This is a genomic window from Flammeovirga sp. SubArs3, from assembly GCF_947387565.1.
Taxonomy (GTDB): Bacteria; Bacteroidota; Bacteroidia; order Cytophagales; family Flammeovirgaceae; genus Flammeovirga; species Flammeovirga agarivorans.
Genome location: NZ_CANDOA010000007.1, coordinates 173,015 through 288,357 on the forward strand (window position 1 = coordinate 173,015; position 115,343 = coordinate 288,357).

Annotated in this window: 97 protein-coding genes and 1 riboswitch (2 of these 98 running past the window's edge); of the genes, 37 read left to right on the forward strand and 60 right to left on the reverse strand. The window is 35.2% G+C overall.

The features are described 5' to 3' along the window. From QL232_RS19500 to QL232_RS19510, 3 genes are all read left to right on the forward strand, one after another. On the forward strand, positions 1-388 hold the end of the coding sequence (locus tag QL232_RS19500) for a PAS domain-containing protein (RefSeq protein WP_281615452.1). The gene continues 3,047 nt to the left of window position 1, outside the view; only the last 388 of its 3,435 coding nucleotides appear in the window; its start codon lies off the left edge, out of view; the stop codon is at positions 386-388. An 8-nt stretch (positions 389-396) separates the two neighbouring features. Continuing rightward, positions 397-1,056 carry a response regulator transcription factor gene (locus tag QL232_RS19505; protein WP_168883746.1) on the forward strand — a complete coding sequence of 220 codons (660 nt, stop codon included), beginning with the start codon at positions 397-399 and terminating at the stop codon, positions 1,054-1,056. An 81-nt stretch (positions 1,057-1,137) separates the two neighbouring features. Next, positions 1,138-1,491, forward strand: coding sequence for a hypothetical protein (locus QL232_RS19510; protein WP_281615453.1), 354 nt, complete (start codon positions 1,138-1,140; stop codon positions 1,489-1,491). 38 nt (positions 1,492-1,529) lie between these two features. On the opposite strand, the gene QL232_RS19515 is transcribed toward QL232_RS19510, so the two are convergent. From QL232_RS19515 to QL232_RS19530, 4 genes are all read right to left on the reverse strand, one after another. Then, the gene (locus QL232_RS19515; protein ID WP_281615454.1) at positions 1,530-2,105 is read right to left on the reverse strand and encodes a DUF308 domain-containing protein; all 576 of its coding nucleotides are present in this window, start codon (positions 2,103-2,105) and stop codon (positions 1,530-1,532) included. A gap of 43 nt (positions 2,106-2,148) precedes the next feature. Further along, positions 2,149-2,628, reverse strand: coding sequence for a hypothetical protein (locus tag QL232_RS19520; RefSeq protein ID WP_281615455.1), 480 nt, complete (start codon positions 2,626-2,628; stop codon positions 2,149-2,151). A 306-nt stretch (positions 2,629-2,934) separates the two neighbouring features. Continuing rightward, a complete protein-coding gene (locus QL232_RS19525; protein ID WP_281615456.1) occupies positions 2,935-4,398 on the reverse strand; it encodes a M48 family metalloprotease in 1,464 nt (487 codons plus the stop codon). Positions 4,399-4,629: 231 nt separating this feature from the next. Next, the gene (locus QL232_RS19530; RefSeq protein WP_281615457.1) at positions 4,630-6,108 is read right to left on the reverse strand and encodes an arylsulfatase; all 1,479 of its coding nucleotides are present in this window, start codon (positions 6,106-6,108) and stop codon (positions 4,630-4,632) included. Between the two features lie 277 nt (positions 6,109-6,385). Between QL232_RS19530 and QL232_RS19535 the strand changes: the two genes are divergently transcribed. Beyond that, positions 6,386-7,120, forward strand: coding sequence for a shikimate dehydrogenase (locus QL232_RS19535; protein WP_281615458.1), 735 nt, complete (start codon positions 6,386-6,388; stop codon positions 7,118-7,120). Positions 7,121-7,319: 199 nt separating this feature from the next. Continuing rightward, complete coding sequence (locus QL232_RS19540; protein WP_281615459.1) at positions 7,320-8,456, forward strand: PepSY-associated TM helix domain-containing protein; 1,137 nt, start codon at positions 7,320-7,322, stop codon at positions 8,454-8,456. A 58-nt stretch (positions 8,457-8,514) separates the two neighbouring features. Here QL232_RS19540 and QL232_RS19545 read toward each other — a convergent pair whose 3' ends face one another. The 3 genes from QL232_RS19545 to QL232_RS19555 all read right to left on the reverse strand — a co-directional run bounded on the left by QL232_RS19545 (position 8,515) and on the right by QL232_RS19555 (position 11,168). Beyond that, complete coding sequence (locus QL232_RS19545) at positions 8,515-8,841, reverse strand: nucleotide pyrophosphohydrolase (RefSeq protein WP_168883738.1); 327 nt, start codon at positions 8,839-8,841, stop codon at positions 8,515-8,517. 145 nt (positions 8,842-8,986) lie between these two features. Next, complete coding sequence (locus QL232_RS19550) at positions 8,987-9,121, reverse strand: hypothetical protein (RefSeq protein WP_262889538.1); 135 nt, start codon at positions 9,119-9,121, stop codon at positions 8,987-8,989. Between the two features lie 598 nt (positions 9,122-9,719). Continuing rightward, positions 9,720-11,168, reverse strand: coding sequence for an SDR family oxidoreductase (locus QL232_RS19555; protein WP_281615460.1), 1,449 nt, complete (start codon positions 11,166-11,168; stop codon positions 9,720-9,722). 191 nt (positions 11,169-11,359) lie between these two features. On the opposite strand from QL232_RS19555, the gene QL232_RS19560 reads away from it, so the two are divergent. The 7 genes from QL232_RS19560 (at position 11,360) to QL232_RS19590 (ending at position 18,892) form a co-directional block, all read left to right on the forward strand. Beyond that, a complete protein-coding gene (locus QL232_RS19560; protein ID WP_281615461.1) occupies positions 11,360-12,058 on the forward strand; it encodes a hypothetical protein in 699 nt (232 codons plus the stop codon). A gap of 313 nt (positions 12,059-12,371) precedes the next feature. Next, entirely contained in the window at positions 12,372-13,346 is a 975-nt protein-coding gene (locus QL232_RS19565; RefSeq protein WP_281615462.1) for a MoxR family ATPase, read from the forward strand. Positions 13,347-13,357: 11 nt separating this feature from the next. Further along, complete coding sequence (locus tag QL232_RS19570; protein WP_281615463.1) at positions 13,358-14,287, forward strand: DUF58 domain-containing protein; 930 nt, start codon at positions 13,358-13,360, stop codon at positions 14,285-14,287. A gap of 1 nt (position 14,288) precedes the next feature. Further along, positions 14,289-14,789 carry a DUF4381 domain-containing protein gene (locus tag QL232_RS19575; RefSeq protein WP_281615464.1) on the forward strand — a complete coding sequence of 167 codons (501 nt, stop codon included), beginning with the start codon at positions 14,289-14,291 and terminating at the stop codon, positions 14,787-14,789. Beyond that, entirely contained in the window at positions 14,782-15,771 is a 990-nt protein-coding gene (locus QL232_RS19580) for a VWA domain-containing protein (protein ID WP_281615465.1), read from the forward strand. Before QL232_RS19575 ends, QL232_RS19580 begins: the two co-directional genes overlap by 8 nt. Then, entirely contained in the window at positions 15,768-17,519 is a 1,752-nt protein-coding gene (locus QL232_RS19585; protein ID WP_281615466.1) for a VWA domain-containing protein, read from the forward strand. The genes QL232_RS19580 and QL232_RS19585 overlap by 4 nt, the downstream gene beginning before the upstream one ends. Next, positions 17,513-18,892, forward strand: coding sequence for a hypothetical protein (locus QL232_RS19590; protein ID WP_281615467.1), 1,380 nt, complete (start codon positions 17,513-17,515; stop codon positions 18,890-18,892). Before QL232_RS19585 ends, QL232_RS19590 begins: the two co-directional genes overlap by 7 nt. 51 nt (positions 18,893-18,943) lie before the next feature. Here QL232_RS19590 and QL232_RS19595 read toward each other — a convergent pair whose 3' ends face one another. After that, complete coding sequence (locus QL232_RS19595; protein WP_168883729.1) at positions 18,944-19,705, reverse strand: hypothetical protein; 762 nt, start codon at positions 19,703-19,705, stop codon at positions 18,944-18,946. A gap of 282 nt (positions 19,706-19,987) precedes the next feature. On the opposite strand from QL232_RS19595, the gene fusA (QL232_RS19600) reads away from it, so the two are divergent. The 5 genes from fusA (QL232_RS19600) (at position 19,988) to rpsJ (ending at position 26,011) form a co-directional block, all read left to right on the forward strand. Next, positions 19,988-22,126: an elongation factor G gene (gene fusA, locus QL232_RS19600; protein ID WP_281615468.1), complete on the forward strand. Its 2,139-nt coding sequence runs from the start codon at positions 19,988-19,990 to the stop codon at positions 22,124-22,126. A gap of 370 nt (positions 22,127-22,496) precedes the next feature. Further along, complete coding sequence (gene rpsL, locus QL232_RS19605; RefSeq protein WP_168883727.1) at positions 22,497-22,871, forward strand: 30S ribosomal protein S12; 375 nt, start codon at positions 22,497-22,499, stop codon at positions 22,869-22,871. A 99-nt stretch (positions 22,872-22,970) separates the two neighbouring features. Then, positions 22,971-23,453, forward strand: a complete 483-nt coding sequence (rpsG, locus tag QL232_RS19610; RefSeq protein ID WP_044202332.1) for a 30S ribosomal protein S7 — start codon at positions 22,971-22,973, stop codon at positions 23,451-23,453. 6 nt (positions 23,454-23,459) lie between these two features. After that, positions 23,460-25,598, forward strand: a complete 2,139-nt coding sequence (gene fusA, locus QL232_RS19615) for an elongation factor G (RefSeq protein ID WP_281615469.1) — start codon at positions 23,460-23,462, stop codon at positions 25,596-25,598. 107 nt (positions 25,599-25,705) lie between these two features. Then, positions 25,706-26,011, forward strand: coding sequence for a 30S ribosomal protein S10 (gene rpsJ / locus QL232_RS19620; RefSeq protein WP_044227810.1), 306 nt, complete (start codon positions 25,706-25,708; stop codon positions 26,009-26,011). Between the two features lie 77 nt (positions 26,012-26,088). Here the strand turns inward: rpsJ and QL232_RS19625 are convergent, their stop codons facing one another. Then, positions 26,089-27,075 (reverse strand): FecR family protein, encoded by a 987-nt coding sequence (locus QL232_RS19625; protein ID WP_281615470.1) that lies wholly within the window; start codon positions 27,073-27,075, stop codon positions 26,089-26,091. Between the two features lie 206 nt (positions 27,076-27,281). On the opposite strand from QL232_RS19625, the gene QL232_RS19630 reads away from it, so the two are divergent. The 3 genes from QL232_RS19630 to QL232_RS19640 all read left to right on the forward strand — a co-directional run bounded on the left by QL232_RS19630 (position 27,282) and on the right by QL232_RS19640 (position 31,752). Continuing rightward, positions 27,282-27,737 (forward strand): hypothetical protein, encoded by a 456-nt coding sequence (locus tag QL232_RS19630; RefSeq protein ID WP_168883724.1) that lies wholly within the window; start codon positions 27,282-27,284, stop codon positions 27,735-27,737. A 38-nt stretch (positions 27,738-27,775) separates the two neighbouring features. Further along, on the forward strand, positions 27,776-29,962 hold the full coding sequence (locus QL232_RS19635) for a bifunctional alpha,alpha-trehalose-phosphate synthase (UDP-forming)/trehalose-phosphatase (protein WP_281615471.1): 2,187 nt from the start codon (positions 27,776-27,778) through the stop codon (positions 29,960-29,962). A 170-nt stretch (positions 29,963-30,132) separates the two neighbouring features. Next, complete coding sequence (locus QL232_RS19640) at positions 30,133-31,752, forward strand: mechanosensitive ion channel family protein (protein ID WP_168883722.1); 1,620 nt, start codon at positions 30,133-30,135, stop codon at positions 31,750-31,752. Positions 31,753-32,339: 587 nt separating this feature from the next. On the opposite strand, the gene QL232_RS19645 is transcribed toward QL232_RS19640, so the two are convergent. Continuing rightward, positions 32,340-33,374: a ferredoxin--NADP reductase gene (locus QL232_RS19645; protein WP_168883721.1), complete on the reverse strand. Its 1,035-nt coding sequence runs from the start codon at positions 33,372-33,374 to the stop codon at positions 32,340-32,342. A gap of 144 nt (positions 33,375-33,518) precedes the next feature. On the opposite strand from QL232_RS19645, the gene QL232_RS19650 reads away from it, so the two are divergent. Further along, positions 33,519-34,127, forward strand: a complete 609-nt coding sequence (locus QL232_RS19650) for a hypothetical protein (protein ID WP_281615472.1) — start codon at positions 33,519-33,521, stop codon at positions 34,125-34,127. Here the strand turns inward: QL232_RS19650 and QL232_RS19655 are convergent. Beyond that, positions 34,108-34,938 carry a hypothetical protein gene (locus tag QL232_RS19655; RefSeq protein WP_281615473.1) on the reverse strand — a complete coding sequence of 277 codons (831 nt, stop codon included), beginning with the start codon at positions 34,936-34,938 and terminating at the stop codon, positions 34,108-34,110. The two genes, QL232_RS19650 and QL232_RS19655, sit on opposite strands and share 20 nt — an antisense overlap. Positions 34,939-35,046: 108 nt before the next feature. Here QL232_RS19655 and QL232_RS19660 point away from each other — a divergent pair, with 108 nt between their 5' ends. The 3 genes from QL232_RS19660 to QL232_RS19670 all read left to right on the forward strand — a co-directional run bounded on the left by QL232_RS19660 (position 35,047) and on the right by QL232_RS19670 (position 39,759). After that, positions 35,047-36,954, forward strand: a complete 1,908-nt coding sequence (locus tag QL232_RS19660) for a ComEC/Rec2 family competence protein (protein ID WP_281615474.1) — start codon at positions 35,047-35,049, stop codon at positions 36,952-36,954. Between the two features lie 69 nt (positions 36,955-37,023). After that, on the forward strand, positions 37,024-38,424 hold the full coding sequence (gene glmM, locus QL232_RS19665) for a phosphoglucosamine mutase (RefSeq protein ID WP_281615475.1): 1,401 nt from the start codon (positions 37,024-37,026) through the stop codon (positions 38,422-38,424). Positions 38,425-38,613: 189 nt separating this feature from the next. Continuing rightward, a complete protein-coding gene (locus tag QL232_RS19670) occupies positions 38,614-39,759 on the forward strand; it encodes a cysteine desulfurase family protein (protein WP_168883716.1) in 1,146 nt (381 codons plus the stop codon). A gap of 67 nt (positions 39,760-39,826) precedes the next feature. Here QL232_RS19670 and QL232_RS19675 read toward each other — a convergent pair whose 3' ends face one another. The 32 genes from QL232_RS19675 to QL232_RS19830 form a co-directional block, all read right to left on the reverse strand. Next, the gene (locus tag QL232_RS19675) at positions 39,827-40,354 is read right to left on the reverse strand and encodes a YceI family protein (protein ID WP_281615476.1); all 528 of its coding nucleotides are present in this window, start codon (positions 40,352-40,354) and stop codon (positions 39,827-39,829) included. A gap of 6 nt (positions 40,355-40,360) precedes the next feature. Then, complete coding sequence (locus QL232_RS19680) at positions 40,361-41,044, reverse strand: hypothetical protein (protein ID WP_281615477.1); 684 nt, start codon at positions 41,042-41,044, stop codon at positions 40,361-40,363. A 221-nt stretch (positions 41,045-41,265) separates the two neighbouring features. Beyond that, complete coding sequence (gene eno / locus QL232_RS19685) at positions 41,266-42,537, reverse strand: phosphopyruvate hydratase (RefSeq protein ID WP_281615478.1); 1,272 nt, start codon at positions 42,535-42,537, stop codon at positions 41,266-41,268. Between the two features lie 122 nt (positions 42,538-42,659). Beyond that, positions 42,660-46,400 (reverse strand): cobaltochelatase subunit CobN, encoded by a 3,741-nt coding sequence (gene cobN, locus QL232_RS19690; RefSeq protein ID WP_281615479.1) that lies wholly within the window; start codon positions 46,398-46,400, stop codon positions 42,660-42,662. 18 nt (positions 46,401-46,418) lie between these two features. Beyond that, positions 46,419-46,997 (reverse strand): MFS transporter, encoded by a 579-nt coding sequence (locus QL232_RS19695; RefSeq protein WP_281615480.1) that lies wholly within the window; start codon positions 46,995-46,997, stop codon positions 46,419-46,421. Further along, positions 46,990-48,009 (reverse strand): cobalamin biosynthesis protein CobW, encoded by a 1,020-nt coding sequence (gene cobW / locus QL232_RS19700; RefSeq protein WP_281615481.1) that lies wholly within the window; start codon positions 48,007-48,009, stop codon positions 46,990-46,992. Before cobW ends, QL232_RS19695 begins: the two co-directional genes overlap by 8 nt. Then, positions 48,006-48,593 (reverse strand): cob(I)yrinic acid a,c-diamide adenosyltransferase, encoded by a 588-nt coding sequence (locus QL232_RS19705; RefSeq protein WP_168883709.1) that lies wholly within the window; start codon positions 48,591-48,593, stop codon positions 48,006-48,008. The genes cobW and QL232_RS19705 overlap by 4 nt, the downstream gene beginning before the upstream one ends. A 263-nt stretch (positions 48,594-48,856) precedes the next feature. Continuing rightward, positions 48,857-50,191 (reverse strand): cobyrinate a,c-diamide synthase, encoded by a 1,335-nt coding sequence (locus tag QL232_RS19710; protein WP_281615482.1) that lies wholly within the window; start codon positions 50,189-50,191, stop codon positions 48,857-48,859. Between the two features lie 4 nt (positions 50,192-50,195). Further along, complete coding sequence (cobU, locus tag QL232_RS19715) at positions 50,196-50,711, reverse strand: bifunctional adenosylcobinamide kinase/adenosylcobinamide-phosphate guanylyltransferase (protein ID WP_281615483.1); 516 nt, start codon at positions 50,709-50,711, stop codon at positions 50,196-50,198. A 6-nt stretch (positions 50,712-50,717) separates the two neighbouring features. Further along, a complete protein-coding gene (locus tag QL232_RS19720; protein ID WP_281615484.1) occupies positions 50,718-52,337 on the reverse strand; it encodes an AAA family ATPase in 1,620 nt (539 codons plus the stop codon). Continuing rightward, on the reverse strand, positions 52,337-53,050 hold the full coding sequence (locus QL232_RS19725) for a cytochrome c biogenesis protein CcdA (protein WP_281615485.1): 714 nt from the start codon (positions 53,048-53,050) through the stop codon (positions 52,337-52,339). Before QL232_RS19725 ends, QL232_RS19720 begins: the two co-directional genes overlap by 1 nt. Beyond that, positions 53,047-54,138, reverse strand: a complete 1,092-nt coding sequence (gene cbiD, locus QL232_RS19730) for a cobalt-precorrin-5B (C(1))-methyltransferase CbiD (protein ID WP_281615486.1) — start codon at positions 54,136-54,138, stop codon at positions 53,047-53,049. The genes QL232_RS19725 and cbiD overlap by 4 nt, the downstream gene beginning before the upstream one ends. Positions 54,139-54,416: 278 nt before the next feature. Then, positions 54,417-55,178 (reverse strand): precorrin-6A reductase, encoded by a 762-nt coding sequence (gene cobK / locus QL232_RS19735; protein ID WP_281615487.1) that lies wholly within the window; start codon positions 55,176-55,178, stop codon positions 54,417-54,419. 2 nt (positions 55,179-55,180) lie between these two features. Then, positions 55,181-57,025, reverse strand: a complete 1,845-nt coding sequence (gene cobM / locus QL232_RS19740) for a precorrin-4 C(11)-methyltransferase (protein WP_281615488.1) — start codon at positions 57,023-57,025, stop codon at positions 55,181-55,183. A gap of 2 nt (positions 57,026-57,027) precedes the next feature. Further along, the gene (cbiE, locus tag QL232_RS19745; protein ID WP_281615489.1) at positions 57,028-58,239 is read right to left on the reverse strand and encodes a precorrin-6y C5,15-methyltransferase (decarboxylating) subunit CbiE; all 1,212 of its coding nucleotides are present in this window, start codon (positions 58,237-58,239) and stop codon (positions 57,028-57,030) included. Positions 58,240-58,242: 3 nt separating this feature from the next. Further along, positions 58,243-59,613 carry a precorrin-3B C(17)-methyltransferase gene (cobJ, locus tag QL232_RS19750; RefSeq protein ID WP_281615490.1) on the reverse strand — a complete coding sequence of 457 codons (1,371 nt, stop codon included), beginning with the start codon at positions 59,611-59,613 and terminating at the stop codon, positions 58,243-58,245. Continuing rightward, positions 59,610-60,323, reverse strand: a complete 714-nt coding sequence (gene cobI / locus QL232_RS19755; protein ID WP_281615491.1) for a precorrin-2 C(20)-methyltransferase — start codon at positions 60,321-60,323, stop codon at positions 59,610-59,612. The genes cobJ and cobI overlap by 4 nt, the downstream gene beginning before the upstream one ends. Further along, positions 60,323-61,258, reverse strand: a complete 936-nt coding sequence (locus QL232_RS19760; protein WP_281615492.1) for a sirohydrochlorin chelatase — start codon at positions 61,256-61,258, stop codon at positions 60,323-60,325. The genes cobI and QL232_RS19760 overlap by 1 nt, the downstream gene beginning before the upstream one ends. Positions 61,259-61,264: 6 nt before the next feature. Beyond that, on the reverse strand, positions 61,265-62,092 hold the full coding sequence (locus tag QL232_RS19765) for a hypothetical protein (RefSeq protein ID WP_281615493.1): 828 nt from the start codon (positions 62,090-62,092) through the stop codon (positions 61,265-61,267). Further along, a complete protein-coding gene (locus QL232_RS19770) occupies positions 62,089-62,877 on the reverse strand; it encodes a (2Fe-2S) ferredoxin domain-containing protein (protein ID WP_281615494.1) in 789 nt (262 codons plus the stop codon). Before QL232_RS19770 ends, QL232_RS19765 begins: the two co-directional genes overlap by 4 nt. A gap of 134 nt (positions 62,878-63,011) precedes the next feature. Further along, a riboswitch (cobalamin riboswitch) is annotated at positions 63,012-63,209 on the reverse strand. Next, positions 63,210-63,749, reverse strand: a complete 540-nt coding sequence (locus QL232_RS19775; RefSeq protein WP_281615495.1) for an AAA family ATPase — start codon at positions 63,747-63,749, stop codon at positions 63,210-63,212. It abuts the riboswitch before it with no gap. Beyond that, positions 63,749-64,687 (reverse strand): adenosylcobinamide-phosphate synthase CbiB, encoded by a 939-nt coding sequence (gene cbiB, locus QL232_RS19780; protein WP_281615496.1) that lies wholly within the window; start codon positions 64,685-64,687, stop codon positions 63,749-63,751. The genes QL232_RS19775 and cbiB overlap by 1 nt, the downstream gene beginning before the upstream one ends. Then, complete coding sequence (locus QL232_RS19785; RefSeq protein WP_281615497.1) at positions 64,678-65,682, reverse strand: aminotransferase class I/II-fold pyridoxal phosphate-dependent enzyme; 1,005 nt, start codon at positions 65,680-65,682, stop codon at positions 64,678-64,680. Before QL232_RS19785 ends, cbiB begins: the two co-directional genes overlap by 10 nt. Next, positions 65,676-67,130 (reverse strand): cobyric acid synthase, encoded by a 1,455-nt coding sequence (locus QL232_RS19790; RefSeq protein ID WP_281615498.1) that lies wholly within the window; start codon positions 67,128-67,130, stop codon positions 65,676-65,678. The genes QL232_RS19785 and QL232_RS19790 overlap by 7 nt, the downstream gene beginning before the upstream one ends. Before the next feature lie 237 nt (positions 67,131-67,367). Beyond that, positions 67,368-68,519: an N-acetyl-alpha-D-glucosaminyl L-malate synthase BshA gene (gene bshA, locus QL232_RS19795; protein WP_281615499.1), complete on the reverse strand. Its 1,152-nt coding sequence runs from the start codon at positions 68,517-68,519 to the stop codon at positions 67,368-67,370. A 24-nt stretch (positions 68,520-68,543) separates the two neighbouring features. Further along, complete coding sequence (gene ytxJ / locus QL232_RS19800) at positions 68,544-68,867, reverse strand: bacillithiol system redox-active protein YtxJ (RefSeq protein WP_168883690.1); 324 nt, start codon at positions 68,865-68,867, stop codon at positions 68,544-68,546. 95 nt (positions 68,868-68,962) lie between these two features. Continuing rightward, positions 68,963-70,081: a hypothetical protein gene (locus QL232_RS19805; RefSeq protein ID WP_281615500.1), complete on the reverse strand. Its 1,119-nt coding sequence runs from the start codon at positions 70,079-70,081 to the stop codon at positions 68,963-68,965. 118 nt (positions 70,082-70,199) lie between these two features. Beyond that, entirely contained in the window at positions 70,200-70,973 is a 774-nt protein-coding gene (locus QL232_RS19810; RefSeq protein ID WP_281615501.1) for a LytTR family DNA-binding domain-containing protein, read from the reverse strand. A gap of 3 nt (positions 70,974-70,976) precedes the next feature. Continuing rightward, complete coding sequence (locus QL232_RS19815) at positions 70,977-72,029, reverse strand: histidine kinase (RefSeq protein ID WP_281615502.1); 1,053 nt, start codon at positions 72,027-72,029, stop codon at positions 70,977-70,979. A gap of 67 nt (positions 72,030-72,096) precedes the next feature. Next, positions 72,097-73,440: a TolC family protein gene (locus QL232_RS19820; protein WP_281615503.1), complete on the reverse strand. Its 1,344-nt coding sequence runs from the start codon at positions 73,438-73,440 to the stop codon at positions 72,097-72,099. After that, the gene (locus tag QL232_RS19825; RefSeq protein WP_281615504.1) at positions 73,427-76,588 is read right to left on the reverse strand and encodes an efflux RND transporter permease subunit; all 3,162 of its coding nucleotides are present in this window, start codon (positions 76,586-76,588) and stop codon (positions 73,427-73,429) included. Before QL232_RS19825 ends, QL232_RS19820 begins: the two co-directional genes overlap by 14 nt. A 12-nt stretch (positions 76,589-76,600) precedes the next feature. Then, positions 76,601-77,707: an HlyD family efflux transporter periplasmic adaptor subunit gene (locus QL232_RS19830; protein ID WP_281615505.1), complete on the reverse strand. Its 1,107-nt coding sequence runs from the start codon at positions 77,705-77,707 to the stop codon at positions 76,601-76,603. 300 nt (positions 77,708-78,007) lie between these two features. Here QL232_RS19830 and QL232_RS19835 point away from each other — a divergent pair, with 300 nt between their 5' ends. Next, positions 78,008-78,886, forward strand: a complete 879-nt coding sequence (locus tag QL232_RS19835) for an SDR family oxidoreductase (protein WP_281615506.1) — start codon at positions 78,008-78,010, stop codon at positions 78,884-78,886. 55 nt (positions 78,887-78,941) lie between these two features. Here the strand turns inward: QL232_RS19835 and QL232_RS19840 are convergent, their stop codons facing one another. The 6 genes from QL232_RS19840 to QL232_RS19865 form a co-directional block, all read right to left on the reverse strand. Continuing rightward, positions 78,942-79,529, reverse strand: coding sequence for a hypothetical protein (locus QL232_RS19840; RefSeq protein ID WP_281615507.1), 588 nt, complete (start codon positions 79,527-79,529; stop codon positions 78,942-78,944). Between the two features lie 171 nt (positions 79,530-79,700). Further along, entirely contained in the window at positions 79,701-83,078 is a 3,378-nt protein-coding gene (gene secA, locus QL232_RS19845; protein ID WP_281615508.1) for a preprotein translocase subunit SecA, read from the reverse strand. 222 nt (positions 83,079-83,300) lie between these two features. Then, positions 83,301-83,855: an FKBP-type peptidyl-prolyl cis-trans isomerase gene (locus QL232_RS19850; RefSeq protein ID WP_168883681.1), complete on the reverse strand. Its 555-nt coding sequence runs from the start codon at positions 83,853-83,855 to the stop codon at positions 83,301-83,303. A 22-nt stretch (positions 83,856-83,877) separates the two neighbouring features. Next, on the reverse strand, positions 83,878-85,017 hold the full coding sequence (locus QL232_RS19855; protein ID WP_281615509.1) for an FKBP-type peptidyl-prolyl cis-trans isomerase: 1,140 nt from the start codon (positions 85,015-85,017) through the stop codon (positions 83,878-83,880). Positions 85,018-85,193: 176 nt separating this feature from the next. Next, entirely contained in the window at positions 85,194-86,126 is a 933-nt protein-coding gene (locus QL232_RS19860; protein ID WP_168883679.1) for an FKBP-type peptidyl-prolyl cis-trans isomerase, read from the reverse strand. A 19-nt stretch (positions 86,127-86,145) separates the two neighbouring features. Further along, positions 86,146-87,159 carry a bifunctional oligoribonuclease/PAP phosphatase NrnA gene (locus QL232_RS19865; protein ID WP_168883678.1) on the reverse strand — a complete coding sequence of 338 codons (1,014 nt, stop codon included), beginning with the start codon at positions 87,157-87,159 and terminating at the stop codon, positions 86,146-86,148. Between the two features lie 681 nt (positions 87,160-87,840). On the opposite strand from QL232_RS19865, the gene mutS reads away from it, so the two are divergent. The 3 genes from mutS to QL232_RS19880 are packed head-to-tail and all read left to right on the forward strand — an operon-like array spanning position 87,841 to position 91,975. Continuing rightward, positions 87,841-90,417: a DNA mismatch repair protein MutS gene (gene mutS, locus QL232_RS19870; protein ID WP_281615566.1), complete on the forward strand. Its 2,577-nt coding sequence runs from the start codon at positions 87,841-87,843 to the stop codon at positions 90,415-90,417. A gap of 41 nt (positions 90,418-90,458) precedes the next feature. Then, the gene (locus QL232_RS19875; RefSeq protein ID WP_168883676.1) at positions 90,459-90,986 is read left to right on the forward strand and encodes a DUF4199 domain-containing protein; all 528 of its coding nucleotides are present in this window, start codon (positions 90,459-90,461) and stop codon (positions 90,984-90,986) included. Between the two features lie 17 nt (positions 90,987-91,003). After that, positions 91,004-91,975: a glycosyltransferase family 2 protein gene (locus tag QL232_RS19880; RefSeq protein ID WP_168883675.1), complete on the forward strand. Its 972-nt coding sequence runs from the start codon at positions 91,004-91,006 to the stop codon at positions 91,973-91,975. Between the two features lie 81 nt (positions 91,976-92,056). Here the strand turns inward: QL232_RS19880 and QL232_RS19885 are convergent, their stop codons facing one another. From QL232_RS19885 to QL232_RS19895, 3 genes are all read right to left on the reverse strand, one after another. Continuing rightward, positions 92,057-92,614 (reverse strand): DUF4136 domain-containing protein, encoded by a 558-nt coding sequence (locus tag QL232_RS19885; protein ID WP_168883674.1) that lies wholly within the window; start codon positions 92,612-92,614, stop codon positions 92,057-92,059. 321 nt (positions 92,615-92,935) lie between these two features. Further along, positions 92,936-94,549: a RagB/SusD family nutrient uptake outer membrane protein gene (locus tag QL232_RS19890; protein WP_281615510.1), complete on the reverse strand. Its 1,614-nt coding sequence runs from the start codon at positions 94,547-94,549 to the stop codon at positions 92,936-92,938. Positions 94,550-94,567: 18 nt separating this feature from the next. Continuing rightward, positions 94,568-97,537 carry a TonB-dependent receptor gene (locus QL232_RS19895; RefSeq protein ID WP_281615511.1) on the reverse strand — a complete coding sequence of 990 codons (2,970 nt, stop codon included), beginning with the start codon at positions 97,535-97,537 and terminating at the stop codon, positions 94,568-94,570. Positions 97,538-97,888: 351 nt separating this feature from the next. Between QL232_RS19895 and QL232_RS19900 the strand changes: the two genes are divergently transcribed. Both QL232_RS19900 and QL232_RS19905 read left to right on the forward strand, forming a co-directional pair. After that, the gene (locus tag QL232_RS19900; RefSeq protein ID WP_168883671.1) at positions 97,889-99,016 is read left to right on the forward strand and encodes a sensor histidine kinase; all 1,128 of its coding nucleotides are present in this window, start codon (positions 97,889-97,891) and stop codon (positions 99,014-99,016) included. Beyond that, on the forward strand, positions 99,009-99,800 hold the full coding sequence (locus QL232_RS19905) for a response regulator transcription factor (protein WP_168883670.1): 792 nt from the start codon (positions 99,009-99,011) through the stop codon (positions 99,798-99,800). The genes QL232_RS19900 and QL232_RS19905 overlap by 8 nt, the downstream gene beginning before the upstream one ends. 65 nt (positions 99,801-99,865) lie before the next feature. On the opposite strand, the gene mrdA is transcribed toward QL232_RS19905, so the two are convergent. From mrdA to QL232_RS19925, 4 genes are read right to left on the reverse strand one after another with little or no spacing between them, the layout of a single operon-like run. Further along, the gene (gene mrdA, locus QL232_RS19910) at positions 99,866-101,824 is read right to left on the reverse strand and encodes a penicillin-binding protein 2 (protein ID WP_281615512.1); all 1,959 of its coding nucleotides are present in this window, start codon (positions 101,822-101,824) and stop codon (positions 99,866-99,868) included. A gap of 22 nt (positions 101,825-101,846) precedes the next feature. Beyond that, positions 101,847-102,881, reverse strand: coding sequence for a VWA domain-containing protein (locus tag QL232_RS19915; protein WP_168883668.1), 1,035 nt, complete (start codon positions 102,879-102,881; stop codon positions 101,847-101,849). A gap of 43 nt (positions 102,882-102,924) precedes the next feature. After that, positions 102,925-104,529, reverse strand: a complete 1,605-nt coding sequence (locus QL232_RS19920; protein WP_281615513.1) for a DUF1444 family protein — start codon at positions 104,527-104,529, stop codon at positions 102,925-102,927. A gap of 21 nt (positions 104,530-104,550) precedes the next feature. Next, positions 104,551-105,423 (reverse strand): DUF58 domain-containing protein, encoded by an 873-nt coding sequence (locus QL232_RS19925; RefSeq protein WP_168883666.1) that lies wholly within the window; start codon positions 105,421-105,423, stop codon positions 104,551-104,553. 155 nt (positions 105,424-105,578) lie between these two features. On the opposite strand from QL232_RS19925, the gene QL232_RS19930 reads away from it, so the two are divergent. From QL232_RS19930 to QL232_RS19940, 3 genes are all read left to right on the forward strand, one after another. Next, positions 105,579-105,953 (forward strand): DUF4296 domain-containing protein, encoded by a 375-nt coding sequence (locus tag QL232_RS19930; RefSeq protein ID WP_168883665.1) that lies wholly within the window; start codon positions 105,579-105,581, stop codon positions 105,951-105,953. Positions 105,954-106,111: 158 nt separating this feature from the next. Further along, complete coding sequence (locus QL232_RS19935; protein WP_281615514.1) at positions 106,112-108,310, forward strand: radical SAM protein; 2,199 nt, start codon at positions 106,112-106,114, stop codon at positions 108,308-108,310. Positions 108,311-108,463: 153 nt separating this feature from the next. Then, on the forward strand, positions 108,464-108,760 hold the full coding sequence (locus QL232_RS19940; RefSeq protein WP_168883663.1) for a hypothetical protein: 297 nt from the start codon (positions 108,464-108,466) through the stop codon (positions 108,758-108,760). A gap of 67 nt (positions 108,761-108,827) precedes the next feature. Here the strand turns inward: QL232_RS19940 and QL232_RS19945 are convergent, their stop codons facing one another. Beyond that, on the reverse strand, positions 108,828-109,448 hold the full coding sequence (locus QL232_RS19945; protein WP_281615515.1) for a hypothetical protein: 621 nt from the start codon (positions 109,446-109,448) through the stop codon (positions 108,828-108,830). Between the two features lie 189 nt (positions 109,449-109,637). After that, the gene (nhaD, locus tag QL232_RS19950) at positions 109,638-110,972 is read right to left on the reverse strand and encodes a sodium:proton antiporter NhaD (RefSeq protein ID WP_281615516.1); all 1,335 of its coding nucleotides are present in this window, start codon (positions 110,970-110,972) and stop codon (positions 109,638-109,640) included. A gap of 214 nt (positions 110,973-111,186) precedes the next feature. Between nhaD and QL232_RS19955 the strand changes: the two genes are divergently transcribed. Beyond that, positions 111,187-111,810: a CatA-like O-acetyltransferase gene (locus tag QL232_RS19955; protein WP_281615517.1), complete on the forward strand. Its 624-nt coding sequence runs from the start codon at positions 111,187-111,189 to the stop codon at positions 111,808-111,810. A gap of 48 nt (positions 111,811-111,858) precedes the next feature. On the opposite strand, the gene mgtE is transcribed toward QL232_RS19955, so the two are convergent. After that, the gene (mgtE, locus tag QL232_RS19960) at positions 111,859-113,256 is read right to left on the reverse strand and encodes a magnesium transporter (protein WP_168883660.1); all 1,398 of its coding nucleotides are present in this window, start codon (positions 113,254-113,256) and stop codon (positions 111,859-111,861) included. Between the two features lie 297 nt (positions 113,257-113,553). Here mgtE and QL232_RS19965 point away from each other — a divergent pair, with 297 nt between their 5' ends. The 3 genes from QL232_RS19965 (at position 113,554) to QL232_RS19975 (ending at position 115,117) form a co-directional block, all read left to right on the forward strand. Further along, positions 113,554-114,144 (forward strand): riboflavin synthase, encoded by a 591-nt coding sequence (locus QL232_RS19965; RefSeq protein WP_168883659.1) that lies wholly within the window; start codon positions 113,554-113,556, stop codon positions 114,142-114,144. A 1-nt stretch (position 114,145) separates the two neighbouring features. Next, positions 114,146-114,847 carry a LytTR family DNA-binding domain-containing protein gene (locus QL232_RS19970; RefSeq protein ID WP_168883658.1) on the forward strand — a complete coding sequence of 234 codons (702 nt, stop codon included), beginning with the start codon at positions 114,146-114,148 and terminating at the stop codon, positions 114,845-114,847. Positions 114,848-114,994: 147 nt separating this feature from the next. Continuing rightward, on the forward strand, positions 114,995-115,117 hold the full coding sequence (locus tag QL232_RS19975) for a hypothetical protein (RefSeq protein ID WP_281615518.1): 123 nt from the start codon (positions 114,995-114,997) through the stop codon (positions 115,115-115,117). Positions 115,118-115,138: 21 nt separating this feature from the next. Here the strand turns inward: QL232_RS19975 and QL232_RS19980 are convergent, their stop codons facing one another. Next, positions 115,139-115,343 carry the 3' portion of a hypothetical protein gene (locus QL232_RS19980; RefSeq protein WP_281615519.1) on the reverse strand. 536 nt of this gene lie beyond the right edge of the window, so 205 of the gene's 741 nt are visible here — the last part of the coding sequence; its start codon lies off the right edge, out of view; its stop codon occupies positions 115,139-115,141.

Here is a 115,343-nt window from a genome sequence, read left to right on the forward strand (position 1 = left end):
TGCTTTTGAGAGTTTAATCACAGAAGTAGATAAAAGTACAGAGCATATTGATTTCAAGTTTTACCATAACTTTAACGGGCATCAAATTCAGAATAAACAAGTAGAAGTCACTTTATACAGAATTCTACAAGAAGGTATTAATAACATATTTAAGTATTCAAAAGCCACAAAAGTTGATATCCAACTCAAGAGTTATGAAGATATTTATATGTTAACCATAGAAGATAATGGTATTGGTTTTGATGCTAAAAAGGTAGTTAAAGAAAACTCAGGTTTAGGTTTTAAAGGAATGAAAAACAGACTTGATGCTATTAATGGTTTTCTTGAAATTGAAAGTCAGGAAGGTCGAGGAACTACTTTACTAATTGAGATAAAAAAAGATTTTTAAATACAGACATGAGTACAATAAAACTTTTTCTTGTTGATGATCATAAAATGATCCGAGAAGGATTAAAAAACTTCTTATTAGATGATACTACTTTTGAAATTGTAGGAGAAGCTGACCATGGAAAAGAGTGTCTAGAAATATTAGAAAAAGATAACGATGTTGATATCCTCCTTACAGATGTGAATATGCCTGAAATGGATGGATTAGAATTGGTACAACATGTAAAAAAGTTATACCCTCATATTAAACTTATGGCCCTGACAATGCTTGGAGAAAGTCAGCATATTAAAAAAATGCTAGCTGAAGGGACAATGGGATACCTACTTAAGAACTGCTCGGAAGAGGAACTAATTAATGGTATTAAAATCGTACACTCTGGTGGTACTTATTACTCTCCAGAAGTAACCAATGCGATAATAAATAATATCAGAAAAGTAAAACCTCAAAAAACTCAAGTAGCTCTAGAAGTTCCTTTATCTGATAGGGAGAAAGATGTTTTACACCTTATTCTAAAAGAGAAAACCAATAAAGAAATTGCTGATGAGCTATTCATCAGTATTCGTACAGTAGATGCACACAAAAGAAACCTGCTTGATAAAACAGGGAGCAAAAATTTAGCAGGATTAATTTTATATGCTATTGATAAGCAACTCTTTGATGACATTTAAAACTACGTAGAATAAGAATAGGTAATTCTCTAATAGAGCTAGAAAATTTATGTACTAGGTTTGTGAGTAAACCTATCACCTATGCATATTTTAATTGGCAACGATAATACCATAAACAACCGGCTCAGTGAAGAGCTTTTAGCGTTGTTTCCTATTTCTTGTCTTTCTTTTGAAGTGATTGAAAGCTTAAAGGAAGACTATCAAGAAGGGTATATTTTTTTTAACTTACTTGATATTAACGTCACTGTAGAGCAAGCTTTTTTATTAGTGAAGTCAAAGTACCCAAGAAAAAAAATTATAGGCATTCACTGCTTTCAAGTAGAACAAATGATCAATTCCATTTTAGTTTTAGGGTTTGATGCCTACATTTCACTCTTTAACTTTTCAGAAGATGTAGAAAAAACGCTACAACGTATTACTCAAAAAGAGAGATAAAAAAGGGAAGGTATTTAATGAATACCTTCCCTTTTTTGCTATACCAACTCTAAATCTACCTTATTCTGAATCACCTCTTTTGCCTTTTTCAATCGAAAGGACAATGATATCTGAAAGACTCCAGTAACGATGAATATCACACCCATTAGTGTAACAATAGTGAGTCCAGCTAATATTGGGTTCCATATCAATACCAATGATAAAATGAGCCCATTCACTCCAAGAATCGTTAAAGGGTCTGAGGCGATAATTCCAAAACTTTTTAATAATTCTGAGTAAGACAATACACCAATAGACCTTACCAAGAAGGTAAACCCAACATACATGGGTAATGTGGCTACTGATATCGACGGATTCTGAATTAAGAATACACCTAATAAAGTATTAATAATACCCCAGAACAAGGACCATCCCCAACCTCTCAATACGTTCCTATTGATAATAGAAAATATGATATCGGACATTCCAGTTAAAATAAAAGTAATGCTAAAAAATACAGATAATGCTAAGTAACTTTCTAATGGATAAAAGAAAGTGATAATTCCAGTACCAACTAATAATATTCCTGATAAAAGAAATAAATACCAATGTTTTAATGATTTTGAGACTTTCATGATTGTAGAGATTTATAAATTTTAAATGATAGAAATTCAATGATTAATTAAATACTGATGAGGTTAAACTTGTGATCTTAGAAACAAAAGTTTCTCCAACGCTAGACGATTTTGTCAGATAGCTTTTAGTATCTCCATTCATTTCTTCCAGGTGAATAGAAATCATTAATAACATTTCTTCGACCATATTTTGTAGTTGAAATACATCCAATAAAGAACGCTGTAATTTGATTTCTTTTTGGCTTTCAGATAATGCTTCATCATTCATAATATTGGTCATAATCTGATAACGGATGTCGTTGAAAATTTTATCAATTTGCTTTGTTAGAAGGTCAAAGCTTTCCTCTTCGAAATTTTGTTTCTTTTTCAATACCACATTACTTCTTTTCTCAAAGCTTGTGATACGATCGACCAGGTTAATTTCATTTTCTAATAAGAAATCATCCACTAAATCTGAGATTTCTTTTTTGATGTTGAATAGATCGTAGTTTTTCGTGTTAGACGATTGTTTTATATTATTCATATTGCAATGATTGATAAATAGAGAGATGTTTTTTTCTTACAATACAAAGGTGCAACAACTACCACTTTTCTATATTGTAGAGATACCTAAATGAGTCAATTAGGTAATTTACCTAAGGCCACCTCCAAAAAAAGAGGATACAATATATCCTCCCTTTATTTTGTAGTACAAAGTATCTATACCCAAATAAATTATTACTACTATCATTACCCAACTCTATACCCTCACTGAAGGCAACAGTCTTCTACATGATCGATACTTGTACTAACAAGTCTACCATTCTACTCACATTTGTATAATCTATCTTTATTCTGCTATTCTAACGGTATAATCTATCGACGTTTCAGTAGTATATGGATACTTCTGAATCACTTTAATATTTTCACCTTCTACTAAGGTTTGCTCTCGTTTTTTGTCATTCAGAAACCCAATCAATAGCAATTGAAAACTATTATTTGTTCGTTGACAAAGCTGTTCTAGGGTTTCACCTTTCTTGACTTTCACAATAGCAATCTTCTGCGTTTGTATAGACAATTTTTCTTCACTTGTTAAATCACCTAACGAAGTGATAACATCCATAAAAACCTCTTTTGCTGGTGAGGAAGAAAAGTTACTGATTTTATAGATTCTATTATTTACACTTACCCATCCTAGATGAACATAGCTTTCATTAGATTTATCAGAAGACTTAAAAGACAGACTATAACCGTCCTTTTCATGATGAGAAAAGTACCCTTTATCCACAATACATGTCTTCTCTTTATCAGTCAACTTATCTGAAAAAGCCAAAACTGATTCCATTACATCATTTTGATCTTTTTCTAATGTGATTACAATTCCTTCTTTTTGATTTTGGCTATAAGCACCTACAAACTCTTTCTCATTCACTAGCAACCATTGATCTGGTAACTCGACTTTTATTGATAAGGTTGGGTGCATAAATATATTCCCATTAAAGACTCCATAAGTGGCACTTCTACCAAATAATAACCCATCAATCTGAGTATGATAATTCTTCTTGTTATGGTAGTCTTTATTCTGAATCATAAAAGAAGCCTGTAAAGAAATTTTGCTTTCCCTATCCGGTGTATAAGGGTGATCATTGAAATAACTTTTACTTTCAGACTCGCCAGTTATTAATGCTACAACCTCTGTCATTCTATGTAATATATCTTTTAAGGATTCTGGATTATACCCTGCCTTTAAGGAGAGTTCCATACCCTCTAAATCTGCTTCAGTTTCCTTTTTTCTACCATATGAAGCCATATAAAGTGCATTTGTTGATCTTATGGGAGCATTAAAAAATGTTCCTAAGTCTTTATTTATCACACCTAATAAATCGCCAGGTAATTCTAACAGCTTTGGTAAAATTCCTTTTTTCATTTGAGCTATAGAATGTCTATTATGGGCATGTATTATTTCATGTGATAAGATCCCTGCCAGTTCATCCTCTGTCTGAATAATCGACAATAAACCTGTCGTAATAAAAACATATCCTCCAGGTAAAGCGAAAGCATTTGGCTCCACTTCAGGTACAATTCGAAACTCATAATCAAACTGCTTATTTTCTAATTGATCAACAAGGTGTTGCCCTACACTGTTGATATAATCTGTTAATGCTTTATCCTGATATACGCCTATTTCATGAATGACTTTATTGGCATATTCTCGACCAATGCTTTTATCCAATTCAATACTTTGGGCAATTCCCATATTCTGAATAGAAAGATGAAAAACTAAAGTATAAAGTAGAGATAGTATGGCTTTCATAATGAGATAATTTGATTGATTTTTTATTAATGAGAAAGTGATTTATCATAGTACAAAGTAACCCTATTGAGGTTTGATATCAGTGAGAAGAAAACCTAACAGGAAGAATTAGGTAAAATACTTAGCCACATAAACATAGACTAACTAATCTTTGGAGAGAGTCATTTTCTTCTTCAAGTAAAAAGGAACTCCGCAATTGAAGTTCCTTTCAGATTTTGAAAATCTACATACTTACTCTACCCATGAAGCTGCCGCTTGTCTTGGAGGAAACTCTTTAAAAGTTCCCATGTATTCTTTTACTCTCTCTACGGTTGGAGCCATCAAGAACATATGCTCTATAAAGAAATCTGTATATCCTGATTCGTCAATAGCTCTTTCGAATGGATCTCTTCTCAAGTTGATGATGATCGGAGCTCTTAATTTAGTGAAAGGCTTGATCCACACATCCAATCCTTCATGTTCTTGGATAGAGAACATAAATTTCCAATCTCCAATCCTAACTGCTGAAAGATCTCCACCATCAGTGAAGTAGAAGAAATCTTCTCTAGGACCTTTTGCTTCTTTACCTAAGAAATAAGGTATGAAGTTGTAACCGTCTAGGTGAACTTTGTACGTCATATCACCTGCTTTATGACCAGTTAATAATTTATCTTTAATTTGATCATCACCTGCTGCGGCAATCAATGTAGGCATCCAATCTTCTAAGGAAATAATTTCATTAGATACTTGAGGCTTAATAGTTCCTGGCCAGCTGACCATCATCGGTGCTCTGAAACCACCTTCCCAAGTAGTATTTTTCTCTCCACGGAAAGGAATCATACCACCGTCAGGCCATGACAAAACTTCTGCTCCATTATCCGTCGTGTACACTACGATAGTGTTCTCAGTAATTCCTAATTCATCTAATTTATCTAGTAGCTGACCTATGTGGCCATCATGCTCTAGCATACCATCAGCATAGATCCCTTGCCCTGTTTTACCATCTGCTTCTTCTGTAAGATGGGTAACCACATGCATTCTTGTAGAGTTGAACCATACAAAGAAAGGTTCTTTTTCTTCATGTGCTTTATCGATAAAATCTAATGAAGCAGCTAAGAATTCTCTATCTACAGTTTCCATTCTTTTCTTTGTCAATGGACCTGTATCAGAAATACGACCATCAGCATAAGAGTGGATAACACCTCTAGGACCAAATCTTTCTTTAAAAGCTGGGTCTTTTGGATAATCTGGATGTTCTGGCTCCTCTTCTGCATTTAAGTGGTAAAGGTTACCGAAGAATTCATCAAAACCATGATTTGTTGGAAGGAATTCATCTTTATCACCCAAGTGGTTTTTACCAAATTGTCCTGTAGTATATCCCATATCTTTTAGGATTTCTGCGATAGTTGGATCTTCTTTTTGTAATCCTAAATCATCACCTGGTAAACCTACTTTGGAAAGACCTGTTCTTTTCGCACTTTGTCCCGTTAAAAACACAGAACGACCGGCTGTACAACTGTTTTGTGCATAGCTATCAGTAAACCTGATTCCTGAATTGGCTATTCGATCAATATTGGGAGTTTTATACCCCATCATTCCATCATTATAAGCACTGATATTAAACATCCCGATATCATCACCAAAAATGACAAGTATGTTCGGTTGTTTTTGTGCCATTAATTGAGAGGTAAATAACAATACAGTAGTGATAAATAAGTTAAATCGTTTCATAAGGTTTTCTTAATTTATTTGAGAGAACTTTTTTGTTGATATGATCATCGATCACATTACAAAGGTGGCAGATTAGACCTCCTTATAGATGAGCAGAAAACCTAATCGAAAACATTAGGTAAAATACCTAAGCCTAATTCTTATTCATTCATCACTCTTATTTCAATAGAATTGGAGGGTTATAAAACACTATTTCAAAATTTTTATCTATGATCTCTCAAAAACAAGACATTTTATAGTGCAATCTTTAAATTTGTAGCTCACAAACAGTTGAAAGATGAAAACATACGGATTAATAGGCTATCCTTTAGGACATTCCTTCTCAAAAAAATATTTCACTGAAAAATATGAGAAAGAGAATATTGAAGGGTGTCAATACGAACTATTCGAATTAGATCATATTGAAAAACTAGCTCAACTTTTAGACGAAAAAGACTTAAATGGACTTAATGTAACTATTCCTTACAAAGAACAAGTGCTACCATTTTTAGATCGCCTAGATCCCGCTTCTGCTGGTAAAATTGGTGCAGCCAACGTTATTAAGTTTGAAAAAGATGGGACACTTACTGGTTATAACTCTGATTACTATGGGTTCAGAAGTTCATTAGAGAAGTTCTTACCTCATACTAATTTTAAGGCATTGGTATTAGGTACAGGTGGTGCTTCTAAAGCTGTAAAAGTGGCATTAGAAGATATGGGAATCCCTTTTATTTCAGTATCAAGAAAAGCATCAAAAGACAGTATTTCTTATGATGGTGTTACTGAAGAGGTATATAAGGAACATTCTTTAGTGGTTAATACTACTCCACTAGGCATGCATCCTAAAGAAGGTATTGCCCCTCAATTACCTTATCATGCAACAACAGAAAACCATTACTTCTATGATTTAGTATATAACCCAGCTGAGACAGAATTCATGAAACAAGGAATTACTAATGGTGGACATGCTAAAAATGGACTTGAAATGTTGATTGGTCAAGCAGAAGCTTCTTGGGAAATCTGGAACAAATAGATCCAAAATATTTGATTTTTATATCAGGCAATAAGGAGGAAGAGTCTCTTTATTGCCTTTCTTTTTATCATTGATTAACGATCTGCTAAAATAACATCTCACATTCTGTTAACGATTCATAACCCTGAGAAAAGTCAATCATCTTATTTAGAATTAATCTATATAATTGCACTTCATGACAGCATATCGATCAAAATCAATGAAATTAATTAAAGAACTACTTCATCAAATCCATTTATGGTTAGGCTTAATCAGTGGTATAGTTATCCTAATTGTTTGCCTAACAGGTGGTATTCTTGCCCTTGAAAAAGATATCAACGGTATTTTCAACTCTGAGGTATTAACTGTTACTCCACAAGGTGATGCACACACAGTCGAAGACATAAAAAAGAGTTTTGAGACTAGTCACCCAAAGCATAATATCACCTCTATTAGCATACCTAATGATTTAGAGAAAGCATATAAAATCTCATATGTTCCAGAAGGTCACAAAGGAGGAAGAAGAGGTAGATTATCTGAATATGTTAACCCATATACTTTAAAAAGTTTAGGAAGTGAAAACTCTTCTTTGAAAGGGTTCTTTATGTTCAATTTCAAGCTGCACAGATGGTTATTAGCAGGAGATATTGGTAAAATGATTGTTGGAGTCTCCACTATTATCTTTCTAGTACTTTGTTTCACTGGTTTAATCTTATGGTGGCCAAGTAAAATGAAGCAACTTAAGCAAGGATTAACAGTAAAATGGGGAGCCTCTAAAAAAAGAGTCAACTATGATATGCACAATACTTGGGGATTCTATGTACTTATCCCTTCCATCATTATGTGCATTACTGGTTTGTGTTGGAGTTTTTCATGGTATAACGATGGTGTTTACTTACTTTTTGATGGAAAACTACCTTCTAAAGAGGACAATCAGCCTCACAAAATAGATTCAGAGAATCAATACTTGTCTTTCCAAGATAAGATGGATTTCGTAGATACTATTTATCCGGAAGAAGGTGGATATTCGATCAGTTTCCCAAATAAAAAACAAGCCGTATATACAGTATCCAAAGCAGCAGGAGAAACTTTTTTCTCTTATGGGCAAAGTCGAAGAGTAACGTTCAACACTGATCACCAACCAAACTCTCATATTGCATTTGAAGATTACACTCTTGGTCGACAAATGAGGATACATGCAAAGTCTTTACATATTGGCTACTACTTTGGTACATTCGGTAGATGGATCTATTGTATTTGCAGTTTAATTGCTACCACTCTTCCAGTAACTGGATTCTTAGTTTGGTGGTTCAAAAGAAATAAAAAAGGGAAAGGGAATAAAATGCAATTAGCATAAGTAAACCCTTACCTTATAAAAAAGACCATTTAACTCCGATGAATTAAATGGCCTTTTTTTATTTAAGCTTATCGTTATTTTTATGTCTATCAGCATCTCTAATTGATTTTTTCTCAAGATTCTTTTTCAATGCTTCAGTTAAATCAATGCCTGTCTGATTGGCTAAACATACTAATACAAATAGAACATCTGCCATTTCATCTCCAAGATCTACCTCTTCATCTGATTTTTTGAAAGACTGTTCCCCATATTTTCTAGACATAATGCGGGCTACTTCTCCCACTTCTTCCATTAAGATGGCTGTATTCGTTAATTCATTAAAGTATCTAACGCCTGTAGTATTGATCCATTCGTCGACTACTTTCTGTACTTCTTCTAGTGTCATTTGCTTGTCAAGTGATATTTCTTAAAAATTCTACTTTCAAACATAATGAGAAAATCTTTTATATCTGGTTTTAGTTAGAAAGTTTCGGGCATAAAAAAAGGCCTTATGGCCATCGCGTCTTTCTTCTTACTTGTGAAAGTAATGCTTAAGCAGATTGCTTTACATTACCTTTTATCTCTTTTACTTCAGTTTTCTTTGTTTCATTATTTCTATTTACAGGGATTAAAACTGGGAAACCTGTTGCTGTGTACGTAAGTACTGTGTTCTTTAAATTTTTCATAGTTGTTATTTTGTTGATTTTATAATTATTGGATAACCTGTCACGGTATGTGTTATGATTATATTTTCTTGTGATTTCATTTTATTGATTCTTTAATTGATAAATTATTTTACTGTTTTTACGATTACTGGGTAACCTGTTGCAGTGTAAGTAACGATTGTGTTTGTTCTGTTTTTCATGATTTTAAAAGTTTAATGATTAACTAATTATTTTACTGTTTTGATGATTACTGGATAACCTGTAACTGTGTGTGTAATGATTGTATTTTGTTGCGTTTTCATAGTTCTTATTGTTTTTAATTTTACTTTGTTTTCATTTTTATTACACGACAAAGGTGGAATAAAGTTTCGATATATTATAGGGTCAAAGTACAATTAAAGTCCAAATGGACAGAATATTATAAATGACATAAAATACACTTTATTATATTTTATTCTAAATTGAATCAATAAATCAATAGATAGAAATACAAGTGTATAGTCATCACTCTTAAAAAAGATGTAAGTGTCTAGGCATACACTTATCGAAAAAATATTATGTTAATAAATTGTTAAATATGAAAACAGATAATTATTTATAATTTTTAGTTTAAAATCAACTATTTAGAATAGGCTAGGATATTCTTTGCCATCCCTGGGAATACGAACATATGCAATGGAAATACGAGGTACCAATACAATCTTCCCCACACTCCTAAGGGACGGAATGTTGCCTTTTGTTCTAACCATTGCTGTCCATCTTTATTCTTTACTCTAAACTCTAACCATGCTTCTCCAGGTAATTTCATTTCAGCAAAGAGTAGTAACCTTCTATGTTTTTTATCTGCAAGAATCACTCGCCAAAAATCTAAGGCCTCTCCAGTTTTTAAATCAAATTGACTTCTTCTACCTCTTCTTAAACCAACTCCCCCAACGAGTTTATCCATAAACCCTCTTATCTTCCACAGCCAAGTTCCATAATACCAGCCTCTCTCACCACCTATTGCCCAAACATTATCCAGTACCTCATCAACAGGTCTTTCGATTGGAAATTTTCGAAAATCAACAAAGCAACCATACTTGGGTACTTGAATTAGATCTAAAAAGTCTTCCCTCACCGGACCACTAATGGATTCTTTCCAGCTAGACACTACTTCGTTTTGAGCAATTTTCTGAAAAGCACTATCTAAAGCTTCTTCATAGGTAAGTAATTTAACAGGTACTATACTTTGTATTTCTTTATCATTACAGATGACTTCATTTCCCATACTTTCTACTAAACTTCTGGCTAAAGAATACGTCGTTGATGTTACAAAATACAACCAATACGATGACAAATTAGGTGTAAAAACAGGTACAACAAGTATTCGCCTTTGTAATCCTCTCACCTTGGCAAACTGAAGTAACATCTCCTTATAGTTGAGAACATCTTTACCTCCGATATCAAAGACTTTATTGTAGGCTTCTTCTTTGAGCATCACACCCATTAGATAATCCATTACATTTCTTATGGCAATAGGCTGACATTTAGTTAATAGCCATTTTGGAGCTACCATTACGGGTAACTTCTCTACCAAATCACGAATAATTTCAAAAGAAGCTCCACCCGAACCAATAATAATTGCTGCTCGTAGGACAGTTAACTCACAACCTGATTCTCCTAAAATACTTTCCACCTCTACCCTAGACTGTAAATGTCTAGATAGTTTTGTACAGTTGGCAATTCCACCTAAATATATAATCTGCTGACAATGGGTCTGTTGAATAAAGTCTCTAAAATTTGAGGCTGCTCTTTTTTCCATATCCTCAAATGCAGAAAACGAGTTTCCCATAGAATGGACTAAGTAATAAGCAACATCAAAATCTTTGGGAATATGACTTAAGGATTTCGCGTTTAATAAGTCACCTTTTACAACAGTAACGGAATCTAGGAAAGAATAATCAAAGTCTTCAAAATCAAATCTTCTTGGGTCTCTACAAACACAAATTACTTCATGTCCTGATTCTACTAATAATGGAAGTAGTCTTCTGCCAATGTAACCTGTTGAGCCAGTAAGTAATATTTTCATAGGTGAAATAGCGTCTTGGTGTCAGTGTATGAACAACAAAATGATGAAAATTGTTATTCACTCCAATTAATTTGCCTCCCTAATCTAATAAGTTCTTGATATAACAAAATGTTATGGTTGATAACAATATATTGTTTAATATTAAACATATTGAAATTACTTTTGTACTATCATTAATCAAAAAATAAAGTATGTATAAGAGAATTTTATTTACCCTTGTTTTATCTGTTATCAGTTATAGCTTTTCGCTTGGTCAAGATTCAACCGCTGTTTTACCTCTTGAAGAGGAAGTGGACGCAAGTAATCCACTATCTAAAGGACTAAATGCCTACCAAATTGGGCGATTCAAACCTAATAAAGTAGAACTTCAGAATATTGTTAATTACACTACAAGCAAATGGTTTATTCGAGCAGCCGTAGATTATACAAAACCTTATGATGGGCAAGTATATTATGGTTCATCAAGCTTTATGGTATCGAGAGTATTTGACTTTGCTAAAAATAACGAAAATTGGAAAGTACAGACAGGTTTTGGTGTAGTAGTATCCAATTCGAGAGTAAACGGAAATGCTATTGGTGTTAACTTCGTAGGTGTACAAATGAATCAAAAGTGGAAATTTGTTGAACTCTTTACTTATCAATCAAATGGTACAATTGAAGCTCAATATGGTGCTTATTATAAATTCACTCCTAATGGTAATTGGGAAATTAGAACTCACCCAAGAATGTTGTTCAACACTCAAACTGGTGTACATGAAATTCCTGTTGGTATAGGTTTAGGACACACTGTAAGATCAAAAGCTTTTACGAGTTACATCTATTGCGAACCTGAATATGACTTATACAATAATGAATATATCATCTATTCGGGTATAAAATTTATTTTCTAGAAAGTAGTCGTAAAGAATACCAATTTATTAGATGCTCAGTAATTGTTTTTGGTATTAAATCACTAACTTTTAGTGAGCAAGCATTTTTATTAGGTAAAATACCTAAGGTTTTAAAATGAGCGTTTTTCTCATTAAACCCATCCCATCAACTAATAAATTTGAGTATTCTCTTTTCAACCAATGGAATAATAATTCTTAATGAAACAACTGTGTTTGAATTTAAACCGTTATTTTGTTTAACAACAAACATTTATTATTGCAATTTACTATTTCATTAGAATAGATTATTACCGTACATCAAAAAAATATTATCGTGACAGCATTAGAATCAATAAAAAAACTACAAGAGCAGATATCAAAATCCATTATCGGTCAAGAAAAAGTAGTAAACCGAATTATCTCCTGCCTTATTTCTGATGGTAACTTATTGCTAGAAGGTCTACCGGGTTTAGCCAAAACTAGAGCAATTAACAGTCTTGCTCAAAATATGGACTTAGGATTAAGTAGAATTCAATTTACTCCAGATTTATTGCCTTCTGATATCACAGGTACTGAAATATATCAAAGTTCTGGAGATGAAAACTTTGTTTTCCAACAAGGACCAATCTTCAATAATTTAATATTAGCGGATGAGATTAACCGTGCACCAGCAAAAGTGCAATCGGCATTATTGGAAGCCATGCAAGAAAGACAGGTAACAGTGGCGGGTAATACTTATGAATTACCAAAACCATTTTTTGTGATGGCAACTCAAAACCCTATTGAACAAGAAGGAACTTATCCTCTTCCAGAAGCTCAAATGGACCGTTTTCTTATGCATGTTATTGTTAATTACCCTTCAGAAGAAGCAGAGTTAGAAGTATTACGTCTGGTACGTGGTGAGGAAAAATTAGCAGGAATTAAAAAAGAAAAGAAAGAAATAGAGAAACTTCCTAAGGAAATTGTTTTTGATGCTAGAGCAGAAGTACAAGAAGTACATGTTTCAGAAGCTATTGAAAAATATATTGTTGCATTAGTTTACGCGACAAGAACACCTGAAAGATACTGTGAAGATTTAGCGAAATGGATCGATGTAGGATGTTCACCAAGAGCCACGATTGCTTTGGATAAAGTGGCAAGAGTACAGGCGTGGTTAAGTGGACGTGATTTTGTTAAACCAGAAGACATTCAAGAGGTAATCAAAGATGTATTCCGTCATAGAATTGTAAGTAGTTTTGAAGCCAATGCCTTAGGAATTACAAAAGAACAGATTATTGATGAATTGATCAGCAAAGTAGCTGTCGCTTAATTCTTACTGCTATGAGCAAATCAGATCAAGAAAATACTTCAGGTTATGTTTCTCTAAATGAATTGCATGGTATGCAGTTTGAAGCATCCGGTTTTAGCTTCTTACCTAAATATAAGGTTCAGTCTCTTCTTGCAGGGCGGCATAAGTCTGCGATGAGAGGAAGAGGTTTAGACTTTAAGGAGGTACGCCAATATGTTCCCGGCGATGATATTAGAAATATTGATTGGAAGGTTACTGCCCGTACACAAAAAACACATACGAAAGTCTTTTCAGAAGAACGAGAAAGACCTGTACTACTAGTAGTAGACCAATCCTCTTCGATGTTTTTTGGTACGCAGGAATATTTAAAATCTACTGTTTGTGCTCATTTGGCCGCTCTTGGCGCTTGGAGAACTGTAGATGTTGGTGACAGAGTTGGTGCTTTTGTATTTAGTGATACTCAATATCAGCAAATCCGACCACAAAGAAGTACCACAGCGATTCTTCAAATGTTGAAAACTGTTGAGCAATACAACTTGCAACTTAATGCTCATCAACCTCCAAAGTCAAAAACACAGATTTTAGAAAGTGTTATGCAAAAAGTCAGAACCACTGTAAATCATGATTACCTTATTGTGATTATGTCTGACTTAAGAGGCATTTCTGATCAAACACTGCATCATATATTTAATTTAAAGAGACATAATGATGTTATCATCTTTCATATTGAAGATGAATGGGAACGTCAGCTTCCTTTAAGATCTGTATCATTATCAAATAGCGAATATCAAGTTTCAATAGAATCAAGCATGAAGAAAGCACGAAGTAAACAACAAACTGCTTTTGAAAATGAGAAAGAAATGCTTGTCAATCAATTTTCAGAATACGGGATTCCTTTACTTACTTTTAATACTAAAGAAAGACCAAGTATTCAGGTAAGAGACTTATTAAAAGATCATTAATATGATACTTCAAGATACTACAAATTGGCCTACAGATTCACTACGTTTGGCCAATGAGGTACTGGATTTTATTCCTCCAGAAAAAGTAGACATGACTCCGTCTGCACCTGGATGGTATATCGTTGGAGGTATCTTTCTACTTATAATGCTAGTTGGAGTTGTAAAAATGTATTTCAACTATCTTGGAGATGCATACAAAAGAACAGCAATCCAACAGATTAATACGATAAATCCACAATCACAATCTCTAAATGAAGGAGTATACCAAATCAATACAATTCTAAAAAGGGTTGCTTTAACGACCTACGAAAGAGATAATGTGGCTCAATTAAGTGGACAAGATTGGATCAACTTCCTTAATGATCATTCCAACATAAAATTTAATCAAAATGACCAAGACCTTTTATTGAACGCTGCTTATATGAAAGATGATTCAATAAAAGAAGGTCAGTTAACCTCACTTGCTAATACAGCAATTAAATGGATAAAAAATCATGTATGAGTTAGCATATCCCTGGATGTTTGCTTTGCTTCCTCTGCCAATTCTTATATGGTGGTTAATGCCTGCTTATCGACAAAAGAAAGACGCATTGTACTATCCAAAATTTGAGGAACTAACGGAAACAACAGGCTTAAAAGCACAAAAAAGTGCGACTGTATTAAAGAGGAAGTGGTTTCAGTATACCATTAACTTTCTTGCGTGGGCTTGTATTGTAACTGCATTAACGAATCCGCAATACATTGGTAAACCTGCGAAGAAGGTTAAAAATGCTCGAAATATGTTGATAGCAGCTGATATTTCTATGAGTATGAATACGACAGATTGGTTTGATGCCAATAACAATAGGATTACTAGATGGAAAGCGGTACAGAATGTTCTTAATGAATTTATAGATAAACGAGAAGGCGATCGTATTGGTCTAATGATGTTTGGTAGTGATGTATTTGCATTGCCTTTCACTCCTGATTTAGATATTATCAAACACACAGTTGATGAAACAGGTATTGGAATGGCCGGACATAAAACAGCCATCGGTAATGCTATCGCTTTATCCACTCAAGTCTTCGAAGCAGATTCTATAGACCAAAGAGTAATGATTTTACTTACGGATGGTCAAGATAGTGGAAGTGAAATTGTGCCGATCACAGCATCTAATATGGCAGCAGAAGACAGTATTAAGATATATACTATTGGCATTGGTACAAAAGACAATGCTGCATATGAATTAGATGATAAAACACTTCGTATGATTGCTAAAAATACAGGAGGAGAATACTTCAACGCAGGTAATATTGATGAATTGAATACTATCTACGATAAACTCAATGAGATGGAACCCATTCAATTTGAAGATGAGAGCTACCGTCCGACACGATTGCTTTTTTATTACCCTCTAGCACTTGGATTTATTCTTACTGTAGGAATGCAGTTTATCTCTATCATGGTACAATTTATCCTTTCATTAAAACGTAAAGAGTCATGAATGAAGTAGATAAATTTTTCGAAGGGTTTTCTTCTAACTTTCATTTTATCCGACCAGAATATTTATGGGCATTAATTCCTGTTGGAGTATTGTTCATTATTTCTCTAATATCAATCAGAGAATCTGAAAATTGGAAAAAGTTAGTCAACCCCAAGTTATTAGAAATATTGATTATTAAAGGAAATAAGCGAGGAGCTTGGTTTCCTAAAATGTATATGGTGTTTAGTTTAGGGTTATTTGTGATAGCAGCTGCAGGTCCAACTTGGCAAAGAGTTGATAAACCGGGCAACCAAACTGAAGCCAAAGTTGTGATAGTCCTTGATATGTCTCGTTCTATGCTAGCCACAGATATTGGGCCTAGCCGATTAGAAAGAGCTAAAATGAAAATCAAGGATTATTTAAAACTAAATGAAGGTGTTCAAACTGCTTTAGTTGTTTATGCTGGCTCTGCACATGAAGCACTTCCGCCAACAAAAGACTATAAAACATTTAGATCTACTTTAGATGCTTTATCACCTGCATCTATGCCACTAAAGGGAAGTAATTTATCGGAAGCATTAAAGCTAAGTGATAAGATCTTAGACAAAACAGATGCTCCCAGCTTTGTTTGGGTTATTACAGATGATATTAACGGAGAAGATATTCAGGCATTTGGACAAAGAGCAGATAGTCAAGATCAATATAACTTATTGGTACTGGGTACTCCTGAAGGTAGCCATATTCCACTATACAGAAATCGTATTCTTAAAGATAAAAATGGTAAAGCAGTAACGGTTGGATTAAACACTACCCAGCTCCAAAAAGCTTTAGCTATTCCGAATGTCCAATTAATACCATTCACTTTAGACCGTACTGATATCGAGCTTTATGTAAAAGACATTCAGGAGAAATTAGTATTTACAAAGGACAGTGAAAAAGCAGAAGAAGATTGGGTAGATGCAGGGTATTACTTATGTTTTGTCATTGCAGTATTGACAATGTTCTGGTTCAGAAAAGGCCTATTGGTACAATGGAATTGGGTACTACTTCTCCCCTTTTTCTTTATCAGTTGTGATTCTGTAGATAGTCTGCCGAAAGATGATATCAAAGCGAAGGACTTTTTCTGGACAAGAGATCAACAGGCACAAAAAGCATTAGATAAGAATGAGAAAGAAAAAGCTGTAGAACTCTTTGATGACCAAACCCAAAAAGGATATGTATATACCGAAATGGGTGATTATGAAAAAGCTGCAGATGCCTTTGCTCAAGACATTACTGCCGAAAACATGTATAACTTAGGTGTTTCACAGGCAAAACTAGGGAATTGGGAAGCTGCCCAAAAAGCATTCAATATGGCATTAGATATTGACCCTACGTTAGAACCTGCTCAAAAGAATAAGGCCATTGCTGATGAGCAAATGCGTATGATTAATATACATATGTCTGAAGAAAGCAATCTTGGTAAAAATAAACCGATGAAAGGAAAAAAATATGAACCTGAAGCGGGAGAACAAGAACAAGAGTCTGCTCAACATTCTGATAGAAAAGCAGAAGGTGAATCTGAAACCATTCAAGAAATGGGCGAAAAAGAGGTAAATCCAAATATGGAAGAGTTACTTCAAATGCAATTTTCAGAAACCAAAAGCCAATCGAAAGCAAGTATGATCCGACAGGTGAAACTTGATCCAAGCATGTACTTAAAGAAAAAGTTTAAGTATCAGTATTTAACAGATAAAGACAAACCTAAACCTACAGATCAAAAATGGTAAAGCGTATAATTTTATCGACTTTCTGTCTGTTTTGGGTAATGACAACATTTGCTCAAAAGAGAGCTAATATTTTCACTACCACCACAATCAACAAAAAGGAAGTGATGGTAGGTGAACCATTCAAAGTGAAGCTATCTATTTACACCACTACTTGGTTTACACAAGGGCTTAATTTTGAAGATTTTCAGTTACCAAATGCTCTTATGATTAAAGATGGGAGGGCTATCCCTAACTCTTTAACCATCGGTAAGTATTTGTATTCTGGTGTTGAACAAACCTACTGGGTATTCCCTTTTAGTGCTGGAGAAAACACTTTTCCTTCTCTTACTTTAGAAGTGCAAACACCTGATCCAGGTGATTACAAAGGGAAGAAAAGGATAGTTCATACTAAAGAAAAAACGATTAAGGTTGTTCCTCCTCCTCTAGGTGAAGATCCAAAGTCATGGTTGGTGGCTAGTAGTGTCAGAATTAAAGATACTTGGAATAAAAACCTTTCAGAGGTAAAAGTTGGAGATGTACTAAAACGTACCATTACTATTACAGCGGGAAATACTTTGGGGCCAATGATTCCTGTAAGGGAATTTGATTCATTAGATTGGGCAGGTATCTATCCTGAACACCCTATAAATAGTAATTACAACAATAATGAAGGGTATATTTCTGGTACTCAAAAACAAGTTGTCACTTACTTAGTACAAGAAGCAGGAACGTTTGAGGTTCCAGGAGTTACTGTGAGGTACTATAATCCTAGAACAAAAAAGTCAAAGGATGTTTCATCTAAAGACTTACAGATTGTTGTAGAGGAAAATCCAAACCTATCCATGTTGGCTTCATTACAAGATAGTTTGAATAAACTTAATCAAGTACCTGAAGAGGAGACGAAAACACCACAAAAAACATGGAAAGATTATGTACCAGAACAATGGAAGGCAATTCTTATTGGGTTAATTGTACTATGGTTATTTTATAAAATCAAACCGATTACAAGAATCCGTAAACGAATTGAGGATATTAGATCTACCTCTACTTATAAAGAGAAGTATGCCTACGGTCAATTAAGATCGGCGATTAAAAGTGGTCACATTGAAAAAAGTATTCAACATTTTTATCAATGGATCAACACTTTACCAAATCAAAGCGTCAGTAATTATAAAGAGACACTTCACCAAGCAGTGCTTAATGACCATCTTAGTGACCTTATTGCTGAAATATCAGAAATAAAGTATAGTCAGGGTGGTACAGTTATTCCAAAAAAACTACAAAAGGCACTTCTTCATCAACTCAATTGGGATAGAAAAATAATCCTTCAGGAGAAGAAAAAAGAAAACCTTTATCAAAGGAAAACAAAAATATTAAAGGATTTGAATCCATAAAAAAAGGGCTGTATCATTACAATACAGCCCTTTTTCATGGTATTTCGTTTCTTAACTCTGAGGGAAAGTATGCTTTTTCTCATACTCAGAGTAGTAGAATTTTGTATTTCTAAATAAACTAAAGTTTAAGGATACATAGAACACATTTCCTGTAATCTGATTATAGTTTAAGTCCGTACCTTTCATTTTAGACTGATTATCTCCCCAAGAAGAGTTGAAGTAATCATTTAGGTAATACTTAAATTTCAAGTTCGTTCCATAAGGAAACTGAAGTCCTACCATTAAACTATGTTGGTAATTGACCCTATCAGTAAACCAAACAGAAAATTTATCTGTCTTACGTTCCGATACAAAAGTTTTCTCTTTGTATTGTACTGGTATTTCGAATTCATAACCTGCATAAAGGAAAAAACCATGGAGGTTCCCTACTTTAAAACCAACTGGAATACCTAAGTTATAAGACCTTACTTTTTTTCTTACAGGCCCATCAACATTATCCTCAACATGATCTGTAGGCACATCGAAAATCATACCTACGTTTCTAATACCAATTCCAGAAAAAAGTCCAAAACGGTTACCAAAATCTGCATTAAAAATAGTCTGCCAGTTAATCACAGGAGCAAAACGCATCACTCCAGAATTAATTTCCTGTCCAGCCATTTTTAGACCTGTATTTCCAGAGAAAATTATTTCTAATCCGCCGGTAACATATAAATCAGATTTCTTATTTTTTTTAGCATCTTGAGCATTCGCATTTAAGCCAAACAGAAAGACAAGAGTAATAAGAGGTAGTATTTTTCTTAATTTGAACATTGTGATAATTGGTAAATTCATATATACAAAAATGCAAATTTTAATTAATTTTTCACTACCCACATATCTCTAATATTAAATAATCTCACCAACAACCCACAGAACAAATTTGTGATTCAATAAAGTATTGATTCTTAAAAAGAACTTAGAATAAAATATCTCTATCTAAAATGAACCTTATTTCATTGATAATAATGAAATTAAGTAGTAAATTTTGTCACCGAAATCAATCAATTGATAGAAATACAAAATCTTATCACCCAACTTAAACTATAAATAATCGTGGCAAAGAAAATTAGTCTTTCGCACCAAAGAAATATTGGTATCATGGCTCACATTGATGCTGGTAAAACCACTACTACTGAACGTATATTATATTACACTGGTAAATCTCATAAAATTGGAGAAGTTCACGATGGAGCTGCTACCATGGACTGGATGGAACAAGAGCAAGAAAGAGGTATTACAATTACCTCGGCAGCGACCACTACCACTTGGAACTATCCTACTGAACAAGGAAAAGTTACTCCTGCTTCCGAAGAATACAAAGTCAACATCATCGATACACCTGGTCACGTAGACTTTACCGTAGAGGTAGCTCGTTCGCTCAGAGTTCTTGATGGTGCTGTCGCACTTTTTGATGCCGTTTCAGGTGTTGAACCTCAGTCAGAAACTGTATGGCGTCAAGCAGATGATTACAAAGTTCCTCGTATCTGTTTTATCAATAAAATGGATAGAGCCGGTGCCGACTTCTTAAAAGCCGTAAAAACAATTGAAGAAAAGTTAGGCGCCACCCCGGTCCCTTTACAACTACCTATTGGAGCTGAAGAAAACTTTAAAGGGGTTGTCGATCTCATCACAAATGAAGCCATTGTATGGAACGAAGCTGACCAAGGCTTTACTTACGAAGTGATCGATACTCCGGCAGACATGGTCGATGAAGTAGCCGAATGGAGGGAAAATCTCATTGAAGCCGTATCAACCCATAACGAAGAATTAATGGAGAAATTCTTCGATGATCCTGATTCCATTACAGCTGATGAAATTCGAGCAGCTGTAAGAAAAGCTGTTATGAATATGGAATTTTCTCCTGTGATGTGCGGGTCAGCATTTAAAAATAAAGGTGTTCAAGCATTACTAGATGCTGTTTGTTCCTACTTGCCATCACCTTTGGACCTGCCAGACACAATTGGTACTAATCCTGAAACAGGTGAACAAGAAACACGTAAAGCAGATGCTAGTGATAAATTCGCTGCATTAGCTTTTAAAATCGCAACAGATCCTTTCGTTGGCCGCCTTTGTTTCTTAAGAGCTTATTCCGGAACTCTAGCTGCAGGGTCTTATGTACTCAATATGCGTACAGGAAAAAAAGAAAGAATCTCACGTCTGATGCAGATGCACTCCAATAAGCAAAATCCTATTCCACAAGTGGAAGCTGGTGATATTTGTGCAGGCGTTGGTTTTAAAGACATTAAAACTGGCGATACTCTAGTAGAATTAGGAGCACCAATTGTCTTAGAAGAAATGGTCTTCCCTGAACCTGTAATTGGTATTGCGATCGAACCTAAAACCAAGGGTGATGTAGATAAATTAGGAATTGCCATTTCTAAATTGGTAGAGGAAGACCCTACTTTAACTGTAGAAACCAACCACGAAACAGGTCAGACAATTTTAAAAGGTATGGGTGAGCTACACCTTGAAATTATCGTTGATCGATTAAAAAGAGAGTTTAATGTAGAAATCAACGAAGGTGCTCCTCAGGTAGCTTACAGGGAAGCGATTAAATCTTCTACTGAACATAGAGAAACCTATAAAAAACAAACTGGTGGTAAAGGTAAATTTGCCGATATTCAATTTGAACTTGGTCCAGCTGAACCAGATGAAGATGGTGTAATTAAACCAGGTCTTCAGTTCGTTGATGAGATCAAAGGTGGTGTTATTCCTAGAGAATTCATTCCTGCTATTCAGAAAGGTTTTGAGGCAGCTATGGATAATGGAGCACTCGCCGGATACCCAATTGATGCCATGAGAGTACGACTTTTCTATGGTTCTTATCATGATGTCGATTCAGATGCACTATCTTTTGAATTAGCTGCAAAATTAGGCTTTAAGGATGCTGCAAAATCTTGTACTCCAATCATTTTAGAACCGATTATGGATGTCTCGGTTATCACACCAGATGAATATACAGGTGCAGTAATTGGAGACATTAATAAACGACGAGGCTTACCGAAAGGTCAGGAAATTGCGAATGGAGCTGTTGTTATCAAAGCTGATGTACCTTTATCAGAATTATTTGGGTATGTTACTGATTTGCGAACGATTACATCAGGTAGAGCATCTGCTACGTTAACCTTCTCAGAATATAAAGAAGTGCCGGCAAATATTGCTCAAGATGTAATTGCAGAGTCAAAAAAATAACCATTCTGCTGCATTTTTATCGTTGAAATTGTATTGAAATACTTCAATGCTATTGACTAAATAAAGAGGAATAAGAAGTTTTTATGAACTTTTTGTTCCTCTTTTTTAATTATTTCCTCTCTTTCAGCGAATAGTTACAGTTATGTATTTCAGTCAATTGTGATAAAAAGAAGGTCTTAAACTGTAAAAATCAGTGAGTTATATTTTATTAACAACCAAATTAAAAGATGATAACAAACTCATAACAAATAGTTTATATAAAAGAATGGAAAAAACGGAAATAATTGATACCTTTGCCCACTGTAAAATTTTTGCATTCGAGAATTAATAGTATCGAACGTTAGACGCATTTAAATTAAAATTTAAGTAAATGCCTACTATTCAACAACTTGTTAGAAAAGGGAGAAAAAAGATTGTAGTAAAATCTAAATCTCCAGCATTAGATTCATGCCCTCAACGTAGAGGTGTATGTACAAGAGTTTACACTACTACGCCTAAGAAGCCTAACTCGGCAATGCGTAAAGTAGCTAGGGTTCGTTTGACTAACGGTAAGGAAGTCAACGCTTACATCCCAGGTGAAGGACATAACTTGCAAGAGCACTCAATCGTTTTGATTCGTGGTGGTCGTATTAAGGATCTTCCTGGTGTGAGATATCACATCGTTCGTGGAGCACTTGATACTGCAGGTGTTGAAGGACGTGGTCAACGTCGTTCGAAGTATGGTACTAAGAAGCCTAAGGCTTAATTAGTCTGAACTTACAAAATTAATTTAAAGTCCAAGTCCTGAAGTCAAGACATTCATTGTCAGTAAGGACATCTCTAAAATTGTTTATTCTTTTAAGAAATGAGAAAGGCAAAACCTAAAAAGCGCTACGTATTACCAGATCCTAAATTTGGTGATACTATGGTAACAAAATTCGTTAACAACTTAATGGTTGACGGAAAGAAAAGTATTGCATACAGCATCTTCTACAACGCGTTAGAGATTGTTGAGCAAAAACTTTCAAAAGAAGGCGAAACTGTTGACGCATTAGACGTATGGAAGAAAGGTCTTTCTAACGTAATGCCTGCAGTGGAAGTTAAAGCTCGCCGTGTAGGTGGTGCTACTTTCCAAGTGCCAGTAGAAGTACGTCCAGATCGTAAAACGTCTTTAGGCATGAAGTGGATGATCACTATGTCTAGAAAGCGTAACGAACGTACTATGAAAGAACGTTTAGCTGCCGAAATCATTGCTGCTTCTCGTGGAGAGGGTGCTGCAGTGAAGAAGAAAGACGATACACATCGTATGGCAGAAGCAAATAAAGCATTTTCACACTTTAGATTCTAATAATCCGTGGCTAAGAAGATCCATCTTTCGCACCAAAGGAATATCGGTATCATGGCTCACATTGATGCTGGTAAAACTACGACAACAGAGCGTATCCTTTATTATACAGGTAAATCTCACAAAATTGGTGAGGTACATGACGGAGCTGCAACAATGGACTGGATGGAGCAAGAGCAAGAGCGTGGTATCACGATTACTTCTGCTGCTACAACCACTACATGGAATTACCCAACTGAACAGGGTAAGGCTACTCCTGCATCTGAAGAGTACAAAGTAAACATCATTGACACTCCTGGTCACGTTGACTTCACAGTAGAAGTAGCGCGTTCATTACGTGTACTTGATGGTGCTGTAGCTCTTTTCTGTGCCGTTTCTGGTGTAGAACCTCAATCTGAAACTGTATGGCGTCAAGCTGATGACTACAAGGTACCTCGTATCTGTTTCATCAACAAAATGGACCGTGCTGGTGCAGATTTCTTAAAAGCAGTGAAAACAATTGAAGAGAAATTGGGTGCAACTCCAGTTCCTTTACAATTACCAATCGGTGCTGAAGAAGGTTTCAGAGGTGTTGTTGACTTAATTACAAACGAAGCAATCGTTTGGAACGAAGCTGACCAAGGATTTACTTATGAAGTAATCGACATCCCTGCTGACATGGTTGACGAAGTTGCTGAGTGGAGAGAAAACCTTATCGAGGCGGTTTCTACTCACAATGAGGAGTTGATGGAGAAATTCTTCGAAGACCCAGATTCAATTACTGCTGATGAAGTTCGTGCTGCAGTTCGTAAGGCTGTTATGAACATGGAATTCTCTCCAGTAATGTGTGGTTCTGCATTCAAGAACAAAGGTGTTCAAGCACTGCTTGACGCTGTATGTTCTTACTTACCATCTCCACTTGACTTACCTGATACAAAAGGTACTAACCCTGAAACAGGTGAAGAGGAGACTCGTAAGGCAGATGCTTCAGATAAATTCTCAGCGTTAGCATTTAAGATCGCTACTGACCCATTCGTAGGTCGTTTATGTTTCTTAAGAGCTTACTCTGGTACTTTAGAAGCTGGTTCGTATGTATTGAACATGCGTACTGGTAAAAAAGAGCGTATCTCTCGTTTGATGCAAATGCACTCGAACAAGCAGAATCCAATCCCTCAAGTTGAGGCAGGTGATATCTGTGCGGGTGTAGGTTTCAAAGACATCAAAACTGGTGATACTCTTGTTGAGCTTGGTGCTCCAATCGTATTAGAAGAGATGGTATTCCCTGAGCCGGTAATCGGTATTGCTATTGAGCCTAAAACAAAAGGTGACGTAGACAAATTAGGTATGGCTATCGCTAAACTAGTAGAAGAGGATCCAACGCTTACAGTTGAAACTGACCACGAAACTGGTCAAACTATCTTAAGAGGTATGGGTGAGCTTCACTTGGAGATCATCATTGACCGTCTTAAGAGAGAATTCAACGTTGAAATTAACGAAGGTGCTCCACAAGTTGCTTACCGTGAGGCGATCAAAGGTTCTACTGAACACAGAGAGACTTACAAGAAACAAACTGGTGGTAAAGGTAAATTCGCAGACATCCAATTCGAACTTGGCCCAGCTGAGCCAGACGAGGATGGTGTTGTTAAGCCAGGTTTACAATTCGTTGACGAAATCAAAGGTGGTGTAATTCCAAAAGAATTTATCCCAGCTATCCAAAAAGGTTTCGAAGCAGCAATGGATAACGGTGCTTTAGCAGGTTACCCAATCGATGCTATGCGTGTTCGTTTATTCTACGGTTCTTACCATGATGTCGATTCAGATGCATTATCATTTGAATTAGCAGCAAAATTAGGTTTCAAAGCGGCAGCAAAATCTTGTCAGCCAATCATCCTTGAGCCTATCATGGACGTTTCTGTAGTTACTCCAGACGAGTACACTGGTGCTGTAATCGGTGATATCAACAAGCGTCGTGGTCTTCCGAAAGGACAAGAGATCTCTAACGGTGCAGTTGTAATCAAAGCTGATGTACCTTTATCAGAGTTATTCGGTTATGTAACTGACCTTCGTACTATTACTTCAGGTCGTGCATCTGCTTCATTAACTTTCTCTGAGTACAAAGAAGTACCAAGAAACGTTGCTGAAGACGTAATTGCTGAAGCTAAGAAGTAATTATAAATTGTCAATAATCATGAACTCCTGAACCTACAACGGTAGGTTCAGAGTTTATGAATTACATACAACTAGTTAGCGGACGGCTAACTTTATTCAAAAAAGATATGACACAAAAAATCAGAATCAAACTTAAGTCATACGATCACAATTTAGTAGACAAATCTGCTGCTAAGATCGTTGAAGCTGTTAAGAAAACAGACGCAGTTGTTGCAGGTCCAGTGCCTCTTCCAACTAAGAAAGAAAAGTTCACAGTTCTTCGTTCACCACACGTTAACAAGAAATCACGTGAGCAATTCCAACTTTGTACTTACAAGCGTTTGATCGATATCTTCTCGTCTTCTCCAAAGACAGTAGACGCATTAATGAAACTTGACTTACCGTCAGGTGTTGATGTTGAGATCAAAGTCTAAGTTTGATACATTAGATTTAATAAAAAAGGCTGCCTTAGTTTACTAAGACAGCCTTTTTTGTATTCAAGCAATAAAAATTAATTGTTGATATCACTTAATATCACACTCTCTCCTTCTAATCTAAAGTTAAGTGCAAGATCTTTTGTTAAATCAGATAATGCAGCATTGATATTTTCATCCTTAAAACTTCCAGAAAATACCTTGTTTGATAACTCTGGTAAAGAATGAACTACCTTAACTCCAAATTGATTCTCGAAATCAAAGAGTACCATAGATAAGGGTACTTCATGATAGATAAAGTGTCCTTTAGGCCAATTGATATGTGTCAGATCTCCTTGTAATACATCGCCTAATTCAGCAGACTTTGTTTTCAAGCTATTGCCTTTTTTCAATAATATATTACTAGTCGCCTCATCTTGATGTGGTGTTCTCACTTGGACAAGAGGCCTTCCAATGTTTGTAATATGATATAAATAAGAATCATCCCTTACATCAAATATACTGCCTGCATCAGCTAAGATTATTGAGCGATCTGTCTTTACTTCATAAGATACTCCTCCTTCATGAACAGCATTTAGATGAAACTGTGCATGGCCATTCAAATAGACATTTCCATCAAAACCTGATTTCAGGTATCTGATATTGGATCCCTTTTTCAAGAAAACGGTTGAACCGTCTGGGAAAGTATATTCCAATGTTCCATCAGAAGGAGTTACATTTTGTATCCCACTAAGGAAAAACCACATGGCATAAAGTCCTACAAATACTCCAGCAATTGCAGCTACTTTTTTCATGTACTTTGGAGAAAACAACATATCAATAAAACTTGCTTCAGCTTGCTTTACCGTCTCACTATTTATTTTCCCATATATTTCTGACCATGACTGCTCCTTAGACTTTTTGGAAGTCGGGATAGACATGTTACTTAACTCATCTGATACTTTATTTAATAAACTCAGCTCCTTATCACTATTGTCATCTACCTGATCCTTATTAGAAGTACTTTCTTGGTCATAGTGTTTTAGTGCTTTATCTATAAATTCATGATCGTTTTCTGGTATCATTTAGAAATTCTTTAGAGAGAAAAATATTATGAACTTGTAATTAGATTTGATTAACATTTATTAATAATACATCAATAAAGAAGATTACCCTACTTATTTGAAGAAAAAAATTCAGATCTTTTAATTGATGGTGAATAAATCCTATCTTTATTAAGATTAAAAAATGATTTTTTCATTATATACCGTGATATAAACAACTTCTATTTATGAATGATGTTTGGTTTCAATGGGTCCAACACCTTCAGCAATACTTATGGTGGTGGATCGGAATACTTACTTCTGTTATCATTATCCTTTGGATTTATATTTATTTTCCTTTCGGTAAAAAAAGGAAAGTCATCAATCATGAAGAACTAGATGATCTATTTGATGAATTAAAACAATCCAGAGAAAATGTCCAAGATGTCCTTGAAGGATATCAGGATATAATTGATGACAAAAATAAGGAACTCATTGATTATGATGAAAAGATTAAAGAAAGAGAAAATCATTTATTGCTCATTTCTGACCTCCCAGAGGAAATTGAGTTAGAAATAAAACTAAAAGAACGACAACATAACCAAAAAATGTTACTCTTAGGCATTTTTATTGGGATACTCTGTGGAGGAGTTGGTGTTTGGGCTTTTTTAAATTGGGAACGTGTGCTCCAGTTTATTCTTTAATGTTTCTAACTACCAAAAAATTTAACTAACAAAAGTCTATGTCAAAAAAAACAATTATTGTCTCGAACAGACTTCCGGTCACTGTAAATAAAAATGCAGATAATTCCCTAAGTTTTAAACCTAGTTCTGGAGGCCTTGCAACAGGATTAAGTACTACTTACAAACAAGGTGGTAACCTTTGGATTGGCTGGCCTGGAACTTACGATCACGACCAAAAGGAAAAAGAACATATTGGTGTTGAGCTTAAAAAAGACAACATGGCACCTGTTTTTTTAACCCAAGAAGATGTTCTAAAGTTCTACGAAGGGTATTCTAATAAAACATTATGGCCTCTTTTCCACTATTTCACTGAATATGCAACCTATGAAAAAGATTTATGGGATTCGTATATCCATGTGAATGAGATGTTCAGAGATGCGATTTTGCAACATGCTGAGCCCGAAGATACTATTTGGGTACATGATTATCAGTTATTGCTTCTTCCAGGTATGTTAAGAGAAGCACTACCCAATGCTACTATTGGCTTCTTCCAACATATTCCTTTCCCATCCTACGAGATTTTCCGTCTATTACCATGGCGTAAAGAAACTCTAGAAGGGGTACTAGGTGCTGATTTAATTGGTTTCCATACCTATGATGATATGCGACACTTCTTAAGTTCAGTCAACCGTCTATTGGGATATGATAGTTCTCTTGGTCTTTTAAAAGTAAAAAATAGATTAGTTTCTGTTGATGCCTTCCCAATGGGTATCGATTACGATAAGTTTGAAAAAGCTGCTGACTCTGAAAAGACAAAGCAAAAAGTTATCGCATATGGAGACTTGCTTAGTAAAAATAAATCGATCCTTTCTATTGACAGATTGGATTATAGTAAAGGTATCAAGCACCGTCTTTTAGGATTTGATAAGTTCCTATCAAAATACCCAGAATATCAGGGGCAAGTATCTTTAATCCTATTAGTAGTACCATCTAGAGATAAGGTAGACCAATACCAACATTTAAAAGAAGAAATCGATACACTTGTTGGTAAGATAAATGGTAAGTACAGTAGAATGAATTGGTCTCCGATTCACTACTTCTATAGATCATTTAGTTTTGAAGGTTTATCTGCTTTATATAAAGCATCTACGGTAGGTTTGGTTACACCGCTTCGTGATGGTATGAACCTAGTCTGTAAAGAGTTTGTAGCAAGTAAAACAGACCAACAAGGCGTTCTTATTTTAAGTGAGATGGCCGGTGCTGCCAAAGAACTTTCTGAAGCAATTCTTATCAATCCTAATGACGAGAATCAGATTGTTGAAGCACTATATACGGCATTGACTATGCCTGAGGACGAACAAAGGTCCCGAATGAAAGAAATGCAGAAAAAGGTGAGACGATACAATGTTCACCGATGGGTAGAAATTTTTATGAATCAACTGGATAACATTATTGAACGTCAAAGAGCAATGAACATGCGATTATTATCTGACGAGTCGAGATCTAAAATGATCGAAAAATATACAAAGGCACAAAAACGTATTATCTTCTTAGATTACGATGGTACACTAAAAGGTTTTGCTGCCGATCCTCAATCCGTTTCTCCTGATCAAGAATTAAGAGAAATCATGAAAATCTTAACGAAAGACGATAGAAATAGGGTCGTTATTATCAGTGGTAGAGATAAAGAGACATTAGAAGCATGGTTTAGTGATTTTAAAGTCGATATCATTGCTGAACATGGTATTTGGTTAAGAAGAGGAAATACTCCTTTTGAAATGATCGATAACTTAAATTCTGATTGGAAATCAAAAATCAGTAATATCCTCGATCGTTATGTTGACCGTACTCCAGGGTCATTTGTTGAAGAAAAAGCATTCTCTGTAGCTTGGCATTACCGTAAAGCAGATGCTGATTTCGGTGATTTAAGAGCTAGAGAACTTGTAGGTAACCTCAACTATTTAATTTCTAACATGAACCTTCAGGTAATGCATGGAAACAAGGTAGTAGAAGTAAAATCGCAAGATGTGAATAAAGGAAAAGCTGCGTTAAAATTCTTAGCAGACGACGACTATGATTTTGTTTTCGCTGCTGGTGATGACGTAACGGATGAAGATACATTCCAAGCTCTTCCTAAGAAAGCTTACACTATCAAAGTAGGTTTAGGGGCTTCTGCTGCAAGATATAACTTAAAAACAGTAGCAGATGTACGTCAATTACTGTCAACATTCGGTGCAATTGAATAATTAGAATTGAGCTATACATAATTTAGGCTGGTACTTCATGGAAAGTATCAGCCTATTTTTTTTAGAAAGAAGCATATTTTAGTAGGATTCGATCATGTAATACTATGGGTCTTAGGGTTATTATCGTTATTTTAAAGATGTCTCTTTATCTATAATTTCTGCATTGCAATATGTCGATCAAACAATTTCTTATATACGTAATAGTATTTCTTTTTCCATTCATCACATTTGGAGAAGAAAATGATGACCAAGATGGACGTCGTAGTTATCCAGAAGATCATCTATTCTATGATTTCAAATCGTTAGATAGTATAGAATATTCGTTAAGTACTCCATACCATACTATCCATACACACCTTGAAAACCTTGAAGAAGATAACTTCCATCCTGAGGTAGCAATTAAAGCCTTCCCTCAAGGGAAATGGACTGAAGATGAATTGAGACGACTCGCCATTCAATTGAAATTAATTTATTTTCGAGAGGGGATCTATCTTAATTCTATCAACTTTCCTTTAGAAAAAGATTACATAGATAAAAAGACACAAACACATAGATATTTTATCTCTAGTAAGATCAATAATATCTATCTGGACCGACAAGAAAATGGAGAATGGAGATATTCAGAATATTCTACCAATCGAATTAATGAGCTCTTTAAAGATAGTTATCCTTCGTTTACCAGTAATTTAGTTCTTTTCGCTTCTTCTATTCAACAGTCAGAAGAAGTTTTCATGGGAATCAATTTGTGGCAATGGACCTCCATATTCTTATTGATTATCATGACCTATATCTATTATAGAGTTGGTGAATGGATTTCTAAAAAGTTTCTAAAGCGGATATTTAGTAAACTCAAAAAGCAGGAAATTGATAACCTTATCTTACCAAAATTCCGTTTACCACTAGCAACCATAATTATATGTGCTTTTTGGTATTACCTTATCCCTTTCCTTCTGCTCTCAGAATATATCACTTATTATATTATGACGGGTGTGAAGCTGCTATTCATCTATAATGTATTTATTATTCTATATCATTTGGCCGATGTAATTGTCATTAGGTTCAGTGATTTTATTCAGAATAATAACGTTTTGGATAAAAACCTTCTTCCTGTATTAAAAGCTTGTTTACGAATTATCTTTATCACTTTTGGAGTCCTACTCGCTTTAAAAATCTTTGGTTTTGATATATCTCGATTAATTACAGGGATTTCCTTTGGTGGTGTAGCTTTAGCGTTTGCTGCTCAAGATACTGTCAAAAATTTCTTTGGTTCAATCATGATTTTCTTAGATAAACCATTTCAAGTTGGTGATTGGGTATCAGTACAGAATCAGGAAGGCATCATTGAGGAAATAGGTTTTAGAAGTACTAGAGTAAGGACTTTTACAGATTCTCTACTAAGTATACCTAATGGAGTAATGGTGAATAGCAATATTGACAACCTTGGTCAAAGAAAGTTGAGAAGATACAATACCATGCTTTCAATTCCTTATAATACACCTACAGTAAAAATTGAAGCTTTTATCGAGGAAGTGAAGAAATGTATTGAAGCACACCCTAAAACAAAGAAAGACCTTTATCATGTGAGATTAAATAATCTTGCAGCTGCTTCATTAGAAGTTATGCTATATGTTTATTTCGAAACTTTTAGCTGGACTGAAGAACTTGAAAATAGAGAGGCTCTACTTTTTGATGTTTTGAAAGCTGCAGAAAGAGTTGGTGTTGAATTCGCTTTCCCTACGCAAACACTTTATGTCAAAAATGATGATGATGACCATCAAAAGAAGTCTTAAAATATCAATAAAGAGAAAAGAGACGATATAGGCATCAAATATTAGTATAATACAATAAGAAAAGGGGTATGTAAAGCACACACCCCTCTTTTGTACTTTTCTAAGAAAAGAAAAAGGAAATAATTTGAGATTATGAGTTCCTAAAAAAGGAAAAAATTAGTTAATTAAGATCTAATTTCATAACCATAACCGCATCAAGGCCGTTATTAGATATGAAAGCAATATCAAATAAATGTCAGATGAATAGATGAAGAAAGAAGAGGAGTTGATTTGCTTTTATTACAGTCAGTAGGTTAAAAAATTCTGTCAGAGGAATAGACTGAAGAGACTGTTTACAAATAGATACGAAAAAAATATTTTTACTTAGTATTTTTAAAACTACAATTTGTTAGTGAATGCGTTAGTAAAAATAATAAGATATAAGTTTAGCGAAATGAACAGATTGAAGAGGAGTTGGAGTAACCCTTTGTCTTATAGACAAAGGGTTCTTTTTTTCTTCAATCTTTCGATGTTTCAAAGTAACTACTAAAATTTGATTATTCCAAGAATACCTAACAAATTTTAGTAAATAAATATCAACAACCGATTTAATCGTATGTGATTTTAACATTTTCTGTTAATGGTTGGCTAATACATGTTAATACATAGCCTTCTTGCTTCTCTGCTTCAGATAATACTGAAGTCTCTCCCATCTCCACTTTACCAGAAACACACTTTCCTTTACAAGCCGTACAAACTCCGTTTTGACAAGAGTAAGGAATATCCAAACCAGCATCTAATCCAGCATCTAGAATCATTGTACCTGGGTTCACAACGACATCATGTTCTTCTCCATCGATTTCGATAGATACTGTCTGTGTAGAAAGGTCTACATTCACAGCTCCACTTTCTGATGCAGGAACAAAGCTTTCTTTAAATATTTTAGAAGACGAAACTTTAAATCTTTTCAAAGCACTCTCTACAGATTCCATCATTCCTTCTGGTCCACATAAGAAATGCTCAGATTTATCAATACTTAATCTATTAATAATATTTACAGCCATAACATCATCAATTCTACCAGAGAACCCTCCCCAAGCAGCTGAAGGTTTACTCAATACATGAATGATCTCCAAACGGTCTTCAAATTTAGATTTCAGTTCATCTATTTGTTCATTAAAGATGATTGTATTCTCGTTTCTATTACCATAGATTAAAAATACCTTACTTCTTTTTTCGAAAAATAAGATACTCTTCATCATACTGAATAAAGGTGTAATACCAGATCCCCCTGCCCATAAGAATATATTCCTTTCTAGGTTGCTATCAGGCTCAATTAGAAACTGTCCCATTGGATCTCCAATTTCCATAGAGTCTCCAGCTTTAATTGCATCATTAAGATGATTAGAGACCAATCCTCCTTCTACTCTTTTTACAGTGATATCTACCGTTGCATCCAATTGAGGAGATGAAGACATAGAATATGATCTAATGGCTTTCTTATCTCCAATCGAACTAAAAACAGAAACAAATTGTCCTGATTGATACTTCAATTTTCGAAACAACGGTTGTTTTAATTTTATAGTGACAGTGTCGGCTGTTTCATTCACAACCTCTTTTACTTTAAGAGTATACTTATTCATACCGAAACGGGTGTATTTTTAATTCCTATTATCTAATATTAAGAGGTAAATGCCTAATAAATAATAAAGGTAATACCAAACTTTTTCAAGGGCACCCATTATTACTTATTTTTGTTTATTAACTAGCATAGCTTCCTAATTATCATGAATTATTTCCACAGTGTATTCCTAATTTTAGCTACTTCCATTATTTGCATGGGTCAAGAGTCGACTACTAGAAACTACCTTTTATCGGTAGAACCTGATGTAAGTATGGAAATTACAGGTAAAACTAATGTCAGTTCTTTTGACTGTCAGTTTACCCAATCAGAAAGTAGTACGCTTACCTTTACTACTAAAATATTCAAGCAACTTACCCCAGTAAACCACTCAGGAATTGATTTTAAAGTCAATTGTTTTGATTGTGGTATCTCCTTGATGAATAAAGAATTTAAAGAACTATTGGAAGAAGATCAGTTCCCCAATATTTCTATGAAGATTCTATCCATGCACATCTTTAAAGATCCTGACAGTGGCCAACTAAAAGGTGTAGGTAATACATTGATGTCAATTGCGGGTCAAACTAGAGAAGAAACTATTGAGTATCAGGTAGAGACTATATCTGAAGATAACTTTAAGATTATTGGATTCAAAACCTTAGATATCACTCAATATGGTATTACCCCTCCTAAGAAAATGATGGGTATGGTAAAGGTGAATAAAAATATTACCGTAGACTTTAATTTTACAGTAATTAATTCGCCTCTGGAGTAAAAAACTCCACCGTTTTTTCAATTTTTGCGATATAAGGATCTTCTGGATTATAAATCAATCGATAGCCAAAGTTTCCTCTTCCGAAAAAGACCACTTTTACATTAACTAAATCTTCTTCATTTAGTTCTCGATCTGACTTGAATTTTTTGATATTGGAATAATTCATATCCTCACCAATCATTGCTTTTGCATGAAAAGTATAAGCTCTTCTTTTAGCAAAGATCCCATACTTTCCTCCCCAAACATTTTTTGATCTTTCGTAAAAACCTTGTCCAAATTCAGCAAAATCTCCTGCTCCACTCCAATTTATTGAACGGTCCATATCGTATACATCAAAATAGCTATAGGTTGTTGTAAATCGAGCTATTAATCCCTTATCAAAATGTTTATCGGACACCGTTGCTTGTTTGAAGGATACTTCCTCTATCGCTTTAAACTTAAATCCTAACTCTTTGAACTCGTAGTCTAATAGAATCTCCTCGTCAACTAGATCTTCATTTATTTCTGGCAACTCTTCTGTATCAAGGTCTTCTTCTTCGATTTCCTCATGTAAAAGCACCTCTTTCTCCACAACGATTTCTGTTTTCTCTTGGATATTTTTCTCTTCTATTACAAGAGTATCAACCTCTATTTCTGGTGTTTCTAGCTTTGTTTTATCTTCTACAGTTTCATCTTCCCCGATACCCATATCAGGAAAAAAATCAAAAATTGTTGTTCCGTCCTGTTCCTCTTCTTGGGAATTGCTTTCTTTTTCACATGAAGTGAATAACAGGACTGAAAACAGTATAAAAAGTAAGTGAGTTAATTTCATAATTAAAAAGTTAGAATAGTTGACATTCAAAAATAAAAAGTGTTTCGATAATTTTCATTAGTTTTCAGATATAAAATAAACTATTACCAACTTCTCGCTCAACGATTCATGATTCATAAAGCTCCTTTCTTCTGGATAAATATTGCCTTTATCTTGGGTATCACTTTTTCCTATACTTATTGTTGTGATATTCTACTTGCTTTATCTACCTTTTTAGTAAGTCTATGTCTATCCCTTTTCTTTCAAATTACTTACAAGAAATACTTTGCTTCTTTCACTCTTTATCTTTGTTGTTTTTTAGGTGGAATCATTGCGTTTCATCACATATCTGTAATAATTGATGAAAATGATAAGTATCTAGTTCATACGTCCTCTGAGTTAAAGAAAAAAGGAAGTGAATATTATATTTTCGGTAAAATTGATCAAGGTTTTTATACCCACAACGTTGTTCTTCTTTTTCCAAACTTGATTGAAATTCAAGAAGGTGATTCAATTGCTATACAAGGTCAACTGTCGAAAATCAACAAAGAAGAGCACCTGATTTCTTTCAGTTATGATGATTATTTTATTTCACAACAGGCCTACTATAAAATTAAGGTTAATCAATATACTGTATTAAAACAGCAGAAAGGGGGTATTGAAAATGTGCGCTCTAAAGTAGATTCTTTGATCTTCGAAACTTTTTCAACAACATCACAAGGTATAGCTTGTTCATTATTACTTGGAGACAAATCTCACCTTTCAAAAAAGGAAAAAGAGGTATATCAAACTTCGGGGAGTATGCATGTGTTAGCCATATCAGGAATGCATGTAGGAATTCTGTCTGTGTTGATCTATTATCTACTTTGGTGGATCAAATGGTTTCCAAAGCGATATCATAAACTTCAACCTATCATCACATGTATGTTTATTGTTGGTTATAGTCTATTTGTTGGTGGTGCCCCCTCAATAGTTAGAGCTACGGTTATGATGATTCTTGGGACAGTTAGTATCTTATTAAAACGGAAAGTACTTGCTGTTAATATCATTAGTATAGCATCTTTTGGTTTACTACTATACGACCCGTCAATATTCTTTTCGATCAGTTACCAACTATCTTTTATAGCGATTTTCAGCATTAGTATATTTCCTTATTGGAAACGTATTTCATCATTAAAATGGTATTTAAAAATACCGGTTGGTTTAGTTTCCGTAGGACTTGTTACTCAAATTGGAACATTACCACTTGTATTATATTATTTTCATTTCTTTCCTGTATATGGACTTATTTCTGGGTTATTCAATGGACTTCTTACATCGATATTAATGTATTTAGGAATCGTCTCATTATTGCTCTCACAAATAAACTTTTATTACGAGTGGTGTCTTTGGTTATTTGACACTATCTACGAATGGAATTTATTTTTATTGATAAAAATCTCTTCATGGCCTCAATTACCTCTCATATTTATTCCTAAAACAATCACAATTGTCAGCCTCTTATTTTTCAATCTATCGATGTATACTTTCTATTACCCAAAAAGAATCACATTATATATCAATACTCTAATACTATTGGTTTTCAGTACTCTAATAGTTGTTTTCTTAATTAAAAAAGACAGATTATTAATGTCTGTTTATCATGAAAAAAGTACAATAATAAGTATACAAAAGTGGAATAGTATTTCCACCTATATTTTTTCAGATAATCAGAAATCTATTCCTGTCCTATTAAAAAGACATCACGAACGATTTAAAAATTCACAGATAAATTTTCTCTCTTCTGCTGAATCATGTGTTTTGTCTATTGATAATAAAAGGCTTAGAATCTGTATAGAAAACGATTTTATTGAGAAAAACAGTGTTGATGACGTTCATGCTATTCTTATTCTCAATAAAAAATCTGCTGATGTTCAAATATTGAAAGTCAGTTCATCTATCAAGAACAGCAATACAACATATTCTAAGGTGTTTCCCAGTGTGATAACAAACAACACACAACTTACTCAAATTGATTTGGGGAAAATCCTTAAATAAGAATGTTAATTTAATTCTTGGTATGATATAAAAGTTTATTTTTGTGACCTAATCAAAATTTTTTGAGCCTTGACGTTAATTAAATCCATATCTGGTATTAGGGGTACAATTGGTGGTTCTACCGAAGAATCATTAAACCCTGTAGATGCTGCAAAATTTTCTGCTGCTTATGCAAAGTGGATCCTTGCAAATGATGAAAACAATAACCGTAAAGTAGTATTGGGTAGAGATGCCCGTGTTTCTGGTGGTTGGTTATCTCAGATTGTTTCAGGTACACTACAAGCAATGGGAGTAGATGTAGTAGACTTAGGTTTATCGACAACTCCAACAGTTGAGTTAGCGACAGAACTTGAGCATGCTGCTGGTGGCATTATCCTAACGGCTAGCCATAACCCTGCTAACTGGAATGCTTTAAAACTATTAAACTCTAAAGGTGAGTTTATTTCTGCTGAAGCAATGGGAGAAATCCTTGCTGATGCTGAAAAAGATGCTTACGATTTCGCAGATTACAAACAAACTGGACAAGTTTCTTATGATGATACTTACATTGATAAGCATATCCAGATGATTCTTGATTTAGATTTGGTAGATGTAGAAGCTATCAAAGCTAAAAACTTTAATGTTGTAATCGACTGTGTAAACTCTACAGGTGGTATCGCTGTTCCTAAATTATTAACAGCACTTGGTGTAAATAATGTTGAGAAACTTTACTGTGAACCAAATGGTCGTTTCCCTCATAACCCTGAGCCATTACCTGAGAACATCACAGAAATCTCAAGAACTTTAGAAAATGGTAACTATCACCTAGGTATTATTGTTGATCCAGACGTTGACCGTTTGGCTTTAGTAACTGAAGATGGTAGTCCTTTTGGAGAAGAATACACTTTAGTAGCTGTTTCTGACTATGTATTATCGAAAAAGTTGGGTAATACTGTATCTAACATGTCTTCAACTCGTGCTTTGAGAGATGTAACTGAAAAGCATGGTGGACAATACACTGCATCAGCTGTTGGTGAGGTAAATGTTGTGAAGATGATGAAAGAAACTAATGCTGTTATTGGTGGTGAAGGTAACGGAGGTGTAATCCTTCCTGAGCTTCACTATGGTAGAGATGCATTAGTAGGAATCGCTTTATTCCTTTCTAAATTAGCAAACTTCAATGGTTCTGCTAATATGCTTCGTCAGTCGTATCCAAACTACCATATTTCTAAGAACAAAATCGAATTAACTCCTGAAATCGATGTTGATTTGATTTTAGAAAAAATGGAAGAAAAATACGCCAACCAACCAGTAAATACTTTGGATGGTGTAAAAATCGAATTTGACAAAGAATGGGTTCATTTAAGAAAATCGAATACTGAACCTATTATTCGTATATATTCTGAGTCTGAAACGGAACAAACTGCTGAACACTTAGCACAAAAGATTATTTCAGATATCAAAGAAATCATTCAGTTTAAAGCTGAGTAATTTCATTTCAATAAAATTATAAGTAACTGAAAATCAAGTTTATCAAAAACTTATTCAAGTCTTAATAATTTATAATTAAACGGACAATCTTACCGAGGTTGTCCGTTTTTTTGGATAACTTTGTATTTGAAGTAAATTGTGATGTTTAACCACATACACCAACCAATTCAAATCATCATATAACACACTATGAGCATTTACTTAGATAGCGCAGCAAGTACACAACTTGACCCTCAGGTAAAAGAAGCTATGATCGAATCGATGGACACTATTTATGGTAACCCATCTTCTACCCATGCACACGGACGAGCTTCAAAAGCAGAATTAGAAAAAGCACGTAAATCCATTGCACAATGTATTAATGCACTTCCTTCTGAAATCATCTTTACTTCAGGTGGTACAGAAACAGACAATGCTGCTATTAAAGGTCTTGTTCATGCTTATGATTTGAATAGAATCATTACTTCAAAATTAGAACATCATGCTGTGCTACACATCACAGAACATTTAGCTCAAGAAAATAATATTGAACTGATCTTCTTGGATTGTGATGAGAAAGGAAATCTAGACCTTAATCAATTAGAGGCTTTACTTCAAGAAAATGGTGATAAAACATTAGTTACATTAATGCACTGTAACAATGAAATCGGAAATATTCTTGATATCCAAAAAGTAGGCGAACTGTGTAAAGAATCTGGAGCTTATTTTCATTCTGATACAGTACAAAGTGTAGGTCATTTTCCTGTAGATGTAAAGGAATTACACATACATACCTTAGCTGGTGCAGCACATAAATTTCATGGACCAAAAGGTGCAGGTTTTATGTATATCAGAAAAGGAACTAAAATGCCAGCACTAATCGAAGGTGGTGGACAGGAAAGAGAAATCCGTTCTGGTACTGAAAATGTATGGGGAATTGTTGGCTTGGCAAAAGCTTTAGAAATAGCTACTGCTGAAATGGATAGCCATACAGCTCATATCAAAGAAGTAAAGCAATACATGAAAGAGCAATTGTCTGAACATATCGACGGAGTTCAGTTCAATGGTATGAGTGACGATCTTGACAACAGTTTATATACTGTTCTTAATGTTAGTTTCCCTCCTTCAGAAAAGAATGGAATGCTATTATTTGCGTTGGACTTACAGAAAATTTCTGTTTCTGGAGGTAGTGCTTGTAGCAGTGGGGCATCACAAGGTTCTCATGTTATTGCAGGTATTGGCGGAGCAGCTGATAGAACTTCAGTTCGCTTCTCATTCTCAAAAAATAATACTAAAGAGGAAATCGATACCGTTATCGTTAAACTGAAAGAAATATTAGATTTAGTAGAGGCTTAGGTCTTTATCAATTCTTGTAAAAATAGAAAACACTCTACTTTAGAGTAGAGTGTTTTTTTATAACACCTCAATTTAAAACACAAGTAATCTTAATTTCTACTTCGTCTCCTACAGTAAAAGTGCCTGTACCTTTACCCAAATCATAATCCAATCGATTTATTTTTAAATCACCTACTAACGTTGATTCATTTTTTGTAAAAGGAATGGAAACTTCTTGAGTAACACCATGTAATGTTAAACTTCCTTTGGTGATGTATTGATCTCCCTTTTTTATAATTTCATCAGAGACAAAACAGATGGTTGGATATTTTTCGACTTCAAAGAAATCTTCATTCTTTAAATGTTTATCTCTTTTTTCATTATCCGTATTTACAGTTGATGCCGCAATACAAACATCAAAACTTGATGATGATAAATTACTCTCATCAAACTGAATTGTACCACTCATACCATTAAAAAAACCTTCAACAGTATTCACCTTAAAGTTACTTATGCTAAAGTCAATTCTTGAAGCACTTGTATTTATCTCCTGTGCAAAAACATTGGCAACACTAAGAAATAATAAGGCTAAAATAACTAGAGACTTATTTTTCATAATGACTTATTTTATATTATACCTTGCTCCAATCACTAACCCATCACTGACACCTCTAAACCTTTTGTTCCCTGCCTGTAATTCCGTTGGCGTCTGAAACTCTGTGAAAGTATGTGCAAAACCTAACTTTGCTGACCACTTTTTATTGAAGTGATATTGTACATAGAACTCAGAACTTAACATACCTGTATCGTTGGCTCCAATCAGTAAAAGAGATGCATTACCAGAAGATGCTGTAGTTGGTTGACTACTTCCATTACCTGTATAAACAGCATCTTTATCAGCTCCGAATGTATAACCTACAGCATCGATGTTCATACCCACTTCAAATTTACTTTTGATGCGGTAACTCAATGAAATATAAAGAACAATATTCGATTGACTTGGACTAGCAATGGTCAAAGTATCTTGTTTGTCTGACTTTCCATAATACTCCGGAGGAGCAGAGTAAAACTCTTTATTATCTTTCCCTTGGAAAAAGGAATATCGAAGCCCTGTTCCAATAACAAATTTCTTCTTTTGCCCCAAGCCCCAAGAGTGACCTAGTGATAAAGATCCTACAAAGTCAGAACTGATTTGTACAGTTGCATCTGCATATAAATATTTTGAAGGTAATGTTTCAGTTTCTTGCTGAGCATATAGTGCTAAGCTAAAAATAGAGAAGAGTAGAGTCAATAATTTCGTTCTCATAGTAAAAGTTAAGTTTGGTATTAAATAATAATCAGATTGATCTTTCATTTTGATCATCTTCATAAAGGACTTTGAACAGTTTTACTAATGAGTCGTTCTTTTAGAGAATTACTGACAAAAAAAAATAAAAATCTATCGACAACTGTATTAAATTATATGGATTATATAAAAATACCACCTAAGATTTATTAGGTGGTACTTCTTATTAAATTATTGGTATTTTATTTCCATCTATATTCAGATCTACCTGCTAATTCATGCTCAATTTCTAGTAGACGATTGTATTTTGCAATTCTTTCTCCTCTACAAGCTGAACCCGTTTTTAGATGACCTCCATCCATTGCTACTGCAAAGTCGGCTAAAAACGTATCTTCCGTTTCACCTGATCTATGCGATAAGAAATAGCGCCAACCTGCATCCCTACACATTCTTACAGCTTCAATTGTTTCCGTTACCGACCCAATCTGATTTAATTTTATCAAACAGGAATTTGCCGTTTTTTTATTAATGCCTTCTTGGATGTATTTGGTATTGGTCACGAAAATATCATCACCCACCACTTCGATTTTGTTACCATACTTTTCGGTGAATTTGGCAAAACCATCCCAATCCTTTTCTGCTAATGGGTCTTCCCAAAGAATAATTGGGTATTTCTCTAACCATACCCCTGCTAAATTGATTAAATCGTCAGAAGTCATTTTTCCTCTTCCTGACCATACTAAATCATAATTATCTTTTAGATTTGTACAGAAAGAATTGGCTGCATTATCAACAGCTATCGAAAGGTCTTTACCAGGAGAATACCCTGCTTTATTAATTGCTTCAATGATCAGTTCAATAGCTGCTTCATTACTTTCACAATCAGGAGCAAAACCTCCTTCATCCCCTACACTTGTTGCCAAGCCACGGTCTTTCAAAATTCCTTTTAGAATATGAAATGTCTCTGCAACATATCGTAAACCTTCTTTAAAAGATGGAGCTCCATGTGGTACCAACATAAATTCTTGAAAGTCTACACTATTATCAGCATGTTCTCCTCCATTTAGAATATTCATACATGGTACAGGTATACGTACAGCATTGGTTCCTCCTAAGTATTGATACAAAGGAATGTCCAATGATTTTGCTGCTGCTTTAGCGACCGCCATGGAAACACCTAATATTGCATTTGCTCCAAGCTTAGACTTGTTTTCTGTTCCATCCAACTCGATCATTGTATAATCAATATCTTTTTGACGAGTGGCATCCATACCTTCCAGTGCATCCGCAATCAATGTATTAACATTATCTACTGCTTTTTGCACACCTTTTCCTCCATAGCGTTTGTCATTGTCTCTTAGTTCTAGAGCCTCATTTTGCCCAGTAGACGCACCTGAAGGAACAGAAGAAAACTCTCTTGTCCCATCAAAAAGCTCTACATATACTCTTACAGTTGGGTTACCTCTCGAATCTAAAATTTCAAGAGCATAAATTGATTCAATTAAAGTGTTCATAAATAGTTTTTAGGGTTGATAATTAGCTAGTTATAAGTTAGTCATTTTTTATTGATATTAGATCTGTAAATTGAAATTGTAACAAGCAATTCATATTCGTAAGTAAGGAAATACAATTACTTCTACTCCAGTTCTCCTTCTGCCTTCATGTATAGTGATTTCAACTGATCCAATGTTTCTTGAATTGGGTTTTCCCACAATCCTCTTTGGATCGCTTCCAACATTCTCTCCGACATATCTTTCAATGCCCACGGGTTATGTTGGCGGATAAATTCTTGATTTTTTTGATTGAAAAGGTACTCTTCTGTGATGCCTTCATACATAAAATCTTCGATCAGGTTGGTGGTAGCATCATAGGCGAAAAGGTAATCCATGGTAGCGGCCATTTCAAAAGCACCTTTGTAACCATGATCTCTCATCCCTTCCATCCATTTTGGATTGACGACTCTTGAACGGTATACTTTTAATAATTCCTCTTTCAGTGATTTGATTCTTGGTTGATCAGGGCGTGAGTGATCACCAAAGTAAGTGGTTGGCATCTCTCCTTTCTCCAAGTTGACTGCCGCTGTCATTCCTCCTTGGAATTGGTAATAATCATCAGAATCTAATAAATCATGCTCTCGGTTATCCTGATTTTGAACCACCACTTCCACCATAGATAATCGTTTTCTGAAGGTCTCATGTGCTGACTTTCCTTCATTTCTTCTTCCCGTATAGGCATATCCACCCCAATTGATGTATACATTGGCAAGGTCTTCTTGATTCGTCCAATTTTTCTCATCAATCAATCCCTGTAACCCTGCTCCATACGCTCCTGGCTTGGAACCAAAAACTCTATACAGTGAACGCTCATAAGCTGTTTTCTCGTCTAATCCTTCTTTCTTCCAATCCTCTCTTTCCTTCTCAAAACGAGCTTTAATCGGGTTCATATCATTCGGCTCATCCAATTGAGCTACTTTCTCAACGGCAGAATTGAATAAGGAAATCACATCCGGAAAGGCATCTCTGAAGAAACCAGAAATACGCAATAAAACATCTACTCTTGGACGCTTTAACTCCAAGATTGAAATAACTTCAAAATCCTTCACTCTACGATTGGCTCCCTGCCAAATCGGTCGGACACCCAATAATGCAAAAGCTTGTGCGATATCATCTCCACCCGTTCTCATAGTTGAAGTTCCCCAAACAGAAATTGCCACTGAACTTGGATATTCTCCCTCTTCCTGTAAGTATCTATCAATGATATTTTGAGCACTTTTTACTCCCAAATCATAAGCGGATGGAGAAGGAATTGTTCTTGTATCTACGGAATAGAAATTTCTACCTGTGGGTAAAATATCCAATCGCCCTCTTGTTGGGGCACCTGAACCACCGGCAGGAATATACTGAGCATTTAAGCCTTTTAGAAGATGGTCTATTTCATTCCTTGTTTTTAGTAAAGTCGGGATCGTTTTTTCTTTAATAAATGAGACCACTTTTTGTGTTTCCTCACCATAATGTCCTTCTTGATTATGAATGATTCCTTCAATGATGGTCTTCGCTCTATTTTCTAAAACCTCAACTGCCTGACCAATCGTTCTACATTCCACTCCCATGATCGTTTGCTGTAATGCCGTTTCATAAACAGTATCCAATGGATCAAATGCTAATTTCAAATCAATGGCTAAGACTTGTAAAATACTCTTGGTTTCCCCTTGAGGTAAGCGGTGCAATGCCACTAACATATCCAAGAATTTTTCTTCTTGTGGAAGCAAACCAAAAATATGCAATCCACCTCTAATTTGAGCTTCTTTTAATTCACATAAATAGCCATCAATCACCTCCAAAAGAGCATCAATATCTTTTCCATCTTCATTCAAATCAACTCTCAAATGAGTTGTATTGACAAGGTTTTCGATTTTCGATTTAATCAAATTGGCTCTCTTGGGATCAAGCAAAGCAGACTCATAAAACTCATCAATCAATAATTCCAATTGAAGCAACTCACCATAATTTTCAGCCCTTGTCATCGGTGGAATTAAATGGTCTAAGATAATGGCATGATTACGTCTTTTGGCTTGTGTTCCTTCCCCTGGATCATTAATAATAAAGGGATAGAAATGTGGAATAGCTCCCAAAATAGCGGCAGGAAAACAAGATTCCTTCGACAGTGCTACCCCTTTCCCAGGTAACCACTCCAAGTTACCATGCTTACCTACATGAATAATGGCATCGGCTGAGAAGTAATTTTGTAACCAAATATAATACGCCAAATAAGCGTAAGTCGGTGGTAAATCAGGAGAGTGATACGTGGCTTGCAGATCGATATTATATCCTCTATTCGGTTGAATGCTTAAGAAAATATTGCCTAGTTGCTTTCCTGGAATTAGAAAATAGCCTTCTCTGTAATTCGGTGATTTTGATGGATGTCCCCACTGCTGTTCTACTTTCTCTCTTAATGTAATGGATAGTTGGTTATAGTGGGTGTAAAATTCTTCTTCTTTGATTTTAATTTCAGCGGATTTATAAGAGAGTGATTCCAGTTCGTTAGTGACATTTTCCGTCAACAACTCCATCAATTCTTCAGTCCCTTCTGGAACAGTCTCACCTAAATCATAGCCGGAATTTTTTAAGGCATTTAATATTTCTACAGTACTTGCAGGTGTATCCAATCCTACTCCATTCGCCAAACGGCTATTTTTACTCGGATAATTAGGAAGAATAACGGCTACATTCTTCTGCTTATTTTCTTTTTCTCCCAATTGAAACCAAGCCTTTGTATGTTCTGCTACAAACTGACATCCTTCTAAATGAGGCTCAAAATACACAATTTCAGAATCTGTCAACTCGTCCTTTTCTTTGGCTTCTTTAAAAGCAATCACCGACGTAATGATCTTTCCATCGACTTCCGGTAATGCGATATTCATGGCAATATCAGTCGGCGGTAAACCAAAAGTCCCTTCTTCCCATACCTGCTTATTACAACTCGCCAATATTGCTTGGATAACTGGAACATTGAGTGTATCAAAAATGCCTTTGGTCTCATTGTCTTGAAAGCCTTGCAGTGAAAAGCCGGTCGTATTGATCAATACATTGGGCGGAGCGATTTTACAATTTTCTAAAAGAGAAAAAATACGTTGCTGAATGTCTTCATCACGATACGATAACGCCATACAAGTAATGGCTGTCACTCCTCTTCGTTCCAACTCTTCAGTGACTGCAATAAATGGATCAAGGTTATCAGCTAAGAAATAACTTCTATAACCTAATATCAATACCGTTGCCTTTTCAGTATGTGCTAAAGGTTGGTTGAGAATTCCTTTTGATGGGTGATAAAGGAATAAATCAGGAATGCTTTCTTGTGCTTTGATTGGAAAATCATATTCCAATGCTTCATTCATGATCAGCTTCAACACTTCTTTGGTATTCTCCTTTCCGCCCATCACAAAATACTGCCATATTTCACTGACTTTTGAAAGGGGCAAAGTCGACATCTGCATCAATTCCAAATCAGGTTTATTGTCACCCGGCAGAAAAATCACATCAATGTCATTGTCTTCAGCATACTCAGCAATTGCTTCACACAAATAAGAAAAGTAAGCGGTTCCTCCCAATAATTTCAACACAACTACTTTTGCTTCTGACACTACTTCTTCGATATAAGTATCTATCGTCAATTCCTGTTTGAAGTATGTCAAGTTGGCTAAACGTACACTGGGTAGTACAGCTTCTTCTTGATATAATTCTTGATAGGCTTTGTTGACGGTGAATAACTCGGTGTCAGCGGCCGATAAGAAAAGAAGATCTCCGGTAGATTGTTGGATATGGAAAACACCTTCATCATTGGGGTTCCATCCTCCTGGAAGTGTTGAAATTAAATGCATGTTGAGAGAATAATTAAACTAAGCAACCTTTACTTTTTGAGGTTCTGAAATCACTTTTTCATCGACCATCAGCGACAACGCACCTGAACCGAATGAGAACATTGCCATAAGTGAAAAAATGATAGAAAAACCGAATTGCATAGCAAATAAGGCTCCGATGATTGCAGCAAACCCTTCAGCAAAGGAACGGTATCCAAAGAAGTGAGAATAGATACTTTTCTCTTTTCCTTTCTTCAATGACATTGCTATGATAGCACTCCAAGAAGGGTTAATCACTGTTTCACCCAAAGAGACTATAATTTGGATAAGAAATACATGAATAGGACTTTCTGCGAAAACATACAATCCATAACCAACTCCCATCAATGCATATCCTATACACATCATTACTCTTTTACTGAGTTTTGTTTCGTCTATTTTATCAAAAAGGAAGTAAAAAATGCCTTTAAAAACAGCATAAACTCCAACAGCAATACCCGCATCAATCAGAGTTCCACCAATTTTTTCAATAAAAATAGCATATATGGGAGCTAATAAGTTGGCTCCCATATGTGTAAATATTGATGCTAGTAATAGTAATTTTATATTTTTATGCATGAGGTGTTGATGCTAATTTCAAATCTCTACCAATTACTACTAAGTGTGTTTTTCTTACCTCACCTTCTTGCCAAGGTCTATCAAAATAATAATCAAAACGATCACCGACACCTTGAAGAATCATACGCATTGGTTTATTTGGAATATTGACAAAACCTTTGATTCTGTAGATTTCATGTTCCTTTACCAATTGCGTCATCTCTTTTACCAATTGCTTGATGTCTGAAGTTTCTGGGAACTCTAATAATTCCGTCACTAATGAATCGTCGTGGTCATGATCATGCCCATGTTCGTGATGATGTTCATGGATAGAATGACGGTTATCTAAATCGTCTTCTGCTGACGCTTCAATCCCTAACAACAAATCGTTGCTTACTTCTCCTTTAACTACTGGAATAACTTTCGTGTTGGCTCTGATTTTTTGCTGAACATAAGATGAAATTTCTTCAAATTTTTGATCATCCACTATATCTCTTTTACTAACCAAAACCAAATCTGCACATGATAATTGATCTAAGAACAACTCTTCAATTGGTGTCTCATGATCCAATGATTCGTCTGCCAATCTTTGCTCTTGAACTCTTTGTCTATCGCAGAATTCTCCTGTTGCTACACCTACAGCATCAACTACAGTAATCACTGAGTCGATTGTAATGTGTGGTTTTAAGTCAGGCCAATTCACTGCTCTTACCAATGGCTTTGGCATTGCCAAACCTGAAGTTTCGATCACGATATGGTCAATATCATCTTTACGCTCTATTAACTCTAGCATAGAGGGTAAAAACTCTTCCTGAACAGTACAGCAAATACAGCCATTGGATAACTCGATCAAGTTACACTCATCATCACCGCATCCGGCTTTGATGATTTCGCCATCAACACCCACTTCACCAAATTCATTCACCAATAAAGCAATACGCTTACCGTTGGCATTTTTCATCATGTGGTGTACTAAAGTCGTCTTTCCAACGCCTAGGAAACCTGTTACGATTGTAATTGGGATTTTTCTCATGCTTGTGGTTTTTTCTTTCTTTTATATAAAAATAAATTCCATTTTTCTTCTGCTACTCCGTGCTTGTCCATCTCCGACCTTGCCATGGTAAAAAACAAATCTGACAGACGGTTGATGTACGAAGAGATATAGTCTAATACACTTTCTGGATCTTCATGATGTAATGTCACTAAAGTGCGTTCACCTCTACGAATTTGGGTTCTACATACATGACATAAAGCTGAGATTTCATTACCTCCTGGTAATAAAAAATAATCTGAAGGGCTACTCATTTTCCCTTCCATCTCATCAATCCATGCTTCACAAAATTCTGCTCCGTCTGTTGGATGAGGGTTTTGGTTTTCTTTTTTAGAATCTGAAGGACGAGCTAAATGAGACATCATATTCATCATGTCCTTTTGAATTCTGTGCAAATTGGGTTGCCATTCATGGTCATTGCCTAATTTTGATCTTAAAAGACCTATAGTTGAATTCACTTCATCCAAGGTGCCTATGCATTCGATTCGGGGAGCATCTTTGAACTCTCTTTTTCCGCCGAATACGCCTGTTTTTCCAGAATCACCTTTTCTAGTGTAGATTTTCATAGCGTAAGAGTATAATTATGTATTTAGATTGAAATATTAGAAACACATTTTTGCTAAATGAAAGAAGATCTACTTTCAATCTCCCTTCCCCTTCATTTTTGTCTTGAAACAAAAACGAAGCAAAAAATTCAAGGCTGTGAAGTCAAAAGCTAAATTCTATTACACTCGGCTAAATGATTTTGAACTCGCTGTCGCTCAAACAAGAAAATCATTTTCAACGCCTCATTTCATAGAATTCTTAACGCTTTTCCCTTCAAGGCCATTTACTGCAGTAAACGACTTTTGTCTACTTCATTTATACTATGAAGCAACTGCTGAAGGTCTCCTATCTCACCAAAATAAAAGTGGATATAAGAGGCCAATACGTTTTTAAGTTGATAGATTTTTGTTGGAACTTCTTGCTCTCTTGCACTCCACACAGTTCCTATTGTTTCTACATTCTCATCATCATGAACTTTCGAATAATGAAATTCATGCCCTTTGATTGTAAAATCATGCATATCGATTTTACGATACCCTAATGTGAGTTTCATTTTCTTCATAGAACTGGTGAAAGGAAATACACCCACCATTGACCATTCATTCCCTTTTTGATCAATCATGCTTTTCCCGAGGTACATCATTCCTCCACATTCGGCGATAATTTGTCCTCCATTTTCTGCATAGTTTTTAATGCTATCCCTCATATTAGTATTAGAAGAAAGCTCTTGTGTATAGCATTCGGGATAGCCTCCGGGGAAGTAAACCAAATCGGAATCGGGGAGTTCTTGATCGTGAATTGGGCTAAAAAACTTTACGGTACCCAATTGCTTTAACGCTTCAATATTTTGATAATAACTAAAGTTGAAACCTTCGTCTCGAGCAACCGATATTTTAAAATCAGAATTGGACGTTTCCTCTTCTATTTCAAGGATTTTTTTCTCTTTTTGAGTAATAGAAAGTAGCTGATTAATAGCAATGGTTTCGTTCATCTGATCCGCCATTTTGCCAATCATCTGATCATATTTTGAGAGGTTATCAATCGACAACCCTAAATGTCTTGATGGGATTTTACACTCTTCAATAAAAGGGACATGACCTAATGCTTTTATACCGACATCATCACATGCTTCTTCTAAAAATTTGTAGTGGCTTTTGGTATTGACCCGATTGAAAATTACGCCTGCAATATTTAAATCGGGATCAAAGTTTTTAAAGCCATATAATAATGGGGCAACGGAATAAGCGACCGATTTGGCATCAACAACAAATATGATAGGAACATCAAGTTTCTTTGCTAATTCAGCTGTGCTACCTTCAGACTTTCTTGCTCCATCAAATAAGCCCATTACTCCTTCAATACAAGAAATATCCACCTTGTTGGCTAGCTTATGATAAGTAGACTTCAGGTGTTCTTCTCTCATCATAAAAAGGTCAAGGTTAATTCCCGTTTTTCCACAAGCAATTTTGTGAAATTTAGGATCGATATAATCAGGCCCGCTTTTAAAAGGTTGGGTGGTAAACCCTTTATTCTTCAAAAGACGGAGTAGCCCTAAAGTGACCGTCGTTTTTCCAGAATTACTCGTTGGAGCAGCAATAATGAAGCTTGATGTTTTCATAAAATTATTCTTTTACGGTCATCGGTAAACCGGATACTACAAATGTTACTTTCTGAGCTTGTTTGGCTATAAACTGATTGATTAACCCATGGATATCGGTAAACTGTCTGCTAGCCTTATTCATGGATATTCCACCCAAACCAATTTCATTACTGACCACAACCAATGTACAGTCCTGTTGTATTAATGAGTTCCAAATTTCTTTCGCTTTCTGCAAAGCTTTTTCTTTATCATAAGACACCTCGTCGAAAATATTAGTAAGCCAAAGTGTAATGCAATCCAATAAAACTACCTGACCTGAGAAATCTTGCTGATGTATATCTATAGGTTCTTCAACTGTGGTCCAACACTCTTCTCTTCTAGCTTGATGAAGGGTAATTCTTTCATTATGTTCCTCATCCCATTTCTTCGACGTAGCCAAATAAATGGGAGTATTTGTTAGCCCCAAGGTGACTTGTTCTGCAAAAGCACTTTTTCCCGATCGTTGCCCTCCTGTGATAAGATGAATGTTAGCTTTCATAGTTGATTAAATAGATAGTTTCTGATAGTTACCTCTTAGACGATTCGAAAGTTCTTTCATAATACCTAATCGTACTACTCCACTTTCGGCATCCACTAATGTTAAATGATCTACCTTTCTACAATGAAATTGATAGCTAGAAATAATGTCTTCTAAGGCTGTTTCTGCACAAAAATGACCATCCGAAATAATGACTAATTCTGTTTCTGAAATCTCAAACCCGACAAGCATCCTTTTTGTCTTTTTAAGTGCTGCTAGAATATTAGTTTTTCCTCCTGTTTTAAGGTGGTTTATCTTCTCGATAGTAAACGCAACATTAGAAGTTTCTTGAACTAATATTTCAGCCTCATTTTGATACAACGATATCAATGAAAACTGTACATCCGAGGATTTATACTTTTCTATCATCTTTTGTACAGCACCTTTAGCGTAGGTAATAACATGGTCTTTGATCATTGAACCACTTGAATCCAAGATGAAAATCACCTGTTTTTTTGTTGGCTCTACCTTAGACTTTTTAATCACCTCTAAGTTATCTGTGGCTAAATATTGCCCTACTGTTTTTCGAGTATCTATGGAAGATTTTATTCCATTTTGATGGATAACTTGTTTACTACTCTCTTTAAAAGATTGATGTAATGTCAAGGATTCATCAGGAATCACAGATTCAAATTGTGCAGGTGGAATCTCTTCTTTTAAAGTTTCTTGTTGCTCCTTTTTTTGTTCCTCGGGTGATGGAGGATTTTGAGGAGGTTCTTGATTTTGAGGAGGTTCTTGATTTGGAGGATTTTGATTTTTGCGATGTAAAAGAACAAATTCCTGAATGGCTTTTACATCATCTTTTGTGACTTTCTCTCTCTTTTGAAATGCCACATAAGCTCTTGCTGTTTTTATCAATAAAATATCTGCCCTTACTCCTTCTACAGCATGTTCAAGAGATAATTGAGAACAATATTCCATCACATCACTTTCCAACTCAATACCTGATAATTTTTCTTGAGCAGTTAAAATTTGAGCAAAAAGTTGTTTCTGTTTTTTATCAAATCCTTCAGAAAAAGTTCCAGGATTATCATCAAAAGCCAATCGGTTTTGTACTATCTGAACCCTTTCTTCTAATGAGGTTGGTGTTTTCACTTCCACAGAAAGACCAAAACGATCCTTCAATTGAGGACGTAAATCTCCTTCCTCAGGATTCATTGAGCCTATCAGACAAAATCGACTGTCTAATTTTCTTGAAACACCTTCTCTTTCCAAATGATAACATCCTGTTGCAGATGCATCCAATAACACATCCATCAAGTAATCATTTAATAGGTTAATTTCATCGATATATAAAAAACCTTGGTGTGCTTGAGATAACAAACCAGATTGTACTTCTTCTTTTTTATCATTGATGAGTTTTTCCAAATTGATATGTCCCAAAACTCTATCTTCAGAAGCACCAATTGGCAAATTGACAAACGGCTTTTGCATCAAGTCAGATAATGAACGGATCAATGTTGTTTTACCCGTTCCCTTATCACCAACGGCTAAAACTCCACCCAATGTAGGGTCAATGATATTTAGTATCAAGGCCAGCTTAAACGATTCCTGACCAATAATAGCTGTAAAAGGAAAGTTATTCATTAAGCAAAAATTGAATTGTAAATCCAGTATGATCCAATGACAATAGAAGCCAATCCTGCAAGCCCATTCATCCACTTAAAAATGGCTATGTTCTTTTCTATAAATCGACTTAAAACCGTCAGTAAAGTATAACTATAAATACTCATGGCTAAGATGATTCCTACAGACTCAATCATTAAAATCATAACAGCATCCCAGATAGTCGCTGAACTTAAAATCAACGCAGATGTTAATGCTCCACCTGTTCCTGCCAATCCATGAAGCATTCCTACCCAAAATGAACGGTTCATCGGGTTCATTGCGATTTCCTCTCCTTGTTTTCCATGAAGGTGAATAGGGTTCGTATCTAAATGATCATGCTCTTCGATCCTTTTGTGATCTTGCATCATCTCATTAATCTTATGATTTCTTCGAATTGCTACGATACCTAGCCAAATCATAATTGGTCCTACAGACATCTCTGCCCAATGTGATAGGTCTTTTACAAAAATTTCTGCAGTACTCTTAAACAATAATGCAATACCACCCAGAAGAATTAATGTCACTGAATGTCCCATTGCCCATTGGGAAGCTTTCATTACATTCTTGAAAGATGCTCTTTCTTGTTTGATTGCATTTTCTGTAGCTAAAACGGAAACAGCTGTTATATGGTCCGGCTCAAAGGAATGTAATACTCCTGCCATTAATGGGCGAATTAAACTTGCTCCTGTCATTTCTTTTTTAGTTTTATGAAATCACCATCCTTACTGATTAAATAAATGGTGAGTTTAGTCTGTTGAAGAATAGATTTCGTTGTTTGATAACATTTTTGGAGTAGTAACTGATAGAATAATTCCTCTTCTGTAAAGGGAAAAATTTCTACAAGTCTACTCGCCATATTTAGTTGAAGAATTGCTTCTTGGTTTTCTTTTGAATAATTGCCTTCTTGGGCTATAGATTGAATAAATTCTTTGCTCCAACTAGAAACACAACTGTGTGTATCCGTTTGTCCTTCTGCCAACTTCACTGCCTTCCCTAGCATAATTCCAATAGTTACTTCTTTAATCAAGGAATTTTGAATCTTACGAAGTGTATCGCCAATCCAATTGCCATAATGAATAAATGCCTGTTCTGAAAAATCTGGGAATAATGCTCGAAGGTATTTCTCACTTCTAGCTCCAGAGTTGATCACTAGTTTATCGATGCCATTGGCTACTGCTACATCCACACCCTGTTCAATACTTGCGATATAAGATGACGCTGAGTATGGTTTTACGATGCCTGATGTACCCAAAATGGAAAGGCCATTCATAATACCTACTCGTTCATTTAAGGTTTTCTTGGCTAGTTTTCTTCCATTTACAACAAAGACTGTTACAGCTACTCCGACCTCCAAATCATAATCATGTAATAACTTTTGCAAAGCATCTCTGATCATTTTTCTTGGAACAGGATTAATAGCAGGTTCACCAACTTCTAGTTGCAAGCCGGGAAGCGTTACTGTTCCCACACCATCACCTGCGGTAAATTGAATTTCCTGTTCTTCGATTAGCTGTAATTCACAACCTATTTCGGCTCCATTAGTCACATCAGGATCATCGCCTGCATCCTTGATAACACTACATTTTGCAGAGCTATCCGAAAACTCACAGTGATGAACAGGTATAGACAATATTTTCCCTATCGGTAAATGCACTTTTACCGTTTCCTGTTGCTGTTGAAAAATTATCGCTTTCAACCCTGCCTTAGCAGCAGCCGTAGCTGAGGTTCCTGTTGTGAAACCTTCTTTCAACTCACCTTCTGGAATTTTCTTTAAACCCATGTTTATCTCTTATGCCATTTTTAAAATATCATCCGATTACCCCTTCTCACTACTTTCAATTTTTCTTCTTCTTCATTTTTTCCATTGATGAAAAAACGAAGCAAAAAAATCTAGGCTGTGAAGTCAAAAGCTAAATTTCATTCCTTTCGCCTCAATGATTTTAAACTCGCTACGCTCAAACAACAAAATCATTTTAACCGGCTCATTCCATGAAATTCTTGACGCTTTTCCCTTCAATGCCGAAAGAGAGGATACGTCCTACGATCAAAGTAGATTACTTAAAAACTATTTTGATCTAATATTTTTTCAAGTTCTTGAACTGTATAAACCACCTGAAAGGAAGCTGGTATTTTAGGTTCTCGAATGATGATGATCGGAATGTTACAGGTTTTTGCAGCATCAATCTTCGTTTGAAGAAAACCACTTGCTCCACTTTCTTTAGTCATAATCACTTCGATTGACTGATCCTTGATGAGTTGTTCTTCCAATGTTTGATCTTGGTTTGGCATTGAAAGAATTAACTGTTCATTGGGATAACCTGCATTTGTTGCAATATTTATTGAAGTCTCACGAGGTAAGATTCTATATATAGAAGGGTTCTTCTTCCACCATTTCTCAAACTTGTTAATCGTTTGAACTCCCGTAAGTCCTAATAATTTCTTTCCTTGAAACTGATCAAAAAGTAATGATTGAGCCTGAGTGTAGCCATCCACCCAATGGACGTCTTTTGTCTCTTCTATATCAATTGGTTTTCTTCCAAATCGAACAACAGGGATCTGATTTTCCTTTGCAACAAGATCAATCGTTTGATGCAATACCTCCGCAAATGGATGTGCAGCATCAATAATCATTGAAATTTTATTTTCAATAATCAGTGAGTTCATTGCCGCTTGATCCAAAGCCCCAAAACGGTAGTTTAGAAACGCACTTTCCTCTACATCCACATTTGTTTTAGTAGAATAGATAAATGCTATTTTACGCTGTTCGAGTACCTTGATCGTTCTCTTTCCTTCCGTTGTTCCTCCAAAAACCAATACCATGCTTATGCTTCTTTTACAACAAACTTTTTATTCGTTCTGAAGATATGTTGCCAATCAGGACTGTATAATTGAGAGCGATTTTTTCTAGCTCCAATGGCCTTTCCAACTACGATCAATACCGTTCTTGTTTTTTTGCTGTCTTTGACGATTTGAGCGAGGTCTTTTAATTGTCCTTGATAAACTTCCTCGTCCCTCCAAGTCAATCGGTACATCACTGCTACCGGCGTAGTTTCATCAAAATGATTCAATAATTGAGCTTGCACTTTCTTGGCGATTCCGGCACTTAGGAACAAACACATCGTAGCATTGGTCTTAGCAAATGCTTCTACACTTTCTTTAGGTGGCATTGGCGTTTTCCCTTCTCCACGCGTCAATACAATCGACTGCACTACTTCTGGAATGGTAAATTCTGATTTTAAAACTGCCGCTGCCGCACTAAATGCAGAGATTCCCGGAACGATGAAATACTCCATTCCCAATTCATCAAAAATGGTCATCTGTTCTTGGATCGCTCCGTAAAGCGATGGGTCTCCACTGTGCAACCTCACTACTGAGTTTCCTTTCTTATATTGATCAAACATCAAAGTGATTTGCTCCTCCAATGTCATCATGGCTGAATTACGAACAATAGCACCTTCTTTACACCAATTGATCATTTCTTCTGGTACCAAACTTCCAGCATACAATACACAGTCTGCATCTTCCAAATACTGTTTGCCTTTTACCGTAATCAATTCCTCATCTCCAGGGCCGGCACCGATAATGGCTACGGCAGACCTTCTTTCAAAGTCCTTGATTAATGCTATGGAATACGTAAACTTATCGTCGTTTTCTAAGTGGACTTTTGTCTTCTCCACCAATACTTTATTCTGCTTGGAAAGCAGCATGGCTGAAGATTCAGAGACGCCGTCCACTCCAATTTTGGATTGTACCATCTCACTTGGATTCGGTACTTTCACTTCATCAATTTCTTCTTTTGAGAAAGTGACGAATGGTAAATAGTATTTATTAGAAAAGTCTAGATAAGCACTTTGTTGAGCTTTAATATCAATAGATCCAAACGTTTTCAAAGCTGAAAAAGCAATCTTCTGCTCTTCTAATTCTGCCTTTAATCTTGCTTCAAAAAGAGGGAAATCTAAGGTCTTCGAACAACCTGAACCTAAGGCCAATACTTTAGGTCTGTAGTAAAGAGAAGGGAGATTGAAATCGTAGATCTTATACGTTACAGCAATCAATAACTCAAACTGTTCTACATCGACTTCTTCAGAATCATAAAATACCGTCACAAACTCAGGAAGATTTTTCTCCAAATAAGCTGTGCCTTTGTCTTTGACATCCAACAATAACGCTGTCGGCTGATTGTTGACAAATAAGCTGATCAGATGATTTAATTGCTGATTCGTTTCTACTGTCCAATCATACGTTTGGCTCAGCGTATCCAATGCCCATATTTGCTGTAGATCACTTGATGTACTGATAATGGCTTTTCCTCCTACCACTTGGGCTATTTTCTCTGCAAATTGATTGGCTCCACCTTGATGTCCGGAAAGTACCGACTGAATATTTTTACCATGATCATCCATGCAAACTACTGCCGGATCTGTTGCCTTAGTTTCTATATAAGGAGCGATCAATCGTACACAAATACCCAAAGCACTCACAAAGCAAATACCGTCTAGTTTATGGTAATAGTTGTTCAGGTAATCACTCAATGAAGCGACAATTGATACATGCTCATTGTCTGTTTTGCGAGTAGTGACCACTAAAGATTTGGGGAATTCTTTTTGAAGAATGAGCGCCTGTTCAAGTCCTCTATCTGTAGTAGCGATAATTGCTATTTTTTTCATTTTTATTTCTTTTTTGCGACCAATAGATGTATTGTATTGAAGTCGTTGAGACTCATTTTAATGGGATCCGCTACGGTATAATTCAATTGCAGACAAGCCTTCTGAAAAGTCTCAAAGGATTTTTCTAATACCGTATTCATGACCATCAAACCATTAGGCAATAAAACGGAATCCAACTTCTGAATCATTTCTTCCAAACGATTTCCATGACCTCCAATAAATACTGCATCCGGTGACGTGATTTCTTGTATATCTTCTTCAAAGAAATCGTCAATGCTCACTTGTATGCCCGGGCAATGATGACTCTTTGTATTATTGTCTATGATTTCTCCACATTCTGCTCTTTTCTCAAAAGCAAAAACTTGCAATGACGGATAATTCAGTTGTGCTTCAATGGCAATAGAACCTGTACAACTTCCTACATCCCAAAAGCACTTCTTATCCCACAACTGCAATGCTTGAAGTGTCAAAGAACGAATGCTCTGTTTTGTAATCATTCCCGGTCTACCTTCCAAGGTCTGGAAAGTGCTATCTGCAAAGCTTCGGGGAGGAATAAAATCTGATGTTTTGATCAGAATTACACAATTCAGCAATTGGTAACCGGCAGTTTCACTCGCTTCTTTCAAGGTAAATTGGCGAACTCTTTCTTTCTCTCCATCCAATTCTTCCCCGACATAAATAGTATAATTTGGATAACCATAAGTGAGTAATCGCTGTGCAATATGCTGTGGAGAATGCTCTTTGTCCGTCAAGATACCTATCATCTTTTCTCCTTGCATCAAGCAAACATCCAAAGGTTTCCAAGTATGTCTTCCATGCAATGAAATACTTTTGAGCTCGCTGTAATTCAAAGAGGCTTTGTGTGCCAATCGTTGAATGGAATTGAAATACGGCAAGACTTCTAGATTTGAGGAGGGTAAAAGTCTTTTTAGCGTATTTCCGAAACCAAAAAATAATGGATCGCCCGAAGCGAAGACAACCACCTTTTGCTTCTTTGTTTGATACTGCTGAATGACATTATGCATTTTACCCGAAATCTCAATCCATTCATGATTTTCAGGCAGATGCTTTTTCACCAATTGATAGTGTCTCTTCCCTCCGGAAAAAACAGTATGATGTTGTATCAACTGCTTTACCTCTGCGTTCAGTTGTACTTCAGAATGATTGCCAATTCCGATGATGTAGAAGTCAATATGTTTGTTTTCCTGTAACAAGACTTAGAAATAGTTTTCAGATTCTTGAAGCGTGAAACAAGCATTGACCAAAGCAGCTGCTATATTACTTCCACCTCTATTTCCATTTAATACAATCCACTCGGTATTTTTCACTTGTACCAACTGTTCTTTGGATTCAATGACATTGACAAAACCAACGGGTACGCCTATAATTCCTGTTGGTTCAAAATATGGATTTTCTCTTAGCTGATCAGTCAATTCGAATAATGCCGTAGGAGCATTACCGATAACAAACAAAGCATTTGGATACATTGCAATTGCCCTTTTTATCCCTGCCTGAGAGCGTGTTAATCCTTCTTTTTCTGCCAAATGTACGGTCTCCTCTTCATTTAAAAGACATACTACTTGGTTACCATACTCCTTCGTATATTTCTTTGTAATACCTGCTTGTACCATGGTTACATCAGTAACAACCACTCCACCATTTTGTAGGTATTTAGAGAAGGTCGTTACAGCCTTTGGAGAGGCTTCATAATGTACATGATCATCAATCACTCCCGTTGTATGTATCAATCGAGTGATAGCCCATTTATCATCTTGAGAATACTGTAAATCTTGTAATTGTTCAGTTACTATTCTGAAACTTTCTTGTTGAATCTCCAAACCTGTCTTTGGCTTTCTATTCAAATAACCGCGAGGTGTCACTAAGTGATTTTTAAATTGGAAAGTCTGTGAATTTCCGATCATCACCAAAGAGAACATATCTACCATTTCTACATCAAAAGTGCCTAAAGTTTGGATTGTGATTTTCTCTTCTGGGCGCGTTACTTGACGAATAATTGCGACTGGAGTATTAGGATCTCGTTCTTCCAAAAAGATTTTCTTCAGACGCTCCAATTGCCAGTACCTTTTCTTGCTTTTGGGATTATATAAACTACAAACAAAGTCACCTACAGCAGCTGCTCGAATACGCTTTTCAATTACTTGCCATGGTGTCATCAAATCTGATAATGAAATACAGCAGAAGTCATGGCCTAATGGAGCACCTAACTTACTACCTGCCGCCAAGAATGCAGAAACTCCTGGTAATGTTTCTAATTCAATTTCTATATCTTTTTCCAAAGAAGCCACCTGATAGACAATCGCTGCCATGGAATAAATACTCGCATCACCTGAACCAATAACAAATACATGTTGATTCTTTTTTGCTTCCTCTATGGCTACTATTGCTCGTTCTTCTTCTTTACCTAAAGGCATGGCAATTTTTACTGCCCCTTCTTTCAGATAATCTTCGCAAAATTGAAAGTAATAGTCATAACCAATCACTACATCCGCTTTTTGCAATGCATTGACCACCAACGGTAAAATATAATCTTTATGTCCAGGGCCTAAGCCTGCTACTGTAATTTTCATGCTTGTTTGTTTTTCTTTATGATCAGAAGAGAGAAATATGGAATGGTTCTCTCTTGAACTTTGTCTATTGATGATGTGATGAATTGCTCAGCAGTCCCGAGTTTTTCACAGTATGTAAAATTGATGTCCTCTCTCTCTAATATGGGCTGGATATGTCCCATCACTGACCTGATTTTCATCAAGACCACTGTATCAGATACTTTTAAAGCATCTTCTAAAACTTTTGTTGATTTTAGAATTGGAAGTACATGAATAGTTTCCCCTAAAAGTGCTAGAGGCTGTTGAATTTCTGCAGCCCCTAAATGGAAAGAACTAATACCAGGAACCAGTGAAATAGAGATGTCTGTCTGTTGAAATTTTTCTAATAAATAAGAGAAGGAGCTGTAAGTACTCAAATCACCTTCACATACTATGGCTACATCCAATCCTTCCAAAACATCTTTCTGTATTTTCTGAAAAGTCTCTTCATAAACAGGATGTACGTGTACTCTATCAATTGTCATTTCTAAATAGAACCCCACTAATTTATCTTGTGATAAATCGTAATTCTCCATAATTTGTAGAGAATAACTACTCTTTCTTCCACCTTGAAAAATGGATCCTGGGTAATAAATTTTATCAACAGACTGAAGTAACTTGTACCCTTTCATTGTGATCAAATCGGGATCGCCGGGTCCTAGTGAAATCCCATATACTTTTCCTCTACTCATTATATTCCAAGTATATTTTTAAAGGTTTTCATCATTCCTTTTTTCTCATCCACTTTTTCATCTTCCTCAAAAAGAATCCCTTTTACATTTAAGTGATGTCCGACTTGATCTTTTCCCTCTTCTTCTTCAAAGCCAATGATCTGCTTACGGTATTTACACATTTGGCAGTTCATATTCGCTTCTCCATTTTTTGCTTGGTCTAGTCTCTCATCAAAAGCTTGTAGTATCAGTTCATCTGCTCCAAAAGCTTCTGTGTTAACATACTCTGTTGTAGATGATTTATTAAAATCGTCTACAGTGGCATAGATTCTTTCGAGCAGTACTCCCGTAAAGAAGAAAAAAGGAATAACATAGGTGCGTTTCATACCTAATTTCTCAAACATTGGTAAGGCTTCTGCCGTCGTAGGGTAAGCTGTTCCACTATAGCCAACGGTCGTAAAACCAAACCCCATACCTTCCCAAAGCATGGCAGCTAGTTTGTGTACATCAGAATTCGCATCTGGATCTGTGGTACCTCTACCAATTACCATCAACCCACATTCTTTTCGGTCAATTGGTGGTAGTAAAGCTTCCTGTTCCTCGATTCTTTTTTTAGATAAATCCAAAAGATAAGAACTTACACCGATGTGTGTTCCCATCTTAATTTCAAGGTCTGGATAATACGATTGGATCGTATTCATCTCATAAGGAATATCATTTTTAGCATGTGACCCCGCAAAAAGAATTACAGGTAATGCATAAATTACCCTTACTCCTTTTTCGTACAACCGTTCAACTGCAGCCTCATATAAAGGGTGACTAAATTCTAAAAAACCATAGTCTACTTCATATTCATTTTCGTACCTATTTTTTAACAAGGCAACGAGTTTTTTGAAAGCATCGGTTCCCGTTTTTCTTCTAGACCCATGGCCACATAATAATATTCCTTCTTTCATTGTCTTTTATATTTTCACCTCTTCATTGAAGTAGGCTTGAGGATCATCATATATATATTCAAAGGATAACAATCGCTTTGATTTACTATTATCAATCAGTTTAAAAGCAAAACTCTTACTGTCTCTAAATATGGGTAGAGGTAACCCTAAGGTTACTGCAGCATTTGTATATAAATCCCTTCGAATAGGATGAAGGCCTGCACAGCCGTTAATCACTTCCCCAAAAAGGTCCTGTTCTATCACCTCTACAATCAAATTTATCGCATCGGTTTGATGGATAACATTGACTGGCACATTTGGATTTTTCAAGACCCTATTTTCCCTTAGTAGCTGAGATGGATGACGTCCTCCTCCAATTAAACCTGCCATTCGGACAGCTGTCAATTGTTTTCCAAAATGTTGACGTAATACTTTTTCTGCTTGATATATATTTTTCCCTCCAATACTTTCAGGAGTGAAATGATCTGATTCTTGAATAGATTGATTGGTATTTGGATAGACAGAAGTGGAACTTACAAAGATGACTTTTTGATGAGTAGGTGTATGTTTTGTCAATTGTTCAATTTGTTTGACATACACTCCATTTTGATCTCTCCGGTCAGCAGGAGGAAAACAAATAATTAAAACATCAGATGAATTGATAAAATCACTCCAGCATCCATGAATTTTATCTTCTTCTATTTTAATCAGTGAAATTTGTTCTGAAGGTTCAAAAGTGAGTAATTCTTCTATTGAGGCAACACTACCTCTCACATCAAACCCTCTTTCTCTTAAACAATTGGCTAATGGTTTTCCTAACCAACCTACTCCTACAATAGTCACCTTTCTTTTCATACTGTTTCCAATTTTATCCCTTTTAATTGTACTTCTAAACAGTATTGCCAAGCATGGTTTTCAAGCCAAATTAGCCCAAGTTCTTCACCAAATTTATTTTTTAGTCGAATCCCTTTTTTTAAGGAGTCCAACTGTTCAAAATATTCAACTACTGCAATTCTCTTTTTGACTAGATTTTGATTTTTCTGATCAATTGGAGCGATAATCAACTCTATTGTTTCCTCTGCCAATTCTAGTTCAAGAGTATACTTTTGACTGTAATTGACATTTTTAATTTCACTAAATGAAAATGATGTTCGATTAGCAAGAGAAAGCGTAGAATATGGACTATTTTCCGATAAATAGAGAAAAAGTGGATAGGTATATTGATCAGAGGCAAAGCCTTTTGTTATTCGACATTCTCCAAGTTCTGAGTCCATCTTTATAGAAAATGGTTTTGGAGTAAAAGCACCTCTTTCTTTCTCCGATTTTATCTCAGACCATTCATCTTGATAGAGTAAATAGTCTTCAACGGGTTTTTGGTGTTCCAAATGGCTTTTAATAATTTCTAAGCCCTTTTGTGGAGTGAGATCTTTGTACCAATAGTTGGGTTGAACAATACATGTTGGAGCATCCTCACACCGGCCATTACATCTAGTTTTGATCGTATGAGTACTGTCCCATTGTCCGCTATTTCTAAGGTAAGCTCTTACATTTCGTACTACTTCCTCAGAACCTGCTTTTTGGCAAGATCCACCATCACAAAATAAAAAAATCTGTTGAGTCTCAGCAATGTTTTTCCCCATGATTCAGATTGTTTGATGAATAGCAACAATTGGGGATAATAGAATGACAATCTGTTTATTGTTAGCAAGTTAGTAAAACTAACAAAGTGTACTAATAGATTGAAGGTCACAACTTTTATTCCCGAAAGTTTGTTTTCTTGTTTGCAAAAAAAGGTAGGTATTCTGACTTGCTTTCTTCTGTTACTCCTTCCCATTTATCTTAACAGTGGCTCATTGTAACAAAATTGTTTTCGAAAGAAAACGAAAGCTTACAGCTGCGGGTACAGTTTTGGATTCACACCAAATTCCCTTTTCATTCCAACATTAGGAACTCCTTTTCAGCAGTGGCAAATTTACTTAATTTTAGTTGGTAAGCAAACCTTGTTAAGAACAAAGTCTAAACGGCTCTGTACTGATGTAAATGGTAAATAAACTATCTCAAATCCATAATCCAGATAAGTTTTCTCTAAAACAGGTGATAATTGCTGCTGATAAGAAAATGATTCTGGCCTTTGAGGATCTTTGGTATATATTTCTTCCCAAGGAAGTGCAAAAAATACCTCTTTTTTATAATATCGATGGAAAGGAAACAATGTTAAGTAATCAGGAACTGGTTTCTCCTGAAACCGAAGGTAGGCAATGGTATCAATAATACTTCTATCACAAAAAATTGCTTCGGAATATTCTCTTAAATGATCTAATGTTCTTTGAAAGACTAGTTCACTAAACCGTTCAACGTTCTTCCATGGCATGCCTTCTCTTCCATATTTCTGTTCATCTATTATCACCTGACGCGAGGCTTCGGGCATTGTTAATACACTCGACCTTTCAATCGTATTAATCAAGGTCGTTTTTCCTGTACCTGCTGCTCCTGAGATGATAGAAATACTCATTAGTAGACTTGTATTAAAATGAGATAAAAAGCAATGAGTAAAACGAAAAACCAACTAGTACTATAGTTGATATTTGCTACTTTATAAATTTCTTGATGCAGAATAGATCTTTGATTAGTTCCGATATATGGTTTCTCTACCAATTTGCCTCCATAATAATTAGGACCACCAAATCTCACTTTTAGAATATAGGCTAAAGCAGCTTCCGGATACCCCGCATTGGGACTACTATGTTTTTTTCCTTCAGTGAAAACTGTTGCCAAACCTCCGAACCGAAATGAAACGACCAACATAAAAAAAGCTGTTAGTCGGGCAGGAATATAATTCGCAACATCATCTAGTTTGGCTGCAAATCTCCCAAATTGTTCATAGCGGTCATTTTTATAGCCAATCATAGAATCAAAAGTATTGATCATTTTATAGGCCATTGCTCCGGGAACTCCTAAAATGACAAAATAGAACAAGGGGGCAATTACACCATCACTTAAGTTTTCAGACATAGTTTCAAGGGTAGCCGTACGAATTTGCTGTTCATTTAATGCTGAAGTATCTCTACCTACAATCCAAGAAAGTCTTTTTCTCCCTGCCTCTAATCCTTCTTTTTCTAATACATTAAACACTGCAATTCCTTCTTTTACTAATGTTTTATTGGCTAAACAGTAAAACAATAAAATGACACTAAGAAGTATTGATACAATAGTATTTAACTCATCAATATAGTTTAGTACATAGTAAGGAACTACAAATGATAAACTCACTAAAGTAATCGTTAATAAAGCTCCTTTTAAAAACTTATTTTTTCCATTATTTAGACGCTTTTCTCCCTTCGCTATAAGGTTTCCATATCCCACAATAAGGTGTGGCAAAACTCTAGGATCTCCAAAAATTTGATCCAACACAAAGGCAATAATTAAGATGAGTATTGACTTTATATCCATGAAGTAAGTGCTTTAATAATTTGTTTGTTAGCCGTTGGTGATTGTACAGAAAGTCGAATAAACTCTCCTTCTAAACTAGTAAAATTGGTAGCGTCTCTTATCAAAATTCCTTTGCTAATTAAGACGTTCTTTAATTCACTTGCCTTTCCTTTTAATAATTTAACCAAGAAGTAAGACGTGTTAGTTTCTTGTACCTCTATATGCTCAATCGCTCTTAATTGATCTTGAAAAAATATCCGTTCTTTTAATAGACTTTCAATATCAAAAATCAGTTGGTCATAATTCTCAAAAAGGTATTTTCCTGTTTGAATAGCCAACCCGTTAACACTCCATGGAATACGAATCGTTTTTAATTTCTCAACCATAGAAGCATCAGAAATAATATAGCCTAAACGAAGCCCAGGAATTGTAAATGTTTTGGTTAGTGATCGTACAACAATCAAGTTTTTATGCTTTTCTACTAAAGGTAAAACTGATTTTGTAGCTTTTGTAAACTCAATATATGCCTCATCTATCACAAAAGTTGATGTAGGGTTTTCTGTTATGAAGTCTTCTAATTCAGCAAAGGAAAATACACTTCCTGTTGGATTATTGGGATTACAAATAAATACAAGGTCCGTATTAAACGAATCTAAATCTTCCTTTCCTACAACAGTATATGAGATGTTATGCATCTTACAAGCATCTTCATATTCTGAGAAAGTTGGACCTACAATGGTCGACCTTTTACCTTTAAACAATTGAGCTATCAAATAAAAAGCTTCAATAGCACCATTCGTAAATAGAAAATTTTCAGCAGGTTGTTGATATCTAATAGATGCACATTCTGACAACTCTTCTGCTGCCGGAGATGGATAATTTTGAATACCCTCCACCTGTTTGGCAAGAGCTTTTAAGATTTCTGTGGGACAGCCTTTATAGAATACATTAGAACTGAAATTGTATTTAATCTGACCTTTTACCAAATGTAGATCATCACCATGTCCATTTAACATATGTCTTCCATGATTTTATTGATCTCCAAATTCTCTTCTACCCAATCTGCCAATTTATCAAATTGATCTCTTTTAAAGGTTTTATAGTCTTGTGCTTCAGCTTCTGGAAACTTATACTTCAACAATTCATTTACTACGACTTGATTATCGAAAACTCCATGTAAATATGTTCCCCAGCTTAGTTTACCATCAAAATATCCCTCTTTTTCCTGACCTATCGTATTCAATGCAAAGCCTGAAGGAACTAACGTTTCTCCCATATGAATCTCGTAGCCTTCGCATTTTTCATCAGAATTCTTAAAAGAGAATTGTCGCTGAACTGTATGTTTCTCTTTTGATAAAGTTGTCTCAATATCAAAGATTCCTAACCCTAGTTCTTTTTCCTGATCACCTTCAACATGATGAGGATCATATACCACATTCCCTAACATCTGATACCCTCCACAAACTCCTATGATTGGTATTTTATCATAAAGTTCTTTTATCAATAGATCTAGACCTTCTTCTTTCAACTTGGCTAGATCGCTCATTGTATTTTTTGTTCCAGGCAGTATGATAACATCAGCCTTCTTTAATTCACTTACATCTCTTGAATAATACAGATGAATAAGAGGTTCATTTTCCAATGCTTGAAAATCGGTATAGTTCGACATATAATAATGTTTGACCACAGCGATATTCAGCATTCCATCTTGAGTTGTAGTATTTCTACCTCGAAGTGCTACAGAATCCTCTTCTTCAATAATTATATCCTCAGCATAAGGTAAAACACCCAAAACAGGGTATCCCGTTAATTCTTCTAATTTTTTCTTTCCTTCAACAAACAAGCTTGCATCTCCTCTAAACTTGTTGATGATAATCCCTTTTAATAGGTCTTTTTCCCAATCTTCTAAAAGGGCAATAGTACCATAAACACTACCAAAAACACCTCCGCGGTCAATGTCTGCTACTAGATATACACATGCATTGGCTGCTTTCGCCATACGCATATTTACGATATCTCTATGTTTTAAATTCAGTTCGCTGATACTTCCTGCTCCTTCCATTACGATAGGACCAAACTGATCTGAAAGCTTATGAAATGCTTTTTGAGCTTCTAAAAACAGGTGTTTTTTATTTTCTCCCAAGAAGTAATCTCTAGCAGACTGGTCACCTACAGGTTTTCCATGCAAGACCACTTGTGATTTATTTTTCGAGGATGGCTTCAATAAAACAGGGTTCATCTCTACCATGACAGGTAGTTGACATGCTTCCGCTTGTACGGCTTGTGCTCTTCCGATTTCTAACCCATCATAAGTAGCAAAACTATTCAGCGACATGTTTTGGGCTTTAAAAGGTGCTGGTTGGTATCCTTTATTTTTTAGCCATCTGCAGATACCTGTAGTAATCCAACTTTTACCTACGTCGGAACCGGTGCCTACCAGCATAATGGGACGCATGTTTTTCATTTTAGTTTGATGTTAATTATAATCAGAAAAAATTAGTATCTCATTTTCAAAAAAATCCATTGAAGAGATTTGGATTAAATTTTATGCAATTCAAGAAATACCACGCTAAGGTATTAAATAAATTTTGATATGATGGATAATTAAAAGTTGAGAAAAAGATGATTAAAAACTATTTCCCAACAAAAAAGCCATGTGATTGATTACTCATCACATGGCTTTTTTCAAGAGAGTTCTCTCTTATCCTTTTAATTGAAACTTCTCTTTTGATTTAGCAATCGCTTCTTTGTAAATATCTTCATACAAAGGACAAACTTTTTCAATGCTAAATTGCTGTGCTTGTTTCAAAGCATTTTCTTTATAGTACGGCAAATTGGCATCATCTAGAATATGCAATGCATTTTTGGCCATATCATCAACATCTCCTACTTCAGACATCATTCCGGTTAAACCATGAATGTTTACTTCAGGAATACCTCCAGCATTCGATGAAACAACAGGAACTTGGCAAGCCATAGCTTCTAAAGCGGCTAAACCAAAACTTTCTTTTTCCGATGGCATCAGGTATAAATCTGCTACAGATAAAATTTCTTCTACCTCTGCAATTTTCCCTAAGAACCTCACATCTGCACAAGTTCTAAGTTCTGCACATTTCTCTTCTAGCTTTGCTCTTTCTGGTCCATCACCTACCATCAGAAGTTTACAAGGCATCTTCTCTCTAACTCTTTTGAATACCTCTAAAGCATCATCAGCTCTTTTCACTTCTCTCATATTGGAAACATGGACAAGAAGCTTTTCGCCATTCGGGCAAATTGCTGTTTTAAAGTGATCTTTTTTATGCTTCGTAAATCTATCCAGATCAACAAAGTTTGGAATCACTTTAATATCTTTAGTGAGATCAAAGTACTCGTAAGTTTCTTTCTTAAGGCTTTCAGAAACAGAAGTAACGCAATCTGATTCATCGATAGAAAAAGCAACTACAGGTTCAAAGCTGTCATCTTTACCTACCAATGTAACATCCGTACCATGAAGGGTCGTTACCACAGGCATATCTATTCCTTTCTTTGCTAAAATCTGCTTGGCTGTATATGCGGCAGATGCATGAGGAATAGCGTAATGAGCGTGAAGAACATCCAACTTTTCTGCAAGAGCTACTTCTACCATTTTACTTGTTAAAGCCAACTCATACGGAGGGTACTTAAACAAAGGATATGTACGGATATCCACTTTATGATAGAAAATATTCTCATCAAAAAAGTCTAACCTAGTAGGTTGGTCATAAGTAATAAAATGTACTTCATGTCCTAACTTCGAGGCTAAGTTCTTTCCTAATTCTGTTGCTACCACTCCACTACCACCGTAGGTAGGGTAACAAATGATACCGATTTTCACTATTTAATTTATTTTGTAATGAGTTTAGGCAACGACAGATGAATAATTGATCCCCATGTGAGAAGCAGTATATGCTACTTCGCCATTTTCGATCACAATTACCTGAGGAGATTCATGCTCAACACCAAATTTCTCTGCAATTGCATTTGAAATAGGTCTATATTTTATCAAATCTAAGTAATAAGGAGCAACCTTATTATCGTCTTCCCAAGAACGCTCTAAGCGGTTAAGTGCCATAGAACTAATCGAACAACGAGTAGAATGTTTTAAAATCATTACTCTTTGATTCTTAGATTCTTCTAGTATCTGGTCCAGCTGACTTATGTCAGTGAGAGGCTTCCAATTCATAACGGTCAAAAGTTCGTTTAAACAACATTCGCAATGTAGGTAAAAAAAAGAAGTAAGACAATTTAACCACCTTACTTCAACTGACATTCGTCATATTATTTCTTTGAATCTTCTTGTTTTGGAGCGTGATTGATGATTTCTTCTCTAAGTTTTCGTTTTTCAGATAATTCTTTCTCTTTTTTCTCTTCCCACATCTCCTCTCTTACTTGCCATTGTTTTACTCCTACTCTAGCAATTACTTCGTCGATCACAGAACTCCCCAACTCTTGGATTAATTTTTCATTACCTTCTTTGGTCTCTGAAAATAATATTCCTTCTATAATTTCGTAAACAACATCTTTCAATACTTCCTCATTCTTTTCTGAAGAGATATCCACAAAAAGATCGTTAATCACTTTATAAACAATGTCTGCGATGGCATCTTCCAACCTAGAGGAAGCATAAGAACCAATAACAGGTATTTTCTTTAAATCATTAATTTCCGAATTATCATTTACTGCTTCTTCAATTAATTCTGCCACATAACCTTCTAATTCTTGTTTTCGATGGGCATAAGCTTCTCTCATGGCAAACATCACCTTCCTAGATACCCATACTGATAAACTATCTTGATATGGCTTAACCACATCCTCCATAAATTTCTGATTGGCATAGCTTCCCGATTGTAGTTCGTCTTTTACTCCTTCTAATACGTTAATGACTACAGCATCTGAAATTTCTTCTACAACAATCTCCTTTACATGAAGAATAGTCCGGTATATACTCAACTCTTCTAAATTGATAATTTCATGGCTGTGCCATCTAAACAGCATAGCAAATACTCTCAATAAACGGAAAAAGTGCATACCTGGAAAACTACCAATCAAATCATAAAAATGGATAAATGGATAGAAATACCATTTTGCATATTCTTTCTCTCGATAGGCCTCTAGCCATGAAAGTGAAAATTCTAGAAGATAAAAGACCATAAAACAGATTTCGATAATATAGAAGTTATCGAAGATGTAGTCTTTGTACCATTGAGTGGGAGTCTCTGCAATTGAGTAAAGAAAGTTTCTAATGATCTCTGTCTCGAATAAAGAATTAAAAACCATCCATAAAAGATGGAAAATAATAATGTTCAAGATAACGATATCCCTAACCAAACGTTTGTATTCTAATTTGTCTAGTTTATCGTAGTTGAAATGCTTTTTTACGTTTAAGAAAACCCTCATTTAAAGAAACTTTGATATTGTCTAGCTAAAATACCAAATATTATGGATTACAGTTAGATAAGGGCAAACAGAATCGATAATAATATTTATCGACTTACATTTTCACTTTATTTTGTAGTTACTGGTTGAGCCAATCTTTAAACTTGGTTATTTTATCTGCTGGAACAAAGAGTTCTGTGGGGATTTCAGGAGTAGTAAAAACTCTCAGTTTTGTTTTAGAATACCAAGAAACACTTTCTATCGCATCAATCTGAACGATGTATTTACGATTAATTCTGAAGAATTTTTTAGGGTTTAAATTCTTCTCTACCTGATCCATTGTGTAATTGATATCATACACTTTTCCATCATTTACCTGAATAAACACTGCTTTACTCTCTGCAAAAATATAGGCAATATCTTCTACCCGAATGGATCTTAACTCATCACGGTAGCTTACCATAAAGCGTTCCTTATATTCTTGTGAAACTTGCTGAGCAACCATTTTCCCCAACAGTTCATAGTTTATGGACTCGTTGCTAGAGTTATCTGAAGCGTAGATTTTTTTAAACTTCTCAACACTTTTTTCTAGATCAGAAGCATTAATAGGCTTCAGTAAGTAGTCAATACTATTTTGCTTAAATGCCTTTATTGCATATTGATCAAAAGCAGTAGTAAAAATAATGGGAGTATCTACTTCCATCTGATCAAATACTTCAAAACTATTACCATCAGAGAGATGAATATCCATAAAAATAAGATCAACTTGCTCACCAGATTCAAAAAACTCAAGGCACTCCTCAATCGACTCTAAAATATTAATTACTTCAAAGTCTTCAACGATTTTTCCTAGCAGCATTTTAAGCTTTCTAGCACTTGGTGCTTCATCTTCAACTATCAGTACTTTATACATAGTTTATTGACTTAATAATGGTAATTCGGCAATATATTGATCTCCTTGAATAAAAAAGTTCGGAGACCTGTCTGATAATAACTTATATTTTTCCACTAGATTCTTCTGACCGGTGTGCGTTGATGTTGTATCAGGAGTATCTCTTAGTTGATAGTTATTGGCTACAACTATTCGGTCACCTTCTTGGAAAATATGTATATGCAATGGATACCTTTTTGATATTCTATTATGTTTTATCGCATTTTCGATCAAGACTTGTAACGATAAAGGAGGCAACAAATAATCATTTACAGAAGTATCTAAATCATTTTTAACACTAAAACTTTCTTCAAAACGTATTTCAAGAAGAAATAAATAGGCTTCGATAAAATCTAATTCTTGCTCTACAGGAACCAACATTTCTTCACTTATTGTAAGCACATAGCGGTATACTTTTGCAAATTCCTGTATAAACCGATCAGACTTTTCGATATCCTCATAAATCAGAGATGAAAGAACACTCAGGTTATTGAATAGAAAATGATTATCCAGTTGATTCTTTAAGGCAGAATATTTCGTCTGTAATTGTGCTTTTTCTACCTTCTCAAGGTTCAACTCCAATTCATTACGTTCTGATAATACTTCAATAAATTCTATTGCAACAATGAAAAGAATATTTTCTACCAATGGCAATGCAAATATCCCTTCAACGGGAGCATTTACTTCTTTTAGCTCTACTAACTTTTGATAAAAGCTACCACCACCAAAGATATAATGCATCAAACTAATCACTAATGAAGTAACACTAATCACTAAGATAAGATCTACTATACCTCTAATGATAAAATACCTTTTCCAGGGTAACACTTTATTCAACCTAACTACAGAAAAATGATAAAAGAAAACTGCAATGGTTGAAGAAGTAAGAACATAGGGCAATACTTCAGTAAGAAAAGAAGTCACTTTTTCTTCAGCAATATATCCACTTAAAACCAATGTAGTCATTGGAATCAGTACGATACATAAGACCGATAAAGGAATAAAAAACAGCCAAATTAAATTCTTCTTCTTTTTCATAGTTACCAAATATAAGAAATAGCCCTCAGAGCTTTAACTCCAAGGGCTTATTGTTATTGATATCTTTCTATTGTCCATTTACCTGATTCAGTAAGTCACCAGATAACTGTAAAATTGAATATTCTGCTACTTTTGCCTGATAAAGGGCATCGTTTAATCTACTCTTAGCAGTTTGTAAATTGGTTTGTGCTGTACGGAAATCAATGCTTGTTACTTGTCCTAATTCATATTGTTCTTTTGTTTGTGTAAAGTTTAACTCCGCCTGTTCCATACTTTTCGCCTCCATTTTCGCTATTTTCTGTTTATAGTCATAATCAAACCAAGCATCCATAACATCTCTCTCCAACTCTTTAGTTAACTGTAAAGTGTTTTCCTTCTGAGCAATGACATTCAGTCTTGCATTTTGTTCTGTTCTTTTCTGCTGATGGCCATTAAATACATTGAATGACATAGTAACTCCTGCTGTAAGACCTAAATTTTCATTATAAAGCACTTGGCCTGCATCATTATTCATTCTACTGTAGCCATACTGAGCATAAGTCGAAACTGTTGGAGACCTTTGCGATTTTGTGATTTTCAAATCAAGTTCTGTAATGTCTTCTTGTTTGTATTGAGCCAAAAGAGATAAATTCTCTGTCATGGCCTTATCCAACACATTTTCAGCAGTCAATCCACTCAGAAATTCAAAATCAGGGTTTACCTCATAAATAGTATTGATATCAGCACCAATAACTACATTCAGTTTTCTGATAGAATTATAATATGCTTGTTCTGTTTGAAGATAAGAAGTGCTATCACTGTTAAGATCTACTTCTGCATTCAAGACTTCTAATTTGTTAGTTTGGCCTAATAAATATCTACTATGAAGTCTTTCTAATCTTCTATTGGAAGTAACAATTGTCTCTTTGGCGATATTAAGATTTTCTTGTTCTCTTGATATATCATAAAACCCTTCCACTACTTGTAGAATAGTATTTTCTACTTCCTGTTTGAACCTCAAATCTTCTAAAGTCGCACTCTCTCTAAGTTGATTTAACGTAAACCTATTTCCATTTCCACTAAACAATACGTAGTCCATTCGAACATTTGCATCATAAGAGGTTGATGCCGCATTGTCTAAAGTCATACGGTTATCACTACCTTCTGGAGCTCCAGTATTCATAAACTCCATTTCAGTATCATTATTACTATATTCTGCTCCTGCAGTAGCTGTTACAGATGGAAGTAAACCTGCATTACCTGCAGTTGCATTATTTTCTGCTTGTTCTTTATTAACTGCAACAGCCTTTAGATTATGGTTATTGGTTAATGCCAATTGTATGGCATCATTGATACTAAATACTTCTTGAGCAGTACTATTTCCTGCTAATAGACAGAAAATTAATAAAGGGATAATATTATACTTTCTCATTTTCGTAGTCGTATGCCAGTTCTTTAATAGCTGCTTCTACAGCTTCTTGATTTACTTTTTCACCAGTTTTCAACTCTTTAAACATTACTTTCACCTGGTTGAAAATCTTGATACTAACAGGTAGTACTATCAATGTGATCAGTGTTGCACCAGCAATACCATAAGAGATAGTAATCACCATAGGAATTAGGAATTGAGCCTGTAAACTCGTTTCAAATACCATCGGGGCCATACCTGCCACAGTAGTCACTGTTGTTAATAAAATCGGACGGAATCTTGAAACACACGCATCTATAAGAGCATCATTAAATGACATACCTCTCTTGAGGTTAAGGTTGAATGCATTGATCAATACTAAAGCATCATTTACCATTACACCTAAAAGGGCAATAATTCCCATAAATGACATCATACTAATAGCAAACCCATGTAGGTAATGTGCCAAGACCACCCAAACAAAACTTAGAGGTACTAAGGCAAAAACAATAAAAGACTGACTAAAAGACCTTAGAGTAAAGACTACAATGGTGAACATTAGAATGAATACAATCGGAATCACTTTAGCAGCAGAGTTGGATACCTTTTCTTGTTCTCTTTTCTGTCCATCAAAGTCAGCTGAAACCGTTTGGTGTTCTTTTAATAAATCGGGAAGTAATTCTGTCTTGATTTTATTAAGAATATCTGGAAGTGCATCATCAGGATTTTTTAATTGGGCCGTTAATTTCATCTCCCTGTTAAAATCAATATGATTAATAGATGAATAGCCGTCTTCGATGGTGAAATTTGCGACTTCAGAAAAAGGATAGGCCGCCCCATTTGGCATACGGATCTTCATTTTTTCCAAATCTCCAAAACTATTACGGTTACTCATTTCATAGCGTACCCATACTTTCACTTCATCTTGTCCTCTCTGTACTCTTTGAATTTCATACCCAAAGAAACCTTGACGAATTTGAGAAATCACCTCTTGCTCTGTTAACCCTAATTGATAAGCTTTCTCTTTTAAAGTAATATGAATTTCACGGTTACCTGTTGGGTTATTGTCTTTGACATTTCTCAACTCAGGCATTTTCTCCATACGTAACTTCAACTCTTTCTTTACAATGGCCAACTCTTCTAGATCATCTCCTCTCAGAGAAACTACTACTGGATCTCCAAATGGAGAGAAAGAAGCAAAACTGATTGATTCAGCTCCGGGAATCTTACCAATTTCATTTTGTAAAGCGTTACTTACTTCAGCTGCAGATCCAAAACGTTGTTCTGCTCCTAATAAAGTAAGATTAAATTGTACCTGATGACCAGAACCCATGTACACCATATTTACCTTCTGAATGATGTCTTTTTCATCGGTCTGGTTTACTTTCAATTCATCATTAACGATTTCAATTGCTTTCTCTATTTGCTGAACTCCCTTTCCTGTGACTTCTTGTTGGGTACCATTCGGCATGACTAAAGTGACTGTAATGTCGTCTCCTTCAATATTCGGAAAGAAAGTGGCTGGTACTACCTTTTTAGCCATCATACCAATAGAGAAAATAAATAAGCCAACAGTAATACTTAAGGTGAATACTTTATTTCTAAGCGTAAATTCCAAAATTGGTTTATACACTTGGTCTCTAAATTTGAAAAGGTATTTATCGACCGTTTTTGTTACAATATTTGCCTCTGTTTTACCATTTTTCTTAAAGGCTTTTGAAAAAGCTAAATGAGCCGGTAGAATGATTAAACCTTCGATCAAAGAAACGAATAAGATCAACCCAACAATCCATGACATATCTTTGAAGAAGTCTCCCATTGTACCATCTAAGAAAATAAACGTAGAGAAGGCTACGATGGTAGTTAGCACAGCTGAAATCACAGCAGGTAAAACTTCCATAGTTCCATCGATTGCTGCTTGAATAGCTAGTTTACCATTTTCATAATGTTGGTAGATATTCTCTGCAACAACAATGGCATCATCCACTAATATTCCCAATACCACAATCAATGCGAACAATGAAATCATATTGATCGTAACACTAGTAAATGAGATGAGGATAAACATACCAAAGATGGAAAATGGGATCCCCAAAGCTACCCAAAAGGCAATTCTTGGATTCAAGAATAACGACAAGAATACCAAAACGAGAATAATACCTACGATACCATTTTCAATTAATAGCTCTAAACGTTGTCCTAACAAATCAGACTGATCTCTAATGATTTCTATGTGCAGCACATCATTTTGAGCATTAAATGTCTCGATATACTTATGTAATTCTTCTGCTGTTTGAAGAATATCTTCGCTAAAAGTATTATTAATCGTTACCGTAACAGCTCTTTTACCATTTAACGTCGCTCTAGCTGGAGCATCCTCCCACTGATCAACCACTTTAGCGATATCATTTAATCGAATTACACCACCATTATCAGTTTGTCTAATGATGATATGGTCCAACTCATCAGAAGTGTATCCCTTATTATTGGCTCTAATAAAAAACTCTTCCTCACCATCTTTAATACTACCACCAGTCATATCTAAGTTGGCTCCTTGAACTGCTAATGCCACTTCTTCAAAAGTCATATTGTAGCTTTCAAGGGCATCTTCATTGAGTAATACTGCGATCTCTTCATTAGGGAATCCTGATAATTCAATCTTCGAAATACCTTTTTTGGCGAGTAGGTCTTTTTCAACTTTTCTTGCCGTTTCTTTTAGTGATTTCAGAGAAACTCCTTCCCCTGTAATACCAAACATAAAGCTAAAATTAGAGTCCTCATGTTTTGAGGATACCACAGACTCCACACCGACTGGAAAAGAAGGAATACCTTCTACCACATTTTTTACTCTAGTCAATGCTTCATCCATGTCAGTTCCCTTAAACATTTCAAGGGTAATCTTACCAACATTTTCTTGTGCATAAGAAGTAATCTGATCCAAACCTTCTAAACCTTTCAGTTCTTCTTCGATTTTAAGAATCACACCTTCCTCTATTTCTTCAGCTGATGAACCTGGGTATACCACATCCACATAAATAAAACGTTGAGGAGCATTAGGCATAAATGTACTGGTCATATTAGACGTAGTCATAAATCCAAGAACCAGTATTAACACCATCACTAAGTTGACAGCTACCGGAAATTTGATAAAATAGGATATTAACTTTTTCATGAATCAGCCCGCTTAGTTCAATACTTGTACTTTCATTCCTTCATATGGATTTTTGATGTTAGTCATCAATACCGCTGCATCTGTCGGAACACCTTTAACAATAGCATCAGATTTGAAGGTTTCCATTACTTCTATTTCTTGTAATGCAAGCCTATTGTCCTTAATCACATAGATTTTATTACCATCAAATATTAGTTTTCGAGGGATTTGAACTGCTTCTTTAAATGCTTCACTATTTACCTGAGCCGTTAAAAACATTCCTTCTTTTAATGTTTTACCCGACGTCTGTATATATACTTTTACACTTTGTGAGTTGGCATCTAAGGTATTACCAATTCGAATTACAGTTCCAGTCCATTCGTTTTCTAATTCAGAAGAGAATAATCTTACTTTATTACCAATCTTAAAATGTTCGATATCTTTTAAAGGTGCTGTTACTTCTAATTCATAAGATGAAAGATTAACCATTTCTCCTAATTCCTGACCTGCTCTAACTGCAGTACCCGCTTCAATATCACTTTTAGAAATCACCCCACTAAATGGTGCGTAGATAGTATATTTACTCAGTTTTTCTTCCGACGATTTGATTGTATAATACGAGCTATAAATCCCATTACCTGCGATAAAGTACTTTTCCTTTTCTGTTTTAGGTTCAGGTAAAGGCTGTAATGATTTATTAATATCAAGATTTTCTAAATATTGATTCCAAGCTGGGTAGCTTTCTGTGAAGTCTTGTTTCAGGTCTGGTAAGATAGCTGTTAGACTTGTCATGAAATTACTTTTATCGGCCAGTAATGTCATGTAACGTTCCTGCTGATCTATTTGTAAAAGTATTTGACCTTTCTTATAGTAATTCCCTTCTCTAAATTTTTTTGCTGAGGGTAATAAGCGGCCTTCTACTTCTGCATAAATTTCATATCTATCTTTTGCTCTTAACTTTCCTGTTACTTCAATTGTATTTTGAAGCGTTTTAAGTTTTGCGTAATCCACCTCAACTGCTAAGATACTTTTATCTTCTATCGGTTTTTCAGCAGGTTTTTCTGGCAATGCACTCACTGCGAATACTGCGATAATTATCACAAGAGGACTTAGGATTAGGTATATATATTTGCTTTTCATCGTTTTGATAAGTTTATGAATGATGACGATGACACAAACATCCTGATTCTATACCTCTATATAAATTAAAGAGTGACGAAGCCTGAAAAATCAAGGATGAACCTTGAATATTAGAGATGAACCGAAAACCAAATTTGAGATTATTAGTTAGTAGAAAATGAATTAGTATAAGCTTCGTTAATGAAAAAGTATTTTATACACTTATTTTTTATCATTTTCTATGTATTCAAATTGAATACTCATTATATTAGTTTACAATTACAGTCACTTTACAAATTAGAGTAATAACCGACCATTAACATGTATAATAAACCAATGCTAAGAGACAATGCCCTAGAAGGGAATCATTTTGTAGTTACTGGAGGTGCTACAGGTCTTGGCAAATCAATGACTAAATATTTTCTTGAACTCGGAGCTAACGTGACCATCTGTAGTAGAAAAGAAGATAAACTTTTAGCTGCAGCAGATGAATTGGAGGAACAAACTGGAAAACGTCCATTTTACGTGGTTTGTGATGTCAGAAAATACGATCAAGTAGAAAATGTGATCAAAGAGGCTACAGCAAAACATGGTAAAATTACGGGCTTATTAAACAACGCCGCAGGAAACTTTATCAGTCCAACTGAAAGATTAAGTCATAAGGCATTTGACACTATTGTGGATATCGTTCTAAAAGGTTCCTATTATTTCACCTTAGCTATGGGCAAACATTGGATTGCTAATGGTATAAAAGGTGTAATGCTTAATATAGTGACCACTTATGCCTCTACAGGTTCTGGATATGTTGTTCCTTCGGCAAGTGCTAAAGCAGGAGTATTAGCAATGACAAGATCATTAGCGGTCGAATGGGCAAAATATGGGATCCGTTCCAATGCTATCGCTCCTGGCCCTTTCCCTACAAAAGGAGCATGGGACAGACTATTCCCTGAAAACCTTCGCGCTCAATTTGACGAAGCCGGAAAAGTTCCTGTAGGCCGTGTTGGGGAACATCAAGAGTTAGCGAATCTTGCTGCTTATTTAATGTCAGATTTCTCCGCATATATGAACGGTGAAGTAGTAACAATCGATGGAGGCGAATGGCTTAAAGGTGCTGGAGAGTTTAACCATCTCGATGCAATACCATCACCTCTTTGGGATGATATCGCAAAAGCAATTAAGACAAATACAAAAGCAAAATAAAAAAAGGCCATTCTACTAAATATAGAATGGCCTTTTTCATTAACGATAAAAGTGATTATTCTCCACTTTCATCTGTTTCTGAAACACCAAATTCAGCGGCTTCTTTTGCTGAAGACGCTTCTTTAATTCTTCTTGATACCTCATTTACATCCATCTTCTCTTGTAAGACAAATGCTTGTCTGTATTTTTTCTTGATCTTAGTATGCTCACCATACGCTGTTAAGCGATCAAAGTAATATCCTGCTCTAACTTTATAATTGGGTTGGTCATATACCAGGTCAACTTCGTAGTTACCAAATCTTTCTTTTAGGTTATAAACCACACCTTCGGCTCTAGCTCTATCGCTACCAGAGTAAACTAAAATTCTATATACAGAAATACCACCAAGATCTCTAGAAGATAGATCTGCTAAGATTTGGTCTACTTTATCATTGTCATAGTTTTCCGGAATACCATTACCCGCTGTTACTTCTTCCTCTACTTCAGAAGGTTTAGTCATATCTTCTTGATCAGGTTGAGGCATATATGCAGATAAATCTGTATCAATTAGGTCTACAGATGCTTTTGTAGTGGTTTGTGAAGGCTTACAAGCAAAAGTGCCTAAGAAAAGTCCTATTAATGTAAATCGTAAGAGTAACTTCATAAAAATATTTATCCTTAATTATGATGTTTTCAAAGTTAATGAATTAATCTCAGTAAGAAATAAAGATAATCACAATATGATACGATCTCTTTGATTTTTTCACAAAAAGAAAAAGGGTATCTCTGAAATCATCAGAAATACCCTCAAATGTATTTTTAGTGATGCATCTAATTATCCTTCAAGGATCACACAAGCACCATTAGTAATATCATTTTCAACAGACTTGTACTTAACACCTTCTTTTACAGTACCGTCTTGATATTTCACAGTCACTCTATCATTTCTTTGATATGTTTTGTCACTGTGACGAGGCTTAACCACCTCTACAGGAGCCTTTGGAGCTTCTGGAAGATCAGCACTTTGTGGAGCTGAATCATTGCCTAATGCCGAACCTGCTTCAGCTTTAGAAGCTGTTACTTTTGGTTCCGGTCTTTTTGGCATTGGAGGAGGTGCAGGCATTGGAGGTTGCTCTTGTACAGGAATACGAGCTTTCGATAAGAAACCAATGATCTCATCGTTCACTTCTGCTACAAATGACTTGAACAATTCAAACGATTCGAATTTGTAGATCAATAATGGATCTTTTTGTTCGTGAACCGCATTTTGAACTTGTTGTTTCAACTCATCCATTTCGCGTAAGTGCTCTTTCCATAAATGGTCAATTACTGCAAGTGTCGCATTTTGAGCCAATACAGATGCTACTTCCTCACCATCATTTTCTAGAGCTTTATCAAGATTTACGTTGATTTGGAACATTCTATGACCATCTGTAAATGGCATAACAATGTTTTCAACAACACCACCTTTCTCCGCTTTCACCTTTTCGAAAATAGGTTTTGCTTGAGTCCAAATAGCTTCATTTTTCGCCTTGTAATGCGTTAAAGCTTCTTTGTATAACTCTTGTGTAAGGTGTGCTTCATTTAACTGATGGAAGCCTTCTTCTTTTATCGCTGTTGATACACCTAAGATTTTCAATGCATCTAACTTGAAACCTTCGTAGTTACCTACATGAGTTTCTGAAATATTTGAAGCTACATCAAAGAATGTATTCATGATATCTACCTGTAGACGCTCACCTGATAAGGCATTACGACGACGACGATAGATTACTTCTCTTTGGTAGTTCATAACGTCATCATACTCAAGAAGACGCTTACGAATAGCAAAGTTATTTTCTTCTACTTTACGTTGTGCTCTTTCGATAGACTTTGTAATCATTGAGTGCTGAATTACTTCACCCTCTTCTAATCCTAATCTATCCATTACTGCTGCGATACGGTCTGAACCGAATAAACGCATCAAGTTATCTTCTAATGAAACGAAGAACTGAGACGATCCTGGATCACCTTGACGACCAGAACGACCTCTTAACTGACGGTCTACACGACGAGATTCATGACGAGATGTACCAATAATTGCTAAACCACCAGCTTCTTTTACTTCTACTGGCAACTTAATATCGGTACCACGACCAGCCATGTTGGTTGCAATAGTTACTGCACCTTTCTGACCAGCTAAAGCAACTACTTCTGCTTCTCTACCATGCTGTTTCGCGTTTAGTACTTGGTGATTGATACCTCTAAGCTTCAACATACGGCTCATTAACTCTGAGTTTTCTACTGAAGTAGTACCTACCAATACAGGACGCCCTTGATCTACTAATCGTTTACATTCTTCTGCAACTGCATTGAATTTCTCACGAACAGTTTTGTAAACAAAATCCTCACGGTCATCTCTAACTATTGGGCGGTGTGTAGGAACTTGAATTACATCTAATTCATAGATCTCCCAAAACTCCCCAGCTTCTGTAATTGCTGTACCCGTCATACCAGTTAATTTATGGTACATACGGAAGTAGTTCTGAAGCGTTACTGTTGCATAAGTTTGTGTAGCATCTTCGATCTTCACGTTTTCTTTCGCTTCTAATGCCTGGTGTAAGCCATCAGAGTAACGACGTCCTTCCATTACACGACCAGTCTGCTCATCCACAATCTTCACTTTATTATCCACTAAGATGTAATCTACATCCTTCTCGAATAGAGTGTAAGCTTTTAATAATTGCTTCATTAAGTGGATACGCTGAGATTTAGTATCGAACTCAGCAATTAAAGCATCTTTAGCTTCAATTTTTTGCTCATCCGTCATCTCAGGGTCATTTTCGATTTTACCAATACCTGTAGCAAGGTCAGGTAAAACGAAAAAGTCAGGTGAGTTATGTCCTGTTACCGTTTTAATACCGTTTTCAGTTAACTCAACGCTGTTATTTTTTTCTTCGATTACAAACAATAATGGCTCATCAGCTTCAGGCATACGGCGGTTATTATCCTGCATGTATTCACCTTCTACTTTTTGCAATAATTGCTTCATTCCTTCCTCACCTAAGAATTTGATCAAAGGTTTATATTTAGGAAGTGATCTATGTACTCTTAGTAATTGAAGTCCACCTTCGACTTTATCACCAGACTTAATTAATTTCTTTGCCTCGTTCAGCATCTTCTGAGCCATCTTACGTTGCTCATCAACCAATACTTGAACTTTAGGACGTAATTCACCAAACTCTTCTTGTTGATCTCCTTTTGGTACTGGACCAGAAATAATCAATGGTGTACGAGCATCATCAATCAATACTGAGTCAACCTCATCAATCATAGCAAAGTGATGTTCTCTTTGTACAAGATCATTCTTATCTCTTGCCATGTTATCTCTTAGGTAATCAAAACCGAATTCGTTGTTTGTACCGTAAGTGATATCTGCTCTATAAGCTTCTCTACGAGAATCTGAGTTGGGTTGGTGCTTGTCGATACAATCTACAGACAGGCCGTGGAACTGGAATAATGGAGCATTCCATTCCGAGTCACGCTTTGCCAAGTAGTCGTTTACTGTTACAACATGTACACCTCTTTTTGCTAAAGCATTTAAGTAAGCTGGCAATGTACCTACAAGGGTTTTACCCTCACCAGTCATCATCTCACCTACCTTACCTTGGTGTAAGAAAATACCGCCTAATAATTGTACATCGTAGTGGATCATATTCCATTCTACTTCACTACCAGCAGCTAGCCACTTGTTTGCCCAAGTTGCTTGATCTCCTTCAATAGTTACATTACCATATTTAGCCGCCATTTCGCGGTCATAATCTGTAGCAGTAACTACTAATTGTCTATTTTCTGTATATCTTCTACCTGTTTCTTTTGTAACAGCAAAAGCCTGAGGAAGAATATCCATTAGAATTTCTTCTAATTTCTCGTTACGATCCTTCTTCAGTTTATCAATTTCTTTAAACGTTTTGTCTTTGAACGCAAGGTCTAATTTATGATCATTTTCAACAGCATCTTTCAATTCTTGAATTTGATCATCAATGCCTTTTAAACCATTTTCAATGTAATCAATAAAGTATGCAGTTTTACCTCTTAACTCATCGTCTGAAATACTTTTGAGTTTCTGATATTCTGCGTCTATTTTAGCTAAATAGGGTCTAATTTCTTTTAGGTCTCTTTCGGACTTTGTTCCAAATACCTTTGAAAATAATTTGGTTATTGAACCTAACATATATTGTTTTTAAATGATGTTTGATCTTTCTATGAATAGATTATCTATCGACAGTAAATCTGCCCAGATAATCTGAACAAATTTAGTTTTTTTCAACGACTTTCAATAGATACTAGTTAGAAGTTATACGTTATTATTCACATTTTTTTTTTGGAATAAAAAAAACCGTAGAAAAAATTAAATTTTTCTACGGTTTTCATCATTTGAAGGTCTTGAACACCACTATTGCTCGTCGGTGGTCCAAAGACTATCAATTTGAATATTGAATACTAAAGATGAATTTGGTGGGATCGACGGAGGGTTTCCAGTCGCTCCATATCCATATTTAGATGGAATTACAACTCTTGCAATTTCATGTTCATGCATTTCGAACAATGCAATATTCCAACCTTCGATCACAGACGTTTTTCCCAATACTAGTTCAAATGGATCTTCTAATAATACATTACTATCAAAAGGAACAGCTTCAGGCCCCATTACCCAACCAGTATAAGTAATGTGCATTGAATCACCATAACTGATTTTACGGTCAGTGTCTATCGGCTGACCATTTGTTGTACCTGTCGTTGTCATATAAACACCGAACTTGTAGTATTGCTCAATATCAGCTTCTGTATCAGCTACAAAAACACTATCTGCAATAATGTATTGTTGAATTAAATAATCCTCTGCAGCATCAGGGTCTATTTCTTCCAATACCTCACTACTTTGAGTACATGAAAAAACTGAGAACACTGCTACTAGCAGCCATAAAAAGTGTCGAATGCGGATATGCATAGTATGAACTGTATAAATTATTTTATTGTTCGTCTTTCTTGATTTCCATTGTAAATACTAATGTTTTGAATGGACGAATTGTCTTGAACAAATCAAAAGTATTTGGATTATCACCTGTTTCCCAATAAGCAACATGAGAAGGCATCACAAAGATAGCTTTTTCTCCAACTTTCATTGATCTTAAAGCTTTATACCAACCATTAATTACTTGAGTAGAGGCATTTTTTTCTGATGCATCTTGGCTGTTTGAGTAAACTACTACTTGTAAAGCATCTGGCATAGAGCCATCTTTTTCAGTAATGTTATCATCAAACACTAAAGTTGCCTTAGCTCGTTCTGAACTAGAACCTAAGTTCGCAAACTTACCTTCATAACGTACTTTTACAGTGTCACCAACAGCAATTAAATCGCCTTCACCTTCAGTGATTGTATGTTTTACAATGTAATCGTTTAAGATAAGATCTTGACCTTCTCCATAGAAATCTGTTGCCACAACAGAAGTACTATCCATCAAGCCTTGTTCAGCACTTACAAAACCATCAATTGAATCTGCAGCATATTGTAATGCTAATGCTTTCTCATATTCTGCTTGAGATCTAGCATCTCTTACATCAACAATTTTTAAGTCTTCTGCAGTAACAATGTCATTGAACTCTAATCCAATACCACTAGATGCAGTACCACCAAAAGCTAAGTAAGAAGGAATATATACTCTCTCTGCCACAGGACCTCTTTGCATGTTGATTAATGCATCTAGGTAACCTAAACAGATTGCTCCTCTACGAACTGCAAAAGTATATAATGAATCTTTTAAAAATACTTGAGTAACTAACTCATCAGGATTACTACCAATTTGTTCGTTATCAATTAGAGATTGATCGAACTTGCGAAGATCCAATGTACTTTGGATGATTCTAACATCATTGTCTTCAGGTTCACCTGGAAGAGGTGTGATCACATCTGGAGGAGTAATATACACTCCGTAACCTTGCCCTAAAGTTGATGTTTTGTAATAATCAATGTTGTTGCTATTTAGGTAAGTTTCTAGCGTTTCAGTGTCTTGAGCTACGTAATCCACAATATCGTCATGCATACAACCTGAAAGGCCTAATGCAAGCCCTAATGACGCAACCCATTTGAAAAATTTGTAAGTATTGTTCATAAGATAAGTAGGTTTAATTTAATTAGATTTACGCGATTTCACATTGAGAAAATAACGGTAAACTTATTCAACACAGTAAATTTACTTCAGAATAACAAAGTAAACTTACTGTGTTTGAATATATTATTAATTTAAGAGGTAATGATTGTCAACGATCAAAACCTACTTAACAACTACTATTTTGAAGCAGGAGTATTAAAGTCGATCAACTCTACATCAAATACTAATACAGAGTTAGCAGGGATATCAGTACCCATTGCTCTTGGACCATAACCCAATGCTGAAGGAATGAATAAAGTTGCCTTAGCACCTTTATTTAATAATTGAATACCTTCATCCCATCCTTGGATTACTCTACCTTGACCCAATGGGAAGCTAAATGGTTGTCCTCTATCTACTGAAGAGTCAAATTTATTTCCATTTAATAAAGTACCAGTGTAATGAACTTGTACTTCAGCACCTACTGCAGGGTTAGTACCTTTACCTTCTTTAGTAATCACATAGTATAAACCTGATTCAGTTTTTTCAGCACCTGTGATACCTTTTTCAGTTAAGTATTCTTGGATTAATTTATCATCAATCTCGATATATTTTTCAGCATCTGCTTCCATTTGCTTACGCATCTCTTCTTGACGCTCTTGCATAACAGTTGTATACTCTTCTCTTGATAAGTATAACTTAGCAGCTCTAACACCAATTTTAACTTGTTCCGTTGGATCTTTAACGAATGGAGGTAACATCTGACCGAAGAATTCGCTTGCTACGATTTCCATTTCAGCACTATCACCTTCGTTAATCATTCTCAACATCTCAATCATAGGGTCGATTTTTTGACCTTCAGCAATAGCCTTGTCAAACACTGAATCTGGAGGTAACATAAACATTTCGTACTCTCCTCTACCCATTTGAGTGTTTTCGAATAAAGTTGAATCGTTTGCGTTGGAAATTCTAAAAGAAAATTCAAGGATATTATTTTCTTGAGCTTTTTGTCCACTTCCTGACTCTACAACAGAAAATTTCTTACCTGATGGAGTAGTCATTTCTTTTTTGCCACAAGCAACGGCACCAAACATTAGTGCTGCTAAGGCAACTTTTTTTGTGATTTGCATATTTAGTTTATAATAAATTCTATTTCAATTTCTCTTCGAGTACCTTCTTAAATTTAGCGACAGCTTCTTCGATAGTAATACCATCTACTCTACCTCCTGCTGCATTTTTATGGCCTCCACCATTAAAGTGCTCAGAAGCTAAATCAGCAACAGAAAAATCACCCAATGAACGGAAGGAAATTTTCACACCATCACGTTCGTCTTTTTCTTTAAAAATTGCTGCGATTTTAATACCGTTTACTGAAAGAGCATAGTTTACTAATCCTTCTGTATCACCAGACTGAAGTTTGTACTCTTCTCTGTCATCTTGTGAAACCGTGAAGATACCTGTGTTTAGTTCTGGCCAGAATGTAAGATTTTCTTTTAGGCAATGACCTAAAAATCTCAGACGAGTTTCTGTATTATTATCGTAGATCAGATTATACAAACGAGCTGTATCTAAACCTGTATCTTTTAATGCTGCTGCGATTCTTAATGTTCTGCTTGATACACTTGGGTATTTAAAAGAACCAGTATCTGTTACAATACCTGCATAAAGGCAAGCTGCAATTCTCTGATCGATACGCTGAGTACCTTCATCTAAATCAATGAATTCGTATACCAATTGTGCTGCTGCTGCTGCATCAATATCCCATAGCTCATAGTCAGCAAACTCTTGTCTGCCTCTATGGTGGTCAATCATTACAATAGCTTTGCTACTTAGCTGCTTTTCTACCATTGGACCTAACTCATCAATTCTACTTAAAGCAGAAAAGTCAACGCAAAAAATTGCATCGGCTTCATCCAATAATTGTTCAGCTTTTTCAGGGTTATCTTTATCATACACTTCTACTTCCTCATGCCCAGGCATCCAATGTAAGAAAGAAGGATAGTCGTTAGGTGATAACACTGTTGTTTTATGTTCTGATTTTCTAAGGTACCATGATAAACCTAAGGCCGAACCAATCGCATCTGCATCGGGCTTAGTGTGTGGTATAATGACCACTTTTCTTGGTTCCTCTAGAAACTCCTTTAACGTATTAAAGTTATGCATAAGTCAATAATGTCACTGTACCCACTGCTCAAAACAAAATGCAATAAGAAGTGTGTACCTTCATCTAGAATGATCTCCTCAGAAAAGAGACTAGTGCACAAAAGTCTTAAAAAATGTATTCTTAATCAATTTATTATCAATTATCTATAATAATTCTGTTTAAATCTCAACAACAAACAATAATAACAAATTGAATATCAATATTTTAAATATATAAAATCAATGTAATTTCAATAGTTAAAATACCCTTCATAACGTTGAAATCCTTAAAATTTATAGGATATATCCTATTTGAATAAAATCTATTCTCTTCTACATGATGTTAAAAAAATAAAATTGAACAACCTTTTTATTAATCAATCGTTCGAATAAACAAAGGATAATAAAAATTGATTAGGTAGTAGATTAGTTAAGATCGTGCGTAGAAAAGGGATTCCATTTTGTGGTATCCCTTTTTTTTTCGTGAATAGTATTTATCCATTAGTGATATTATTTTCTCATTAGCTAAATTTGTCACCTTTAATAAGGTGGTATATCACAAACAATATTTTAATCTACTTTTGTGATGCCTTCTTATTTTTAAGAAGCTATTTATGAATGTCTTGAACAGGCATTATTATCATACATAAAAAGAAGTATACTTTGGCAAAAGGGAAAACAAAAGCGAAGAAGGAAACTCCAATGATGAAGCAGTTCAACGCGATTAAAGCGAAACACCCAACAGCTTTATTATTATTTAGAGTAGGAGATTTCTATGAAACCTTTGGAGACGACGCATTAACAGCAAGTAAAATCTTAGACATTGTATTAACAAAAAGGTCTAATGGTGCTGCTTCCGAAATGGCTTTAGCTGGTTTTCCTCATCATTCTTTAGACACTTATCTGCCTAGACTGGTAAAAGCTGGACAAAGAGTTGCTATTGTAGATCAGCTAGAAGATCCTAAAACGGCAAAAGGTGTTGTGAAACGAGGAATTACAGAATTAGTAACTCCTGGTGTATCTATGAACGATAATGTTCTTAATGTTAAGTCAAACAATTACCTCGCTGCAATTCATATTACAAAAAAGGAATTAGGTATTTCTTTCCTTGATATCTCTACTGGTGAATTTTTTGTAGCACAAGGCGATCAGAATTACATTGATAAGTTACTCCAAGGGTTTTCTCCTTCAGAAGTTTTGTATTGTAGAAATGATCAAGAGGCTTACAAAGAAATTTTTGGAGATACTTACCCTACCTTCCGTCAAGATGATTGGGTATATACTTCTGAATATGGCTATGAAAAACTTACAAGTCATTTTGGAACTAAAAACCTAAAAGGTTTTGGTATTGAAAACTTACCGTTGGCAATTATCGCCGCTGGAGCCATCTTGAATTACTTGGAATTGACCGAACATCATCATATCGATCATATCCATCAGATTAGTAGAATACAGGAAGATAAATATGTTTGGTTAGATAAGTTTACTGCGAGAAGTCTAGAGTTAATTTTCCCTCAAAATGAAGGTGGAATACCTTTAATAGATATTTTAGATCGATGTGTTACTCCAATGGGGGCTCGTCTTCTAAAAAAGTGGACTGTATTACCATTAAAAGACAAAGGAGGAGTTGATGCCCGTCTTGATGTTGTAGATTTCTTTACAAAAGAAGAAGATATAGCAGACGATGTGATTACTCATCTTCGCCAAATCACGGACATCGAAAGATTGATCTCAAAAGTGGCTGTTGGAAGAGTAAACCCAAGAGAAATTGTTTTCATCAAGAAGGCGCTTCAACATGCTGCTCCAATCAAAAATCTTTTAGAAAATACTAGTAATACTGAAATAAGAGCTATTGCAGATCGTATCAATACTTGTAACGTTTTAGTAGAACGTATTGAAAAAGAAATGCAAGACAACCCTCCTATTAATCCTGCTCAAGGAAACATTATTAGAGAGGGAGTAAATGCTGAGTTAGATGAATTAAGATCTATTTCTCACTCAGGAAAAGATTTTCTTCAGAAAATTCAAGAGAGAGAAAGTGAGCGTACAGGTATTCCATCATTAAAAATTGGGTATAATAAGGTATTTGGATATTATCTAGAGGTTCGAAATACACATAAAGATAAAGTACCAGCCGAATGGATTCGTAAATCTACGTTGGTCAATGCTGAAAGATATATCACAGAAGAACTTAAACAGTACGAAGAGAAAATTCTTAATGCAGAATCACAGATATCTGTTATTGAGACGAAAATCTTTATGGATCTAATTCGTGCTGCAACAGAATATATCAATCCAATACAACAAACAGCTGCTACTTTAGCAAAATTAGATTGCTTATTATCTTTTGCATTTAATGCGATTGAATATAATTATATAAAGCCAGCGATTACCGATGACAAGGCTTTAGATATTAAAGAAGGAAGACACCCAGTTATCGAAAGACAATTATCTGCTGATGACCCATATGTTCCAAATGATGTTTATCTAGATACTCAGGAGCAACAAATTATGGTCATTACAGGTCCCAACATGTCGGGTAAGTCCGCCTTATTAAGACAAACTGCCTTAATTGTGTTAATGGCTCAAATGGGATCGTTTGTTCCTGCAAAATCGGCACAAGTAGGTATCGTTGATAAAGTATTTACCAGAGTTGGTGCTTCGGATAACTTATCAAAAGGTGAATCGACATTTATGGTCGAGATGACGGAAACTGCAAGTATACTGAATAATATCTCTGACCGAAGCTTAGTGCTAATGGATGAAATTGGTAGAGGTACCAGTACATATGATGGTGTTTCTATTGCTTGGGCTATAGTAGAATACCTACATAACCATAAAAAAGCAAAGGCAAAAACTTTATTTGCTACACATTACCATGAGTTAAATGAGTTGGCAGAAGACTTCCCTCGTATCAAAAATTTTAATGTATCAGTAAAAGAATATCAAAAGAAAATTATTTTCCTCAGAAAATTAAAGGAAGGAGGAAGTGAACATAGTTTTGGTATTCATGTTGCCCAATTGGCTGGTATGCCTCAATCAGTTGTAAGGAGATCAGAAGATATTCTTGATCATCTTGAAAAAGATAAGAGGAAAGAAAAAAATAAAGAAGCGATTAGAGAAGTACCAAAAGAAAATTATCAACTTTCTATCTTTGATGGTGCAGCAGACCCTGTAGCTAAGAAACTCAAAGAAGAGATGGAAGCATTGGATATTAACACAATGACTCCACTCGATGCTATGTTAAAGTTGAATGAGTTGAAAAAGTTACTGTCTTAATCAATTCTAATGCCTATTTTTATAAAAATTTGCAACTCGATATGAACGAACTACCACAAAAAAGAACGTTTGCCATTAAATACGGGGCTATCGTTGGTGTATTTAGTTTTGGATATAGTGTACTTCTTTCCACACTTGGAAAAACACAAGATCCGTTTCTACAATACTTAAATATATTAGTGATTGTTACAGCAACATTTTTTGCTTACAGAGAATATAAATTTCATAGTGGAGGATATTTAAACTACAAAGATGGAGTAAAGTTAGGTACCTTACTTTCTTTTATCGGAGCATTAATCACCGGAGTTTTAAACTACTTATATGTAAAATTCCTTGATGATTCTGCCATTATGCAAGCCATAGAGCAAACAAGAGTAGAATTAGAAAAGCAACCTCAATTAACTGATGAACAAATTGACCAAGCCATAGAATTATCACAATGGTTGGCACTTACTCCTATTCCCTATTTATTGAGTGTTGTTTTATATACCTTCTTAGGTTTTCTACTAGCATTAGCCATTTCTTACTTTATGAAACAAGAAGTAGGAAAAGATGGATATAATTTCTAGAAATAAATCATCAGTTCATGACTGAAAAAAATAAAATAGATGTATCCGTTGTGGTACCACTGCTCAATGAAGCAGAATCTTTACCTGAGTTGGTAGAATGGATCAATAGAGTTTTTGAACAAGAAAACATCAATGGAGAAGTTTGTCTTGTTGATGACGGAAGTACAGATAATTCTTGGGAAGTGATTCAGGAATTAAAGAAGAAATTTCCTTGGGTAAAAGGTTTACGTTTTCTTAGAAACTACGGTAAATCTGCAGCCCTTCAAATGGGTTTTCAAGAAGTAGAAGGAGAAGTAGTAATTACTATGGATGCGGACCTTCAGGATAGCCCTGATGAAATCCCAGAACTTCGTAGAATGATCTTGGAAGATGGCTATGATTTAGTATCAGGCTGGAAGGAAAAACGATACGATCCTATTACAAAAACACTACCTACAAAGCTTTTCAATGCCGCTACAAGAGCTGTTTCCGATATACAACTGCATGACTTCAATTGTGGACTAAAAGCCTACAAAAAGGATGTTGTGAAAGTGATTGAGGTATATGGTGAAATGCATAGGTATATTCCAGTTATCGCTAAATGGAATGGTTTCGGGAAAATTGGTGAAAAATCAGTTGCCCACCAAGCTAGAAAATATGGAACAACCAAGTTTGGTCTTGAGCGTTTTGTCAATGGCTTTTTAGACTTAATGTCTATTACTTTTGTTTCTAAGTTCAAGAAAGCTCCAATGCATTTCTTTGGCTCATTAGGTTCTGTTTCCTTTTTAACGGGTACTATTGCTGCACTCTGGTTGATCCTTGAAAAGGTATACCTTTCTATCAACAATCTTCCTATTCAGAGAGAAGTAACAGAACAACCACTTTTCTATTTGGCACTCACAGCGGTAGTCATAGGTTCCCAAATGTTTATGACAGGTTTTATTGCCGAAATGGTTTCACTCAACCAAAGCAATCGAAATGACTATCATATCAAAGATCGAATCGATTAATTGATAGATATAGCAATAAAAAAATCCCAGTAACATCATCTCGATATTACTGGGATTTTTCTTTACAATGAGTTGAACTTTTTAGTTCTTCATTGGATATTTATTAAAGATACTTTTTACAAATCTGTTGATGTTTCTCTCTCTTACTACAGGATTCTCTTGCTTCTCTGGAACAGTTCCTACGGCAGCAGCTTCCCAAAGTAATTTTCGAGCTTGAGTATCAAATACATCTACTACAAAAGTACCTTCAGTGTAATCGTACTCAGAGTAGTGCGTAGCACCCATACCCCAAGGTCCATACCATCCGCCGTATCCAGCGTTATATGATGTTACACTTTTCTTTTCCTTCGTTGTGAATACCATTCCAACCTGTAAATCTGCAGTTGTATCTTGCTCAGAATAAGTATATCCTAACGATTGCATATTTGTTATGACAGCGTTTTTGATACGCTCACGGTCAAATTCATTCACTTTGGCATTTGTTTTTTGCCAAGGTAAAACACTAAATGTTTTGTATTGAGTGAAATTTGTACCTGGTTTATAATCTGTATAAATCTTTGCCGATGAACATGAAGTAACAATAAAGGCTAATCCAATAAAAGCCGATACAGTTATCAGTAAATTTTTTATGTTTTTCATAATAGTAATATTTTGATTGCTTAGCTGATAGATCTTCTTAAACTTAGTTCTCAGCTATAAATATTGTAAATACTACCGAGATCTTTATTAGTATTTTACTCTTTTAAACGATCAAAGATTTAATGTTTAGTAAAAATTAAGAATCAACACAATATCTTAACAATTTCAACCAAGCTATTCTCTAAAAACATAAATTACAGTGTTACAACATTGATGTAGGTTAATTTATCATAGTCTTATAAAAAAAACAGGCAGAGAGACATAGTCCCTCTGCTTGTTACAATTCATTGTCCGTTATATTATTATTCACCTAAATTCTTATTAGTCTACGTCCCACCATAGAGAAGTACCACCTGCGTCAACTGACCCTGAAATAGGGCTAGTTACTTTATGTGTACTTTCTGCCTCTAGGTTTTTGATACCGTTAGCGTAAGAAGTAGCATTGTTTACTGCTTCACCGTCAGGGTATCTTAAACGTTTGATAGCTTCACCTGCAGGAACATCTCCGTTACTCTTGTTGTATTTCACAGGGAAGATATGAGGGAAACCTGTTCTTCTGTATTCAGCCCATGCTTCCATTCCTTCTGGGAACATTGCAATCCACTTTTGAGTAATAATTTGCTCTAAAGCTCTTGAAGCATCATACTTGATAGTAACATCACTTGCAGCTTCAATACTGTAATCTGTACCATAAGTAGCATCAGATACATCTACATAATCTGCAGGAACACTAGTATCATCTGCTAAGTAAGCATCAGCTTGATCAGCAATACCATGTTGAGTGAAAGATTGTCTCACGCCTTCTTCATATAAAGCTTGAGCCGTTCCACCAACGTTCCATCCTTTTAATGCTGCTTCTGCTCTTAAGAAATACACTTCAGCAGAAGTCATTAATACGATATTAGTAGTTTGGTTGATGAAGTCAGGATTGATTCTAGAGTAGTATTGGTAATCACCACGACCATCAGGTAAATCAATACCAGAACGTACACCTGCAAAACCAGTTTTGATTGGAGAACCATCTTCTGGTCCACCTGCCTCAGTAAAGTATACTGCTGTTCTTGGGTCACTGTAACCTGTTAAGATAGATTCCATATCAGCACCCATTTTGATATCACCCCATCCTTCAGAAATTGTCGCTAATGGATGAACGATTGAAGCATTAACTCTTGCGATATCATCACCTTCAAATACACCTGTAGCAACTGCCTCTTCAGCATATTGTTTAGCTTTATCTGGAGCAACATTAGAGATTCTCATTGCTAATCTTAACTTAAGAGAAGCTGCTAACTTTTTCCACATTAAGAAATCTCCTTGGTATAAATCATCTACTGCAGAGAATGTAGGAATTTGCTCAGGATTATCACCAATATTAGCGATAGCTAAATCCAACTCAGCAAAAAACTTGTCGTAGATCTCAGATTGCTTATCATAAGTTACTTCTGGAGAACCATAATCTACATAAGGGATAGGACCATAGATATCAGTCATTCTGTGCATACCTAATACTTTAAGTACTAGTGCTGGAGAATATAATCTTGGTGTTAAATCCTCTGAGATTAAGTCAATTGCATTTGCCGGTGACATTACATTTTCATATCCGATTGACCAAGGCCAGAAGTTCCAGATTAAGTTGTAATGCGTTGCGTTTGAGTTTGCTGCAAATGGAGTTGGAGGAGCCATGTAACCTGAAAATACATCACCATTCAAGTTTTGTTGTACCTGCCACTTCCAGTTCGAGTTATCAAAGTTGAAGTAAATCGAACGTGATAACTGAGGGAAGAAACCATTTACTAAGTTACCGTCTGCTAATAGCTCTTCGTTTGTTGGCTTGTTAGGATCATTATTAATTTCTTCGAAATTACTAGTACATCCTGTAAATACACCTGCTGCTAAAACAGTAGGTAGAATATATTTTTTTAAAACTGTTTTCATTGTAGTCGATCTTTTAGATTAGAAGTTTACTCTTAAGTTCAAACCTACGCTTCTTGTAGTTGGTAAACCGAAGAAGTTAAGACCTTGAACACCTGCACCTGTTGACATTACTACATCTGGATCGAATGGTGCTGCATTGTAGAAGAAGAATAAGTTTCTACCAATTGCTGATAACGTTACATCACTAAGAGGACCAACTTTGTCGAAAGTATAACCGATTGATAATTCTCTTAATCTTACGTTAGTTTGATCATATAAGTACTGAGAAGTAACATTTGATCTACCAGCAGTTGCTTGTAAGTATCCTAGAGGATCGAATTGGTTACCTTCTACTGTTACTGTACCTGTATTTTCTACAGCGTTAGCAAATTCAATTGAAGTACCTTCTGCATCCATGTAAGAGTTAGTCAATGATAATACTTGACCACCAAACTTACCATCAATTACCATGTTTAAAGTAAATCCTTTGTACTTTAATGTGTTTGTCCAACCTGCGATTAAGTTAGGGTTAGAGTTTGACTTCTTAGCACTTTCTGGATCTAAAGAACCTGATGAAGGAAGACCGTCATCACCGATGATCATGTTACCATCCTCGTCTCTTGCAAAGTCAGCAGTCCAGATTTCACCAATTGCTCCACCTTTTCTTAATACTTGCATGTAGTTGATGTTACCACCATTAGTTACGATATCAAATTCTGCTTCAGTACCGTCAGCTCTTGTATAAAGCTCTTTGATTTCGTTTACGTTTCTTGCGAAGTTGAATGTAGTACTCCAAGTAAGATCACCTTGTGAAACTGGCATAGCTGAGATTGATAATTCAAAACCTCTGTTTTCAACATCACCTGCGTTCACATAGCTATATTGGAATCCTGAAGAACCTGTTGGGTTAGCTACACGGAATAACTGGTTTACAGTGTTCGTTTTGTAGAAGTTAGCATCCATGTATAATAAACCATTGAATAATTCTAACTCTGCACCGAATTCAATTGAAGTAGAAAGCTCAGGCTTTAAGTTAGCCGCTGGCTCAGTATCAGCAAATTTCAAGTTACCATTGAAGTCAACCTCATGTTGTAGAGTTGTTACACCTGGTTGAGCATCGTTACCTAGTACTGTATAGTTACCTCTAACTTTCGCTAATGAAATTACGTCTGGTAAATCCATCATCTTGTTAAGAACTGCTGTTAAACCTACTGAAGGGTAGAAGTAAGAATTATTGTTTGATGGTAATGTAGATGACCAGTCATTTCTACCTGCTACGTCTAAGTATAACATATCTCTCCAACCAAGTGTAGCACTTGCGAATACTGATTGTACTTGACGTTGTAAGTAAGTTTCAGTTGGAACCATACCTTCTGGTAAAGCTGATACAGTAAAGATGTTTGTGTATCTAATTGATCTCTTATCAGAAGTTACTCTTTGTAAAGTATTTTCCTCATCACGGATTGAAGAACCTAATAAAGCAGTTACATTGAAATCATTGAATTGCTTATTGAAGTTTAAGATCGCATCAGCATAAATCATAGTGTTAGAGAAATCATCTCTGAAGTAACCACCATATGATAAACCTGTGATCGGATCCGCTGAGATATTGATTGGGTTAGTAGTAGCATGTGCTTTTCTTTCCCAAACATCTTGAGTTGCATCAATGTTAGCACGACCTTGTAATGAAAGGAATTCGTTGAAGTTATACTTCGCTGAACCTGATAACATGAAACGGTTACGAATATCTTCTGTTTGTGCTTTGTTCAATAACCAGTAAGGGTTTTCGTTACCAATTTCTGATTTTACAGTTGCTGGATAGTTTTGCTCGTAAATCTTTCTGTCTGAGTTCCAAGTTTGGTAGTTATTAGTTAACTCATCATTTGAGATAGATCTAGATGATAAGTAAGAACTATAGATAGGGTTCATGTACGCACCAGCTGTTGGTCTATTGATACCTTTTTGGTTGATGTAGTTTGCAGAAACTCTCATTTCTAACTTGTCATCCAAACCTTTTGTAGTAGCGTTGAATGAGAAGTTGTTTTTGTTGAAAGTGTTTGTTGGCATTACTCCGTTTGCAGTAGTATTTGCGTAAGAAGCATAGAATTGTGATTTCTCTCCACCTTGAGTATATGATAATGAATTTACCCAAGTAGTTCCAGTTTTGTAGAAGTCATCTGCAGTGTGAGCATTGTGGTTGATTGCATTTCCTTCAGCATCATATTTTGATTGCATTTCAGGATACATGTAAGCTTGTTCTGCAGTAAAGTTTGATGAGTAAGTTAAGTTAGAGTAACCAGGACGTCCTTTCTTTGTAGTAATCATGATTACACCGTTTGCCGCTTGTGAACCATAAAGAACAGACGCTGCAGCACCTTTTAAGATGTTGATTGACTCGATGTCTTCTGGGTTGATGTTTGAGATACCATCACCACCATCACGACCTGGGTTTTCAATCTCACCTGGTTGAGTAGCACCTTGACCTGCCATTGGCACACCATCAATTACATATAAAGGAGAAGAATCACCTTTTGCAGAACGGTTACCTCTTAAGTTGATTTTTACTGATCCACCAGCACCAGAACCACTTCTTGATAACTGTAAACCAGCTACACGACCAGAAAGCGAGTTCATTACGTTTGGATCTTTAGCAGTAATTAGATCTTCAGAACTTACTGATTGAGTTGAGTAAGTTAAACTTTCTGCAGATCTTTCAACACCTAGTGCTGTTACTACAACTTCTTCTAATTGTTCAGCATCTACTTCTAATGATACTGAAAACTCTGACTGGTTTCCTACTACAATTTCTTGTGATAAGTATCCTACATAAGAGAATACTAAAGTAGTTCCGTCGGCAACTGATAAAGAGAAAGCTCCGTTAAAATCAGTTGTTGTTCCTGTAGTCGTACCTTTAACTAGTACGTTTACCCCTGGAAGTGGTTCAGAAGAGCCGTTTTCGGTTACTGTACCTTTCACAACACGGTCTTGTGCGTGAATTGTGTTTGCCATAAGCAGCAAACTAATAAACATTGTTAGTAGTCTGAATTTCATATTGAACTGAAGGTTAGATGAACAGACGATGCAGGCAAATCATTAAATTAGTATTTTTGGCCTACAAGCAAAGGAAACACTCCCTTGCACATTCTTGATATCGTAAATGTATATCAGACACTTAAGGAATTTTAAAAAAATAGATTAACAGTCATTAAAGTATGCTATACAGCACAATTTTTAGGATAAACTGCATTCATCCCTAGATGAACGTCATAAAATCCTATATTTAATGCAATAAATCTAAAATAATTGTTTCATCAACGCTTATCTTGTATTTAGCTTTTATTAAACAATAGACGTTAAATAATGGCAATACAAACAAAAAATAAGTTATTTGATGAGAAGATAAATATTCTAGACCATCTACCTGAATCAATGTCTTTGAAATTGAATAAACCAATCATACAGCATTCCATCTTTTGGATCATCTACTTTGTATTAAATGGTCTAAGATGGGGCAGTTATTATGATGACTACACTTACTCTTTCCAGTCTAACCTTATAGGCTTTGCGATACATATACCATTATCGTATTATCATGCCTATTATTTATTACCGAAATACATACCTAATAAGAAGTACTTTATGTACATCTTTCAATTAAGTATCGCTTTGGTAATTATGATGTACTTAAAAGTATTCCTTACCCAACAGTTTTTATTACCTGTTTGGCCAGAAGCGGGTACTCAAGCTGAAATATTTAGTGCGAACCATGTTATTGCCATTATCACCGGTGAGCTCTATGTATTAGGTATTACTACATCTATTGCTCTAACACAAAACTGGATAGCCAACCAAAAGAAGACTAGAGAGCTTGAAAAACAGAATATGATGACGGAACTGAACTTATTAAAGAGTCAGATTCAGCCACACTTCTTATTCAATACACTTAATAATATCTATTCTCTTACTTTAGATAAAAGTGATGAGGCATCTGATGCTGTGATGAAACTATCAGAGTTGATGAGTTATATGCTGTATCAAAAAGAAACAAGGGTAAACCTAGAGGACGAGCTATATTATATGCAAAGCTATCTGGATCTTGAAAAACTTAGATTCGGAAATCGCCTAATTATGACTTTTAATGTTGAAGGAGAAGCAGGAAATGTAAGAGTTCCTCAACTTTTATTCTTACCTTTTATAGAAAATACATTTAAACACGGGGTAAAGAACAAGCTCAATGAAATCAAAATTGAATTGAACTTGAAGATTTCGGATGATTTTATCACATTTGAAGTAGAGAATCCAAGTATTGATCAAACCCCACTCCCTTTCAACCTGCCTGTTCAAACGAAAAAAACCAAAACCGGCGGATTCGGACTTGCTAATGCAAGAAGACGACTAGGACTACTATATGATGATCGATACAGCCTTGACATTAATGATGGAGAGGAGAAGTTTAAAGTAACGCTTAAAATTCCACGAGATGAGTAAAATTAAATGTCTGATTGTTGATGATGAGCCTCTAGCAATAAAAGTAATTGAAAATTACTTGATGAGGTTGAACGAGTTTGAGATCGTGGCAAAATGTGAAAGTGCTATAGAAGCATTCAACGTACTACAGAATCAGAAAATAGATTTAATGTTCTTAGATATCAATATGCCAATGCTAACAGGTATTGACTTTGTAAAATCTTTAGAACAAAAACCTGAAGTAATTTTAACTACTGCTTACAGAGAATATGCATTAGAAGGCTTTGAAATTTCTGCATTAGATTACCTTCTGAAGCCTATTTCATTCCAAAGATTTTTAAAAGCAGCTAATAAAGCATCAAAATTAATTCAGACCAAAGAAGCCGCAAAAGGTAATATATCAACGGCAACTACTTCTAGTAGTAGTCCAAAAGTGACTTCAACAACTACAGCGAAATCATCATCTGATGAAGATGCTTTTATCTTCCTCAAGGTGGAAAAGAAGATGGTAAAAGTAAAGTTGGATGATATTATTTATATGGAGAGTCTAAAGGACTACCTAAGAGTCTACACAAAAGACCAAGAAATGGTTGTTCATTATACGCTCACAAAAATTCTTGAAAACCTACCAGAAGATGAATTCATCAGAGTTCATCGTTCATTTGCAATTTCCCTCAATAAGGTAAATGCTATTGAAGGTAATCAGGTAGAACTTAAAAATGGTAAAATGCTCCCAATAGGAAGACTTTATCAACAAGTCGTTAAAGATACTATCTATAGTAAAGGTATTATGCCGACCAATTAATAGATTTTATAAGTGAATAAAAAAGGATAATTAGAGTAAAGCACTCTTAATTATCCTTTTTTTATTTATTCATCTGTCGATGTTGTTACTCGGATGGAATCTTGTTGGGCTGCTTGCTTAGCTCTCTTCGCTTGAAGTTCTTTCATTCTGGCTTTTTGCTTTTCTCTACGTTCTTTCAACAACCTTTCTTTCTCTTTTCTTGCTTCTTCTTTAGCAATTAGGTCTCCGTTGTAAACATATTTTTCAAGATAAGGACGTTTTACTTCACCGTTTACGTACTTCTCCATCATTAAACTTGCAATAGGTGCAGCCCATGTACCACCAAAACCTGCATTCTCTACATATACAGCAATGGCAATTTGAGGTTTATCAAGTGGAGCAAAACCCATAAAAATAGAATGGTCTTCTCCATGAGGGTTTTGAGCAGTACCTGTTTTACCACAAATGACAAGATCATTACTGAATGCTCTTCGAGCGGTACCTATTCTTGGTACTTCAGACATAGCCCTTGCAATATGATCCACATATTCAGGTTTTACATCTACTTGATGCTTCACTTTATATTGTTGTAGTGGTCCTTCACCACCAATATCTTTAATGATATGAGGCGTATAATAATGTCCTCTATTAGCGATAATTGCTCCTAAATTAGCTAATTGGATAGGCATAGCTAATACCTCTCCTTGACCAATACTAATGGAGTGAATTGTACTGATTTTCCATCCTCCACCTTTATAAATTCTATCATAAAGGTTTGAACTAGGTACTAAACCACCTTTTTCATAAGGCATATCTACACCAAGCTTCACACCAAGACCATATCCTTTTACCTCTTCCCTCCATGTATCTAGAGTTTGTCTTAATACATCTGAAGTCTCGTACCGCTTACCTTCATCATCCAACAAACGACGAATTTCTTGATAATACCAAGGGTTACAAGAGTTGATAATTGACCCTGCCACATTCAAAGGTGTTTTGTGATCATGGCAACCTACCAATCGTTTATTACAACTGAAGTAAGTGGTAAGCGTATCAATTGCTCCTTTTTGTAGACCGATTAATGCCATCACAGTTTTGAAAGTAGATCCCGGAGGATACCTAGATTGCATAGCACGGTTAAAAAGTGGTTTATTTTTATCTCTTGAGAGACCACCATAATTCTTAGAAACTCTTTTTCCTTCACCCGTTAACTGGTTTGGATCGTATGATGGAGCAGAAATCATGGCTAAGATTTCACCTGTATTAGGATCTAGTGCTACAACAGCACCTTTTTTATTCACCATCAAGTCTTCCCCATACTTTTGTAAATCAAGATCGATGGATGAAGTTAAAGTAGCTCCTACTCTTGGGATAGTATCAAATTTACCATCTTCAAAAGATCCTTTGGTCACCCCTTTAACGTTTTTCATGATGTAACTTACACCACGCTGTCCTCTAAGTTCTTCTTCGTAAAATTTTTCTACACCACTTTTACCGATAAGGTCACCACTCTGGTAATACCCTGCAGTATCACGATCTAAAAATGCTTTTGATACCTCTTTCACATATCCTAATGCATTTGCTAAACTCTGATGTGGATATGATCGAATGGTTCTCGCTTGAATACTTAAACCTTTAAAGCGAATAATTTTATCTTGTATCTTGGCATATTCTGTTTCCGTCAGCTGCTTTTTTAGTACTGAAGGTTTATACCAAGAATAATATTTCGATTTTTTGATATTATACCTTAACTCCTCCATAGTGTAGTCTAGCATTCCTGCTAATACTACAGAATCCTCTTCTTCTATTTTAAAGTATTTGGGTACAATCATCACATCGAAAACGGCAGCATTTGAAGCCAATAGTTTTCCATTACGGTCGTAGATCATACCTCTTAAAGGATATTCTACCACTCGTTCTACTATGTTTGCTTCAGCTCTTGTCTTATAATTTGTACTAAATACCTGAATGTTTAATAAAACAACCGCATAAGTAATGAATAAGATTGAAAAGCCTGCAATGATATGCCAACGTCTTGATTCCATGTTTTCCTAGTCCCTTCTTTTCTTAGTCTTCCAATGCGTTTGTCATAAATGTACTTTTCAGTGCCATCCACATTAAGAAGAATATCAGTCCCCAAATCAAATAATATTGGTAGAAATCTTTTGTGTCCTTGTATCTTGTTTCTTTGATTTCAGCCTTTTCGTAATTATCAATTCTATCAAAGATTTTTGCTAAGGCTTTATTATTTGTAGCTCTAAAATACTTTCCTTTACCAATTTTCGCAATTTCTCTCAGTGCTGTTTCATCAAGATGTTGCTCAATATATTTTGGTCTACCGAACATATCAGTACCATATGGTACTCTACCTTCTTTACCTACACCAATTGTATATACTTTTACTCCATAGCCATATGCTAATTCTGCAGCCGTCTTCGGGTCAATACTTCCTGCAGTATTCTCACCATCTGATAATAAAATGGCTACTTTTGATTTAGCATCAGACTCTGACATTCTATTAATGGCTACACCTAGTGCAAGACCAATAGCAGTACCATTTTTATCGATCATATTAAAATCGATGTCCTTTACTAAGTTTTTTAGTAAGGTATAATCGGTAGTTAAAGGCGCATAAGAAATCGCTTCTCCAGAGAAAATAACTAAACCTATTCTGTCTTGTACCCTGCCATCAATAAATTTTGCTGCAACTTTTTTTGCTGCTTCTAATCTATTAGGGACAAAGTCTTCGATTTTCATGGAATGGGAAATATCCAATATCAACATGATATCGATACCTTCAGTCCATTGTTCTACTTGCTCATTTGTCTTTTGCGGTCTAGCCAATGCTATCAACATTAAAGCTATCGCTAATGATAAAATAAATGGAGGAATAAATCGTAAAAGTGTACTCCAATCTGCCTTTAGCCTACCTTCTGGTAAAGCTACATCGAGTTTTTGGCGTACTCTATATCGAAGCAACCATCTCAATAAGAATAGAAATGGAACACCTGCAATTAGATAGAGGTAGAACGGATTTTCCCAATCAAAACCCTTTAGTGTGGAAGGTAAAAACCAATCTAATGATAATATATTTTCGTACATAATTTACTGTACTAGCTAAATCGTTTCTTTTATAATCATTTTATTAAGGAGCAACTACATTTACTTCTTTACATTCGGCTCCTTCAAAAGTAAATAGAAGATTCGTGATTGGAGCGTTCCCATAACTGTCATCTAGATACGTTGTATGAACGAGTTTTTGGAATAACTTCAATTGTTCTTCTGTAGAGTTGGCATCTGTTAGATACATCACTGTTCGTCTCGGAATAGCAACAATGATCTTATATGCTCCCATTTTTTTCTGGGCTTCTAAAAGAAAATCTGTATCCAGAATCTTTTCAGCAGAGAAGTCATTACCTGAAGCAGTATAAAATCCAGGACCTGACTCGAAAGGCACTTTTATCTCCTTCAAATTTGCCATCGCTTGTTTGTAAATAGCATCTTCAGATACCTTTTCTTTTTTAAGATCATCTTTAGTGTAGAACATAAATTGTTCTCCTAAATCATAACCAAAAGCAATTAATGGTAATGGAGCCTTTGAAGATATTGGAAAGTTCTTGAAAATACTGAAATCTTTTCCTACCCAATCACTAGTCTTTAATAATGGGTAGATTTCTTTTGATGATTTCGTATTCTCTACTTTTTGTTTAATATCTGCTGGTAGTGTCTTAATTTCTTGGGATACATTTCCACTTAGGCTACTACTATCAGTAGTTCCATTTTGTGATACTTCAGTCACTGCAAAAACTACATCTTCATGATGGCTTTCTTTTTCAAAATCATCTTCAAGAAGAATAAAAGTTTTATCTTTTTCATTAGCTAAAGCATAAGCAAAACCCTTATTAGCAATATTCTGTAATTTCTTCAGTACAGGTTTAGCTTCTTCTGCTCCACTGCCCGAGTAAATCACTCTATCTAAAAGTTTAAGTTGCTCTTCTAACTTTTTTGAAACTAATACTTTTCCTATCTCTTTAGAAGTTAATGCCTGAATCTCTAAGTTAGTGGCTGCTGCTAAGTATCCTTTCCAAAGTGCTACAGCATCTTCCGTTTCACTACTACTTAATTCTTTTCCTAAGTAAGATTTATAAGAAGAGATAAATGTATCGTAAGCCTTCTGTACTTTTTTCTTTCTCCAGTGTTCTCTAATTTTCCCACCAAATCCAAATACTACTATCAGAGCTATAGCGAAGATAATACCAATGAAAATCATTAGGTAAGGATAATTGAATTCGCGTTGAACTTCTACATAATTCACATCTGCAATTACTTTTGCAGTATCGGGAAGCACTTGAATTAAGTCTTTAAAAAAGACGCCATCTAAATGAGCAAAAAGAGAATCTGTAGTCCCATTTTCCGCAATTAAAACTGGCAAGCCTAATTCATAAACAGAATCAATTTCGTAGGTAGCCAAAGTATAGATCACACAGTCTATACTAACATTGTTTACACTTCGTGTTGGAAAAAATTCCTTATTCAATAATTCGAAGGGTGTGAAGTTATAAGTAGAATCTACAAATAGTACTTCATCATCAGCATTATGCTCATATCTAAGAGTATATTTAATCTCTTCTCCAAGCATAATACTGTCAGTACTAAACCTACCATAAGGTAACTCCTGCTCATCTTGAGCAACTACGAAGTTTGTAATTAGAAATAAAAGTGTAAAAAATATATTGAATGTCTTCTTCATTGTATCTAGATACTAGAATCTTTATCTTTTTACTCTGTTTCTTACTTTAAACAACTTGATCAATTTAGGGACATAGTCTTCTGCTGCATTGACAAAAACATAGTTACCTCCGTTTCTTCGAACAAGGTCACTAAGTTCCAATCTGTTTTGTGCATAAAACTTATCCAATTTGTCTCTAAACTGTTTTGATGATGTATTTACCCAAATCGTTTTTCCAGCTTCTTTATCATACAAAGGAGCAATACCAATACGAGGGAAAGACGTTTCTCTATCATCCCCAACATGTACCACCACAAGATCATGCTTTCGGCATAAAGCTTTTAAGTGACGCTCATAATTTTCATCTACAAAATCGGAGATCACTATAATGATACTCTTTCTTTTGATCATTGATAAAGTTTGCCCTAAGGCTTTATTGATATTGGTTTTAGGTGATTTCGGTTTCAATCTAAATAATTCACCAATCAATTGATAGGCATGCTTATTCCCTTTATTGGGTTTCACATATCTTTCCTTATCATCAGAGAAGCACAATAGACCAACAGAACTTGCTTCTTTTAATGCCGACATCGCCAACACTCCTGCAATTTCTTTCGTTACATCTATTTTTTTTCTTTGAGGCTTACCAATGTCTTGAGAAGCACTGACATCCACCACAAAAAATACGTTTTGCTCTTTCTCTTCTTTGAATGTTTTCACAAAGGTTCCATGCCCTTTTGCAGTCACATTCCAATCTATATGTCTAATGTCATCTCCGTATTGATACAGGCGGACATCATCAAATTCTAAACCTGAGCCTTTAAATACAGAATGAAAATCCCCTTGCATATGCGAGTTGATCGCTTTTCTAATACGGATTTCATATTTTCTTAACTTCTTGAGTAATTCTTTCATTCCTTTAATTTTAGACTTACTTAGTTACCAAATTTACTTCAACCTTATCGTTGTGAACAACTTGAAAGCTCATTTAACACTATTTAACCACATTTTTTACTACTAGTAACGTTATTAGATTCGAGGTTTTAATGTCTTTAGGTATTTTTGTCACTATGAAAAGATTATTGAATGTACTTGCGTTAGCAATTTTACTTGTAAGCTGTGGTCCTAAAAAAGGTCCAGAAGCACCTGCAGATCTTTTATCAAAAGATGTGATGATCAATGTTTTGGTCGATTTATACAAAGCAGAGGCAACAGTTTCTACGCAACACCTTCCAAAGGATGAAGCAATGAACGCTTATGCTAAATTAGAAGGTAGTATTTATACCAAAAACAATGTAGATTCAACAGTCTTTAATAGAAGTTACGATTTCTATTTGAAAAGCAGAGTTGATGAAGCTGCAGAAATCCAAAAAGCTGTAGTAGATAAACTGAAGTTTGAGAAAGAAGATTTATCAGCAGCAAAAGCATCACAGGATCTAAAATAAAAGTACCTGTTATTAAGATATTGAAGCATCTCTCCCCAGAGATGCTTTTTTTATGCCTATTCATAACAATCTTTTCTATCGAAGGTTAACAAAATACGAGATAGTTAACTGATTACTGTATTTTTGCAGTCACAATCATCCGTAAGTTTTCAAAATACATGAGTACCATCAAAACATTATTAATTACCCCTCCATTAACACAGCTGAATACACCTTATCCAGCAACAGCTTATTTGAAGGGATTTTTAAGAGAAAAAAATATTAGTGCAGATCAAGTAGACCTTGGTTTAGAACTAGTATTAAAAATTTTCAGTGTTGATGGATTAACAGCAATTTTTGATCAGGCTGAAGAAGTAATCGAAGAAGCAAACGATAATGCTCAGCGTATTTTTATGTTACAGGATGATTACTTGGAAACCATACATCCAGTTATCCAATTTTTACAAAATAAAGACAATACCTTAGCACATAGTATTTGTCAAGATAGCTTCTTGCCTAGAGCATCAAGGTTCAAACATGTACAGAATGTTGACTGGACTTTTGGTACTATGGGGATCAATGACAAAGCGAGATACCTTGCTACTCTTTATTTAGAAGATCTTGGTGATTTTATCATTGAAACCATCACGGAAGATTTTGGCTTTAGTAGATATGCTGAAAGAATTGCTATGTCAGCAACAAGCTTTACCCCAATCGATGATGCATTACATGAACCAATGCATTTACTTGATGAATGGCTATTAGAAATTCTGGATAAAAAACTACAAAACTCTCAACCAGATTTAGTCGCTTTTACAGTACCATTCCCAGGGAACCTATATGGAGGACTAAAATGTGGTAAGTATATAAAGGAAAATTACCCTGAAATAAACATAGCAATGGGTGGTGGTTATCCTAATACTGAATTGCGTTCATTACAAGATCCAAGAGTATTTCAATATTTGGACTTTATCACATTAGATGATGGAGAAGGCCCACTTCTAAATCTACTTAAGTATTTAGAAGGAAAAATCTCTTCCAAGCAGCTCCAAAGAACCTACATGCTTAATGAAGAAGGAGATGTTCATTTTATTGATCAAAAAGTACAGGATGTAATTACACACTCTGAAGTTGGCACACCAGATTATAGTGACTTATTATTAGACCAATACCTTTCGGTAATTGATGTCGCGAATCCTATGCATCGTTTATGGAATGATGGAAGATGGAATAAGCTCACTGTTGCTCATGGCTGTTACTGGAAAAAATGTACTTTCTGTGATATCTCTTTAGACTATATCGGAAGATATGATCCTGCTCCAGCCAAAATGATTGTTGACCGTATTGAACAAATTGTTAATGAAACAGGACAAACTGGTTTTCATTTTGTTGACGAAGCTGCTCCTCCATTAGCACTAAGAGATATTGCTATTGAGATTATCCGAAGAGGAACAAAAATTACATGGTGGGGTAATATACGTTTTGAAAAAACATTTACTCCCGACCTATGTACATTGCTAGCGGCATCAGGATGTGTAGCTGTTTCAGGTGGTATAGAAGTGGCATCCGATCGTCTTCTGGAATTGATGAAAAAAGGAGTAACTATCAAACAAGCAGCACAAGTAACAAAAGCTTTTAGTGCTGCAGGTATTATGGTTCATGCTTATTTGATGTATGGCTTTCCTACTCAAAACACACAAGAAACTATCGACTCATTAGAAGTTGTAAGACAATTATTCGCCAACCATTGTTTACAATCAGGTTTCTGGCACCGTTTTGCAATGACTGCACATGCACCTGTAGGTTTAAATCCTGATGACTATAAAGTAGAACAAGAAGAGTTCAAATTTGAAGGGTTCGCATGGAATGATATTCCTCACAAGGATCCTACAGGAGCCAACCATGAACGCTTTGGTGAAGGACTAAGAACTTCCATCTTCAATTATATGCATGGTTTAGAACTGGACTTACCTGTTCAACAATGGTTCGATTTCTCTACTTCGTCAACAACTCTGTCTCCAACACTAATTGAAGAAGCACTTACTGAAAATACAAAAAGTGACGACCAATTAGTAAAACACTCTGTATTATGGTTGGGAAAATCTCCTATGGTAGAGATAGACGAAGAGGACCAATGGGGAAAACTTATCTTTATTAATAAGAAAGAAGACCTTGAAATTGAAACTTCAGATATTCTTGCAGACTGGGTGGCCGGTATGATGGATTCTTTCAGTATCTATAGCGATGATCCTTATTCAAAAATCGAAACGATTAAAGAAGATTTCGAAAATGAGACAGGTTTAGACTTTAGTGAATTAATTGAGAGTGAACTGTGGCAAATATTAAGAGAAAATGGGCTCTTAATCGTGAGAATTTAAGTGTTAAAAAAGGTGTGCTCAGTGTTGTTAAAATAAGTTCCAAAATTGTTAATTTGTTAACTTCTATTAGCGAAAACAGGGTAACGTTTTAGGTGTTTTAAGGGTATATATAATTGAAAGTTAAATCAATAAAACCTTTAAAAAATCAACTACATGAAAAAGAAAATCATTGCTATCGCACTTATTATTGCTGGAGTTAATTTCGCTGCAAATGCTGATAATCCACAAAAAAATATTCGTAAAAATTATAAAACAACAACATTAGCACAACGCGATACAAAGTTAAGCATTGAACATGAAGATGATGCTATTACTAAAAAGCGTAAAGGTGCATATTATATTCAAAACCAGGCAGGTGTTAATACATTAGCTGAAGCTGGAAATACTAATCCTGGTAAAACTATTCAACAAGCTCCTGCTAAGTATCCTTACATGAAATGGAGCAAATAGTTTAGCGTTTAAATAAGTTTTAGAAATATATTAAAGCCCTACGGATGAACATCTGTAGGGCTTTTTCTTATTCGTTAGATACCATATAAGGATTTAAGATATAACCTGCTTCTCCTGTTATCAATTCATATTTTACAGTACGAACTCCTCCGGTTGGATGAGCATTACTATCTTTTTCTTTGTATACAGGATAAGTGCGGATAATATCTTTTCGAGTAAATTCAACTTCATCATGTCCCATATATCCCTCAGATAATTCGTCATTTTCTGAAACCGAGGGAACGTAGATTTTACTGTAACTATTATCTCTGTTAGATGACACTCCAATAAGTTTTACATAGGCACCAGATCCTGGAGTTCTTTGCGATATGTAAAGCTCTTCATAACCATCATCATTGAGATCCATTACATTAAATTGTTCTATAGGATCGGTTTGATCAATGTTGATAATATCATTTGAATTCGGAAAGTTCATTCCTTGAATTGAAATGTTACTCACACTGTTAGTAACTCTCTCTTCGGTTAATGTGAACAACATTCCTGATTTTGTCTCTATTGAATGATTAACAATGGTTGAAGTGTAATCTCCAGAAGAGTTATTCACACTCGTATCTTTTTCATTTTTCTCATTGGTTCTACAACTTGTTGTAAATAAGAATAGTAAGGTAATTATCAACAATGTTCGCATAGCAGTAAATTATGTGGATAAATGAAATTAAGTAAATAAATCAATAATTTTTAGGAATAAGGGTAAAATTCGGGAAATATCAAGAAAACAAAAGTTACCAACATTGTTTGTTGATAACTTTTGTTTTCTGTGCATAAAGCACAAAAATATACATATAAGTTATTCACAAAAAAACACCAATCATGTTTATTACATGAACAGCATTTCTAAATAGAATAATGCAATACCACCTAAATAACCTAATGTGGCTACCCAAGCGATATTTTTGAAATACCAAGTAAAACTGATACGTTCCATTCCCATAGCTGCAACACCTGCGGCAGAACCAATGATTAAAATCGATCCTCCTGTTCCTGATGCATAAGCTAACATTTCCCAAAACTTACCATCAACTACAAAATTGGCTAATTCGCCAGTTGATCCAGCTTCAGCAATTGGATACATTCCCATAAATGCTGCAACAATTGGAACGTTATCTACGATTGCCGATAGCACACCAATTAATGTATTCTGGAAATAAATATCAGTAAAATGTTCTTGCATAAAACCAGCCATTACATTTAAATGACCTGCAGAACTTAATGCTCCTACAGCTAATAGAATACCCATTAAAAATAGTACCGTTGGCATATCAATCTTTTTTAAGATTCTACCAACATTCAATAGACGTTTATCTTCTGCTGTTTTAGAGTGTAACTTAAAATCTGTCATAAACCACATCACTCCCAAACCTAATAGCATCCCTATAAATGGAGGCAAATGTGTATATGATTTAATCACCGGTACGGCCATTAAAGCACAAAGACCTGCTGTTAAAACAATAATTCTATCTTTTAAAGGAATAAAAGCTTTTGTCTCATCATCCGACATATCTGGAGGATCTATTTCTCCTTTAAGCTTTAACATTAAAACTCCCAATGGAACCAACATCGCTACTAAGGAAGGCATAAATATTTCTTCCATAATTTTTAAGGCTGTGATTTGCCCACCAATCCAAAGCATAATCGTCGTAACATCACCAATTGGTGACCAAGCACCACCCGCATTGGCTGATATCACTACCATACTGGCAAAAAACCATCTAGTTTCTTTGTCTTTAACTAGTTTATTCAGAACGGCTACGATGACAATTGTTGTGGTTAAGTTATCCAACGCTGCGGATAAGAAAAATGTCATTAAGGAGATAATGGCCAACAATTTTGGTTTATTTGTTACTCGGATTCTGTTGGTAATAATTCGAAAACCTTGGTATTCATCAATTACTTCAACAATTGTCATTGCTCCCATCAAGAAGAAAACGATGGAAGCCATCTCCGACAAATGTTCTGTCAATTCATGATGAACAATAAAGTTGATAATGGATTCATGTCCTTTTGCATGGCCTGCTTCTAACCAATGTTTCCATGACTCGCTATGTCCAAGGGCTAATATTTCGTCAGCACCAATTGCATACAGTGCCCACAACCCGGCACCCATTATTAAAGCGGTCGCTGCTTTGTTGATATGAACGTTATGTTCTAACACAATCAGTATATACCCGAAAATAAAAACTTCGAGCATTAGGTAGTACATCATCTGAAAAAATTTAGGTAATAGTAATTCGCTACGAAAATAGAAGGATGATCGATGAAGTACTAATTTTGCTCAAAAAATGTTAATCATTACTAATAATAAATCAAATTTTGCATGTACTTCTTCTTATTATGCAAAAGAGGATAAACTGATTTTCGGAGAGTAAATGAAAGAACAAAATATAGATCAATGGAAAAGAAAAGAACAATACCTTTTCTTTAAAGATTATTTGAACCCTAATTTTTCATTGACAGCGAATGTTTGTATCGATGGGCTGATCCATCAAAAGAAACAAAACAATGCATCGCTACATCATTTATATCACTTTTATATGCTTAAAGTGATGAATGAAATAGAAGAATTTAGATATAGAATCATCAACGATAAAGTATATTATTTTGATGAAGTATATGGTGGGACTACAATATTAAAAGAAGATAAAACCTTTACATTCTGCTACCTTGATTGGTATCCTGATTTTGATCGTTTTACCGCCAATGCAAAAAAAGCTATTGATGCTATTAAAAAAGGGAATGCTTTTGAGTTAAAAGAAAACGATTATCCCATTATTCATTGTACAACAATACCATGGGTTGCATTTACAAATATGAGTAACCCTTTGAAGGATAGCGATGCAGAATTTGGCATTCCGAAAGTTACTTTTGGAAAAATCTTTCAACAAGAAGGAAAAAATATGCTTCCTATATGTGTACAAGCTCATCACTCTTTAGTTGATGGATATCATATGGGACAGTTTTTTGATCGAATGGAAAAATATTGTTCTGTATAATTAAAAATAGCATTACCATTGAGAGGGTAATGCTATTTTTAAATAATATCAATGTAACAAAAATGTTGTGGCAAGACTGAAGTAAATTAAAAGACCTGTAACATCTACAATAGTGGTGATCGCCGGACTTGCAACGACAGCGGGGTCTCCTCCAAATTTTCGAACAATAAGCGGTAACCCAGCTCCTATCAACGAAGAAGTAACTACTTGTATTGCTAAAGCAAGACAGATAATAAAAGCTACATAAGCGAGTGATAGACCATCAGGTAAAACCGTATCGAATGATAATAAAGAAACCTTGATATAAGCTATTGCAGAAAGACAAATGGATAATAACATCGATATCCTTACTTCTTTAAAAGTAATTTTTGCCCAATCTTTAGTGGTGACTTCTCCTAAAGATAATGCCCGAATAACCACTGTTGCCGCCTGACTACCCGCGTTACCTCCAGTATCAGCAAGCATAGGCATATATAAAGCTAATATCACCATCTTATCCAATGCTTCTTCAAAGTGATGAAGGATCAGTCCAGAAATCATTCCCATAATGGCCAATGAAACCAACCAAATGACCCTTTTTTTAAAATGCTTGACGACAGGTAAATCTAGATAACTTTCATCCTCATCTTCTTCTGCATTAGGTTGAATACCCATCAGACGTTCCATATCCTCAGTTTGCTCGGCAACGATAACATCCATTGCATCATCATGTCGAACAATACCAACTAGTTTACGGTCTGAATTGATAATAGGAAGTGCTAATAGATTATATTTTTCAATCATTTTAGCTACATTCTCTCTATCCTCATGAACATCAGCTGCGACAAAATCAACATGAATAAGATCTTCAATTTTATCTTGTAAATCGGCTATGATCAGGTCTTTTAGAGTCACAAAACCCAGCAATACTTTTTCGTTGTCTACTACATAAGCATAATAGATCATTTTCTTACCTGGTGAGTCGACCTTAATTTTATCTACAGCCTCTCTTACAGTCATCCAGTTTCGAACTGTAGCAAAGTCTGTCGTCATGATACCCCCAGCAGAATCTGCTTCGTATCCGCTAAGTTCTATTACATTACTTCTTACCTTTTTGTTGATATAGGGCAATAAGGCCGACTGCTCATCGACTTCCAGCCTCTGATAAAAATCCGCTCGTTCATCAGAACGCATGTCTTCAAAAACTTTTGAAAAAGATCTTTTATCTAGAGTATTAAATATAAAATATTGAAGGTCATGAGAAAGCTCTCCAAAGATTTGTGCTTTTTCCTTTTTAGAAAATAAAGAGAAGACAGTAACCATATGGTCTTCATCTACTTTTTCAAGGATCTCTACAATTTCAATGGTAGGTAGTTTTTCTAAAACACCACTTAGTGCATCCCATTCTCCTTGGTCTATGAGTCCTTTTACAATTTCATATCTCTGTTCACTGTTTGTAACCGTCATGTTTTAATTGATGAGATAATATAATTGGTTTAATAAAGCGTATTGAGGGTAAGATAAGAACTAATTTGTAGTTCCCCTTCAATTAAATGTGAATAGAATATTATGTCCATCACACCTCTAAAAAGTCAGCAATCATTTCGTAAAATTATCCTATTTGACAACTCGACATGAAAGGTAATTTTGAAAGAAATGAAAAAAGAAAATTAGAAAAGGAATGGAATACTTCAAAAGTAAAATATCTCTGATAAAATTTGACTAAATTGTCTCCCAATAATCATCAAACCCTTAATAATTAAAATGTTTACAGGTATAATAGAAGACTTGGGAACTATCATCAAAATAGAGAAAGACCAAGAAAATACGATTTTTACTGTTGAATCCTCAATATCCAAAGAACTAAAAATAGATCAAAGTTTAGCACACAACGGTGTTTGTCTTACTGTCACTCATATTGAAGGTGATCAACACCAAGTGGTTGCCATCCATGAAACTTTACAAAAGACAAATTTAGGAGATTGGAAAGAAGGAGATGTCGTTAATTTAGAACGTAGCATGCCATCTCATGGTAGATTTGATGGACATATTGTACAAGGACATGTGGACCAAATTGGTGAGTGTGTAAATGTACAAGATGAGCAAGGAAGCTGGAGATTTACTTTCCAATACGATCCTTCAACGAAAAACTTTACGGTAGAGAAAGGTTCTGTTTGTGTTAATGGAGCAAGCCTTACTGTTGTAGATGATGCAAAAGGACAATTTAGCGTAGCTATTATTCCTTATACTTTTGAACACACAAACTTCCATAAAATTCAAAAAGGGACAAAAGTAAACTTAGAATTTGATATATTAGGAAAATACATTCAAAAGTTAAAAACCTTAGATCTTTAATATGGTCGATTTAAAATGTGTTATTGTAGACGATGAAGAGGTATCTCGTATGGTTGTACGAGACTTTGTAAAACGTACCGAAGGGTTAGAACTTGCCGGTGAGTTTGACAATGCTGTATCTGCATATGAAGTTCTCAAAAACACTGCCGTCGATTTATTATTTTTAGATATTGAGATGCCTCAAATGACAGGAATCGAGCTGGTACAATCTTTAGAAAAACTACCTCAGGTAATTCTAATTACAGGTCGACGTGATTTTGGAGCAGAAGCTTATGAATACAATTTGACAGACTATTTGATCAAGCCAATTACCTACCCTCGTTTTCTAAAAGCGGTAGAAAAGGCCAAACAGTCTATCGAAAATAGTGATCAAAGTTTAGTAGATAAAAGTAGTGATGATACATTATTTGTAAAAGCAGATAACAAAATTGTAAAGCTATCTTTAGGCGATATCTTTTTTGTTGAAGCTCTTTCAGATTACATGTTAATCAATACAAAGGATCGAAAGTATGTGATCCACTCTACTATGAAAGCATTAGAAAAAAAGTTTCCTGATAATTTTATTCGAGTTCATCGCTCTTATATCGTTAATCTGGAAAAAGTAAATACAATAGAGGATATGCAAATTGTGATGCCTCAAAAAGAAATTCCGATTGGTAATAGCTACAAAAGTAATTTCCTTTCAAAACTGAATTTCTTGTAAAAAAAGCCTTGACAGTTAATTAATTGTCAAGGCTTTTTTAAATATTTAGAAGTTGCGGAAGTTTTATTTCCGTATCATTTTAGATCTTTACTCCGTCATTAATTCTTAAAAATATTCAAAGTCTCATCAATCTAATTTCACTTATTCATGAATAAAATTAACAAGTACATTATTGGAGTTGTTGTAGGTGTAGTCACTTACATTTTCCTTACTGAATATTGGGAGGCTTTCAAGGCAAAAGTGGTGGATTTGACATCAAGTTTATTATAACGCAAAAATGAAAATCTAGAGTTAAAATTTAAACCTGATATTGATACCTGTATAAATATCAAATAATGCTTCTCCTCTAATTTTTTTCTCATAAAATCCTGAGAGTTGGTAATTGTTTCCTAAATCAATTCCACCTTCCACTTTGTAGTAAATCACAACATCATCAAAATTCCACACCCATCGATTGTCTAATGCTACATTGATCCATTTATCATCGTATTGATAT

What these genes read in the sequence shown, in the direction of transcription:
- QL232_RS19675 (WP_281615476.1), bottom strand. Translation starts at nt 40,354, where the DNA reads ATGAAAAATAAGTCTCTAGTTATTTTAGCCTTATTATTTCTTAGTGTT.
- QL232_RS19570 (WP_281615463.1), top strand. Translation starts at nt 13,358, where the DNA reads ATGAGCAAATCAGATCAAGAAAATACTTCAGGTTATGTTTCTCTAAAT.
- QL232_RS19805 (WP_281615500.1), bottom strand. Translation starts at nt 70,081, where the DNA reads ATGAGGGTTTTCTTAAACGTAAAAAAGCATTTCAACTACGATAAACTA.
- QL232_RS19575 (WP_281615464.1), top strand. Translation starts at nt 14,289, where the DNA reads ATGATACTTCAAGATACTACAAATTGGCCTACAGATTCACTACGTTTG.
- cobI (WP_281615491.1), bottom strand. Translation starts at nt 60,323, where the DNA reads ATGAGTAGAGGAAAAGTATATGGGATTTCACTAGGACCCGGCGATCCC.
- rpsL (WP_168883727.1), top strand. Translation starts at nt 22,497, where the DNA reads ATGCCTACTATTCAACAACTTGTTAGAAAAGGGAGAAAAAAGATTGTA.
- QL232_RS19680 (WP_281615477.1), bottom strand. Translation starts at nt 41,044, where the DNA reads ATGAGAACGAAATTATTGACTCTACTCTTCTCTATTTTTAGCTTAGCA.
- mrdA (WP_281615512.1), bottom strand. Translation starts at nt 101,824, where the DNA reads ATGGAATCAAGACGTTGGCATATCATTGCAGGCTTTTCAATCTTATTC.
- QL232_RS19645 (WP_168883721.1), bottom strand. Translation starts at nt 33,374, where the DNA reads ATGAATAAGTATACTCTTAAAGTAAAAGAGGTTGTGAATGAAACAGCC.
- QL232_RS19830 (WP_281615505.1), bottom strand. Translation starts at nt 77,707, where the DNA reads ATGAAAAGCAAATATATATACCTAATCCTAAGTCCTCTTGTGATAATT.
- cobK (WP_281615487.1), bottom strand. Translation starts at nt 55,178, where the DNA reads ATGGTATTGGTTTTTGGAGGAACAACGGAAGGAAAGAGAACGATCAAG.
- QL232_RS19825 (WP_281615504.1), bottom strand. Translation starts at nt 76,588, where the DNA reads ATGAAAAAGTTAATATCCTATTTTATCAAATTTCCGGTAGCTGTCAAC.
- QL232_RS19890 (WP_281615510.1), bottom strand. Translation starts at nt 94,549, where the DNA reads ATGAAAACAGTTTTAAAAAAATATATTCTACCTACTGTTTTAGCAGCA.
- QL232_RS19650 (WP_281615472.1), top strand. Translation starts at nt 33,519, where the DNA reads ATGAATTATTTCCACAGTGTATTCCTAATTTTAGCTACTTCCATTATT.
- QL232_RS19810 (WP_281615501.1), bottom strand. Translation starts at nt 70,973, where the DNA reads ATGTATAAAGTACTGATAGTTGAAGATGAAGCACCAAGTGCTAGAAAG.
- cobN (WP_281615479.1), bottom strand. Translation starts at nt 46,400, where the DNA reads ATGCATTTAATTTCAACACTTCCAGGAGGATGGAACCCCAATGATGAA.
- rpsJ (WP_044227810.1), top strand. Translation starts at nt 25,706, where the DNA reads ATGACACAAAAAATCAGAATCAAACTTAAGTCATACGATCACAATTTA.
- QL232_RS19970 (WP_168883658.1), top strand. Translation starts at nt 114,146, where the DNA reads ATGGTCGATTTAAAATGTGTTATTGTAGACGATGAAGAGGTATCTCGT.
- QL232_RS19770 (WP_281615494.1), bottom strand. Translation starts at nt 62,877, where the DNA reads ATGGGGAAAAACATTGCTGAGACTCAACAGATTTTTTTATTTTGTGAT.
- QL232_RS19940 (WP_168883663.1), top strand. Translation starts at nt 108,464, where the DNA reads ATGAAAAAGAAAATCATTGCTATCGCACTTATTATTGCTGGAGTTAAT.
- secA (WP_281615508.1), bottom strand. Translation starts at nt 83,078, where the DNA reads ATGTTAGGTTCAATAACCAAATTATTTTCAAAGGTATTTGGAACAAAG.
- ytxJ (WP_168883690.1), bottom strand. Translation starts at nt 68,867, where the DNA reads ATGAATTGGAAGCCTCTCACTGACATAAGTCAGCTGGACCAGATACTA.
- mgtE (WP_168883660.1), bottom strand. Translation starts at nt 113,256, where the DNA reads ATGACGGTTACAAACAGTGAACAGAGATATGAAATTGTAAAAGGACTC.
- QL232_RS19765 (WP_281615493.1), bottom strand. Translation starts at nt 62,092, where the DNA reads ATGAAAAGAAAGGTGACTATTGTAGGAGTAGGTTGGTTAGGAAAACCA.
- QL232_RS19915 (WP_168883668.1), bottom strand. Translation starts at nt 102,881, where the DNA reads ATGTACGAAAATATATTATCATTAGATTGGTTTTTACCTTCCACACTA.
- QL232_RS19775 (WP_281615495.1), bottom strand. Translation starts at nt 63,749, where the DNA reads ATGAGTATTTCTATCATCTCAGGAGCAGCAGGTACAGGAAAAACGACC.
- QL232_RS19935 (WP_281615514.1), top strand. Translation starts at nt 106,112, where the DNA reads ATGAGTACCATCAAAACATTATTAATTACCCCTCCATTAACACAGCTG.
- QL232_RS19625 (WP_281615470.1), bottom strand. Translation starts at nt 27,075, where the DNA reads ATGATACCAGAAAACGATCATGAATTTATAGATAAAGCACTAAAACAC.
- QL232_RS19720 (WP_281615484.1), bottom strand. Translation starts at nt 52,337, where the DNA reads ATGAATAACTTTCCTTTTACAGCTATTATTGGTCAGGAATCGTTTAAG.
- QL232_RS19815 (WP_281615502.1), bottom strand. Translation starts at nt 72,029, where the DNA reads ATGAAAAAGAAGAAGAATTTAATTTGGCTGTTTTTTATTCCTTTATCG.
- QL232_RS19640 (WP_168883722.1), top strand. Translation starts at nt 30,133, where the DNA reads ATGTCGATCAAACAATTTCTTATATACGTAATAGTATTTCTTTTTCCA.
- QL232_RS19975 (WP_281615518.1), top strand. Translation starts at nt 114,995, where the DNA reads ATGAATAAAATTAACAAGTACATTATTGGAGTTGTTGTAGGTGTAGTC.
- QL232_RS19725 (WP_281615485.1), bottom strand. Translation starts at nt 53,050, where the DNA reads ATGACAGGAGCAAGTTTAATTCGCCCATTAATGGCAGGAGTATTACAT.
- QL232_RS19585 (WP_281615466.1), top strand. Translation starts at nt 15,768, where the DNA reads ATGAATGAAGTAGATAAATTTTTCGAAGGGTTTTCTTCTAACTTTCAT.
- QL232_RS19850 (WP_168883681.1), bottom strand. Translation starts at nt 83,855, where the DNA reads ATGCATATCCGCATTCGACACTTTTTATGGCTGCTAGTAGCAGTGTTC.
- QL232_RS19760 (WP_281615492.1), bottom strand. Translation starts at nt 61,258, where the DNA reads ATGAAAGAAGGAATATTATTATGTGGCCATGGGTCTAGAAGAAAAACG.
- QL232_RS19930 (WP_168883665.1), top strand. Translation starts at nt 105,579, where the DNA reads ATGAAAAGATTATTGAATGTACTTGCGTTAGCAATTTTACTTGTAAGC.
- QL232_RS19880 (WP_168883675.1), top strand. Translation starts at nt 91,004, where the DNA reads ATGACTGAAAAAAATAAAATAGATGTATCCGTTGTGGTACCACTGCTC.
- QL232_RS19710 (WP_281615482.1), bottom strand. Translation starts at nt 50,191, where the DNA reads ATGAAAACATCAAGCTTCATTATTGCTGCTCCAACGAGTAATTCTGGA.
- cobJ (WP_281615490.1), bottom strand. Translation starts at nt 59,613, where the DNA reads ATGAAAATTACAGTAGCAGGCTTAGGCCCTGGACATAAAGATTATATT.
- QL232_RS19705 (WP_168883709.1), bottom strand. Translation starts at nt 48,593, where the DNA reads ATGAAAATCTACACTAGAAAAGGTGATTCTGGAAAAACAGGCGTATTC.
- QL232_RS19550 (WP_262889538.1), bottom strand. Translation starts at nt 9,121, where the DNA reads ATGAAAAATTTAAAGAACACAGTACTTACGTACACAGCAACAGGTTTC.
- eno (WP_281615478.1), bottom strand. Translation starts at nt 42,537, where the DNA reads ATGAACACTTTAATTGAATCAATTTATGCTCTTGAAATTTTAGATTCG.
- cobU (WP_281615483.1), bottom strand. Translation starts at nt 50,711, where the DNA reads ATGAAAGCTAACATTCATCTTATCACAGGAGGGCAACGATCGGGAAAA.
- QL232_RS19865 (WP_168883678.1), bottom strand. Translation starts at nt 87,159, where the DNA reads ATGCATAACTTTAATACGTTAAAGGAGTTTCTAGAGGAACCAAGAAAA.
- QL232_RS19895 (WP_281615511.1), bottom strand. Translation starts at nt 97,537, where the DNA reads ATGGCAAACACAATTCACGCACAAGACCGTGTTGTGAAAGGTACAGTA.
- QL232_RS19540 (WP_281615459.1), top strand. Translation starts at nt 7,320, where the DNA reads ATGAAATTAATTAAAGAACTACTTCATCAAATCCATTTATGGTTAGGC.
- QL232_RS19520 (WP_281615455.1), bottom strand. Translation starts at nt 2,628, where the DNA reads ATGAATAATATAAAACAATCGTCTAACACGAAAAACTACGATCTATTC.
- QL232_RS19860 (WP_168883679.1), bottom strand. Translation starts at nt 86,126, where the DNA reads ATGCAAATCACAAAAAAAGTTGCCTTAGCAGCACTAATGTTTGGTGCC.
- QL232_RS19925 (WP_168883666.1), bottom strand. Translation starts at nt 105,423, where the DNA reads ATGAAAGAATTACTCAAGAAGTTAAGAAAATATGAAATCCGTATTAGA.
- cobW (WP_281615481.1), bottom strand. Translation starts at nt 48,009, where the DNA reads ATGAGAAAAATCCCAATTACAATCGTAACAGGTTTCCTAGGCGTTGGA.
- cbiB (WP_281615496.1), bottom strand. Translation starts at nt 64,687, where the DNA reads ATGGATATAAAGTCAATACTCATCTTAATTATTGCCTTTGTGTTGGAT.
- QL232_RS19875 (WP_168883676.1), top strand. Translation starts at nt 90,459, where the DNA reads ATGAACGAACTACCACAAAAAAGAACGTTTGCCATTAAATACGGGGCT.
- QL232_RS19515 (WP_281615454.1), bottom strand. Translation starts at nt 2,105, where the DNA reads ATGAAAGTCTCAAAATCATTAAAACATTGGTATTTATTTCTTTTATCA.
- QL232_RS19580 (WP_281615465.1), top strand. Translation starts at nt 14,782, where the DNA reads ATGTATGAGTTAGCATATCCCTGGATGTTTGCTTTGCTTCCTCTGCCA.
- QL232_RS19670 (WP_168883716.1), top strand. Translation starts at nt 38,614, where the DNA reads ATGAGCATTTACTTAGATAGCGCAGCAAGTACACAACTTGACCCTCAG.
- QL232_RS19510 (WP_281615453.1), top strand. Translation starts at nt 1,138, where the DNA reads ATGCATATTTTAATTGGCAACGATAATACCATAAACAACCGGCTCAGT.
- cbiD (WP_281615486.1), bottom strand. Translation starts at nt 54,138, where the DNA reads ATGGGTTTAAAGAAAATTCCAGAAGGTGAGTTGAAAGAAGGTTTCACA.
- mutS (WP_281615566.1), top strand. Translation starts at nt 87,841, where the DNA reads ATGATGAAGCAGTTCAACGCGATTAAAGCGAAACACCCAACAGCTTTA.
- QL232_RS19525 (WP_281615456.1), bottom strand. Translation starts at nt 4,398, where the DNA reads ATGAAAGCCATACTATCTCTACTTTATACTTTAGTTTTTCATCTTTCT.
- QL232_RS19545 (WP_168883738.1), bottom strand. Translation starts at nt 8,841, where the DNA reads ATGACACTAGAAGAAGTACAGAAAGTAGTCGACGAATGGATCAATACT.
- QL232_RS19530 (WP_281615457.1), bottom strand. Translation starts at nt 6,108, where the DNA reads ATGAAACGATTTAACTTATTTATCACTACTGTATTGTTATTTACCTCT.
- QL232_RS19590 (WP_281615467.1), top strand. Translation starts at nt 17,513, where the DNA reads ATGGTAAAGCGTATAATTTTATCGACTTTCTGTCTGTTTTGGGTAATG.
- QL232_RS19790 (WP_281615498.1), bottom strand. Translation starts at nt 67,130, where the DNA reads ATGAAAAACATGCGTCCCATTATGCTGGTAGGCACCGGTTCCGACGTA.
- QL232_RS19855 (WP_281615509.1), bottom strand. Translation starts at nt 85,017, where the DNA reads ATGAACAATACTTACAAATTTTTCAAATGGGTTGCGTCATTAGGGCTT.
- QL232_RS19885 (WP_168883674.1), bottom strand. Translation starts at nt 92,614, where the DNA reads ATGAAAAACATAAAAAATTTACTGATAACTGTATCGGCTTTTATTGGA.
- QL232_RS19560 (WP_281615461.1), top strand. Translation starts at nt 11,360, where the DNA reads ATGTATAAGAGAATTTTATTTACCCTTGTTTTATCTGTTATCAGTTAT.
- rpsG (WP_044202332.1), top strand. Translation starts at nt 22,971, where the DNA reads ATGAGAAAGGCAAAACCTAAAAAGCGCTACGTATTACCAGATCCTAAA.
- QL232_RS19835 (WP_281615506.1), top strand. Translation starts at nt 78,008, where the DNA reads ATGTATAATAAACCAATGCTAAGAGACAATGCCCTAGAAGGGAATCAT.
- QL232_RS19955 (WP_281615517.1), top strand. Translation starts at nt 111,187, where the DNA reads ATGAAAGAACAAAATATAGATCAATGGAAAAGAAAAGAACAATACCTT.
- QL232_RS19840 (WP_281615507.1), bottom strand. Translation starts at nt 79,529, where the DNA reads ATGAAGTTACTCTTACGATTTACATTAATAGGACTTTTCTTAGGCACT.
- QL232_RS19905 (WP_168883670.1), top strand. Translation starts at nt 99,009, where the DNA reads ATGAGTAAAATTAAATGTCTGATTGTTGATGATGAGCCTCTAGCAATA.
- QL232_RS19965 (WP_168883659.1), top strand. Translation starts at nt 113,554, where the DNA reads ATGTTTACAGGTATAATAGAAGACTTGGGAACTATCATCAAAATAGAG.
- QL232_RS19920 (WP_281615513.1), bottom strand. Translation starts at nt 104,529, where the DNA reads ATGAAGAAGACATTCAATATATTTTTTACACTTTTATTTCTAATTACA.
- QL232_RS19655 (WP_281615473.1), bottom strand. Translation starts at nt 34,938, where the DNA reads ATGAAATTAACTCACTTACTTTTTATACTGTTTTCAGTCCTGTTATTC.
- cobM (WP_281615488.1), bottom strand. Translation starts at nt 57,025, where the DNA reads ATGAAAAAAATAGCAATTATCGCTACTACAGATAGAGGACTTGAACAG.
- QL232_RS19535 (WP_281615458.1), top strand. Translation starts at nt 6,386, where the DNA reads ATGAAAACATACGGATTAATAGGCTATCCTTTAGGACATTCCTTCTCA.
- QL232_RS19785 (WP_281615497.1), bottom strand. Translation starts at nt 65,682, where the DNA reads ATGTTAAATGGACATGGTGATGATCTACATTTGGTAAAAGGTCAGATT.
- QL232_RS19945 (WP_281615515.1), bottom strand. Translation starts at nt 109,448, where the DNA reads ATGCGAACATTGTTGATAATTACCTTACTATTCTTATTTACAACAAGT.
- QL232_RS19595 (WP_168883729.1), bottom strand. Translation starts at nt 19,705, where the DNA reads ATGTTCAAATTAAGAAAAATACTACCTCTTATTACTCTTGTCTTTCTG.
- QL232_RS19630 (WP_168883724.1), top strand. Translation starts at nt 27,282, where the DNA reads ATGAATGATGTTTGGTTTCAATGGGTCCAACACCTTCAGCAATACTTA.
- QL232_RS19820 (WP_281615503.1), bottom strand. Translation starts at nt 73,440, where the DNA reads ATGAGAAAGTATAATATTATCCCTTTATTAATTTTCTGTCTATTAGCA.
- QL232_RS19660 (WP_281615474.1), top strand. Translation starts at nt 35,047, where the DNA reads ATGATTCATAAAGCTCCTTTCTTCTGGATAAATATTGCCTTTATCTTG.
- QL232_RS19695 (WP_281615480.1), bottom strand. Translation starts at nt 46,997, where the DNA reads ATGCATAAAAATATAAAATTACTATTACTAGCATCAATATTTACACAT.
- QL232_RS19900 (WP_168883671.1), top strand. Translation starts at nt 97,889, where the DNA reads ATGGCAATACAAACAAAAAATAAGTTATTTGATGAGAAGATAAATATT.
- QL232_RS19635 (WP_281615471.1), top strand. Translation starts at nt 27,776, where the DNA reads ATGTCAAAAAAAACAATTATTGTCTCGAACAGACTTCCGGTCACTGTA.
- QL232_RS19555 (WP_281615460.1), bottom strand. Translation starts at nt 11,168, where the DNA reads ATGAAAATATTACTTACTGGCTCAACAGGTTACATTGGCAGAAGACTA.
- QL232_RS19505 (WP_168883746.1), top strand. Translation starts at nt 397, where the DNA reads ATGAGTACAATAAAACTTTTTCTTGTTGATGATCATAAAATGATCCGA.